The organism is Micromonospora sp. IBHARD004 (assembly GCF_052814115.1).
Genome location: NZ_CP199934.1, coordinates 5,286,391 through 5,398,065, shown reverse-complemented (window position 1 = coordinate 5,398,065; position 111,675 = coordinate 5,286,391). Strand labels below are relative to the sequence as shown.

At 73.2% G+C, this 111,675-nt stretch carries 111 protein-coding genes, 2 tRNA genes, 1 pseudogene and 1 riboswitch (2 of these 115 cut by a window edge); of the genes and pseudogenes, 81 read left to right on the top strand and 33 right to left on the bottom strand.

Annotation, left to right across the window (positions count from 1 at the left end; all coding sequences use genetic code 11):
- From ACTWO6_RS26270 to ACTWO6_RS26235, 8 genes are all read left to right on the top strand, one after another.
- Nucleotides 1-412: the 3' portion of a DUF4240 domain-containing protein gene (locus ACTWO6_RS26270; protein ID WP_446216439.1), read on the top strand. Its footprint begins 125 nt before the window's first position; the window shows 412 of its 537 coding nt (coding positions 126-537); the start codon falls outside the window, past its left edge; the stop codon is at nt 410-412.
- Between the two features lie 119 nt (nt 413-531).
- The gene (gene lepA / locus ACTWO6_RS26265) at nt 532-2,409 is read left to right on the top strand and encodes a translation elongation factor 4 (RefSeq protein ID WP_446216438.1); all 1,878 of its coding nucleotides are present in this window, start codon (nt 532-534) and stop codon (nt 2,407-2,409) included.
- 247 nt (nt 2,410-2,656) lie between these two features.
- A complete protein-coding gene (locus ACTWO6_RS26260; protein WP_406041860.1) occupies nt 2,657-2,944 on the top strand; it encodes a GlsB/YeaQ/YmgE family stress response membrane protein in 288 nt (95 codons plus the stop codon).
- Nucleotides 2,945-3,185: 241 nt separating this feature from the next.
- Nucleotides 3,186-3,470, top strand: a complete 285-nt coding sequence (locus ACTWO6_RS26255; protein ID WP_130339073.1) for a GlsB/YeaQ/YmgE family stress response membrane protein — start codon at nt 3,186-3,188, stop codon at nt 3,468-3,470.
- A 233-nt stretch (nt 3,471-3,703) separates the two neighbouring features.
- A complete protein-coding gene (locus ACTWO6_RS26250; protein WP_446216437.1) occupies nt 3,704-4,996 on the top strand; it encodes a sugar ABC transporter substrate-binding protein in 1,293 nt (430 codons plus the stop codon).
- On the top strand, nt 4,993-5,979 hold the full coding sequence (locus ACTWO6_RS26245) for a carbohydrate ABC transporter permease (protein ID WP_446216436.1): 987 nt from the start codon (nt 4,993-4,995) through the stop codon (nt 5,977-5,979). Before ACTWO6_RS26250 ends, ACTWO6_RS26245 begins: the two co-directional genes overlap by 4 nt.
- Nucleotides 5,976-6,806, top strand: coding sequence for a carbohydrate ABC transporter permease (locus tag ACTWO6_RS26240; RefSeq protein ID WP_446216435.1), 831 nt, complete (start codon nt 5,976-5,978; stop codon nt 6,804-6,806). Before ACTWO6_RS26245 ends, ACTWO6_RS26240 begins: the two co-directional genes overlap by 4 nt.
- Nucleotides 6,807-6,850: 44 nt before the next feature.
- Nucleotides 6,851-7,495: an MOSC domain-containing protein gene (locus ACTWO6_RS26235; protein ID WP_446216434.1), complete on the top strand. Its 645-nt coding sequence runs from the start codon at nt 6,851-6,853 to the stop codon at nt 7,493-7,495.
- 19 nt (nt 7,496-7,514) lie between these two features.
- Here ACTWO6_RS26235 and ACTWO6_RS26230 read toward each other — a convergent pair whose 3' ends face one another.
- Entirely contained in the window at nt 7,515-8,378 is an 864-nt protein-coding gene (locus ACTWO6_RS26230; RefSeq protein WP_446216433.1) for a hypothetical protein, read from the bottom strand.
- 117 nt (nt 8,379-8,495) lie between these two features.
- Nucleotides 8,496-9,305: an enoyl-CoA hydratase-related protein gene (locus tag ACTWO6_RS26225; protein WP_446216432.1), complete on the bottom strand. Its 810-nt coding sequence runs from the start codon at nt 9,303-9,305 to the stop codon at nt 8,496-8,498.
- 19 nt (nt 9,306-9,324) lie between these two features.
- Here ACTWO6_RS26225 and hemW point away from each other — a divergent pair, with 19 nt between their 5' ends.
- Complete coding sequence (gene hemW / locus ACTWO6_RS26220) at nt 9,325-10,548, top strand: radical SAM family heme chaperone HemW (RefSeq protein WP_446216431.1); 1,224 nt, start codon at nt 9,325-9,327, stop codon at nt 10,546-10,548.
- A 43-nt stretch (nt 10,549-10,591) separates the two neighbouring features.
- Here hemW and ACTWO6_RS26215 read toward each other — a convergent pair whose 3' ends face one another.
- Nucleotides 10,592-11,191, bottom strand: coding sequence for a DUF4870 domain-containing protein (locus ACTWO6_RS26215; RefSeq protein WP_446216430.1), 600 nt, complete (start codon nt 11,189-11,191; stop codon nt 10,592-10,594).
- A 232-nt stretch (nt 11,192-11,423) separates the two neighbouring features.
- Between ACTWO6_RS26215 and hrcA the strand changes: the two genes are divergently transcribed.
- The 3 genes from hrcA to ACTWO6_RS26200 all read left to right on the top strand — a co-directional run bounded on the left by hrcA (nt 11,424) and on the right by ACTWO6_RS26200 (nt 14,401).
- On the top strand, nt 11,424-12,446 hold the full coding sequence (hrcA, locus tag ACTWO6_RS26210; RefSeq protein ID WP_446216429.1) for a heat-inducible transcriptional repressor HrcA: 1,023 nt from the start codon (nt 11,424-11,426) through the stop codon (nt 12,444-12,446).
- Between the two features lie 73 nt (nt 12,447-12,519).
- Nucleotides 12,520-13,665, top strand: a complete 1,146-nt coding sequence (gene dnaJ, locus ACTWO6_RS26205; protein ID WP_322440013.1) for a molecular chaperone DnaJ — start codon at nt 12,520-12,522, stop codon at nt 13,663-13,665.
- A gap of 1 nt (nt 13,666) precedes the next feature.
- Nucleotides 13,667-14,401 carry a 16S rRNA (uracil(1498)-N(3))-methyltransferase gene (locus ACTWO6_RS26200; protein ID WP_446216428.1) on the top strand — a complete coding sequence of 245 codons (735 nt, stop codon included), beginning with the start codon at nt 13,667-13,669 and terminating at the stop codon, nt 14,399-14,401.
- 206 nt (nt 14,402-14,607) lie between these two features.
- Here the strand turns inward: ACTWO6_RS26200 and ACTWO6_RS26195 are convergent, their stop codons facing one another.
- Nucleotides 14,608-15,369, bottom strand: coding sequence for an SDR family NAD(P)-dependent oxidoreductase (locus tag ACTWO6_RS26195; protein ID WP_446216427.1), 762 nt, complete (start codon nt 15,367-15,369; stop codon nt 14,608-14,610).
- Nucleotides 15,370-15,438: 69 nt separating this feature from the next.
- Here ACTWO6_RS26195 and ACTWO6_RS26190 point away from each other — a divergent pair, with 69 nt between their 5' ends.
- The 8 genes from ACTWO6_RS26190 (at nt 15,439) to ACTWO6_RS26155 (ending at nt 23,024) form a co-directional block, all read left to right on the top strand.
- Nucleotides 15,439-15,789, top strand: a complete 351-nt coding sequence (locus tag ACTWO6_RS26190) for a histidine triad nucleotide-binding protein (RefSeq protein ID WP_446216426.1) — start codon at nt 15,439-15,441, stop codon at nt 15,787-15,789.
- Nucleotides 15,790-15,824: 35 nt separating this feature from the next.
- Nucleotides 15,825-17,201, top strand: a complete 1,377-nt coding sequence (locus ACTWO6_RS26185; protein WP_446216425.1) for a serine hydrolase domain-containing protein — start codon at nt 15,825-15,827, stop codon at nt 17,199-17,201.
- A gap of 135 nt (nt 17,202-17,336) precedes the next feature.
- The gene (locus ACTWO6_RS26180) at nt 17,337-18,395 is read left to right on the top strand and encodes a PhoH family protein (protein WP_446216424.1); all 1,059 of its coding nucleotides are present in this window, start codon (nt 17,337-17,339) and stop codon (nt 18,393-18,395) included.
- Nucleotides 18,396-18,413: 18 nt separating this feature from the next.
- Complete coding sequence (gene ybeY / locus ACTWO6_RS26175; RefSeq protein WP_446216423.1) at nt 18,414-18,887, top strand: rRNA maturation RNase YbeY; 474 nt, start codon at nt 18,414-18,416, stop codon at nt 18,885-18,887.
- A complete protein-coding gene (locus ACTWO6_RS26170; protein WP_446220768.1) occupies nt 18,863-20,272 on the top strand; it encodes a hemolysin family protein in 1,410 nt (469 codons plus the stop codon). Before ybeY ends, ACTWO6_RS26170 begins: the two co-directional genes overlap by 25 nt.
- On the top strand, nt 20,265-20,651 hold the full coding sequence (locus tag ACTWO6_RS26165; RefSeq protein WP_446216422.1) for a cytidine deaminase: 387 nt from the start codon (nt 20,265-20,267) through the stop codon (nt 20,649-20,651). Before ACTWO6_RS26170 ends, ACTWO6_RS26165 begins: the two co-directional genes overlap by 8 nt.
- Nucleotides 20,648-21,556: a GTPase Era gene (gene era, locus ACTWO6_RS26160; protein ID WP_446216421.1), complete on the top strand. Its 909-nt coding sequence runs from the start codon at nt 20,648-20,650 to the stop codon at nt 21,554-21,556. The genes ACTWO6_RS26165 and era overlap by 4 nt, the downstream gene beginning before the upstream one ends.
- A 181-nt stretch (nt 21,557-21,737) precedes the next feature.
- Nucleotides 21,738-23,024 carry an acyltransferase family protein gene (locus ACTWO6_RS26155; RefSeq protein ID WP_446216420.1) on the top strand — a complete coding sequence of 429 codons (1,287 nt, stop codon included), beginning with the start codon at nt 21,738-21,740 and terminating at the stop codon, nt 23,022-23,024.
- Here the strand turns inward: ACTWO6_RS26155 and ACTWO6_RS26150 are convergent.
- Nucleotides 23,011-23,820, bottom strand: a complete 810-nt coding sequence (locus tag ACTWO6_RS26150) for a DUF4097 family beta strand repeat-containing protein (protein ID WP_446216419.1) — start codon at nt 23,818-23,820, stop codon at nt 23,011-23,013. The genes ACTWO6_RS26155 and ACTWO6_RS26150 overlap by 14 nt on opposite strands.
- A 101-nt stretch (nt 23,821-23,921) precedes the next feature.
- Here ACTWO6_RS26150 and recO point away from each other — a divergent pair, with 101 nt between their 5' ends.
- The 6 genes from recO (at nt 23,922) to ACTWO6_RS26120 (ending at nt 27,500) form a co-directional block, all read left to right on the top strand.
- A complete protein-coding gene (recO, locus tag ACTWO6_RS26145) occupies nt 23,922-24,764 on the top strand; it encodes a DNA repair protein RecO (RefSeq protein ID WP_446216418.1) in 843 nt (280 codons plus the stop codon).
- A 32-nt stretch (nt 24,765-24,796) separates the two neighbouring features.
- Nucleotides 24,797-25,573, top strand: a complete 777-nt coding sequence (locus ACTWO6_RS26140; protein WP_446216417.1) for an isoprenyl transferase — start codon at nt 24,797-24,799, stop codon at nt 25,571-25,573.
- Between the two features lie 68 nt (nt 25,574-25,641).
- Entirely contained in the window at nt 25,642-25,827 is a 186-nt protein-coding gene (locus ACTWO6_RS26135) for a hypothetical protein (RefSeq protein ID WP_109943664.1), read from the top strand.
- 148 nt (nt 25,828-25,975) lie between these two features.
- Complete coding sequence (locus ACTWO6_RS26130) at nt 25,976-26,197, top strand: thioredoxin reductase (RefSeq protein WP_406041901.1); 222 nt, start codon at nt 25,976-25,978, stop codon at nt 26,195-26,197.
- Nucleotides 26,194-26,961: a pirin family protein gene (locus ACTWO6_RS26125; RefSeq protein WP_446216416.1), complete on the top strand. Its 768-nt coding sequence runs from the start codon at nt 26,194-26,196 to the stop codon at nt 26,959-26,961. The genes ACTWO6_RS26130 and ACTWO6_RS26125 overlap by 4 nt, the downstream gene beginning before the upstream one ends.
- A 32-nt stretch (nt 26,962-26,993) precedes the next feature.
- Nucleotides 26,994-27,500 carry an HIT family protein gene (locus ACTWO6_RS26120; protein ID WP_446216415.1) on the top strand — a complete coding sequence of 169 codons (507 nt, stop codon included), beginning with the start codon at nt 26,994-26,996 and terminating at the stop codon, nt 27,498-27,500.
- A 3-nt stretch (nt 27,501-27,503) separates the two neighbouring features.
- Here the strand turns inward: ACTWO6_RS26120 and gndA are convergent, their stop codons facing one another.
- Both gndA and ACTWO6_RS26110 read right to left on the bottom strand, forming a co-directional pair.
- Nucleotides 27,504-28,946 (bottom strand): NADP-dependent phosphogluconate dehydrogenase, encoded by a 1,443-nt coding sequence (gene gndA, locus ACTWO6_RS26115; protein ID WP_446216414.1) that lies wholly within the window; start codon nt 28,944-28,946, stop codon nt 27,504-27,506.
- 174 nt (nt 28,947-29,120) lie between these two features.
- Entirely contained in the window at nt 29,121-29,417 is a 297-nt protein-coding gene (locus ACTWO6_RS26110; protein WP_446216413.1) for an MTH1187 family thiamine-binding protein, read from the bottom strand.
- A gap of 236 nt (nt 29,418-29,653) precedes the next feature.
- Between ACTWO6_RS26110 and ACTWO6_RS26105 the strand changes: the two genes are divergently transcribed.
- Nucleotides 29,654-29,902 (top strand): hypothetical protein, encoded by a 249-nt coding sequence (locus ACTWO6_RS26105; RefSeq protein WP_446216412.1) that lies wholly within the window; start codon nt 29,654-29,656, stop codon nt 29,900-29,902.
- A 116-nt stretch (nt 29,903-30,018) separates the two neighbouring features.
- Here the strand turns inward: ACTWO6_RS26105 and ACTWO6_RS26100 are convergent, their stop codons facing one another.
- From ACTWO6_RS26100 to ACTWO6_RS26090, 3 genes are all read right to left on the bottom strand, one after another.
- Entirely contained in the window at nt 30,019-30,819 is an 801-nt protein-coding gene (locus tag ACTWO6_RS26100; protein WP_446216411.1) for an energy-coupling factor transporter transmembrane component T family protein, read from the bottom strand.
- Nucleotides 30,816-32,234 (bottom strand): ABC transporter ATP-binding protein, encoded by a 1,419-nt coding sequence (locus ACTWO6_RS26095; RefSeq protein WP_446216410.1) that lies wholly within the window; start codon nt 32,232-32,234, stop codon nt 30,816-30,818. The genes ACTWO6_RS26100 and ACTWO6_RS26095 overlap by 4 nt, the downstream gene beginning before the upstream one ends.
- A 109-nt stretch (nt 32,235-32,343) precedes the next feature.
- On the bottom strand, nt 32,344-32,925 hold the full coding sequence (locus ACTWO6_RS26090) for an ECF transporter S component (protein ID WP_446216409.1): 582 nt from the start codon (nt 32,923-32,925) through the stop codon (nt 32,344-32,346).
- Nucleotides 32,926-32,997: 72 nt separating this feature from the next.
- Nucleotides 32,998-33,103: riboswitch (TPP riboswitch) on the bottom strand.
- Nucleotides 33,104-33,200: 97 nt separating this feature from the next.
- Here ACTWO6_RS26090 and ACTWO6_RS26085 point away from each other — a divergent pair.
- The 5 genes from ACTWO6_RS26085 (at nt 33,201) to ACTWO6_RS26065 (ending at nt 38,425) form a co-directional block, all read left to right on the top strand.
- Nucleotides 33,201-34,025 (top strand): alpha/beta fold hydrolase, encoded by an 825-nt coding sequence (locus ACTWO6_RS26085; RefSeq protein ID WP_446216408.1) that lies wholly within the window; start codon nt 33,201-33,203, stop codon nt 34,023-34,025.
- Complete coding sequence (locus tag ACTWO6_RS26080; protein ID WP_446216407.1) at nt 34,022-34,834, top strand: aminoglycoside N(3)-acetyltransferase; 813 nt, start codon at nt 34,022-34,024, stop codon at nt 34,832-34,834. Before ACTWO6_RS26085 ends, ACTWO6_RS26080 begins: the two co-directional genes overlap by 4 nt.
- Nucleotides 34,831-35,580 (top strand): sugar isomerase domain-containing protein, encoded by a 750-nt coding sequence (locus ACTWO6_RS26075; protein ID WP_446216406.1) that lies wholly within the window; start codon nt 34,831-34,833, stop codon nt 35,578-35,580. The genes ACTWO6_RS26080 and ACTWO6_RS26075 overlap by 4 nt, the downstream gene beginning before the upstream one ends.
- Before the next feature lie 134 nt (nt 35,581-35,714).
- On the top strand, nt 35,715-36,218 hold the full coding sequence (locus ACTWO6_RS26070; RefSeq protein WP_130339003.1) for a DUF6328 family protein: 504 nt from the start codon (nt 35,715-35,717) through the stop codon (nt 36,216-36,218).
- A 257-nt stretch (nt 36,219-36,475) separates the two neighbouring features.
- On the top strand, nt 36,476-38,425 hold the full coding sequence (locus ACTWO6_RS26065) for an acyl-CoA dehydrogenase family protein (RefSeq protein ID WP_446220767.1): 1,950 nt from the start codon (nt 36,476-36,478) through the stop codon (nt 38,423-38,425).
- Between the two features lie 91 nt (nt 38,426-38,516).
- Here the strand turns inward: ACTWO6_RS26065 and ACTWO6_RS26060 are convergent, their stop codons facing one another.
- Genes ACTWO6_RS26060 through ACTWO6_RS26025 form a run of 8 tightly spaced genes read right to left on the bottom strand, consistent with a single transcriptional unit; the run spans nt 38,517 to nt 42,989 of the window.
- Nucleotides 38,517-38,684, bottom strand: a complete 168-nt coding sequence (locus ACTWO6_RS26060) for a hypothetical protein (RefSeq protein ID WP_446216405.1) — start codon at nt 38,682-38,684, stop codon at nt 38,517-38,519.
- Nucleotides 38,685-38,693: 9 nt separating this feature from the next.
- Nucleotides 38,694-39,299 (bottom strand): hypothetical protein, encoded by a 606-nt coding sequence (locus tag ACTWO6_RS26055; protein WP_446216404.1) that lies wholly within the window; start codon nt 39,297-39,299, stop codon nt 38,694-38,696.
- A gap of 48 nt (nt 39,300-39,347) precedes the next feature.
- Complete coding sequence (locus ACTWO6_RS26050; protein WP_446216403.1) at nt 39,348-39,740, bottom strand: Fur family transcriptional regulator; 393 nt, start codon at nt 39,738-39,740, stop codon at nt 39,348-39,350.
- A complete protein-coding gene (locus tag ACTWO6_RS26045) occupies nt 39,737-40,036 on the bottom strand; it encodes an ArsR/SmtB family transcription factor (protein WP_109803252.1) in 300 nt (99 codons plus the stop codon). Before ACTWO6_RS26045 ends, ACTWO6_RS26050 begins: the two co-directional genes overlap by 4 nt.
- Before the next feature lie 43 nt (nt 40,037-40,079).
- Nucleotides 40,080-40,946 carry a metal ABC transporter permease gene (locus ACTWO6_RS26040; protein WP_446216402.1) on the bottom strand — a complete coding sequence of 289 codons (867 nt, stop codon included), beginning with the start codon at nt 40,944-40,946 and terminating at the stop codon, nt 40,080-40,082.
- A gap of 1 nt (nt 40,947) precedes the next feature.
- A complete protein-coding gene (locus ACTWO6_RS26035) occupies nt 40,948-41,709 on the bottom strand; it encodes a metal ABC transporter ATP-binding protein (protein ID WP_446216401.1) in 762 nt (253 codons plus the stop codon).
- Nucleotides 41,706-42,677, bottom strand: a complete 972-nt coding sequence (locus tag ACTWO6_RS26030) for a metal ABC transporter substrate-binding protein (protein WP_446216400.1) — start codon at nt 42,675-42,677, stop codon at nt 41,706-41,708. The genes ACTWO6_RS26035 and ACTWO6_RS26030 overlap by 4 nt, the downstream gene beginning before the upstream one ends.
- Nucleotides 42,678-42,731: 54 nt before the next feature.
- Nucleotides 42,732-42,989 (bottom strand): DUF6703 family protein, encoded by a 258-nt coding sequence (locus tag ACTWO6_RS26025; RefSeq protein WP_446216399.1) that lies wholly within the window; start codon nt 42,987-42,989, stop codon nt 42,732-42,734.
- A 27-nt stretch (nt 42,990-43,016) separates the two neighbouring features.
- On the opposite strand from ACTWO6_RS26025, the gene ACTWO6_RS26020 reads away from it, so the two are divergent.
- The 4 genes from ACTWO6_RS26020 to dusB all read left to right on the top strand — a co-directional run bounded on the left by ACTWO6_RS26020 (nt 43,017) and on the right by dusB (nt 46,671).
- Entirely contained in the window at nt 43,017-43,358 is a 342-nt protein-coding gene (locus tag ACTWO6_RS26020) for an antibiotic biosynthesis monooxygenase family protein (RefSeq protein ID WP_446216398.1), read from the top strand.
- Between the two features lie 25 nt (nt 43,359-43,383).
- Entirely contained in the window at nt 43,384-43,944 is a 561-nt protein-coding gene (locus ACTWO6_RS26015) for an Rv0361 family membrane protein (protein WP_446216397.1), read from the top strand.
- A 112-nt stretch (nt 43,945-44,056) separates the two neighbouring features.
- Nucleotides 44,057-45,436: a glycine--tRNA ligase gene (locus ACTWO6_RS26010; protein WP_446216396.1), complete on the top strand. Its 1,380-nt coding sequence runs from the start codon at nt 44,057-44,059 to the stop codon at nt 45,434-45,436.
- A gap of 143 nt (nt 45,437-45,579) precedes the next feature.
- The gene (gene dusB / locus ACTWO6_RS26005) at nt 45,580-46,671 is read left to right on the top strand and encodes a tRNA dihydrouridine synthase DusB (RefSeq protein WP_446220766.1); all 1,092 of its coding nucleotides are present in this window, start codon (nt 45,580-45,582) and stop codon (nt 46,669-46,671) included.
- Nucleotides 46,672-46,739: 68 nt separating this feature from the next.
- On the opposite strand, the gene ACTWO6_RS26000 is transcribed toward dusB, so the two are convergent.
- Nucleotides 46,740-47,393, bottom strand: coding sequence for a C39 family peptidase (locus tag ACTWO6_RS26000; RefSeq protein ID WP_446216395.1), 654 nt, complete (start codon nt 47,391-47,393; stop codon nt 46,740-46,742).
- A gap of 549 nt (nt 47,394-47,942) precedes the next feature.
- On the bottom strand, nt 47,943-49,781 hold the full coding sequence (locus tag ACTWO6_RS25995) for a beta-N-acetylhexosaminidase (RefSeq protein ID WP_446220765.1): 1,839 nt from the start codon (nt 49,779-49,781) through the stop codon (nt 47,943-47,945).
- 280 nt (nt 49,782-50,061) lie between these two features.
- Here ACTWO6_RS25995 and ppdK point away from each other — a divergent pair, with 280 nt between their 5' ends.
- The 7 genes from ppdK to ACTWO6_RS25960 all read left to right on the top strand — a co-directional run bounded on the left by ppdK (nt 50,062) and on the right by ACTWO6_RS25960 (nt 59,653).
- Nucleotides 50,062-52,770 (top strand): pyruvate, phosphate dikinase, encoded by a 2,709-nt coding sequence (ppdK, locus tag ACTWO6_RS25990; RefSeq protein ID WP_446216394.1) that lies wholly within the window; start codon nt 50,062-50,064, stop codon nt 52,768-52,770.
- Between the two features lie 145 nt (nt 52,771-52,915).
- Nucleotides 52,916-53,266, top strand: coding sequence for a VOC family protein (locus tag ACTWO6_RS25985; protein WP_446216393.1), 351 nt, complete (start codon nt 52,916-52,918; stop codon nt 53,264-53,266).
- A 3-nt stretch (nt 53,267-53,269) separates the two neighbouring features.
- On the top strand, nt 53,270-54,526 hold the full coding sequence (locus tag ACTWO6_RS25980) for a deoxyguanosinetriphosphate triphosphohydrolase (protein WP_446216392.1): 1,257 nt from the start codon (nt 53,270-53,272) through the stop codon (nt 54,524-54,526).
- Nucleotides 54,527-54,584: 58 nt separating this feature from the next.
- Nucleotides 54,585-55,421 (top strand): siderophore-interacting protein, encoded by an 837-nt coding sequence (locus tag ACTWO6_RS25975; RefSeq protein ID WP_446216391.1) that lies wholly within the window; start codon nt 54,585-54,587, stop codon nt 55,419-55,421.
- Between the two features lie 96 nt (nt 55,422-55,517).
- Nucleotides 55,518-57,155, top strand: coding sequence for a BCCT family transporter (locus ACTWO6_RS25970; protein ID WP_446216390.1), 1,638 nt, complete (start codon nt 55,518-55,520; stop codon nt 57,153-57,155).
- Nucleotides 57,156-57,224: 69 nt separating this feature from the next.
- The gene (gene dnaG / locus ACTWO6_RS25965) at nt 57,225-59,117 is read left to right on the top strand and encodes a DNA primase (protein ID WP_446216389.1); all 1,893 of its coding nucleotides are present in this window, start codon (nt 57,225-57,227) and stop codon (nt 59,115-59,117) included.
- A complete protein-coding gene (locus ACTWO6_RS25960) occupies nt 59,117-59,653 on the top strand; it encodes a hypothetical protein (protein WP_446216388.1) in 537 nt (178 codons plus the stop codon). The genes dnaG and ACTWO6_RS25960 overlap by 1 nt, the downstream gene beginning before the upstream one ends.
- Before the next feature lie 74 nt (nt 59,654-59,727).
- On the opposite strand, the gene ACTWO6_RS25955 is transcribed toward ACTWO6_RS25960, so the two are convergent.
- Nucleotides 59,728-60,153 (bottom strand): TAXI family TRAP transporter solute-binding subunit, encoded by a 426-nt coding sequence (locus ACTWO6_RS25955; protein ID WP_446216387.1) that lies wholly within the window; start codon nt 60,151-60,153, stop codon nt 59,728-59,730.
- 552 nt (nt 60,154-60,705) lie between these two features.
- On the opposite strand from ACTWO6_RS25955, the gene ACTWO6_RS25950 reads away from it, so the two are divergent.
- The 19 genes from ACTWO6_RS25950 to ACTWO6_RS25860 all read left to right on the top strand — a co-directional run bounded on the left by ACTWO6_RS25950 (nt 60,706) and on the right by ACTWO6_RS25860 (nt 82,138).
- A complete protein-coding gene (locus ACTWO6_RS25950) occupies nt 60,706-61,638 on the top strand; it encodes an ABC transporter ATP-binding protein (RefSeq protein WP_446216386.1) in 933 nt (310 codons plus the stop codon).
- Nucleotides 61,639-61,920: 282 nt separating this feature from the next.
- Nucleotides 61,921-62,715, top strand: coding sequence for an ABC transporter permease (locus tag ACTWO6_RS25945; RefSeq protein WP_446216385.1), 795 nt, complete (start codon nt 61,921-61,923; stop codon nt 62,713-62,715).
- Between the two features lie 12 nt (nt 62,716-62,727).
- Entirely contained in the window at nt 62,728-63,537 is an 810-nt protein-coding gene (locus ACTWO6_RS25940) for an ABC transporter permease (RefSeq protein WP_446216384.1), read from the top strand.
- A 65-nt stretch (nt 63,538-63,602) separates the two neighbouring features.
- The gene (locus tag ACTWO6_RS25935) at nt 63,603-64,772 is read left to right on the top strand and encodes a YhjD/YihY/BrkB family envelope integrity protein (RefSeq protein WP_446216383.1); all 1,170 of its coding nucleotides are present in this window, start codon (nt 63,603-63,605) and stop codon (nt 64,770-64,772) included.
- A 263-nt stretch (nt 64,773-65,035) separates the two neighbouring features.
- On the top strand, nt 65,036-66,214 hold the full coding sequence (locus ACTWO6_RS25930) for an ROK family protein (RefSeq protein ID WP_446216382.1): 1,179 nt from the start codon (nt 65,036-65,038) through the stop codon (nt 66,212-66,214).
- 65 nt (nt 66,215-66,279) lie between these two features.
- Complete coding sequence (locus ACTWO6_RS25925; RefSeq protein ID WP_446216381.1) at nt 66,280-67,842, top strand: sugar ABC transporter ATP-binding protein; 1,563 nt, start codon at nt 66,280-66,282, stop codon at nt 67,840-67,842.
- A gap of 43 nt (nt 67,843-67,885) precedes the next feature.
- Entirely contained in the window at nt 67,886-69,004 is a 1,119-nt protein-coding gene (locus ACTWO6_RS25920; RefSeq protein WP_446216380.1) for an ABC transporter permease, read from the top strand.
- A 90-nt stretch (nt 69,005-69,094) separates the two neighbouring features.
- Nucleotides 69,095-70,147: a substrate-binding domain-containing protein gene (locus tag ACTWO6_RS25915; RefSeq protein ID WP_446216379.1), complete on the top strand. Its 1,053-nt coding sequence runs from the start codon at nt 69,095-69,097 to the stop codon at nt 70,145-70,147.
- Nucleotides 70,148-70,167: 20 nt separating this feature from the next.
- On the top strand, nt 70,168-71,379 hold the full coding sequence (locus ACTWO6_RS25910; protein WP_446216378.1) for a Gfo/Idh/MocA family protein: 1,212 nt from the start codon (nt 70,168-70,170) through the stop codon (nt 71,377-71,379).
- A gap of 263 nt (nt 71,380-71,642) precedes the next feature.
- Entirely contained in the window at nt 71,643-72,803 is a 1,161-nt protein-coding gene (locus tag ACTWO6_RS25905) for an inositol-3-phosphate synthase (RefSeq protein ID WP_446216377.1), read from the top strand.
- Nucleotides 72,787-73,692: an SCO3242 family prenyltransferase gene (locus ACTWO6_RS25900; RefSeq protein ID WP_446216376.1), complete on the top strand. Its 906-nt coding sequence runs from the start codon at nt 72,787-72,789 to the stop codon at nt 73,690-73,692. The genes ACTWO6_RS25905 and ACTWO6_RS25900 overlap by 17 nt, the downstream gene beginning before the upstream one ends.
- Entirely contained in the window at nt 73,689-74,609 is a 921-nt protein-coding gene (locus ACTWO6_RS25895; RefSeq protein ID WP_446216375.1) for a sugar phosphate isomerase/epimerase family protein, read from the top strand. The genes ACTWO6_RS25900 and ACTWO6_RS25895 overlap by 4 nt, the downstream gene beginning before the upstream one ends.
- Nucleotides 74,610-74,622: 13 nt before the next feature.
- Nucleotides 74,623-75,246, top strand: coding sequence for an EboA domain-containing protein (locus ACTWO6_RS25890; RefSeq protein ID WP_446216374.1), 624 nt, complete (start codon nt 74,623-74,625; stop codon nt 75,244-75,246).
- A complete protein-coding gene (locus ACTWO6_RS25885) occupies nt 75,246-76,097 on the top strand; it encodes a TatD family hydrolase (RefSeq protein ID WP_446216373.1) in 852 nt (283 codons plus the stop codon). The genes ACTWO6_RS25890 and ACTWO6_RS25885 overlap by 1 nt, the downstream gene beginning before the upstream one ends.
- Nucleotides 76,097-77,296, top strand: a complete 1,200-nt coding sequence (eboE, locus tag ACTWO6_RS25880; protein WP_446216372.1) for a metabolite traffic protein EboE — start codon at nt 76,097-76,099, stop codon at nt 77,294-77,296. The genes ACTWO6_RS25885 and eboE overlap by 1 nt, the downstream gene beginning before the upstream one ends.
- Nucleotides 77,293-78,687 (top strand): alkaline phosphatase family protein, encoded by a 1,395-nt coding sequence (locus ACTWO6_RS25875; RefSeq protein WP_446216371.1) that lies wholly within the window; start codon nt 77,293-77,295, stop codon nt 78,685-78,687. Before eboE ends, ACTWO6_RS25875 begins: the two co-directional genes overlap by 4 nt.
- Complete coding sequence (locus ACTWO6_RS25870; protein WP_446216370.1) at nt 78,684-79,751, top strand: polyprenyl synthetase family protein; 1,068 nt, start codon at nt 78,684-78,686, stop codon at nt 79,749-79,751. Before ACTWO6_RS25875 ends, ACTWO6_RS25870 begins: the two co-directional genes overlap by 4 nt.
- A 97-nt stretch (nt 79,752-79,848) precedes the next feature.
- Entirely contained in the window at nt 79,849-80,865 is a 1,017-nt protein-coding gene (locus tag ACTWO6_RS25865; RefSeq protein ID WP_446216369.1) for a sensor histidine kinase, read from the top strand.
- A gap of 262 nt (nt 80,866-81,127) precedes the next feature.
- Nucleotides 81,128-82,138 (top strand): sugar phosphate isomerase/epimerase family protein, encoded by a 1,011-nt coding sequence (locus ACTWO6_RS25860; RefSeq protein ID WP_446216368.1) that lies wholly within the window; start codon nt 81,128-81,130, stop codon nt 82,136-82,138.
- Between the two features lie 325 nt (nt 82,139-82,463).
- On the opposite strand, the gene ACTWO6_RS25855 is transcribed toward ACTWO6_RS25860, so the two are convergent.
- The 4 genes from ACTWO6_RS25855 to ACTWO6_RS25840 all read right to left on the bottom strand — a co-directional run bounded on the left by ACTWO6_RS25855 (nt 82,464) and on the right by ACTWO6_RS25840 (nt 88,913).
- Nucleotides 82,464-83,648 (bottom strand): ROK family protein, encoded by a 1,185-nt coding sequence (locus tag ACTWO6_RS25855; RefSeq protein ID WP_446216367.1) that lies wholly within the window; start codon nt 83,646-83,648, stop codon nt 82,464-82,466.
- Between the two features lie 108 nt (nt 83,649-83,756).
- A complete protein-coding gene (locus ACTWO6_RS25850; protein ID WP_446216366.1) occupies nt 83,757-84,830 on the bottom strand; it encodes a sugar phosphate isomerase/epimerase family protein in 1,074 nt (357 codons plus the stop codon).
- Nucleotides 84,831-84,915: 85 nt separating this feature from the next.
- Nucleotides 84,916-88,248 carry a ThuA domain-containing protein gene (locus ACTWO6_RS25845; protein WP_446216365.1) on the bottom strand — a complete coding sequence of 1,111 codons (3,333 nt, stop codon included), beginning with the start codon at nt 88,246-88,248 and terminating at the stop codon, nt 84,916-84,918.
- A gap of 260 nt (nt 88,249-88,508) precedes the next feature.
- Nucleotides 88,509-88,913 (bottom strand): hypothetical protein, encoded by a 405-nt coding sequence (locus ACTWO6_RS25840; RefSeq protein WP_446216364.1) that lies wholly within the window; start codon nt 88,911-88,913, stop codon nt 88,509-88,511.
- 272 nt (nt 88,914-89,185) lie between these two features.
- Between ACTWO6_RS25840 and ACTWO6_RS25835 the strand changes: the two genes are divergently transcribed.
- The 7 genes from ACTWO6_RS25835 (at nt 89,186) to ACTWO6_RS25805 (ending at nt 97,492) form a co-directional block, all read left to right on the top strand.
- A tRNA-Asn gene (locus ACTWO6_RS25835) sits at nt 89,186-89,258 on the top strand.
- Nucleotides 89,259-89,485: 227 nt separating this feature from the next.
- Nucleotides 89,486-91,621 (top strand): MMPL family transporter, encoded by a 2,136-nt coding sequence (locus tag ACTWO6_RS25830; protein ID WP_446216363.1) that lies wholly within the window; start codon nt 89,486-89,488, stop codon nt 91,619-91,621.
- Nucleotides 91,611-92,894 (top strand): FAD-dependent oxidoreductase, encoded by a 1,284-nt coding sequence (locus ACTWO6_RS25825; RefSeq protein ID WP_446216362.1) that lies wholly within the window; start codon nt 91,611-91,613, stop codon nt 92,892-92,894. The genes ACTWO6_RS25830 and ACTWO6_RS25825 overlap by 11 nt, the downstream gene beginning before the upstream one ends.
- A gap of 18 nt (nt 92,895-92,912) precedes the next feature.
- Nucleotides 92,913-93,860 (top strand): hypothetical protein, encoded by a 948-nt coding sequence (locus tag ACTWO6_RS25820; RefSeq protein ID WP_446216361.1) that lies wholly within the window; start codon nt 92,913-92,915, stop codon nt 93,858-93,860.
- Nucleotides 93,857-95,560, top strand: a complete 1,704-nt coding sequence (locus ACTWO6_RS25815) for a M16 family metallopeptidase (protein WP_446216360.1) — start codon at nt 93,857-93,859, stop codon at nt 95,558-95,560. Before ACTWO6_RS25820 ends, ACTWO6_RS25815 begins: the two co-directional genes overlap by 4 nt.
- Nucleotides 95,561-95,624: 64 nt before the next feature.
- Nucleotides 95,625-95,701 (top strand) — tRNA-Ile (locus ACTWO6_RS25810).
- A gap of 543 nt (nt 95,702-96,244) precedes the next feature.
- Complete coding sequence (locus ACTWO6_RS25805) at nt 96,245-97,492, top strand: epoxide hydrolase family protein (RefSeq protein ID WP_446216359.1); 1,248 nt, start codon at nt 96,245-96,247, stop codon at nt 97,490-97,492.
- Between the two features lie 89 nt (nt 97,493-97,581).
- Here the strand turns inward: ACTWO6_RS25805 and ACTWO6_RS25800 are convergent, their stop codons facing one another.
- Nucleotides 97,582-98,553 carry a DMT family transporter gene (locus tag ACTWO6_RS25800; protein ID WP_446216358.1) on the bottom strand — a complete coding sequence of 324 codons (972 nt, stop codon included), beginning with the start codon at nt 98,551-98,553 and terminating at the stop codon, nt 97,582-97,584.
- Between the two features lie 477 nt (nt 98,554-99,030).
- Here ACTWO6_RS25800 and ACTWO6_RS25795 point away from each other — a divergent pair, with 477 nt between their 5' ends.
- From ACTWO6_RS25795 to ACTWO6_RS25765, 7 genes and pseudogenes are all read left to right on the top strand, one after another.
- Entirely contained in the window at nt 99,031-99,237 is a 207-nt protein-coding gene (locus ACTWO6_RS25795; RefSeq protein ID WP_446220872.1) for a hypothetical protein, read from the top strand.
- The gene (locus ACTWO6_RS25790) at nt 99,140-99,703 is read left to right on the top strand and encodes a GNAT family N-acetyltransferase (RefSeq protein ID WP_446216357.1); all 564 of its coding nucleotides are present in this window, start codon (nt 99,140-99,142) and stop codon (nt 99,701-99,703) included. The genes ACTWO6_RS25795 and ACTWO6_RS25790 overlap by 98 nt, the downstream gene beginning before the upstream one ends.
- A 79-nt stretch (nt 99,704-99,782) precedes the next feature.
- Nucleotides 99,783-100,268, top strand: a pseudogene (locus ACTWO6_RS25785) (DUF6882 domain-containing protein).
- Between the two features lie 157 nt (nt 100,269-100,425).
- Nucleotides 100,426-100,986 (top strand): NUDIX hydrolase, encoded by a 561-nt coding sequence (locus ACTWO6_RS25780; protein ID WP_446216356.1) that lies wholly within the window; start codon nt 100,426-100,428, stop codon nt 100,984-100,986.
- A 381-nt stretch (nt 100,987-101,367) separates the two neighbouring features.
- Entirely contained in the window at nt 101,368-101,769 is a 402-nt protein-coding gene (locus ACTWO6_RS25775) for a hypothetical protein (RefSeq protein ID WP_446216355.1), read from the top strand.
- 74 nt (nt 101,770-101,843) lie between these two features.
- Nucleotides 101,844-102,491: a biliverdin-producing heme oxygenase gene (locus ACTWO6_RS25770; protein ID WP_446216354.1), complete on the top strand. Its 648-nt coding sequence runs from the start codon at nt 101,844-101,846 to the stop codon at nt 102,489-102,491.
- Nucleotides 102,492-102,780: 289 nt separating this feature from the next.
- Nucleotides 102,781-103,752, top strand: coding sequence for a TIGR03560 family F420-dependent LLM class oxidoreductase (locus ACTWO6_RS25765; protein ID WP_446216353.1), 972 nt, complete (start codon nt 102,781-102,783; stop codon nt 103,750-103,752).
- Nucleotides 103,753-103,806: 54 nt separating this feature from the next.
- Here ACTWO6_RS25765 and ACTWO6_RS25760 read toward each other — a convergent pair whose 3' ends face one another.
- Nucleotides 103,807-104,313, bottom strand: a complete 507-nt coding sequence (locus ACTWO6_RS25760; protein ID WP_446216352.1) for a hypothetical protein — start codon at nt 104,311-104,313, stop codon at nt 103,807-103,809.
- A gap of 59 nt (nt 104,314-104,372) precedes the next feature.
- Nucleotides 104,373-104,951 (bottom strand): TetR/AcrR family transcriptional regulator, encoded by a 579-nt coding sequence (locus tag ACTWO6_RS25755; RefSeq protein ID WP_446216351.1) that lies wholly within the window; start codon nt 104,949-104,951, stop codon nt 104,373-104,375.
- 72 nt (nt 104,952-105,023) lie between these two features.
- Between ACTWO6_RS25755 and ACTWO6_RS25750 the strand changes: the two genes are divergently transcribed.
- Nucleotides 105,024-106,232, top strand: a complete 1,209-nt coding sequence (locus tag ACTWO6_RS25750; RefSeq protein ID WP_446216350.1) for an FAD-dependent monooxygenase — start codon at nt 105,024-105,026, stop codon at nt 106,230-106,232.
- A 10-nt stretch (nt 106,233-106,242) separates the two neighbouring features.
- On the opposite strand, the gene ACTWO6_RS25745 is transcribed toward ACTWO6_RS25750, so the two are convergent.
- Nucleotides 106,243-106,785, bottom strand: coding sequence for an SRPBCC family protein (locus tag ACTWO6_RS25745; RefSeq protein WP_446216349.1), 543 nt, complete (start codon nt 106,783-106,785; stop codon nt 106,243-106,245).
- Nucleotides 106,786-106,787: 2 nt separating this feature from the next.
- On the bottom strand, nt 106,788-107,096 hold the full coding sequence (locus ACTWO6_RS25740; RefSeq protein WP_446216348.1) for an ArsR/SmtB family transcription factor: 309 nt from the start codon (nt 107,094-107,096) through the stop codon (nt 106,788-106,790).
- A 107-nt stretch (nt 107,097-107,203) separates the two neighbouring features.
- Between ACTWO6_RS25740 and ACTWO6_RS25735 the strand changes: the two genes are divergently transcribed.
- The gene (locus ACTWO6_RS25735) at nt 107,204-108,133 is read left to right on the top strand and encodes an LLM class F420-dependent oxidoreductase (protein ID WP_446216347.1); all 930 of its coding nucleotides are present in this window, start codon (nt 107,204-107,206) and stop codon (nt 108,131-108,133) included.
- Between the two features lie 30 nt (nt 108,134-108,163).
- Here the strand turns inward: ACTWO6_RS25735 and ACTWO6_RS25730 are convergent, their stop codons facing one another.
- Nucleotides 108,164-108,397, bottom strand: a complete 234-nt coding sequence (locus ACTWO6_RS25730) for a hypothetical protein (protein WP_446216346.1) — start codon at nt 108,395-108,397, stop codon at nt 108,164-108,166.
- Between the two features lie 118 nt (nt 108,398-108,515).
- Here ACTWO6_RS25730 and ACTWO6_RS25725 point away from each other — a divergent pair, with 118 nt between their 5' ends.
- Nucleotides 108,516-109,280 carry a hypothetical protein gene (locus ACTWO6_RS25725; protein ID WP_446216345.1) on the top strand — a complete coding sequence of 255 codons (765 nt, stop codon included), beginning with the start codon at nt 108,516-108,518 and terminating at the stop codon, nt 109,278-109,280.
- Between the two features lie 23 nt (nt 109,281-109,303).
- Nucleotides 109,304-110,569: an FAD-binding protein gene (locus tag ACTWO6_RS25720; protein ID WP_446220764.1), complete on the top strand. Its 1,266-nt coding sequence runs from the start codon at nt 109,304-109,306 to the stop codon at nt 110,567-110,569.
- A gap of 26 nt (nt 110,570-110,595) precedes the next feature.
- Here ACTWO6_RS25720 and ACTWO6_RS25715 read toward each other — a convergent pair whose 3' ends face one another.
- Nucleotides 110,596-110,925, bottom strand: a complete 330-nt coding sequence (locus ACTWO6_RS25715; protein ID WP_446216344.1) for a MarR family winged helix-turn-helix transcriptional regulator — start codon at nt 110,923-110,925, stop codon at nt 110,596-110,598.
- A gap of 46 nt (nt 110,926-110,971) precedes the next feature.
- Here ACTWO6_RS25715 and ACTWO6_RS25710 point away from each other — a divergent pair, with 46 nt between their 5' ends.
- Nucleotides 110,972-111,613, top strand: coding sequence for a maleylpyruvate isomerase family mycothiol-dependent enzyme (locus tag ACTWO6_RS25710; protein WP_446216343.1), 642 nt, complete (start codon nt 110,972-110,974; stop codon nt 111,611-111,613).
- A gap of 16 nt (nt 111,614-111,629) precedes the next feature.
- Here ACTWO6_RS25710 and ACTWO6_RS25705 read toward each other — a convergent pair whose 3' ends face one another.
- Nucleotides 111,630-111,675 carry the 3' portion of a site-2 protease family protein gene (locus tag ACTWO6_RS25705; protein WP_446216342.1) on the bottom strand. The gene runs 1,097 nt beyond the window's last position, so 46 of the gene's 1,143 nt are visible here — the last part of the coding sequence; its start codon lies off the right edge, out of view; the stop codon is at nt 111,630-111,632.

The following is a 111,675-nucleotide window of genomic DNA, read 5'->3' as shown; positions in this document are numbered from 1 at the left end:
ATACGCCCACCACCAGCGGCGGGTGCTCGCCGCGTCGTACCGGGTGGACCTGTGGGGCGCGGCCTATCTGATCAACGGGGGCGCCTCCGACGACGGCTTCGAGTACTTCCGCGGCTGGCTGATGACCCAGGGCCGGGCGGTGTTCGCCAGGGCGGTCGCCGACCCCGACTCCCTCGCCGAGCTGCCCCGGGTCCGGTCCGCCGCGCTCAGCGGCGAGGAGTTCCAGTGCGCGGACATGCTCGCGGTGCCCTGGGAGGCGTACCGGAAGGCGACCGCGGCCGAGCTGCCGGCGGACCGTGACCCGGTGCCCGTGCCCGATTTGAACGACTTCTGGGACTTCGACGACGAGGAGGAGGCCCGGCGCCGGCTGCCCCGGCTCGCCGCCCTCTTCGTCGAGCCGCCGGAGGAGTGACCGGCCCGGGGTCCGGCGGCAGCCAGGAGTGATCGGACCGCGTCCGGGGCGACGTGGGAGCATAGAGGGGGCCGGCGGCGTGCCGGCCCGCTCACGTCAGCCGACCAGAACGGACCGCTGTGCCACCGACGCTCGATCCCGGCGCGAACGCTCCTGGTGCCACCGACCCGGCGCGCATCAGGAACTTCGGCATCATCGCCCACATCGACCACGGAAAGTCGACGTTGGCCGACCGGATGCTGCAGCTCACCGGCGTGGTCGACCCCCGGCAGATGCGTGCCCAGTACCTCGACCGGATGGACATCGAGCGCGAGCGCGGCATCACCATCAAGAGCCAGGCCGTCCGCATGCCGTGGACCATCCGGGAGGGTGACCGGGCCGGCGAGCAGGCCGTGCTCAACATGATCGACACCCCGGGCCACGTCGACTTCACCTACGAGGTGTCCCGGTCCCTGGCGGCCTGCGAGGGTGCGATCCTGCTGGTGGACGCCGCGCAGGGCATCGAGGCGCAGACCCTGGCCAACCTCTACCTCGCGCTCGAGAACGACCTGCGCATCATCCCGGTGCTCAACAAGATCGACCTGCCGGCCGCCCAGCCGGAGAAGTACGCCGAGGAGCTGGCGCACCTGATCGGCGGCGACCCGGCCGACTGCATCAGGGTCTCCGGCAAGACCGGCGAGGGCGTGCCGTACCTGCTTGACGAGATCGTCCGGCAGTTCACGCCGCCGGTCGGCGACGCCGACGCGCCCGCCCGGGCGATGATCTTCGATTCGGTGTACGACGTCTACCGGGGCGTGGTCACCTACGTCCGGGTGATCGACGGCCTGATCAGTGCCCGGGACCGGATCAAGATGATGTCCACCGGTGCGGTGCACGAGCTGCTGGAGATCGGGGTGATCTCGCCGGAGATGCAGAAGGCCGGCGCGCTCGGCGTCGGCGAGGTGGGTTACCTGATCACCGGCGTGAAGGACGTGCGCCAGTCCCGGGTCGGTGACACCGTCACCATCAACTCCCGGCCGGCTACGCAGGCCCTGGGCGGCTACAAGGACCCGAAGCCGATGGTCTACTCCGGCCTCTACCCGATCGACGGGTCCGACTACCCGAACCTGCGCGAGGCGCTGGACAAGCTCAAGCTCAACGACGCCGCGCTCGACTACGAGCCGGAGACGTCGGGGGCGCTCGGCTTCGGCTTCCGCTGCGGCTTCCTCGGCCTGCTGCACCTGGAGATCATCCGGGAGCGGTTGGAGCGCGAGTACAACCTCGACCTGATCTCCACCGCGCCGAACGTGGTCTACCGGGCCCTCACGGAGGACGGTCAGGAGATCGTCGTGACCAACCCGAGCGAGTACCCGACGGGCAAGATCGCCGAGGTCTACGAGCCGGTCGTCCGCGCCACGGTGCTGACCCCGAACGACTACGTGGGCGCGGTGATGGAGCTGTGCCAGGGCCGCCGGGGCAGCCTGCTCGGGATGGACTACCTCTCCGCGGACCGGGTGGAGCTGCGCTACACGCTGCCCCTCGCGGAGATCATCTTCGACTTCTTCGACCAGCTCAAGAGCCGGACCAAGGGCTACGCCTCGCTGGACTACGAGCCCTCCGGGGAGCAGGCCTCCGACCTGGTCAAGGTCGACATCCTGCTGCACGGCGAGCCGGTGGACGCGTTCAGCGCGATCGTGCACAAGGACAAGGCGTACAACTACGGCGTCAGCATCGCGGCGAAGCTGCGCAACCTGATCCCGCGCCAGCAGTTCGAGGTGCCGATCCAGGCCGCCATCGGCAGCCGCGTGATCGCCCGGGAGACCATCCGGGCGATCCGCAAGGACGTGCTCGCGAAGTGCTACGGCGGTGACATCAGCCGAAAGCGCAAGCTGCTGGAGAAGCAGAAGGAAGGCAAGAAGCGGATGAAGATGGTGGGCCGGGTGGAGGTCCCGCAGGAGGCCTTCATCGCCGCCCTCTCGTCGGACTCCGGGGACGGCAAGGTTCCCGGCAAGAAGTAGCCCGCTCCGTTCGCGGTCGTACCGCCGAAGATTTTTGCCGATCCCGGACGCCCGCGCCGGACCGGCCGGCATCCGCTCCCACCTGCGAGATTCCACCCGCGACCCGAACCGACGCGCGACCCGGACATTGACGTCGCACGACCTCGGCGCGATTGAGCCGGTTTGGATTTTTGACCGGTCGGGCACTTAACGGTCACGACAGGAACCACACAGACCGTGTGAAAACTTCTTGAGAAGGAGGGCGACCGTGGAGCTCACCGTGTGGGGCATCATCACCGCCATCGTTGTTGGTCTCATCGTCGGCGCTCTGGGCCGCCTGGTCGTTCCGGGTCGCCAGAACATGCCGATCTGGCTGCACATGCTGATCGGTATCGGCGCCGCGCTGCTCGGTACGGTCATCGCCCGGGCGCTGGGCATCGCCACCGAGACCGCCGGTATCGACTGGATGGAACTGCTGGTCCAGGTCGTGGTGGCCGCCATCGCCGTCGCCCTGGTGGCCGGCGTGGGTCGTCGCCGGAGCGTCTCCCGGTACTGACACACCTGAACGTCTGAAGCGGGCGCCCGACCGGAAGGTCGGGCGCCCGCTTCGCGTCCTGCCCGGGCCGTCCGCCCCCCGACCACGCCGATGGCCGCGAGAAAGGGGTGTCCGACGATTCGACGGCCGACAAAGCGTTCGTCACCGGAGTCGGTTTGGTTTTCCGGCCGGTCGGGCACATAGCGGTCACGACAGGAACCACACGACACCGTGTGACTCGATTACTGAAAGGGGAGCGACCGTGGAGCTCACCGTATGGGGCATCATCACCGCGCTCATCGTCGGTCTCATCGTCGGCGCTCTGGGCCGCCTGGTCGTACCGGGCCGTCAGAACATGCCGATGTGGCTGCACATGCTGATCGGCGTCGGCGCCGCGCTGCTCGGCACGATCGTCGCGCGCGCCTCCGGCTTCGCCGACACGGCCGGCATCGACTGGCGGGAGCTGCTGCTGCAGGTCCTGTTCGCCGCCATCGCCGTGGCCCTGGTGGCCGGCCTGGGTCGTCGCCGGAGCGTCTCCCGGTACTGACCCGCACCTCGTTCGCTGACGCGGGCGCCCGACCCTCCGGTCGGGCGCCCGCGTCGTGCGTGCCGCCCCTGATGCCCGCGAGCTGCCCGTACGGCACGCTTGCCCGCGCCCCCGCCCCCTGCGATACCGTCGCCTCGCCCGGCCCGCACGGCTACCCCCTGTCGTAAAGGATTTTTTCCTACTAAGGTGCGGCGGAGAAGGTTAGTGCCGGGCGGCGCGAGGGAGATATGGGCGTGAACAGGTGGAAGCAGCTGGCGCCGGTCACCGCCATCGTGGCCTCGGCCGCGATGGTGCTCGCCGGCTGCGGTGGCTCGGGTGACGACGACAAGGCCGCGGACAACAGCAAGCTGACGGTCTGGATGATGGGTGAGGGCGGCGACGCCCAGACCGCGTTCCTCGACGGAGTCGAGGCCGAATTCAAGAAGAAGCACCCCGAGACGGACGTGGTCGTCCAGTACATCCCGTGGCTCGAAGCGCCGAAGAAGTTCCAGGCGGCGCTCGCCGGCGGCGAGGGACCGGACGTCACCGAGCTCGGCAACACCGAGACCCAGGGCTGGGCGGCGCAGGAGGCCCTCGCCGACGTCACCGACAAGTTCAACGGCTGGTCCGAGGGTAAGGACATCCTCCCCGGCCTGGTCCAGAACGCCCAGCTCGACGGCAAGCAGTACGGCGTGCCGTGGTACGCCGGCGTGCGCGCCATCTACTACCGCACCGACTGGTTCGCCGAGGCCGGCGTGAAGCCGCCGACGACCTGGGACGAGCTGGTCACCACCGCCAAGGCCGTCCAGGCGAAGAAGCCCGGCACCTACGGCATCGCCCTGCCCGGCAACTCCGAGCTGCCGTTCTACTCCTTCCTCTGGGCCGCCGGCGGCGAGATCGCCACCAAGGACGGCGACACCTGGAAGTCCGGTTACAACACGCCGGAGGCGCAGAAGGCGGTCAAGTTCTGGACCGACCTGGTCACCGTGCACAAGGTGGCCCCGCCGGCCGCCGCCGGCTGGAACGAGGTCGACGCCCGCACCCAGTTCGCCACCGGCAAGGCGGCGATGGCCTTCGCCGGCAGCTGGCAGGGCGGCGCGATGAAGAAGGACAACCCCGAGATCGAGAAGGTGTGGGGCACGTTCCCCATCCCCGGCCCGGACGGCAAGCCGGCCCCGGCCTTCGCGGGCGGCTCCGACATCGCCCTCTGGAAGGACAGCAAGCGGCAGGCCCTGGCCTGGGACTACCTGACCGTGCTGCTGAGCAAGCAGAAGGACCAGGAGTTCGCCAGCAGCTTGAACTTCTTCCCGGTCTACAAGGATCTGGTCGGCGGCGGCAACTACGCCAACGACAAGGTGATGGCCGCGTTCGCCACCACCATGCAGAACACCAAGCTGACCCCGCTCACCCCGAAGTGGGTCGAGGTCAGCCGGACCAAGACGGTGACCCAGGCGATGAACAGCTCGGTCATCAAGGGTCAGAAGACGGTCGAGAAGGCCACCGCCGACGCGGCCACCGAGATGGAAGGCATTTTGAACAGCAAGTGAGCTTACTGACCAAGAGCACCGGGACGGCCGCCGCGCGGGAAACCCCCGCGCGGCGGCGGCCCCGCGTGGACCGCCTGCCGTACCTGCTGCTCCTGCCCTGCCTGGTGATCATCGGGGTACTGCTGCTCTGGCCCCTCGGCCAGGTGGTGGGCATGTCCTTCTACAAGCTGGACAGCGTTCGGCAGCTGCGCGGGGACCGCGAGTGGCCCTGGGTGGGATTCGCCAACTACGCCCAGATCCTCGGCGACCCGTTCTTCCGTACGGTGCTGCGCAACACGGTGCTCTTCGCCGCGGCCAACGTGGTGCTGACCATGATCCTCGGCACCCTGGTCGGGCTGCTGCTCAATCGGCTGGGCAAGCGGATGGCCACCTTCGTCGCCAGTTGCGTGATGCTGGCCTGGGCCACCCCGGCGCTGACCGGCACCATCGTCTGGAAGTGGATCTTCGACGACACCAGCGGCCTGGTCACCTGGCTGTTCAACAAGCTTCCCGACGGGCTCTCCACCGCCCTCTTCGGGCGCAGCGACTGGACCGGCTACGGCTGGTTCAACGACCCGCTGCTGTTCTTCTCGATCCTGACCCTGGTGGTGGTCTGGCACTCGTTCCCGTTCATCGCGGTCAGCGTGCTGGCCGGTCTGAAGAGCGTGCCGAGCGAGCTGCAGGAGGCCGCCCGGGTCGACGGCGCCGGGCCGTGGCGGGTCTTCTGGTCGGTCACCTTCCCCACCCTGCGACCGGTCTTCGGCATCCTGGTGGTGCTCTCCACGATCTGGGACTTCAAGGTCTTCACCCAGCAGTTCGTGCTGGCCGGCGGCACCCAGGACCGCTCCACGTTCATGCTCTCCATCTACTCGTACGCGGAGGCGTTCTCGCCACCGCCGAAGTACGGCCTCGGGGCGTCGATCGCGGTGATCCTCACCCTGATCCTGCTCGTGGTGACCGGTGTCTACGTCCGGATGGTGCTCCGGCAGGAGGACGAGTCGTGAAGAAGGTCGCCCTCAACGGCGCCGGCCTGCTGGTCGCCCTCTTCGCGGCCTTCCCGGTCTACTGGATGATCGCCACCTCGCTGAAGCCGAACCGGGAGATCTTCTCGGCCACGCCACGCCCGGTGCCGGCGGAGCCCACCCTGGAGCACTACCGGGAGATCCTCACCGGCAACCTGATCCCGGGCGTTACGTTCGCCGACTTCTTCCTCAACAGCGCCCTGGTCGCGCTGGCGACGGTGCTGCTCAGCGGCCTGGTCGCGCTGCTCGCGGCGACCGCGGTGGCCCGGTTCCGGTTCCGGCTGCGCACCACGTTCCTGATCCTGCTGCTGGTGGTGCAGATGATCCCGCTGGAGGCGCTGGTCATCCCGCTCTTCCTGATGATCCAGCGGCTCGGGCTCTACAACACGCTGCCCAGCCTGATCCTGACCTACCTCGGCTTCTCCCTGCCGTTCGCCGTGTGGATGCTGCGCGGCTTCGTGGCGGCGGTGCCCAAGGAGCTGGAGGAGGCGGCGGCGATCGACGGCGCGAGCCGGGCCCAGACCTTCCGGCGGATCCTCTTCCCGCTGGTCGCCCCGGGGCTGGTCGCCACCAGCATCTTCTCCTTCATCACCGCCTGGAACGAGCTGATCTTCGCGCTGACCTTCATCAACGACCAGGACCGGTACACCCTCCCGGTGGCGATGACCTTCTTCTTCGGGCGGGACGACACCGCCTGGGGGTCGGTGATGGCGGCCTCGACGCTCTTCACCCTGCCGGTGATCGTCTTCTTCCTGCTGGTGCAGCGCCGGATGGTCTCCGGCCTGGTGGCCGGCGCCGTCAAGGGCTGATCACCGGGTGTCCCGCCGATCCGCTCCCGACTAGGCTCACCGCCATGACGGGCAGGCTGGCGGCGGTGAACCTCGCAGTGGTGACCGAGGCGGAGTGGGCGGGCGACCCGAGCGGTCGCACCGGCATCGACAAGCGCCCGGTCGACGGGCCCGTGCTGCTGCGCGTCGACGGGGTGGCCGGCGACTTCATCGGCGAGCGGGCCCACCACGGCGGCCCCGACCAGGCCGTCTACGCCTACGCCGAGGAGGACGCCGACTGGTGGTCGGCCGAGCTGGGCCGCGGCGTCCGGCCCGGCGGCTTCGGCGAGAACCTCACCACGTACGCGGTGGACGTCACCGGGGCGGTCATCGGCGAGCAGTGGGCCATCGGCGACGCGCTGCTCCAGGTCACCAAGCCGCGCACGCCGTGCACCACCTTCGCCGGCTTCTGGGGGATGCCCGACCTGATCAAACGGTTCACCGCCCGGGCCACGCCCGGGGCGTACCTGCGGGTGCTGCGGGAGGGCGAGGTCGGCGCCGGCGACCCGGTCGAGGTGGTGGCGCGCCCGGAGCACGGGGTGACGATCGGCCAGGTGTTCCGGGCGATGAACCTGGAGCCGGAGCTGCTGCCCCGGCTGCTGGACGCCCCGGAGCTGCCCGAGCCGATCCGGGCGAAGGCCCGCCGTCGGCTCTCCGGCAGCCGCCCCTGACCCCGGCCGCGCGTCCGGCCTAGGTGTCCGCGAAGACCTCGGCCAGCACCTGGGTCGGGGCCGCCCGACCGTCGGCCACCTTGGCCCAGGTGCCCTGCTCGGCGGTCCACTCCAGGCCGCCGAAGCGGACCCGCTTCACGCCGTGGTCGTCGGCGTGCGACACCAGCCAGTGGGCGTACCGCCAGCCGTTGCGGCTGTCCGTCGCCGACACCGCCAACCCGGTCAGGTCGGTCGGCGAGGCCACGCCCGGCAACCCCCAGTCGAGGGCCAGCCCCTGGATCAGGGCGGTCGCGGCGGCCTGGCCGCGCATCGCCGGCGTCGGCCCGACCGTGCAGGCCACCGCGCCGGTCGCGTGGCCGAGCAGCGCGCGGGTGAGGACCTGCGACTCGTCCGCCCACTTCTCGTACGCCTCGGGGTAGGCCGACCGCTGCACCCGCTGGGCGGCCTCGGTGACCCGCATCTCCTGCCAGCCCTTGACCTTCTTCAGCGCCGCGTAGAACCGGTTCGCCGCGTACCGCGGGTCCTGGATGTCCTCGGCGGTGCCCCAGCCCTGACTCGGGCGCTGCTGGAACAGGCCGAGCGAGTCCCGGTCGCCGTGGGCCAGGTTCTTCAGGTGCGACTCCTGGTACGCGGTCGCCAGCGCCACCACCACGGCCTGCTCGGGCATCTGCCGCTGCACGCCGATCGCCGCGATGGTGGCCGCGTTGGCCATCTGGTCGGCGCCGAGCACGACCCGGCCGTCGGCCTGGACGGTGCAGGTGCGGCTGGCCGTCGGGAGGCGGAGCTGGTGCCCGACGTGCCGGGCCACGAACCAGATCCCGAGGACGGCGAGGACGGCAACCACCACACCGGCTGCCCCGATTGCCCGAGTTCGCACCCGCACCCCCTGTTCGACAGTCCGCCAAGCGTACGTCCCCCCGAGCGCCGGTCGGGTCGTCCGACCGGTTGCCTCCCGTTCCGTCACCACCCGGCCACCGGGAGCATCCGTCGACGACGCCCGCTAGCTCGCGCTCTCTCCCTGACCACCGTCCAGAGCGGCCACCCATCCGGCTGATCTTTTCTCGCGGAAGGCGAGCACGCCCTCCCGGCCCTCGGCGGAGAGGAAGTACCCGGTGGAGAGGGTGGCCAACTCGGCGATCTCGGCGCGCAGGTCGGTGGCGGCCGGCCGGCGCAGCAGCTCCTTGGCGCCCGCCAGGGCCTTCGGCGCGCCCCGGACCAGCGAGGCGCAGTAGCGCTCCACCGCCGCGTCCAGCCCGTTCGCCGGCACCGCGGCGGTGACCAGGCCGATCTCCGCGGCCCGGCGGCCGTCGAAGGTGTCCCCGGTCAGATACAGCTCGGCGGCGGCCCGGGGGTGCAGCCGGGGCAGCACGGTCGCCGAGATGACCGCCGGGATCACCCCGATCCGCACCTCGGTGAAGGCGAAGGTCGCCTCCTCGGCGCAGACCGCCAGGTCCGCCGCGGCGATCAGCCCCAGCCCGCCGGCCCGGGCCGGGCCGGCCACCTTCGCCAGCACCGGCTTCGGGCACTCCCGTACGGCGACCAGCACGTCGCCCAGCATCCCGGCCGGCACGCTGCCGCTGGCGTACGCGGCGGCGGTCTCCTTCAGGTCCGCCCCGGAGCAGAAGACCGGGCCGGTGTGGTCCAGCACGACGGCCCGGACCGCGTCGTCGGCGACCGCCGCGGCCAGCCCGGCCAGCAGCTCGGTCATCAGCGGGGTGGAGAGCGCGTTGCGGTTGTGCGGGCTGTCCAGGGTGAGGGTGGTCACCCCACGGGCCGTGGCGACCCGCACGAGAGCGTCCGGAGAGGTCATGCCGGGCACACTAGTTGCCATGCCCGGCGCTCTTCCAGAAGGTGAATCCGTCCCGCGTGACGGGTCGTTGCCCGCTGCCGCCACCCGCGCGGTCGGCGCACGCGGTTTCGGCGTGTACGTGCACGTCCCGTTCTGCGCCAGCCGCTGCGGCTACTGCGACTTCAACACGTACACGGCGGCGGAGCTGGGGGGCGGGGCCAGCCGCGAGTCGTATGCCGACACCGTGCTGGCCGAGTTGGCCCTCGCGGGCCGGGTGCTGGGCGACAGCCCGCCGCCGCGGGTGGACACCGTCTTCGTCGGCGGCGGCACGCCCACCCTGCTCCCCGCCGACGACCTGGCCCGCATCCTCGAAGGGATCGACCGCGTCTGGGGGCTGGCCGCCGACGCCGAGGTGACCACCGAGGCCAACCCCGAGTCGGTCACGCCGGAGTCGCTGAAGGCGCTGCGAGCCGCCGGCTACACCCGGATCTCGCTGGGCATGCAGTCCGCCGCGCCGGGGGTGCTGGCGATCCTCGACCGCAAGCACAGCGCGGGCCGGGCCGTCGCCGCCGCCCTCGAGGCGCGCGACGCCGGGTTCGAGCACGTCAACCTCGACCTGATCTACGGCACGCCGGGGGAGCGCGCGGAGGACTTCGCCGCCTCGCTGGACCAGGTGGTCGCGGCCGGGGTCGACCACGTCAGCGCGTACGCCCTGATCGTGGAGGACGGCACCCGGCTGGCCGCGCGGATGCGGCGCGGCGAGCTGCCGTACCCGAGCGACGACGTGGCGGCGGACCGCTACCTGGCCGCGGAGGCCGCTCTCGACGCGGCCGGTTTCTCCTGGTACGAGGTCTCCAACTGGGCCCGCTCGGAGGCGGCCCGGTGCCGGCACAACCTGCTCTACTGGACCGGCGCGGACTGGTGGGGCCTCGGGCCGGGGGCGCACAGCCACGTCGGCGGGGTGCGCTGGTGGAACGTCAAGCACCCGACGACGTACGCCGAGCGGCTCGCCGCCGGTGAGTCGCCCGGCCTGGCCCGGGAGCTGCTCACGCCGGACGAGGCGCACATGGAGGACGTGATGCTGCGGCTGCGGCTCGCCTCCGGGCTGCCGCTGGCTGTGCTCGACGACGCGGGGCGGGCCGGGGCCGAGCGGGCCCTGGCCGGCGGGCTGCTGGCCGCCGCCGAGTACGCGGCCGGCCGGGCGGTGCTCACGCTGCGCGGCCGGCTGCTGGCCGACGCGGTGGTCCGCGACCTGCTGCCCTGACCGCCGGCCGCCCGGCCGACCCGTGGGCCGGCCGGGCGGGGCGTCACTTGACCAGGCTGAAGCTCATCGGATAGCGGTACAGCTGACCCTCGTTGGCCTTGACGCCCGCGAGGATGCCGAACACGACGCCGAGGATGACCGCCGCGGCGATCGCGACGAACCCGATCGCGATGCAGGCCAGGAGCCAGCCGACCAGGCCGACGATCGACCAGAGCAGCTGGAAGTTGAGCGCCGCGACCGAGTGCTGGCGCACCGTCGGCGACTGGTTGCCCCGGGCCAGCATGGCGACCAGCGGCGGGAGCCAGCCCAGCACGCCGCCGCTGACGAACATCGCCGCCGCGCCGCCGAAGTGGGCGATCAGCGCCCAGGTCTTGTCCTCGTTGTTGGCCCAGCCGCCGCTCGGGGCGCCGTACGCGCCGCCGGTCGGATAGCCGGCGCCCGGCGGTGGGTAGCCGCCCGGGGGTGGGTAGCCGCCCGGGGGCGGAGAGCCACCGGGCGGGGGATAGCCGCCCGCGCCCGGCGCCCCGGACAGTGGTGCGGTGGGCGGCTCGTCCGCCGACGAGCCGTACGGTGCCGACGGCGGGGTCGGGTCCGGCTGGGCGCCGGCGTCCCCCGCTCCGGGAGGGCGAGGTGGTTCAGTCATGGATGTCACGGTAGGGGTTGCCCGCAAGGCGGCACCAGAGCGACATCGCCCGGGATGTCCGGCTGATCGGCCCTGCCGCGGAGGCTGCGTGGCGGCCCGCACCGCTGGTCCGTCGGTGATCATCGCGTCGGGGGTGGCGCCGACGTAGACTGGCACTCGCTACAGTCGAGTGCCAGGTGCCCGGCCGCTGCCGTGCCGGCGGCGGGTCGAGGGTGCATCAGGAGGTGGGGAGATGGGTCTCGACGACCGCAAGCTCGCCGTGCTGCGCGCGATCGTCGAGGACTACGTCGCCACGCAGGAGCCGGTGGGCAGCAGGGCCCTGGTCGAGCGGCACCAGCTGGGCGTCTCCCCGGCGACCGTGCGCAACGACATGGCGGTGCTGGAGGAGGAGGGCTACATCCGGCAGCCGCACACCAGCGCGGGACGGGTGCCCACCGACCGCGGCTACCGGCTCTTCGTCGACCGGCTCTCCCGGGTCAAGCCGCTCAGCCCGGCCGAGCGCCGGGCGATCGAGCGCTTCCTGGTCGGCGCGGTCGACCTGGACGACGTGGTGCACCGCACGGTCCGGCTGCTGGCCCAGCTCACCCGGCAGGTCGCCGTGGTGCAGTACCCGAGCCTGGCCCGCTCCTCGGTGCGCCACCTGGAGCTGGTGCCGATCTCCACCACCCGGCTGATGCTGGTCATGATCGCCGACACCGGGCGGGTCGAGCAGCGGCTGGTCGAGCTGCCCACGCCGATCCCCGCCGACGACGTCACCGACCTGCGCCGGCTGGTCAACGAGAAGCTGGTCGGCAGCCGGCTCTCGGAGACCCCGCCGCTGGTCCAGGCGCTGGTCGACGAGTCGGCCCCGCATCTGCGCGGCGCCATGACCACCCTCTCCACCGTGCTGCTGGAGACGCTGGTGGAGCGGCACGAGGAGCGGATCGCGCTGGCCGGCACGGCCAACCTCACCCGCGGCGGACTGCTCGACTTCCAGGGCTCGCTGCGCCCCATCCTGGAGGCGCTCGAGGAGGAGGTCGTCCTGCTCAAGCTGATCGGCGAGGCGGAGCCGAGCACCACCCGGGTGCTGATCGGCGACGAGAACGAGATCGACAACCTGCGGGCCGCCTCGGTGGTGAGCACCGGGTACGGCCCGGGGGCGACCATCGTCGGTGGTCTCGGCGTGCTCGGGCCCACCCGGATGGACTACCCCGGCACCATCGCCACGGTGAGGGCCGTGGCACGCTACGTGGGCGAGCTGCTGGCCCAGAACTGACCAGTCAGGGCCGACGGCCGGCTCCGGCCGCCGACCGGCGCAACGCGAGACGAACATGAGGACACGGAACGCAGTGGCCAGGGACTACTACGGCATTCTCGGCGTGAGCCGGGAGGCCTCCGACGACGAGATCAAGCGCGCCTACCGCAAGCTGGCGCGGCAGTTCCACCCGGATGTCAATCCGGACCCGGAGGCACAGGAGAAGTTCAAGGACATCAACGCCGCGTACGAGGTCCTCTCGGACGACCGGAAACGGCAGATCGTCGACCTGGGCGGCGACCCGCTCGCGCCGGGCGGCGGGGGCGCCGGCGGCCCGGGTGGTCCCGGCGGGGCCGGCCCGTTCGTCGGCTTCCAGGACATCATGGACGCCTTCTTCGGCGGCGCCGCGGGCGGCGCCCGGGGGCCACGCCCGCGGACCCGGCCGGGCGCGGACGCGATCCTGCGGCTGGAGCTGGACCTGCACGAGACCGCGTTCGGCGTCGAGGCGCCGATCACCGTCGACACCGCCGTGCTCTGCACCACCTGCTCCGGCGCCGGCACCGCGGCCGGCACCCACCTGGCCACCTGCGAGGCGTGCGGCGGGCGGGGCGAGGTGCAGTCGGTGCAGCGGACCTTCCTGGGCCAGGTGGTCTCCGCCCGGCCGTGCACCGTCTGCCAGGGCTACGGCACCACCATCCCGCACCCCTGCCCGACCTGCGCCGGCGACGGCCGGGTGCGGACCCGCCGCTCGCTGACCGTCAAGATCCCGGCCGGGGTCGAGGACGGCATGCGGATCCGGCTGGCCCAGCAGGGCGAGGTCGGCCCGGGCGGCGGCACCGCCGGCGACCTCTACGTGGAGATCCACGAGCGGCCGCACGACGTCTACTCCCGCAAGGGCGACGACCTGCACTGCCGGGTCACCGTGCCGATGACGGCCGCCGCGCTCGGCACCCGGCTGACCATCAAGACCCTGGACAGCGAGGAGACCGTCGACGTCAAGGCGGGCACCCAGCCGGGCAGCACGCTGCGGCTGCGCGCCCGGGGCGTGCCGCACCTGCGCGGCACCGGCCGGGGTGACCTCTACGTCCACCTGGACGTGCGGACGCCGACCAAGCTCGACGCCGACCAGGAGCGGATGCTGCGCGACTTCGCCAAGACCCGGGGCGAGGAGGTCGCCGAGCTGACCAAGCAGGGCGGCTTCTTCTCCCGGATGCGCGACGCGTTCAACGGGCACGCCTGAGGTGTCCGCGCCGCTGTTCCTGGTGGAGGCGCTGCCCACCGGTGACGCGCTGACGCTGGACGGTCCCGAGGGGCACCACGCCGCGAACGTGCAGCGGCTGCGGGTCGGCGAGGAGCTGCTGCTCGCCGACGGCCGGGGCGGCACGGCCGCCGCCGTGGTCACCGCCGTCGGCAAGGGCACCCTCGACCTCCAGGTCACCTCCCGGGGGTACGTCGACGCGTCCGTCCCGCGGCTCGTGGTGGTGCAGGGCATCGCCAAGGGCGACCGGGGCGAGCTGGCCGTGCAGGCGATGACCGAGGTCGGGGTGGACGAGATCGCCCCCTGGGCGGCGTCCCGCTCGGTGGCGCAGTGGCGCGGCGACCGGGGCGTACGGGCCCGGGAGAAGTGGGCGGCGACCGCCCGTGAGGCGGCCAAGCAGGCCCGCCGGGCCTGGCTGCCGGTGGTGGCCGGGTCTCCGGACGAGTCCACCCAGACGGTCGTCCGGCGGATCGCCGGCGCCGCCGCCGCGTTCGTGCTGCACGAGGAGGCCGACGAGCGGCTGACCGCCGCCGAGCTGCCCGCCACCGGGGAGATCGTGCTGGTGGTCGGCCCCGAGGGCGGCATCGCCCCGGCCGAGCTGTCGGCCTTCCGCGAGGCCGGCGCCCGCCCGGTGCGGCTGGGACCGTCCGTGCTCCGGACGTCCACCGCCGGCGTGGCGGCCCTCGCCGTCCTCGCCACCCGCCTCGCCCGCTGGTGACCCGCCCTCCCGCAGCCGCCCGCGGCCCGGGCGGCTGCCGCCGTTTGCCGTAGCTCGCGTGAGCCCGCGCCGCCGGGGCGGAGGGTTCCAGCACGCCCTTTGCTCTGCTGCAGCGGAGGCAACACCCGGGAGCGGTGAGTGTTGCGTGGGCTGCAGCAGAGCAAAGGAGGCGCGAGGGGTGTCCGCGCCCGCCGTGGGCGCCGGGATCAGGTACGCAGGTAGGAGGCGCCGTTCAGGTCGATGATGGTGCCGGAGGCCCACTCGGCCTCGGGGCTGGCCAGCCAGTGGACGGCGGCGGCGATCTCCTCGGGGCGGGCCACCCGCTGGAACGGGCTCTGCGCACGGATCGCCTCGCCCCGGGGCGACTTCAGGTGCTCGTTGGTCATGTCGGTCTCGACGAAGCCGGGGGCGACGCTCGCCACCGCGATTCCGAACGGGGCGAGGGCCACCGCGAGGGACTGGGCCATCGCGTTCATCCCCGCCTTGCTCGCGCCGTAGGCCGGGTTGGCCGGCTCGCCCCGAAACGCGCCCCGGGAGGAGACGTTGATGATCCGCCCGCCCCGCTCGCGCATGTGCTGCGCGGCGCACCAGGCGGCGTTCGCGGCGCCGAACAGGTTGGTGTCTAGTACCTCCCGCCACCGCTGCCGCCACTGCTCGTAGCTGCTCTCGAAGACCGGGTGCGGCGGATCGGCCGGCCCGAAGACGCCCGCGTTGTTGACCAGGACGTCCAGGCCGCCGAGGCGCTCGGCGGCCTCGTCCACCATCGCCCGGACCGCGTCCGGGTCGGCCAGGTCGGCGCGGACCACCACGTGGCCGTCGCCGGGCAGCTCCTCGCGGAGTCGTTCGGCCAGCTCCGCCGAGTGCCGGTGGTGGATCGCCACCCGGTCCCCACCCGCCGCGAAAGCCCGGGCCACCGCGCGTCCGATGCCGCGCGAGGCCCCCGTCACCAGTACCGCCCGAGAAGTCACGCCGGACATCATGCCCGGCCCGCCCCGTGGCGGCGCGGCGCGGTCCGGCCCAGCGCTTAGCATGCCCGAATGGGAACCGACTGCCTGTTCTGCCGGATCGTCGCCGGGGAGATCCCGGCCACCATCGTGCGGGAGACCGCCACCACCCTCGCCTTCCGGGACATCGACCCCAAGGCGCCCGTCCACGTGCTGGTCATCCCGAAGGAGCACTACGCGGACGTGGCCACCCTCGCCCAGGGCGACCCGGCCCTGACCGGTGAGGTGCTGGCCACGGCCGCCGACGTGGCCGAGGAGGAGGGGCTGCTCGCGGACGGCTTCCGGCTGATGTTCAACACCGGGGCGTACGCCGGTCAGGAGGTCTTCCACGTGCACGCGCACCTGTTCGGCGGTGCCCCGCTCGGTCCGATGCTCGCCCGCTGAGGGCGGCCCCGCGGCCCGCTTCCTACACTGCCTGCATGATCGCGGTTAACGACCGGCTCGGCCGGATGGTGCGGCAGGCGCAGGCCCGGGGGCGGGTGCCGGCGATCTCGGCCGCCCTGCACCGGGCCGACCGCCCGCTCTGGACCTGCGCGGTGGGCGACACCGGCAACGACACCCCGCTCGGCCGGGAGTCGGTGTTCCGGATCGGCTCGGTCACCAAGACCTTCACCTCGGTGCTGGTCATGCAGTGCCGGGACGACGGCCTGCTGGACCTGGACGACCCGATCGGGCGGCACCTCGACCTGCCGGCGCACGGCGAGCTGACCGTACGCCGGCTGCTGTCGCACACCGCGGGCCTGCAACGGGAGCCGCACGGCGACGTCTGGGACTCGCTGCGCGCGCCCGGCGTGGACGAGTTGCTCGCCGACCTGGTCCGGGTCGAGCGGGTGCTGCCGACCGGCCGGCGCTACCACTACTCCAACCTCGGCATGGCGCTCCTCGGCGAGCTGGTCGGCCGATTGCGCGGCGGCAGCTGGGCGGAGGTGCTGGCCGAGCGGGTGCTCGCCCCGCTGGGGCTGACCGCCACCGGCCCGACGCCCGGCGACCGGGCGGCGGCCGGCTTCCTGGTCGACGCGTACTCCGACGAGGCCCACCCCGAGCCGCCGACCGACTTCGGCGCGGTGGCCCCGGCCGCCCAGCTCTGGAGCACCGCCCCGGACATGGCCCGCTGGGCGGCCTTCCTCGCCGACCCGGCGGCGCTCGACCCGGCCGCCGCGGTGCTCGCCCCGGCCACCCTCGACGAGATGCGCTGGCCGCTCACCACCACCGACGAGACGCTCTGGGCGGCCGGCTTCGGGCTCGGCCTGATCCTGGTGCCGCAGCCGCAACGGGTGGTGCACGTGGGGCACGACGGGGCGATGCCCGGTTTCCTGGCCGCCGTCTACGGCCGGCGCGGCGGCGACGGCACCGCGGGGGCGATGGGCTGCGCCGTGCTCGGCTCCTCCGGCACCGGTGTGGCGGTCTTCGACCTGCCGCACCAGTTGCTCACCGCCGCGGTCGAGCACGATCCGGCCGACGTCGAGCCGTGGCGGCCCGCCCCGCCCGCCCCCGACCACCTGCGCGGGGTGCTCGGCCGCTGGTGGGGCGAGGGCTTCGAGTACGTCTTCTCCTGGCACGACGGCGCGCTGCGGGCCCGGGGCGCGGACGACCCGGCCGGCCGACCCCCGGCCGTCTTCGCGCCGCTGCCGGACCGGCCGGACGTGTTCCGGACCGTCGCCGGTCGGGAGGTGGGCGAGCTGCTCCGGCTGACCCGGGACGAGGGTGGCGTGGTGGTCCGGATGCACTGGGCCACCTACCGCTTCACCCGGGCCCAGGAGACCTTCGACGGGTACGACTTCCGCGCGGGGAGATGATCACGGACCACCCGAAATGGGCGGGGTGCGTCCGGTGTTGACCAGATACGATGGGTAGAACGTCCGCACGCCGCGCCAGCAGGGCCCGGCGCCGAAATCGGAAGCAGGTGGCGCAGGGCCCGACGGGCCCGATCTATGACCGGCACCCCACCTCCCGGCCTGCCCCGGGTGCAGACCAGGATCACGGTCCCCGACCCGAAGATCATGGTGAACCTGCTCGGCGCGGGCGACGAGATCCTGCGACTCGTCGAACGCTCGGTCAACAGCGACGTCCACGTGCGTGGCAACGAGATCACCATCACCGGCGCCCCCGCGGACAACGCCATCGCCGAGCGCCTCTTCAGTGAGCTCCTCGAACTCATCGAGAAAGGCGAGACCCTGACCACTGACGCCGTCCGGCGTACCGTCGGCATGCTCGAGCAGGGCAGCGCGGAGCGGCCCGCCGAGGTCCTGACCCTCAACATCCTCTCCCGGCGCGGTCGCACCATCCGACCCAAGACCCTCGGGCAGAAGCGTTACGTCGACGCCATCGACTCGCACACCATCGTCTTCGGCATCGGCCCGGCCGGTACCGGCAAGACGTACCTGGCCATGGCCAAGGCGGTCCAGGCGCTCCAGGCCAAGCAGGTCAACCGGATCATCCTGACCCGGCCGGCGGTCGAGGCGGGGGAGCGGCTGGGCTTCCTGCCGGGCACGCTCAACGAGAAGATCGACCCGTACCTGCGTCCGCTCTACGACGCGCTGCACGACATGCTCGACCCGGAGACCATCCCGAAGCTGATGGCGGCCGGCACCATCGAGGTGGCGCCGCTCGCCTACATGCGGGGCCGTACGCTGAACGACGCGTTCATCATCCTGGACGAGGCGCAGAACACCACGCCCGAGCAGATGAAGATGTTCCTCACCCGGCTCGGCTTCGGCTCCAAGATCGTGGTCACCGGTGACGTCACCCAGGTGGACCTTCCCGGTGGGACGACCAGTGGCCTGCGAGTGGTCCGGGAGATCCTGGAGAACGTCGAGGACGTGCACTTCGCCCAGCTCTCCAGCTCCGACGTGGTCCGCCACCAGCTGGTGGGGGAGATCGTCGACGCGTACGCCCGCTGGGACGCCGAGCGGGAGAACCAGCAGGCGCAGAGCGTGCACGCCGTGCCGGGGCGGACCGCCCAGGGCGGTCGGGCCGGCCGGCGCCGCTAATCCATCAGAGGAAGACAGTTGTCCATCGAGATCGCCAACGAGTCCGGTGTCGAGGTCGACACCGACGCCGTGCTCGGCGTCGCCCGGCACGCCCTCGACGAGATGGGGGTCAACCCCCTCGCCGAGCTCTCCGTGCTGCTGGTCGACGTCGACTACATGACCGAGCTGAACCATCGCTGGATGGGCGGCGACGGTCCCACCGACGTGCTCGCCTTCCCCATGGACGAGGGCAGCGTCGACCACGGCCCGGGCGAGACCGCCCCGGCCGGCGGCGAGCCGGCCCTGCTCGGCGACATCGTGCTCTGCCCCGAGGTGGCGGCCAAGCAGGCGGCCACCGCCGGCCACTCGTCCGCCGACGAGCTGCACCTGCTCACCGTGCACGGCGTGCTCCACCTGCTCGGGTACGACCACGCCGAGCCGGAGGAGGAGCGGGAGATGTTCGCGCTCCAGGCCCGACTGCTGGCCAGCTGGCGGTCGACCCGATCCCGGTGATGACCACCCTGGCGGCGGGCCCCACCGCGGGCCTGCCCGATTTGCAGCTCATCGTCTTCGCGGCGGGGCTGGTGGTGCTCGCCGGCCTCATCGCGATGACCGAGGCGGCGCTCGCCGCCGTCTCCCCGGCCCGGGCCGCCGAACTGGCTCGGGACGGGGCGCGCGGCGCGCGCGCCCTCCAGGTGGTCGCCGGGGACGTGGTCCGCCACCTCAACCTGCTGCTCCTGCTCCGGCTGCTGGCCGAGCTGACCGCCACCACCCTGGTGGCGCTGGTCGCCGTGGACAGCTTCGGCGCCGGCTGGCGGGCCGCCCTGGTCACCGCCGGCGCGATGACCGTGGTCAGTTTCGTGGTGGTCGGCGTCGCGCCGCGGACCATCGGCCGGCAGCACGCGTACGCGGTGGGGCGCGCGGTCGCGCCGCTGGTGCGCTGGCTGGGCCGGGCGCTGAACCCGCTCGCCTCGCTGCTGATCCTGATCGGCAACGCGGTCACCCCGGGGCGCGGCTTCCGGGAGGGGCCGTTCGCCACCCAGGTGGAGCTGCGCGAGCTGGTCGACCTGGCCGAGCAGCGCGGTGTCGTGGAGCACGGCGAGCGGCAGATGATCCACTCGGTCTTCGCCCTCGGTGACACCATCGCCCGCGAGGTGATGGTCCCGCGCACCGAGATGGTGTGGATAGAGGAGGGCAAGACGCTCTCCCAGGCGCTGGCGCTCTTCCTCCGGTCCGGTTTCTCCCGCATCCCGGTGATCGGCGAGAGCGTCGACGACGTGCTCGGGGTGCTCTACCTGAAGGACCTGATCCGGCGTACCCGGGGCGGGGACCCGCGGGCCGAGGAGCTGCCGGTGGAGGAGCTGATGCGCCCGGCGACCTTCGTGCCCGAGTCCAAGCCGGTCGACGACCTGCTGTCGGAGATGCAGGCGGCCCGCAACCATCTGGTCATCGTCGTCGACGAGTACGGCGGCACCGGCGGCCTGGTCACCATCGAGGACATCCTCGAGGAGATCGTCGGCGAGATCACCGACGAGTACGATGTCGAACGCCCGCCGGTCGAGCGCCTGGACGACGGGGCGGTCCGGGTCACCGCCCGCCTCCCGGTGGAGAATCTGGGCGAGCTCTTCGACACCGAACTCCCCACCGACGAGGTGGAGACGGTCGGCGGTCTGCTCGCCCAGTCGCTCGGTCGGGTCCCGATCCCCGGGGCCGAGGCCGAGGTGGCCGGGCTGCGGCTGATCGCCGAGGGCACCACCGGGCGGCGCAACCGGATAGACACCGTGCTGGTGAGCCGGATCGAGCCGACCGACGCACACGACAGCGCGGGGCGTGGCGAGCACGCCGAGTCCCGCGGCAACCAGAACCGATCCGAGGAGAGGCAACCCGCCGATGCCTGAGTCACCCGCCGTGCCGGCGGCCCGGCCCACCCCGTCCGATCCGGCCGAGCTGAGCGCCGAGGACGGCAAGCTGGTCATCCTGGCCCGGGGCGCGCGTGGCCGGGTCGGCGCCGTGGAGGGTGCGGCGGTCCGCGACCAGGACGGCCGGACGTACGCCGCGGCGAGCGTGGCGCTGCCCTCGCTGACGCTGACCGCGCTCCAGCTCGCGGTCGCCTCGGCGGTGGCCGCCGGCGCCAGCCGGCTGGAGGCCGCCGTGGTGGTGACCGAGGCGTCGACGCTGGACGGCGCCGGGCACGCCGCGGTCCGCGACCTCTCCATCGACGCGCCGATCCACGTGGCCGCGCCGGACGGCACCGTCCTCGGCACGGTGGTCGAATGACCGGCGTGCGGGACCCGGAGGCGCCCCGTCCCTACCGGGCCGGGTTCGCCTGTTTCGTCGGGCGGCCGAACGCCGGCAAGTCGACGCTGACCAACGCGATCGTCGGTACGAAGATCGCGATCACCTCGAACAAGCCGCAGACCACCCGGCACATCATCCGCGCGGTGCTGCACCGCCCCGAGTCGCAGCTGGTGCTGGTCGACACGCCCGGTCTGCACCGTCCCCGGACGCTACTCGGCGAGCGCCTGAACGACCTGGTCCGCTCCACCTGGAGCGAGGTCGACGTGATCGGCCTCTGCATCCCCGCGGACGAGCCGATCGGCCGGGGCGACCGGTTCATCACCGGCGAGCTGGCCGAGCTGAAGGCGACCGTCCTCGCCGTGGTGACCAAGACCGACCTGGTCGACAAGAAGAGGCTGGCCGAGCAGCTGCTCGCGGTGAGCGAGATGGGCGAGTTCGCCGCCGTGGTGCCGGTGAGCGCGGTCTCCGGGCACCAGGTGGACACCCTGGTCGACGTGATGACCGGCTACCTGCCCGAGTCGCCGCAGCTCTACCCGGACGACATGCTCACCGATGACCCGGAGCAGGTGCTGGTCGCCGAGCTGATCCGGGAGGCGGCCCTGGAGGGGGTCCGCGACGAGCTGCCGCACTCCATCGCCGTGGTGGTGGAGGAGATGATCCCCGAGGGCCAGGTCATGAAGATCTACGCGGACGTCTACGTCGAGCGGCCCAGCCAGAAGGCGATCGTGATCGGACACCGGGCCAGCCGGCTCAAGGCGGTCGGCACCACCGCCCGCCGGCAGATCGAGGAGCTGCTCGGCAGCCGGGTCTACCTGGACCTGCACGTCCGGGTCGCGAAGGACTGGCAGCGCGACCCGAAGCAGCTGCGCAAGCTCGGCTTCTGACCGTACGTCCGGCCGCCGGCTCCTGGGTGGGGGCCGGCGGCTCGGCGTTCCGAGCGACAATGGTCCGGATCGGTCGGAGATATGGCAGGTCTCACTTTTCGCCCTGCCCGCTCGCCGGTTCGGCCGGCCGGGCCGGAGGGTAGGGGACGGTTACCCCCGCCCCCGACATAGATGCAGGCTGATGCGCAATCGATACCTCGATCTGCTCCGATCCCTGGCCATCGTCCGAGTCGTCGTCTACCACGTCACCGGTTGGGCGGCCCTGACCCTGATCTTCCCGGCGATGTCGGTGATGTTCGCGCTCGCCGGCTCGCTGATGGCCGCCTCCCTGGACCGGACCGGACCGGCGGCCGTCCTGCGCCGGCTGCGCCGCCTGCTGCCGTCGCTCTGGGTGCTGGCGGCGGTCTTCGTGCCGGCCATGCTGCTCACCGGGCTGCCGCTGACCCCGAAGGTGCTGCTCTGGCTCCTCCCGCTCAGCGACCCGCCGGCCAACGGCTGGGGGGCGGTGGCGCTGAGCGTGATCTGGTACCTCCGGGACTACCTGTGGTTCGTGCTCGCCTCGCCGCTCGCCCGATGGCTGTTCCGCCGCGCCCCGCTGCCCACCCTCCTCGCCCCGTACGCCCTGCTCGCGGTGATCGAGTTCGGGGTGCTGCCGGCCGCGCCCACCGTGCTGCGCGAGTTCGGCCTCTACTTCGGCGCCTGGCTGCTCGGCTTCGCCCACCACGACGGCCTGCTGCGCCGGCTGGGCGACCGGGTGCTGGTGCCGGTCGCGCTGGCCCTCGGCGCCGCCGGGCTGACCTGGATCTTCACCCACCCCGGCCCGCGGGGTTACGACCTCAACGACATCCACATCGGCAACGCCCTCTGGTCGGCGGCGTTCATCCTGGTGACGATCGGCCGGGCGCCGGCCCGCGCCGAGTGGGTGGACCGCAACGCCGTCGTCGGCCGGGTGGTCACCGTGCTGAACCGGCGGGCGCTCACCGTCTACCTCTGGCACATGCCCTTCGTGGTGGCGCTCACCCCGCTGGTGGACGTGGTCGGCTGGTCCCACCGGGACCCGGTCGGCCTGGCGGTCCGGGTGGTGCTGGTCTTCGCCCTGCTGGGCGTGGTCACCGTGCTCTTCGGCTGGATCGAGGACGTGGCCGCCCGGCGGGCCCCGGAGCTGCTGCCCGGCGGGTTCGGTGCGACGCCGGCCGGCCGGGCCACTGCCGCCCCGGCCAGCCCCGCCCCGGCCGGAGCCGGTGCCGAGCCGGTCGCGGTCGGCGTGGGGTCCACCGCCGCTCACCTCGACGGCGCGCCGGCCGGGCCGCGGTCCCCGACCACGCCGGCCGCGAGGCGGTCGTCGACCGCGCCGGCCGTGACGCGGTCGCCGACCACGCCGGTGTCCCGGAGCGGGCCGCCCCGCGGCCGGGTCCCCGCCCAGCGGGGCGTCCGGGAGGCGACCGGCACGGAGATCAGCGCTGGGTGAGCGTCACGTTCCCGCTGCCGGTGCCGACATCGAGCACCAGGGACGCGGTGGGGTCGTCGGCGACCCTCAGTTCGGCGTCCCCGGAGCCGGTGCTGGACCGGACCCGGTACCGGCCGGCCGGCACCGTCAGCTCGACGTCGCCGCTGCCCGCGTGGACCCGGGCGGAGGCCGGCCGCTCCAGCTCCACGGTGACGTTGCCGGAGCTGGCCTCCGCGTCCACCTGGTCGCCGAGCCGCCGCGCGCTGATGTCGCCCGAGGAGGCGCGCAGGTCCGTCCGGCCGGCCACGTCGACCACCTCGATGTTGCCGGAGCCGGTCTCGGCGCGTACCGGGCCGGTGGCGCCGGTCACCCTGATGTCGCCGGAGCCGAGCTTGATCTCCACCGGGCCGACCCGGGTCAGCTCCACGTTGCCGGAGCCGGTCTCACCCCGGACCGTCACCCCCTCCGGGGCGGTCACCTCGTACGAGATGCTGCAGCGGTCACCGCAGTCCGTGTCCAGCACCAGCTCGTCGCCCTTGATCTCGTACCGCGCGTCGGGCTGGCCGCCCTGGTAGCGCAGCATCCGCTTGATCCGTACCTCGGCGGTGGCGCCGGAGGCGCGGACCGTCACGTCACCGGAGCCCGGCAGCACCGTGATCCGGCTGATCTTCACCGCCTCGGTGTTGTCGAAGTCGAGCCGGCGGAACGAGAGGGTGTCACACCCGGCGAGGAGGATCAGGGCGGCGGCCGCGGCGGCGGCGACCCCCGTGCGCCCGGCGACGGCGGTGGCGGCGGTGGTGGTCCGGTGCAGAGCCATGGCCAGCACGCTACGACCGGGGCCGGCCGACGCACATCCGGGTTCCTCCGCCCGTCCACCCCGAACCGACCCTGAGATCGCACCCCGAGGAGAATGACCGGATGGCCGGGTACCGCCGACAGCTCTACCGCGACGACGCGGTGGTCCTGCGTGTGCAGAAGCTCGGCGAGTCCGACCGGATCATCACGCTGCTCACCCGCCGGCACGGCCGACTGCGCGCGGTCGCCCGGGGGATCCGGCGCACCACCAGCAAGTTCGGCGCCCGGCTGGAGCCGTTCGGCCACGTCGACCTCCAGCTCGCCGGCGACCCGAAGGGCGAGCACGGCAGCTCGCTGCACACCGTCAGCCAGGTCGAGGGGATCGACCTCTACGGCAAGCGGTTCCTCGGCGACTACCCCCGCTACACCGCGGCCAGCGCGATCGCGGAGACCGCCGAGCGGCTCACCCCGGTCGAGCGGGAGCCGTCGCTGCGGCTGTTCCAGCTCACCCTGGGCGCGATCAAGTCCCTGGCCCGGGGCGAGCACGCCACCACGCTGGTGCTGGACGCGTACCTGCTGCGCGGGATGGCGCTGGCCGGCTGGGCGCCGGCGCTGACCGCCTGCGCGGTCTGCGGCACGCCGGGGCGGCACCGGGCGTTCTCCGTACCGGCCGGGGGCGCGGTCTGCCCCGACTGCCGGCCGCCCGGCGCGGCCCACCCCGCGCCGGCCACCATCGACCTGATGTCCGCGCTCACCACCGGCGACTGGGTGCTCGCCGACGCCACCGAGACCGGCGTACGCCGGGAGTGCAGCGGCCTGGTCGCGGCGCACCTGCAGTGGCACCTGGAGCGCGCGCTACGCTCGCTGCCGCTGGTCGACCGGGGTGCCCCGGCGGCCACCGCGGTCCCGCCGCCGGTCGGTGCGGTCGCGGAGGCGGACGGTGTGAACAGGGAGAAGACCGAGTGATCCGATCGACGAGGGCCGGCCGGCGTGAGCCGGTGCCACCGACTCCGCACCTGTCGGGTGCCCGGCCCCCGGCGCTGCCCGCCGACGCGGTGCCGAAGCACGTCGCCGTGGTGATGGACGGCAACGGCCGGTGGGCCAAGGAGCGCGGCCTGCCCCGCACCAAGGGTCACGAGCAGGGGGAGCACTCCCTGTTCGACACCATCGAGGGCGCGATCGAGCTGGGCATCCCCTACCTGTCGGCGTACGCCTTCTCCACGGAGAACTGGCGGCGCTCGCCGGACGAGGTCCGCTTCCTGATGGGTTTCAACCGGGACGTGATCCGCCGCCGCCGCGACCAGTTGGTCGACCTGGGCGTCCGGGTGGTCTGGTCGGGCCGGGCCGGCCGGCTCTGGAAGAGCGTCATCTCCGAGCTGCAGACCGCCGAGGAGATGTCCCTGGGCAACTCGACGCTGACCCTCCAGTTCTGCGTCAACTACGGCGGCCAGGCGGAGATCGCCGACGCCGCCGCCGCGATCGCCCGCGACGTGGCCGCCGGCCGGCTCGACCCGGGCAAGGTCACCGAGAAGACCATCGCGAAGTACCTGTACCACCCGGAGGTCCCCGAGGTGGACCTCTTCCTGCGCCCCTCCGGCGAGCAGCGCACCTCCAACTTCCTGCTCTGGCAGAGCGCGTACGCGGAGCTGGTCTTCCTCGACACGCTCTGGCCGGACTTCGACCGCCGCCACCTCTGGTACGCCTGCGAGCTCTACGCCCAGCGGGACCGTCGCTTCGGTGGCGCGCTGCCCAACCCGGTCGCGCCGCGGATCTGAGTCACGCTTACCGACGCGGCAAGCTGGGTACCAATCCGGACAGCAGCCAATCGCGGAGGTGAACCCACATGATTCAGAAGCGGATTGCCCAGTGGGCGGTCATGGCGGTCGCCGTGCCGCTGGCGGCGGCCGGCGCCCGTCGGCTCAGCCACACCCTGGAGGCCCGGCGTGGTCCGTCCGGGGTGAGCCGACTGCTCACCAAGGGCGCCGACATGCTGCGGCCGCAGAAGGCCAAGCGTCGTCGGTTCTGGTGACGTCCACGGTCGGCGCCGCAGCGTCGCGGCGCTGACCGGGCCCGCGGTCCACGCCCCGCATCCGGCTTTTCCGGCCGGAGGGCGGGGCGCCCGCGCGTACGATCGGCGCAGGGCGCGCCGCCGGGACGCGCCCGCCACGGGGGTGGGCATGCCGGATCTCCGGTACAAGATGATCATGGCGTTGAACGCGGCCGACCTCGGCAGCCCGATCTGCGAGCAGGTCGCCGAGATCTGCGCGGAGATCGCCGAGCAGCACTGCGCCGAGCTCGGGCACACGCCGAGCGTGCGCTCCGGCGAGATCGCCGAGCTGGCCACCGGCGAGCCGGCGCTGACCTGGGCGCCGACCGAGACCGGGCAGCGTGCCTGGTGACGGCGCTGGCACCGACGCCCGCCGTGGACGTCCGCCGGGCCGAGGACCGGTTCGCCACCCGGCTGTCCTGGCTCGACTCGAAGCACTCGTTCTCGTTCTCCCGGCACTACGACCCGGCCAACATCCACCACGGGCTGCTGCTGGTCAACAACGACGACGTGGTGCACCCGGGCACCGGTTTCGAGACCCACCCGCACCAGGACATGGAGATCGTGACCTGGGTGCTGCGCGGCTCACTGGTGCACCAGGACTCCACCGGCCACACCGGCGTCATCTACCCCGGCCTGGCCCAGCGGATGAGCGCCGGCACCGGCATCCTGCACTCGGAGAAGAACGACTCCTGGCGGCTGGCCGGCACCACCCCGCACACCGACCCCGTGCACTTCGTCCAGATGTGGGTCGTCCCGGACACCGACGGGGTCGACCCCGGCTACGAGCAGCTGGAGATCGGCGACGAGCTGCTCCGCGGCGGCCTGGTCCCGGTCGCCTCCGGTATGGACCGGTACGACGGCGCGTCCGCGATCCGGATCCGCAACCGGTACGCCACCCTGCACGCCGCCCGGCTCGCCCCCGGCGACGAGGTGACCCTCCCCGACGCGCCCTTCCTGCACCTCTACGTGCCGACCGGCGCCGTCACGCTGGAGGGCACCGGCCGGCTCGGCGAGGGCGACGCCGCCCGGATCACCATGACCGGCGGCCAGCGGGTGGCCGCCACCCAACCGTCCGAGATCCTGGTCTGGGAGATGCACGCCACCCTCGCCTGAGCGCCGACCCGGCCAGCTGGCAGGGTGGGTGGGTGCCCGAGCCGCGCCGGAACCAGTGGGACGAGGACGCCTACCTGCGCCGGGTCCGCGCCGCCTGCTTCGTCTGCGAACTCCTGGCCGGCAACCCCGACCACCGGCACCACGTGCTGCACCGGGACGCGACGGCGGTGGTCTTCCTCAACCGCTGGCCCTGGCTGGCGGGGCACACCCTGATCGCCCCGGTACGCCACCACGAACGGGTGATCGGCGACTTCCCGGTCGAGGAGTACCTGCGGCTGCAACGGGTCCTGCACGCGACGGGGACCGCGCTGGAGCGGGAGGTGCCCACCGAGCGGCTCTACGTGCTCAGCCTCGGCAGCCAGCAGGGCAACCGGCACGTGCACTGGCACCTGGTGCCGCTGCCGCCGGGCGTCCCGTACGAGGAGCAGCAGCTGGCCGCGCTCGGCACCGAGCGTGGCTGGCTCGACGTACCGGCCGAGGAGCAGGCCGACCTGGCCGACCGGCTCGGCCGGCGGCTGGCCGGACTGCTGGGCGGCTGAGCCTCACGCCTCCACTTCGGAGCGGTCGCCGGCCCAGAGCGTGTGGAACGAGCCCCCCCGGTCGACGCGGTGATAGGTGTGCGCGCCGAAGTTGTCCCGCAGCCCCTGGATCAGCGCGGCCGGCAGGCGCTCGGCGCGCAGCGCGTCGAAGTAGGCCAGCGACGACGAGAACGCCGGGGTGGGCACGCCCGCCCGGGCCGCGTCGGCCACCACCCGCCGCCAGCTCGGCACGCCCGCGCCGACCTGGTCGGCGAACCACGGGGCCACCAGCAGGGTCGGCAGCTCCGGCTCGGCGTCGTACGCCTCCCGGATCCGGTCCAGGAAGCGGGCCCGGATGATGCAGCCGCCCCGCCAGATGGTGGCGGTGCCGCCCAGGTCGATGTCCCAGTCGTACTCCCGGCTGCCGGCCCGGATGTGGTCGAAGCCCTGCGCGTACGCGACGATCTTGCTGGCCAGCAGCGCGCGCCGCACGTCCTCGACGAACGTCTCCCGGTCCTCCACCTGCCACTTCTCGCCCGCGTCGGCGAAGGCGCGGCGGGCGGCCGCGCGCTGGTCGGCGTGGCCCGAGAGGGACCGGGCGAAGGTCGCCTCGGCGATGCCGGTGATCGGGATGCCGAGGTCGAGGGCGCTCTGCACGGTCCAGCGGCCGGTGCCCTTCTGCTCGGCCTGGTCGAGCACCACGTCGACGAACGGCCTGCCGGTCGCGGCGTCGGTGTGCGCCAGCACGTCGGCGGTGATCTCGATGAGGAACGACTCCAGCTCGCCGCCGTTCCACTCCCGGAAGATCTCCGCGATCTCCGCCGGGCTCGCCGACAGCCCGGCCCGAAGCAGGTCGTACGCCTCGGCGATGAGCTGCATGTCGGCGTACTCGATGCCGTTGTGGACCATCTTCACGAAGTGGCCGGCGCCGTCCGGGCCGATGTGCCGGCAGCATGGGACGCCGTCGACGTGTGCGGCGATCTTCTCGAAGATCGGGCCGAGCTTCTGATAGGACTCCGCCGAGCCGCCGGGCATGATGCTCGGGCCGCGCAGCGCCCCCTCCTCGCCGCCGGAGACGCCGATGCCGACGAAGTGCAGCCGGTGCCCGCGCAGCGCCTCCTCCCGACGGCGGGTGTCGACGAAGTGCGCGTTGCCGCAGTCGACGACGATGTCCCCCTCCTCCAGCAGCGGGACCAGCTCGTCGATCACCGCGTCGGTGGGCGCGCCCGCCTTCACCATGACGATGACGGCGCGGGGCCGCGCCAGCGAGGCGACGAAGTCGGCGAGGGACTCCGACGGCACGAAGGCGCCCTCGTCGCCGTGCTCGGCCAGCAGGCTGCGGGTGCGCTCCGGCGAACGGTTGTGCACCGCCACGGTGAAGCCGTTGCGGGCCAGGTTCCGGGCCAGGTTGCGGCCCATCACCGCCAGACCGGTCACGCCGATCTGCGCCGTCGCCTGCTGTGCCATCCGTACCGCCACCTCTCGTCGGACTGCCCGTCCTGCGACCGTATCGCGGTCGACGGCGGTCCGGGCCGGCTCATCGACGCCGGGTGAGCGCACCGTCAGCGCGACGTGGCGACGTGGCGGTCACGGCCCGGAAGCCGGCCGTCGGCGCGGCGGGATGACTGGCGCCGGCCGGGGTCAGCCCTCGGCCAGGCGGGCCTCGATGTGGGCGACCTTCGCGTGCATCGCGTCGGTGACCCCGGGCCGGACGTCCGCCTTGAGCACCAGGCTGACCCGGGGCGCCTGGGCGGCGACGGTGTCGACGGCCCGCTTCACGACCGCCATCACGTCGTCCCACTCGCCCTCCACGGTGGTGAACATGGCGTCGGTCCGGTTCGGCAGCCCGGACTCGCGGACCACCCGGACGGCCTCGGCGACGAGGTCACCGACGGACTCACCCACGCCGAGCGGGGTGATCGAGAACGCGATCAGCATGTCGCCGATCGTGCCAGTAATTCGGCTGCGGGTCGCCCGGGCCGTCGGTTAGCCTCTGGGTATGCGTAACTGACGCCCTCTTTCGGAAGCTGGCCCGCCGCCGTCGCCGCGGGCCGCTGCTCCGGGCGTCCGCATGCCACCCGCCGTCGTCGCGGCGTCCTCCGTGGTCGGACCCGCCGGGGCAGCCCCGTTCCCCGCTCGCCGCGCCACCGGCGCCCGCAGTCAGGAGGCAGCGTATGCCCGCCAAACGCAATCCGAAGAAGTCCCGCAAGCCGTCCTCGGGGCCATCCCTGATGGACGTGACCCTGCCCGACGTCGACATCCCCGCGGTGGCACCGGCCGCGCCGGTCGCCCTGCCGGCGTCGACGCAGGCGGAGACTCCGCCACCGCCGAAGGCCGGCCCGCCGCCCGGTCGGGACGCCCGGTTCGCCGGGCGCAGCCAGCGCGCCGGCCAGGCCCGCCGTTACGCCTTCCGCCGCAGCTGATCGGGACGGGTGCAGTTGTTGTCGCTGGAACGACAACAACTGCACCCAACGGAGGGGGCGGCCCCGGCCTGGCCGTGTTTCCGCCGGCCGGCCTGTCCGCCGCTGCTGGTCGGTGGTCAGCCGAGCAGGGGACGGAAGGTGCCGAGCACGATGCTGGCCGCGAGCGCGCCGCCGGCCAGCACCGCCGCCCCGGCGACCAGCAGCCCGTCCGCCGTGGTGAAGTGCTGCCGGCGGGCGACCGTACGCGGGGTGCCGGCGTCGAAGCCGCGGGCGTCCATCGCCACCGCCAGCCGGGTGCCGCGGCGGATCGCCCCCACCAGCAGCGCGAACGCGGTGGAGACGAAGAGCCGCAGCTTGGCCGCCGGGTTCCGGCCGGCGTCCACGCCCCGGGCCCGGCGGGCCATGCTGATCATCTGCCATTCCTGGCCGAGCAGGGGCACCAGCCGGAACGCGGCCAGCGCGCCGATGGCGAACCGGGCCGGCGCCTTCGCATTCTGGATCAGCGCGTCGGCCAGGTCGGTCGGGTCGGTGGTGGCGAAGACGATCACGCCGGGCAGCGCGACCGCGAGCATCCGCAGCACCAGCCCGAGCGCGGTCAGCAACACCCCGGACGTCACCGTCACCGGGCCGGCCTCGACCAGCACCCGGCCGGACCGCTCCGCGGCGAACAGCACCAGCGTGACCACGATGCCGGCGGCGCTTGCCAGCAGCGGCCAGGCCCGCCGGGCGAGCACCCGGTAACGGATGCCGAACAGCGGCAGCACGGCCAGCTCGATCGCGATGGCGATCGCCGGGGCCACCGGGTCCAGGGTGGCGATCAGAATGACCGAGAAGACCAGGGCGGCGGCCAGCTTCGCCACCGGATTGCGCCGGGCCAGCGGCGCGCCGGGCGCGGCGACCGGCTCGATGACGATCATGCCGGGTGCTCCAGGGTGACGGTCCGGTCCGCGAGCGCGGCGACGAAGTCCGGGTCGTGGGTGACGGTGACGACGCCGTGCCCGGCGTCGCGCAGCTCGGCGAAGAGGTCGACCAGCTCCAGCCAGGTCCGTCGGTCCTGGCCGAAGGTGGGTTCGTCGCAGATCAGCAGGCGGGGCGCGGTGGCCAGGGCGGTCGCGACGCTCAGCCGCCGCGCCTCGCCGCCGGAGAGGGTGTACGGGTTCGCGCCGGCCAGCTTCGCCAGCCGGAGCCGGTCCAGCAGCGCGTCCACGGTGGTCTTCACGGTCGCCTCGGACCGGCCGGTCCGGCGCGGACCGAGCGCCAGCTCGTCGAAGACGGTGCCGGTGACGAACTGGTGCTCCGGGTCCTGGAAGACCGAGCCGATCCGCCGGGCCAGGGCGGGCGCCCGCCAGCGGTGCGGGGGAGTGCCCGCGTCGCGGCCGGCGAGCGCGGGAGTGGCGGTGGCCGTGCCGGTGCCGGGGCGGAGCAGGCCGCCGAGGAGCAGGGCCAGGGTGGACTTCCCGGCGCCGTTGGGGCCGAGCACGGCGAGCGCCTCGCCGGCGCGTACGGCGAGGTCGGTGGGGGCCAGCCGGGGCGGCAGGCCGAGCCGGTCGGCGGTGATCAGCGGCTCCCCGGCCGGCGCGGTCGCGCGTCGGGGTGGCACGGTCCGACCCGGCACCCAGACGCCCTCGGCGGCGAGCGCGTCGCCGTGCGCGGCGAAGACCGCGGCGGGCGGTCCGTCGGCCCGGACCCCGCCGCCGGGTTCGAGGACGACCACCCGGTCGACCAGCGGCAGCGCCTCGGCGACCCGGTGCTCGACCAGGATCAGCGTGGTGTCGGCGTCGAGGGCGTCCGCGACGGCCCGGCGGACCAGCGTCGCGCCGGCCGGGTCGAGGTTGGCGGTGGGCTCGTCGAGCAGCAGCAGGGTCGGCCGCAGGGCCAGCGCCCCGGCCAGGGCGAGCCGCTGCTGCTCGCCGCCGGAGAGGGCGGCGGTGGGCCGGTCCCGGTGGTACGGGAAGCCGACCCGGTGCAGCGCCCCGTCCACCCGCGGCCAGATCTCGTCGGCCGGTACGCCCCGGTTCTCCAGCCCGAACGCGACGTCGTCGCCGCAGCGGGCCATCACCAGCTGACTTTCCGGGTCCTGGAAGACGATGCCGACCCGTTCCCGGGCCTTGCGGGGGTCGAGCCCGTCGATCTCGACGGTGCCCTCCTGCTCACCGGAGTCCTCGGGCAGCAGCCCGGCCAGCGCGGCGAGCAGGGTGCTCTTCCCGGCCCCGGACGGCCCGAGCAGCAGCACCCGCTCCCCAGGCTCGACGCGGAGATCGATCCCCCGCACCGCCCAGGCCTTCCGCCCGGCGTGTCGCCACCCGAACCCCCGCAGCTCCACCGCACTCACCCTCGCCCCGCCCCCTCCGGTCCCGTGATCATGAAGTTGTCGTCGCGACACGCCGCGCCGGAGGACAACAACTTCATGATCAACGCGGACTCCGGGTGTGGGGTGGCGGTCAGACGGCGGCGCGTTCGCGGCCGGCGGGGAAGCGGTCGAGGACGCCGGTGCCCGCCAGGGCGCGGGTCAGCGCGACGCTGCCCAGGCCGGCCACCACCAGGGAGCTGACCGCGGTGATCAGGATGTACGGGAGGCGGAAGCTGCCCCACGCGGTGCCCGGGTACCAGATGAAGACGTCGTAGATCGAGGCGGCGAGCCCGGCCAGCGTGGCCGCCAGCAGGGCCACCGGCAGCCGGTAGTTGCGGTAGCCGAAGGCCGCGAAGGCGAGCTCCGCCGCCGCCGCCTCCAGCGGGCCCTGCACGACCAGCGTCCAGCCCCAGCTGCTGCCGAGCGCCACGGAGACCAGCGCGGCGAAGGTGAGGGTGAAGAACGCGGCGCCGGGCCTGCGGATGATCAGCGCGCCCAGCACGGCCGGCACCAGCCAGACGCCGTACAGGACGGCCCGGCCGGGCAGCGGGATGGCGTCCGCCGGCCCGTTCCACAGCAGGCCCCAGGCCCAGAAGATGACCCCGAAGGCCACCCCGAGCACGGAGGCGATGACGATGTCGATGGTGCGCCACCGGTTGGCGGTGTTGTCCATGGTTGCTCCCAGTCCAGTGAACGAACCAGGAGAAGACGCACGCCGCGCCCGGTGTCACCGGACGGCGGCGCGGCTGGAGGTCGACCGAACTCCCTGCGCTGGCATTACCCAGATCAGGTTCGAGGGTCTGCGGGCGATGCCCGCACTCTCAGCGCTGTGCGCTCCCCTGTCGGATGTGAAGTTGTCCCGGCAGACGCTAGCACCGACTGGGCTGACGGCCCAGCAGGGCGGTCGCGGTCCGGCCCCGGCCCGGTCCGCTGGGTAGGCTGCCGATCATGCGGGTCGACGCGCGAGGTCTGACGTTCGAGGTACGCACCGGCGGTCCCGAGGACGGCACACCCGTCCTGCTGCTGCACGGTTTTCCGCAGCACGGCGGCGAGTGGGACGACGTGGTGCCCGCGCTGCACGCCGCCGGGCTGCGCACGTACGCGCTGGACCAGCGGGGCTACGCGCCGGGCGCACGGCCGGCGGCGGTCGAGGCGTACCGGATCCCGGAGCTGGTGGCCGACGCGGCCGGTGTGCTCGACGCGCTCGGGGTGGAGTCCGCGCACGTGGTGGGGCACGACTGGGGCGCGATCGTGGCGTGGGGCCTGGCGGCGGCGCACCCGCGGCGGGTCCGCACCCTCACCGCGGTCTCGGTGCCGCACCCGGCCGCGATGGCGCACGCGCTCGCCACCGACCCCCAGCAGAAGGCCCGCTCCGCGTACATCGTGCTGTTCCGCAAGCCGGGCAAGGCCGAGAAGGTGCTGCTCGCGCTCAACGCCACCGCGCTGCGCAAGCTGCTCGGCGGGGTGGGTGACGCGGCGCGGGTCGCCCGCTACGCCGAACCGATGCGGGAGCCGGGCGCGCTGACCGCCGCGCTGAACTGGTACCGGGCGATGTCGGGGACCGACATGAAGGCCGTCGGCCCGGCGACCGTGCCGACCACCTTCGTCTGGAGCGACAGGGACATCGCGATCGGCCGGACCGCCGCCGAGGCCTGCGCGACCCACGTGACCGGCGACTACCGCCTCGTCGAACTCTCCGGCGTCACCCACTGGATCCCCGACGAGGCGCCCGGCCAACTGGCCGAGGCGATCCTCGCCCGGGTCGCCGCGTGATCGCGACGCCCCCGCCGGCCCGGCCGCACACCCGCGCGTCGCTCGCCGCGCAGTTCCACGACCTCGGCGTACGCCCCGGCGGTGTGCTTCTGGTGCACGCGGCGCTGCGCCCGCTCGGCTTCGTCTGCGGCGGCCCGCAGGCCCTGGTGCTGGCCCTGCGCGACGTGCTCGGGCCGGACGGCACCCTCGTCGTGCCGACCCACACCCCGGAGAACAGCGACCCGGCGGGCTGGAACAACCCGCCCGTGCCGGCGGACTGGTGGCCGGTGATCCGGGCGGAGATGCCCGGCTTCGACCCGGCGCTGACGCCGAGCCGGTTCATGGGCACGCTCGCGGAGCAGGTGCGCACCTGGCCGGGCGCGCTGCGCAGCGACCACCCGCAGGTCTCCTTCGCCGCGCTCGGCCCGGCCGCCGGGCGGATCGTCGCCGACCACACCCTGACCGACATGCTGGGCGAGGGCTCCCCGCTGGCCCGGCTCCACGACCTCGACGCCGACGTGCTGCTGCTCGGCGTCGACCACGGCTCGAACACCTCCCTGCACCTGGCGGAGTACCGCTGGCCGGCGGCGCCCAGGGCGCGGGTGGGGTCCGCCGTGCTGACCGGCGACGGCGGCCGGGAGTGGGTGTGGTGGGACGACGTGGACCTGGACGAGAGCGACTTCGCCCGGCTCGGCGCCGACTTCGAGGCCACCGCCGCGGTGCGGGTGGCCGCGGTCGGCGACGGGCCGGGCCGGTTGATGAGGCAGCGGGCGGCGGTCGGCTTCGCGGTGGAATGGCTGGCCCGCAACCGACGGACGGAGGAAGCATGACGGTGAGCGCGGATGCGTACCTGGCGGTGCTGACCGAGACGATGGGCCGGGTGGCCGCCGGTCAGCGCGAGGCGGTGGGTCGGGCCGCCGACCTGATCGCCGAGGCGCTGCGCGCCGACGGGGTGGTGCACGCGTTCGGCACCGGCCACTCCGAGGCCCTCGCCATGGAGATCGCCGGGCGGGCCGGCGGGCTGGTGCCCACCAACCGGATCGCGCTGCGCGACCTGGTGCTCTACGGCGGTGAGCCGGCCGACGTGCTCGGCCCGAAGCTGGAACGCGACCCGGCCGTGGCGCACCGGCTCTACGAGCTGGCCCCGGTACGCCCGCAGGACGTCTTCGTGCTCGCCTCCAACTCGGGCGTCAACGGCGCCATGGTGGAGTTCGCGTCCCTGGTCAAGGAGCGGGGGCACGCCCTGGTGGCGATCACCTCGGCCGAGCACTCGGGGCGAATGACGTCCCGCCACCCGTCGGGCCGCAAGCTCGCCGACTTCGCCGACGTGGTGCTCGACAACGGCGCCCCGTACGGCGACGCCACCCTGCCGCTGCCCGACGGCGGCGCGGTCGGCGCGGTCTCCTCGATCACGGCCGCGCTGCTGGCCCAGCAGATCGTGGCGGAGGTGGTGGCCCGGCTGCTGGCGGCGGGGGTGCGACCCCCGGTCTACCTGTCGGCCAACATCACCGGCGGCGACGAGCACAACGCCGAGCTGGAGGCCCGGTACGCCGGCCGGATCCGCCGGGGGGCGTGACCGGTCCGCCGGCCCGGCCGACGGGCGTCGGCGCGGTGATCGCGAGGCGGTTTCGCGGAGCGCCCGACGGGGCAAAGGCTCTGCTGCCGACGGGGTGCTCCCCGCCGGCGGTACCGTCGTCGCGGAGGTAACGCGTGTCCAAGGAAACCGAGAAGCAGCGCTGGCAGCGCAACTTCGCCGACCTGCTGCAGGAGTTGCGGGTGGCGCAGACCGGGGTGCAGATCCTCTTCGCGTTCCTGCTCACCCTGCCGTTCAGCAACGGTTTCACCCGGATCACCGAGTTCCAGCGGGACGTCTACATCGTCGCGTTGCTGGCCGCCGCGGCGGCGACCGCGATGATCATCTCGCCGGTCGCGTTCCACCGGGCGTTGTTCCGGCAGGGCCGCAAGCCGGAGCTGGTGCGGTTCGCCCACCGGATGGCCAGCGGCGGCCTGGCCTTCATGCTGATCTCCATGGTCAGCGCGGTGCTGCTGATCACCGACTTCGTGCTCAGCCGGCCGGTCGCCTTCCTGCTCAGCGCGGTCACCGCGCTCTGGTTCCTGGCCTTCTGGGTGATCCTGCCGTTCGCCCGGCGCGGCTGGGGGGACGATGAGATCGACGACGATGACGACGACCCGCAGGTGCTCGCCGGCGACTGAGCCCCGCTGGCGTCCCACCAAATCGGACTTGCCAAGAACGCTACCCCTGGGTAACACCCGGGGGTAGCGTCGTTCTCGTCGAGCACGTTGACGCAGCCGGACCGAGGTTCGAGGGGGCAGCCGTGACCACGACACAGAACAACCGACCGGACGGAACGCAGGGCACGGGCGGCCCCACCGGACGGGTGGCGCCGATCGACGACCCCGACACCGGCCCGGCGGCCTCGGCGGGCGAGGCGGCCGCAACCGCCGCCGCGATCGACGAGGCCGGCGGCGCGGCGCCGCTGCCCGCCGAGGCGGGGCAGGTCTCCGAGAAGGAGGCCCGCCAGGTCGCCGAGGCGGCCCGGGAGTCGGCCTGGGACCGGCCCAGCTTCGGCAAGGAGCTCTTCCTCGGCCGGTTCCGGCTCGACCTGATCAACCCCTGGCCACGGTCCGATCCGGACGACGTCGCGCGGGCCGAGGAGTTCCTCGGCGCGTTCGGGGCGTACTTCGACGCCGAGGTGGACGGCGCGGCCATCGAGCGGGAGGCGTACATCCCGGACGAGGTCTTCCAGGGCCTGGCCCGGCTGGGCGCCTTCGGCATGAAGATCGACCGGAAGTACGGCGGGCTCGGGCTGAGCAACCTGCACTACTGCCGGGCGCTGATGCGGGCCGGCTCGATCAGCCCGGCCATCGGGGCGCTGCTCTCGGCGCACCAGTCGATCGGCGTGCCGCAGCCGCTGAAGATGTTCGGCACCCCGGAGCAGAAGCAACGGTTCCTGCCGCGGCTCGCCGTCGGTGAGGTCTCCGCGTTCCTGCTCACCGAGCCGGACGTCGGCTCCGACCCGGCCCGGTTGGCCACCACCGCCGAGCCGACCCCGGACGGCAAGGGGTACCGGCTCAACGGGGTGAAGCTCTGGGCCACCAACGGCACGGTCGCCACCCTGCTGGTGGTGATGGCCCGGGTGCCGGCGGCCGAGGGCCGGCGCGGCGGGATCACCGCCTTCGTGGTCGAGGGCGACAGCGAGGGCATCACGGTGGAGCGCCGCAACGCCTTCGTCGGCCTCCGCGGCCTGGAGAACAGCCTCACCCGGTTCCACGACGTCTTCGTGCCGGCGGAGAACGTGATCGGCGGCGAGGGCAAGGGGCTGAAGATCGCCCTGACCACGCTCAACACCGGGCGGCTCTCGCTGCCGGCGATGTGCGTCGGGGCGGGCAAGTGGTCGCTCAACGTGGCCCGGGAGTGGGCGGCCGACCGGGTCCAGTGGGGCCGGCCGGTCGGCGAGCACGAGGCGGTCGCCAAGAAGCTGGCCTTCATCGCCGCCACCACGTACGGCATGGAGAGCATGCTCGACCTCTGCTGCCTGCTCGCCGACGACGACCGCAACGACATCCGGATCGAGGCGGCGCTGGTCAAGCTCTACGCCAGCGAGATGGCCTGGAAGATCGCCGACGAGCTGATCCAGATCCGGGGCGGCCGCGGCTACGAGACCGCCGACTCCCTCGCCGCCCGGGGCGAGCGTCCCGCCGCCGTCGAGCAGATCCTGCGCGACCTGCGGATCAACCGGATCTTCGAGGGCTCCACCGAGATCATGCACCTGCTGATCGCCCGCGAGGCGGTCGACGCGCACCTCTCCGTGGCGGGCGACATCATCGACCCGGACGCGGGTCTGGGCCGCAAGGCGAAGGCGGGCGCGCGGGCCGGCGTCTTCTACGCGAAGTGGTTGCCCACCCTCGCCGTCGGCAAGGGCCAGAACCCCGGGGCGTACGCCGAGTTCGGCCCGCTCGCCGGTCACCTGCGGCACGTCGAGCGGACCTCCCGCAAGCTGGCCCGGTCCACGTTCTACGCGATGTCCCGCTGGCAGGGGAAGATGGAGCGCAAGCAGGCGTTCCTCGGCCGGGTGGTGGACATCGGCGCGGAGCTGTTCGCGATGTCCGCGGTCTGCGTCCGGGCGTACGCCGAGCGGGACACCCGTCCGGAGAACGTCGAGCTGGCCGACCTGTTCTGCCGGCAGGCGCGGCTGCGGGTCGAGGAGCTGTTCACCGGGCTCTGGTCCAACACCGACTCGATGGATGTGGCGGCGGCGAAGCGGATCCTCGACGGCCGGTACGCCGCCGTGGAGAAGGGCGTGGCGACACCGCCGGCGGACGCGCCCTGGGTGGCCCGCTGGACCCCCGGCCCGTCCACCGCGGAGGACGTCCGCCGCCGTATCCCGCCGGCGCACTGACCCGGCTGATTCCCGGCGACCACCGACCGGCCCGCGGCGGGCAGCCCCCGCTGCGGGCCGCTCGTCGGGTACCTGCAGCCCGGAGTCGGGGTCAGTGAGCGATGGCCCAGGCGATGACGGCAGCCAGGATGAGCCCGTTGAGCAGGGCCAGCACCAGGTACGCCTGCGGCGGGATCTTGCGACCCTTGCGGACGAAGCTCACCAGGACGCCCGCGTACGCCAGCAGCAGCACGGCGACGACGATCAGGAAGTACAGCACCGCCACACCCTAGCGGCCCGCCCGCAGTCCCAGTCTGCGCAGCTCCAGCGCGGCGAGCGCGTCGACGGTGTCGTCGTCGCCGCGGCGCCACGCCTCGGCCACGTCGGGCGCGATCCGGGCCAGCCGGCCGAGCGGCTGACCCGCGAGGGCCCGCAGCGCCAGCAGGTCGCGGCCGGCGGGGGCGGTGGCGAGCGCCTTCGCCGCGCCGGCCCGGCGCATCCAGCGCACCCGCAGCGGCAGCCAGCCGAAGAGCACCAGGCCGAGCGGGAAGACCAGGACCGCGATGCTGAGCGCGAGGGCCAGCTGGCCGACCAGCTCCTGCTGGTCGCGGCCCGCCTCGGCGACGGACCGCGCGGCGTCCGCGGCCCGGTTGAAGGGGGCGGTCAGCTCGTCGCCGACCAGTGGCACCCGGCCGACCTTGCCGCCGGCCTCGGCCAGGTTGTCGGCGAGGCCGCCGCCGGCCCCCTCCAGCTTCTGCCCGGGTACGGCGAGCTTCTGCACCAGGTCGTGCAGCCAGAGCGCGAAGCGGATCGCCGCGTAGACCCAGACGACGACGAGGAGGTCGGTGAGGAGCTGGCGGAGGGCGGTGGGAAAACGGTCGGCGTAGATCTTCACGCCGGACAGCGTGCCACGCTCCGGCCGCCGGGGCACGGGGGAGAATTCTCAGCCGGCGCAGGCCGGGCAGGTCCCGAAGATCTCCAGGGTGTGGCTGACCTCGGCGTACCCGTGCTGCGTGGCGACCCGTTCCGCCCAGCTCTCCACCGCCGGCCCGGCCACCTCCACCGTCCGCCCGCAGGCCCGGCAGACCAGGTGGTGGTGGTGACCCTCGCTGCACCGCCGGTAGAGGTGCTCGCCGCCGGGCGGGCGCATCACGTCGATCTCGCCGGCGTCGGCGAGCCCCTGCAACGTCCGGTAGACGGTGGTCAGGCCGACCCGCTCGCCCCGCTGGCGCAGCATCGCGTACAGGTCCTGCGCGCTGTGGAAGCCCTCCACCTCGGCCAGCAGCGTGCTCACGGCCGTCCGCTGGCGCGTGTTCCGCAACGTCCCCTCGGTCACGGTCCCTCCCCGGCGTGGCTGACCGCGTCCGCCACGATGTGTGCGACGTGCTCGTCCACGAGGGCGTACGCGATCTCCCGACCGCGCCGGGAGCCACGGACCACGCCGGCGCCGCGGAGCACCCGCAGGTGCTGGGAGACCAGCGGCTGCGGTGCGCCCAGCTTCTCCACCAGCTCGTGCACGCACCGTTCACCCTGCGCCAGCTCGGTCACGATCGCCAGCCGGATCGGTGCGGACAGCGCACGCAGCAGGTCACCCGCACCCTCGAAGGCGTCGTACCCGTTCGTGCCCGTCATCCCGTAACGGTAACCAATGCCAGCAGGATCGCTCGGGGGTGGCTCACCGCAGCACGACCTCGTGCGGCTCGGGGGCCGGCACGGCCGCGGGGCGGGTCCGCCAGCGCAGCGCCCGCCAGCCCGCCGCGGCGAGCGCGACCACCAGGAACGAGGCGATGGCGAGCAGCACCACCGAGGCGCCCGGCGCGGTGTCGGCGGTGGCCGCCACCCAGACGCCCGCCCCGGCGGCGAAGAGCCCCAGTGCCATGGCGGCCGCCATCGTGCTGCGGAAGCCCCGGGTGACCTGCTGGGCGGTGGCCACCGGCACCACCATCAGCGCGCTGATCAGCAGCACGCCGACCGCCCGCATGGCGATCGTCACGGTCACCGCGGTGGTCACCGCCAGCAGCAGGTTGAGCGCCCGGACCGGCAGGCCGGAGACCCGGGCGTACTCCTCGTCGTGGCAGACCGCGAAGAGCGCCGGGCGCAGCGCCAGCATGGTGACCAGGATGGCCGCGCCGAGCACCAGGATGGTGGTCAGGTCTGCCGGCGAGGTGGTGGTCAGCGAGCCGAACAGGTACGAGTTGAGCGAGGAGTTGCTGGTGTTGGAGAGCCCGACCAGCAGCACGCCGCCGGCGATGCCGCCGTAGAAGAGCAGCGCCAGGGCCAGGTCGCCGGAGGTACGGCCGCGGGAGCGGACCAGCTCGATGACGATCGCGCCGAGCGTCGCGGCGATCACCGCCACCAGCACCGGGGAGCGGTTCAGCAGCAGCCCGGCGCCGACGCCGGTGAGCGCCACGTGCCCGATCCCGTCGCCGATCAGCGCCAGCCGCCGCTGCACCAGGTAGATGCCGAGCGCCGGCGCGGCCAGCCCGATGACCAGCGCGCCGACCAGGGCGCGCAGCATGAAGTCGTACTGGAAGAGGTCCATGTCAGATGCTCCACAGCCCGGCGGGCTCCTCGTCGCAGTGCGGGTGCACGTGGTCGTGGTCGGGCTCCGCGTGGTGCCCGGCCGGCTCCGGCACCGCGCCGTCGTGGCAGATGCCACCCTCGTGCACGACGACCGCCCGGCTGATCAACGGTCGCAGCGGACCCAGCTCGTGGGCGACCAGCAGCACGGTCCCGCCGCCGGCGAGGAAGCCGCGCAGCGCCGCGGCGAACGCCTCCTGGCTCTCCGCGTCGACCCCGGCGGTCGGCTCGTCCAGCACCAGCAGCTCGGGTTCGCCGGCCAGGGCCCGGGCGATCAGGGTGCGCTGCTGCTGGCCGCCGGAGAGGGTGGCGACCGGGTCACCGGCCCGGTCGGCGAGCCCGACGGCGCGCAGCGCGGCGGCCACCGCCTCGCGGTCCGCGCGCCGCGCCGGCCGCAGGACGCCCCGGCGGGCCAGCCGCCCCGAGGCCACCACCTCGCCCACCGTGGCCGGTACGCCGCTGCCGGCGCCGAGGCGCTGCGGGACGTACCCGATGCGGTGCCACTGCCGGAAGCGGCGCTGCGGCGTGCCGAAGAGGGTGACCGACCCGGCGCTGAGCGGGACCAGCCCGAGCACGGCGCGGATCAGGGTGGACTTGCCGGAGCCGTTGGCGCCGAGCACGGCGACCACCTCGCCGGCGGTGACGGTCAGCGAGACGTCCCGCAGCACGGGGCGGCCGTCGTAGCCGGCCACCCCGTGGGTGACCGTGATGACAGGTGCGTTCACGAGCAGCTCAACGCCGTCCTCAGAGTCTGAAGGTTGGTGCGCATCACCGAAAGGTAGTCCCCGCCGTTGTCGGTCGACAGCCCCTCGATCGGATCCAGCACCGCGGTCTTCGCGCCAACCTCCCGGGCGATGGTGTCGGCGACCTTCGGGCTGACCAGCGTCTCGAAGAAGATCGTGGTGGCCCTGTGCTCCCGAGCCTCCTTCGTCACCTCGACGAGCCGCTGCGGCGAGGGCTCGGACTCGGGGGTGAGGCCGGCGATGCCGACCTGCGTCAGCTGGTAATGCTTGGCCAGGTAGCCGAAGGCGGTGTGGCTGGTAACGATCTCCCGGCGCTGGCAGGTCTGCAGGCCGGCGGTGTACTCGCTGTCCAGCTTCTCCAGGTCGGCGTGGAGCGCCTTCGCCCGGGTGGTGAAATCGGCGGCCCGGGCCGGGTCGACCTTGCCGAGCCGCTCGGCCACCTGGTCCGCGACCGTGGCCAGTCGGGTCGGGTCGAGCCAGATGTGGGGGTCCTTGCCGCCGGCCGACCCCTCCTCGTGGTCCGGCTCCGCGCTCGCCGCAGCGTCCTCGCCCTCGTGCTCGTGCGCCTCGGCGGTGGCGTCCATCAGCGGCTGAACCGTCGCCACGTCGAAGGAACGGTCGGCGGCGTTCTGCTCGACCGCCTCGTCCACGGCCGGCTGGAAGCCCTTCAGGTAGACGACCAGCTTCGCGTCCGCGATCTGACCGACCTGGGCGGGGTTGAGTTCCAGATCATGTGGCTCGGCGCCCGGCTTGACCAGGTTGGTCACCTGGACGGCGTCGCCACCGATCCGCTCGGCGATGAACTGAAGCGGGTAGAAGGCGGCCACCACGTCGACCCGCTTCGGGTCGGCGCCGGCCGACCCGTCGTCGGAGCAGGCGGCGGCGCCGCCGAGGGTGAGCAGGGCGATGATGGCGCCGGCGAGGGCGCGCGGAGCGGAGCGAACGGTCATGTCAACCACTGTCCGCGATAACGAAATTGATTGTCAAAAACGCATGATTGCATGTCAGAGCAGCTTGGTCATGGCCACCGCGATCAGCAGGGTCAGCATCACCAGGCGGATCACCCGGGTCGCCGCCGCCTGCACCGGCCAGGTGGTGACCATCAGCCACACCAGCACCGCGGCCAGCGCCAGCAACAGCAGGCCGCCCACCGGACCGGGCGCGAAGAGCGCCACCAGCACCAGGACCAGGGTGGCCAGGAACACCGTCGTCGGGTTGACCCGGGCCAGGCGGGCCAGCAGGGGGCTCTGCGTACGCTGCATCCCACAGACTCTACGAGGAGGACGCCGGTGCTGGTGACCAACCGGTTCGTGGTGGACGCCGAGGTCGCGCCCGACTTCACCGAGCGGGCGCACGCCGCCCTCGCGGCGCTCGCCGCCCGCCCCGGCTACCTGCGCGGGGAGTTGCTGCGGGCGCTGGACGACCCGACGCACTGGTGCCTGCTCACCGAGTGGGAGTCCGTCGGGGCGTACCGGCGGGCGCTGGGCGGCTTCGACGTGAAGATCACGGCGGTGCCGCTGCTGGCCCAGTCGATCGACGAGCCGTCGGCGTACGAGACGCTCGCCAGCGCCGCGCCGGACGGGGAGATCGTCATCGTCGACAGTGATCGGGCTGCAGGTCCTTACCGCTGACCCCGGTGGCACTACCCTCTGGCGTATGACCGCTCCCGGACCGGCAGCCCCGCCCCCTCACCCCGAGCTGTCCGGCGCAGGCGGCGCGCCGCCGGTCCCGGGGCCGCCGTCCGAGCCGGGCGTCCCCGCCGGCCCCGGGGTGGCCCCGCCGTTCGCCGCCCCGCCCACCGAGGGCGGTCGCCGCCGGCTCTGGCTCGGCCTCGGCGTCGGGGCGCTCGCCGTGCTGCTCTGCTGCGGCGGGGGCGGCGCGGCCATCGTCGGACTGGCGGTGAGCAACGTCCAGGCGATCGAGGAGCAGGGCCGGACGGTCACCGACGACTACTACCAGGCCCTGGTGGAGAAGGACTGGTCCAAGGCGTACGACACGCTCTGCGACGACGCCCAGCGGCGCGAGTCCCGGCCGGACTTCGAGCAGCGGGTCGCCGCGGAGCCGCAGATCTCCGGCTACCGGGTGGGCAAGGTCGACGCGCAGACCCTCACCGTGCCGGTCGACGTGACCCTCAGCGGCGGCAAGCAGGAGGCCCAGCAGGTGACCCTGGCGCCGGATCCGCAGACCGGTGGCATGGAGGTCTGCGGGGTGAGCTGACGGGCCCCCGGTATTCTGCTGGGCTCGGGACTACGGTAGCCGTACCGTTGTCCCGAACTGACCGTTCCATCCACATCGCCCCCGCCGACCGCCAGCCGGCGTAGGAGGAAACATGCCAGCCGACCGTATCGACGCCGTCGTCAGCCTCGCCAAGCGCCGAGGCTTCGTCTTCCCCTCCAGCGAGATCTACGGGGGCACCCGGTCGGCCTGGGACTACGGTCCGCTCGGCGTGGAGCTCAAGGAGAACGTCCGCCGGCAGTGGTGGAAGACCATGGTCCAGCAGCGTGACGACGTCGTCGGCCTGGACTCCGCGGTCATCCTGGCCCGCCAGGTGTGGGAGGCCTCCGGCCACATCGCCGAGTTCGTCGACCCGCTGACCGAGTGCCAGTCCTGCCACAAGCGGTTCCGCGCCGACCACCTCGAGGAGGCGTTCGAGGCCAAGCACGGCCGCCCGCCGGTCTCGCTGTCCGAGATCAACTGCCCGAACTGCGGCAACAAGGGCACCTTCACCGAGCCGAAGATGTTCAACGGCCTGATGAAGACCTATCTCGGCCCGGTGGAGAGCGAGGAGGGCCTGCACTACCTGCGCCCGGAGACCGCCCAGGGCATCTTCGTGAACTACAAGAACGTGGAGACGGTCGCCCGCAAGAAGCCGCCGTTCGGCATCGCGCAGACCGGCAAGTCGTTCCGCAACGAGATCACCCCGGGCAACTTCATCTTCCGTACGCGTGAGTTCGAGCAGATGGAGATGGAGTTCTTCGTCGAGCCGGGCTCCGACGAGGAGTGGCACGAGTACTGGCTCCAGCAGCGCTGGAACTGGTACCTGGACCTCGGCCTCTCCGAGGAGAACCTGCGCTTCTACGAGCACCCGAAGGAGAAGCTCTCCCACTACTCGAAGCGCACCGTCGACATCGAGTACCGGTTCCAGTTCGGCGGCACCGAGTTCGCCGAGCTGGAGGGCATCGCCAACCGGACCGACTTCGACCTCTCCACGCACAGCAAGCACTCCGGCGTCGACCTGTCGTACTTCGACCAGACCAAGGGCGAGCGCTGGATGCCGTACGTGATCGAGCCGGCCGCCGGCCTGACCCGCGCGGTGCTCGCCTTCCTGCTCGAGGCGTACGACGAGGACGAGGCCCCGAACACCAAGGGCGGCGTGGACAAGCGCACCGTGATGCGCTTCGACCCGCGGCTGGCCCCGGTGAAGGTGGCGGTGCTGCCGCTGTCCCGCAACGAGGCGCTCTCGCCGAAGGCGAAGGGGCTCGCGGCGGACCTGCGCAAGCGCTGGGTGGTCGAGTTCGACGACTCGCAGGCCATCGGCCGCCGCTACCGGCGGCAGGACGAGATCGGCACGCCGTTCTGCGTGACGGTCGACTTCGACACCCTCGACGACAACGCGGTGACCGTGCGGAACCGGGACACCATGGCCCAGGAGCGCGTCGCGCTGGACCAGGTCGAGCGCTACCTGATCGAGCGCCTGCCGGGCTGCTGAGCTGTTCACGGGGCTCCGGCCGGCGCGGAAAGGCGCCGGTCGGGGCCCCGTACACTTGTCCGGTGATCGCCCCTACCCTGCCCGCGCTGCGCCCGTTGACCCTCGGGCCGCACCAGGTGTGGCCGCCGGTGGTGCTGGCGCCGATGGCGGGCATCACCAACGTCGGTTTCCGGCGGCTCTGCCGGGAGCAGGGCGGCGGCATCTACGTCTGCGAGATGATCACCACCCGGGCGCTGGTCGACCGGAACCCGAAGACGCTGCGCATGATCGCCTTCGGCGCGGACGAGCAGCCGCGCAGCCTGCAGCTCTACGGCACCGACCCGGAGATCACCGCTGCCGCGGTGCGGATCGTGGTGGAGCGCGACCTCGCCGACCACATCGACCTCAACTTCGGCTGCCCGGTGCCCAAGGTGACGCGGCGTGGTGGCGGTTCGGCCCTGCCGTGGCGGCGCCGGCTCTTCGCCCGGCTGGTGAAGGCCGCGGTGGACGCCGCGTCGCCCGCCGGGGTGCCGGTCACGGTGAAGATGCGCAAGGGCATCGATGACGACCATCTGACGTACGTCGAGGCGGGCCTCGCCGCGCAGGACGCGGGCGTCGCGGCGGTCGCCCTGCACGGGCGCACGGCCGCGCAGCGCTACTCGGGCACCGCCGACTGGGACGCGATCGCCACCCTCAAGCAGGCCCTCGACGTCCCGGTGCTCGGCAACGGCGACATCTGGGAGGCCGACGACGCGCTGCGGATGGTGGCGCACACCGGGGTCGACGGCGTGGTGATCGGGCGGGGCTGCCTGGGCCGCCCGTGGCTCTTCGCCGACCTGGAGGCCGCGTTCAACGGCCGGCCGGAGCGGCGGCTGCCCAGCCTGGGCGAGGTGGCGGTGACCATGCGCCGGCACGCCGAGCTGCTGGTCGACCAGTTCGTCGCGGGCGCGCGCAACCCGGCCCGGGGTGAGCGGGACGGCTGCACCGACTTCCGCAAGCACGTCGCGTGGTACCTCAAAGGCTTCCCGGTCGGCAGCGAGCTGCGCCGCTCCCTGGCCATGATCGACAGTCTGGCCCAGCTCGACGACCTGCTCGGCAAGCTCGACCCGGCCGAGCCGTTCCCGGTGGCCGCCCTCGGCCAGCCGCGCGGCCGGACCAACTCCCCGGGCAAGGTCTTCCTGCCCGACGGCTGGCTGGCCAGCCGGGACGACGACACCGTGCCCGACGGCGCCGAGCTGGACGACTCCGGCGGCTGACCGCGGAGACGGCGAAAGGGCCGACCCCCGGGTGGGGGTCGGCCCTTTTCGTTGGTTGGTGCTGCCGGTCAGGAGGCGGTGTAGCCGCGGGTGGCGATCCAGTCGGCGAGGTTGTCGACGCTCATCCGGTAGGAGGCCATGTTCGGGTTGGCCGAGTCGGCGATGGTGACGGTGTGGCCGTTGTCGCGGTAGCCCACGACGCTGATGTAGTGGCCGCCCTCGAAGGAGTGGGTGTTGCCGTCGGTGTCGACGGCGGTGCCGGCGATGTTGGCGACCACGGCGCGGCCGTCGTCGACGGTGCGGACGATGTCGGCGCGCAGGGTGTCGGTCTGCTTGTCGTCGGCCTTGGCGTCCTTGATCTCGACGCTGCGGTAGACGTTGCGACCGGTTTCCTTGTTCAGCACCGGGGTGATGTCGTTGACGCTGTTGGTGCCGGCCTCGGTGGTGCCCATCTCCTTGGCCATGGCGTCGACGTCGATGGCCTTGCCCTGCACGGACAGGGCGTTACGGGTCGCGGCGGGGCCGCAGTAGTAGAAGTTCGGCTGGGCCTCGTAGCGGACGTTGAGTTCCCGCTCGCTGCCGTGCTTGCGGTCGGTCTGCACCTGCGCGGCGGGCTTGGCCTCGGCGGCGTGGGCGGCGATCGCGGGGCCGGCGATGCCACCGGCGGTGGCGGCGAGGCCGGCAGCGGTCAGGGCGGTCTTACGGATCAGATCGGTACGCATGATGGCGTGCTCCTCTGCCTTGGGGGTACACGACACACCGCAGGGGGGTGCGGTGGCGCGCGAAAAAGGGGGGAAAGTCCTGGGGGATCTGCCCGGCGGCTGGGCCTGCTCGGGTGTTCCGGGGATAACGACCCGGGCCGGCGGCGCATTCCACCAGGCTCGCGGGCTTCCCGGGGTTCCGGCCGCGGGGGCCGGGGTTCCAGGGGGATGTAACCGTCCCGGCCGGCCGGGTGTTCCCACGGCCAGGGCTCCGGGCTCTACCACCCGGCAGACCCGCGGTGGTATGCCATGTACAACGCCCCGACCCCCGCCGGCATTCCACCGCCGGGGTGCCCACGGCCACCGGACATCCCACCCCGAACCGGACACCCCACCCACCCGGGGGCGCACCCCGACCCGGCCACCCGACCCCACACGCCCCAGGCGTGGCAGCGGCCGGATAGGAGATGCCTGGTCAGGGGCCTGCGCCGGGTCGGGCTGGCGAGGAGTGGCCGGCTTTCCCCAGGAAACCGGTCACCGTGCGTACGGCGGTCGGTTTGGCCGCGGTTGTCACGCTCCGTTCGTGGCGGGCGGAGGTGCGGGCGTTCCGGCCGGGTCGGGGTGGACCTGGTCGGAGGTCCGATCCGCCGTCTCGGCGGTCGGCTGACGCGGCACCGCCGGCTGCGCCGGCTCCGCGGGCCAGGGGATCTCCGGGGACCGGTGGAACGCGATCCCGGCCCGGTCCCAACGCGGGCCGTGGCCGGCCAGCCGGTCCCGGAACCCGGCCCAGTCGTGGGTCGTCCGGGGTGACCAGGCCAGCTCGGCGAGGGCGGGCAGCCGGGGCAGCAGCATGAACTCGATCTCCGCCAGCGAGGTGACGGACTCGGTCCAGAGCGGCGCCTCGACGCCGAGCACCGCCTCCGCCGGCACGTCGGCGACGTGCGTACCCGGGTCCCAGTCGTACGACCGCCGCACGTCGATCAGGCCGGCCCAGTCGTGTCCGATCGGGGTGTCCGGGGCGTACTTCATGTCGAGGTAGGAGTGGTTGCCGGGGGAGAGGATCAGCCGGGCACCCCGGCGTACCGCCTCGGCGACCACCGGGTCGTCGCCGTTGGTGCCCCACCACTGGAGCACCCGCCCGTCGAGGTGCGCGGCCGGGGCGAGCTGGTGCCAGCCGACCACGGTCTTCCCGGTGGCGGCCACGATCCGCTGGGCCCGCTCGATGAAGCCGGTGTACGCCTCGCCCTTCACCTTGAACGCCTCGTCGCCCCCGATGTGCAGCCACGGCCCGGGGGTGAGCGCGGCCACCTCGCCGAGCACGTCCGACACGAAGTCGTACGTCCGCTCGTCGGCCGGGTCCACATAGCTGAAGCCGACCTCGGTGCCGGTGTACGGCGGCGGCGCGACCTTGTCCGGCGCCAGCTCCGGGTACGCGAGCAGCGCCGCGTTGGTGTGCCCGGGCAGGTCGATCTCCGGCACGACGGTGACGTGCCGGCGGGCGGCGTACCGGACGATGCGGCGGTAGTCGGCGGCGGTGTACCAGCCGCCGGGGCCGCCACCGACCTCGGTGGCGCCACCCATCGGGGCGAGCCGGGGCCAGGAGTCGACGGCGATCCGCCAGCCCTGGTCGTCGGTGAGGTGCAGGTGCAGGTGGTTGAGCTTGTACCGGGCCAGGTGGTCGATCACCCGCAGCACGTCGGCTACGCCGAAGAAGTGCCGCGCCACGTCGAGCATCGCGCCCCGGTAGGGGAACCGGGGCCGGTCGACGATCAACCCACCGGGCACCACCCAGCGTTCGGGCACGGGGGCCGGGCTCTCCACCGCGGTCGGCAGCAGTTGGCGCAGCGTCTGCACGCCGTGGAAGAGGCCGGCCGGCGTGGCGGCGACGATCCGGACGTCGGCGGAGGTGACCTGGAACCGGTAGCCCTCGTCCCCGAGCCGGTCCGCCGGGGCGGAGTTCACCGCCGGAGCCGGAGCCGGAGCCGTGGGGCCGGACAGGCTGAGGGCCAGCTGCCCGTCGGTCCCGTCGTCGGCCGCCTCGGCGACCGGCAGCGGATAGCCGGTCGCGGGGCGGAGCTGCTCGGCGAGCTGCTCGGCGACGTCCCGGGCGGCCGGGCCGGGGCTGACCCGGATCACCGCGTCCTCGGGGAGCACGAAGTCGGCCGTCGGGTCCGGCGCCACCCGCTCGGGGGCCGGGATCACGTCGCCCAGCCGGACCGGCGCCGGCGGGGCGAGCAGGTCGCCGGCCGTCCGCGCGGCGGCCCGGGCGAGGTCGGCCGCCGCCGGCTCGTGCGTCGGCAGGACGGCCGGGTCGGCCGCGTCCGGGCCGAGCGGGTCCGGCCCGGTGGCGGGGGTGGCGGAAGGGGTGGGCGGCACGGCGACGTCTCCGGGGGTGTATTCGCGAGGGATATGGCAAAAGTCAGGTTCAGCAGAACCAGTGCCGTCAAGAGTACGAGGGGAGCCGGGATTGCGTGATCGTGCGCGTGGAAGCGTTCCCAGAAACCACCGTGAACGCGGATAGTCGTGATGGCTGTGCCTATTGTCACCGAACGGTCCCAGGCCACTCGATGTTCGCTTAACCTTCGCCCACCGATCGCTGATGACGCCGGGATTACCGGCGGTCGGCCCCGGGGTATGAGGAAACTGAACCTTCGTTAAGTGTCAAATCCGGCGCGCGTGGGAGGCTCTGGTGGCATCGCAAGATTCGGTCGATCACAAGTACGTCTACGACTTCGCCGAGGGCAACAAGGAGCTCAAGGACCTGCTCGGCGGCAAGGGTGCCAACCTCGCCGAGATGACCAACCTCGGCCTGCCGGTTCCGCCCGGCTTCACCATCACCACCGTGGCCTGCAAGGCGTACCTGGAGACCGGCCGCGAGCCGGACGGGCTGGCCGGTCAGATCGAGGCGCACCTGGAGTCCCTGGAGCGCGAGATGGGCCGCAAGCTCGGCGACCCGCAGGACCCGCTGCTGGTCTCCGTCCGCTCCGGCGCCAAGTTCTCCATGCCCGGCATGATGGAGACCGTCCTCAACGTCGGCCTCAATGACCGCAGCGTGGTCGGACTCAGCGCGCAGGCCGGCGGGAACGACCGCTTCGCCTGGGACTCGTACCGCCGGCTCATCCAGATGTTCGGCAAGACCGTCTGCGAGGTGCCCGGCGAGGAGTTCGAGCACGCGCTCGACGAGGCCAAGCGGGCCAAGGGCACCCAGAACGACCTCGACCTCGACGCGGACGACCTGCGTGGACTCGTCGACGCGTACAAGAAGATCTTCGCCAAGCACACCGGGCGGGAGTTCCCGCAGGAGCCGCGGGAGCAGCTCGACCTGGCCATCCGCGCGGTCTTCGAGTCGTGGAACGCCGAGCGCGCGGTGGTCTACCGCCGGCAGGAGCGGATCCCGGCCGACCTGGGCACCGCGGTCAACGTGGTGGCCATGGTCTTCGGCAACCTCGGATCCGACTCCGGCACCGGCGTCGCCTTCACCCGGGACCCGGGCAGCGGCGCGCAGGGCATCTACGGCGACTACCTCGCCAACGCCCAGGGCGAGGACGTGGTCGCCGGCATCCGCAACACCGTGCCGCTGCAGGAGCTGGAGCGGATCGACAAGAAGTCCTACGACGAGCTGCTCGGGTACATGGCCCGGCTCGAGGAGCACTACAAGGACCTCTGCGACATCGAGTTCACCATCGAACGCGGCAAGCTCTGGATGCTGCAGACCCGGGTCGGCAAGCGGACCGCCGCCGCGGCGTTCGTGATCGCCGGGCAGCTCGTCGACGAGGGCCTGATCGACCTGGACGAGGCGCTGCACCGGGTCAACGGCGCCCAGCTCGCCCAGCTGATGTTCCCCCGGTTCAAGCTCGACCACGAGTTCGAGGCGGTGGCCAAGGGCATCGGCGCCTCGCCGGGCGCCGCGTCCGGCAAGGTCGTCTTCACCTCCGCCCGCGCGGTCGAGCTGGCCGCCGAGGGGCAGGCGGTGATCCTGGTCCGCCGGGAGACCAACCCCGACGACCTCAACGGCATGATCGCCGCCCAGGGCATCCTCACCTCGCGGGGCGGGAAGACCAGCCACGCCGCCGTGGTGGCCCGCGGCATGGGCAAGACCTGCGTCTCCGGCGCCGACGAGCTGGACGTCAACATTCCGGCCAAGAAGTTCACCGTGGCCGGGCAGACCGTCAGCGAGGGCGACATCGTCTCCATCGACGGCACCACCGGCAAGGTCTACCTCGGCCAGGTGCCGGTCATGCCGTCCGAGGTGGTGCAGTACTTCGAGGGCAGCCTCGACCCGGAGCACATCGACAACGCGCTGGTCCGGGCCGTACACCGGATCATGACCCACGCCGACGCCAGGCGGCGGCTGGCGGTCCGGACGAACGCCGACACCGGCGCCGACGCCGCGCGGGCGCGGCGGTTCGGCGCCGAGGGCATCGGGCTGTGCCGCACCGAGCACATGTTCCTCGGCGACCGCCGGGAGCTGGTCGAGCGGCTGATCCTGGCCCGCACCGACGACGAGCGGGAGTCCGCGCTGGCCGCCCTGCTGCCGTTGCAGCGGGACGACTTCGTGGAGATCTTCCGCGAGATGGACGGCCTGCCGGTCACCGTCCGGCTGATCGACCCGCCGCTGCACGAGTTCCTGCCCCCGCTGGAGCAGCTCGCCGTCAACGTCGCCGTCGCCCAGGAGCGCGGCGAGGACGTGGCCAAGGAGGAGGCGCTGCTCGCCGCCGTCCGGCGGATGCACGAGGAGAACCCGATGCTCGGCCTGCGCGGCGTACGGCTGGGCCTGGTCATCCCCGGCCTCTTCGCCATGCAGGTCCGGGCGATCGCCGAGGCGGCCGTCACGGTCGCCCGCGGCGGCGCGGTGGCCAAGCCGGAGATCATGGTCCCGCTGGTCGGCGCGGTGCAGGAGCTGGAGACGGTCCGCGCCGAGGCCGAGAAGATCATCGCCGAGGTGGTTGCGGACAGCGGCGTCGAGGTGCTGATCGGCACCATGATCGAGGTGCCCCGGGCGGCGCTGACCGCCGGGCAGATCGCCGAGGCGGCGCAGTTCTTCTCCTTCGGCACCAACGACCTGACCCAGATGGCCTGGGGCTTCTCCCGCGACGACGTCGAGGGGGCGTTCTTCTGGCGCTACCTGGAGCTGGGCATCTTCGGCATCTCGCCGTTCGAGTCCATCGACCGGGAGGGCGTCGGCCGGCTGGTCCGGATCGCCGCTGAGGAGGGCCGGGCGGCCCGGCCCGAGCTGAAGCTCGGGGTCTGCGGTGAGCACGGCGGTGACCCGGACTCGGTGCACTTCTTCCACGAGGTCGGGCTGGACTACGTCTCCTGCTCCCCGTTCCGCGTCCCGGTCGCCCGCCTGGAGGCCGGCCGCGCAGCCGTGGAGACCGACGGCTCCGACTCTCGCTGATCCGCGTCGGACACGGGGTCGTCGGCCTTCGCACCGGCGGCCCCGTGGCCGATTTCGACCCGGCCGGCATGACGCCCGGCGCGCCGATCGATCCGGCCGGGCGTAACCTGGGCGCACTGTTCGATCAACCGGGAAGGGTGGCCGCATGACCAGCGTCTGGGAGAGCCTGACCGTCGACGCCCGTGACCCGTCCCGGCTCGCCCACTGGTGGGCGGAGGCGCTCGGCTACCAGGTGATCAGCGACCGGCCGGACGAGGTGGAGATCCGCCGGGCGCCGGACCAGACCCCGGGCATCGTCTTCGTCCCGGTAAGCGACGACAAGATCACCAAGAACCGGCTGCACATCGACCTGCGCCCGGCCGACCAGGAGGCCGAGGTCGAGCGGCTGGTCGACATGGGCGCCCGGCACGTCGACGTCGGTCAGGGCGCCGTGGAGTGGACGGTGCTGGCCGACCCGGAGGGCAACGAGTTCTGCGTGCTGCGGCAGCGGGGATAGCGGTTGAGCGGCCGGTGGGACGACGCGGCCCGCCTGATCGACGAGGCGCCCAAGGACACCGGGTACGGGCGGTCGCCGTACGAGCGGGACCGGGCGCGGGTGCTGCACTCGGCGGCGTTCCGCCGGCTCGCGGCGAAGACCCAGGTGCACACTGCGGGCACCGGCACCGATGACTTCCTGCGTACCCGGCTGACCCACTCGCTGGAGGTGGCGCAGATCGCCCGCGAGATGGGCGCTCGGCTGGGCTGCGACCCGGACGTGGTGGACACCGCGGGGCTGGCGCACGACCTCGGCCACCCGCCGTTCGGGCACAACGGCGAGGACGCGCTGGACGCGCTCGCCGCCGACTGCGGCGGCTTCGAGGGCAACGCGCAGACGCTGCGGGTGCTCACCCGGCTGGAGGCGAAGGTCCTCGACCCGGACGGCCGCTCCGTCGGGCTCAACCTCACCCGGGCATCGCTCGACGCGGTCAGCAAGTACCCGTGGCCGCGCCGCCCGGGGCGGCGCAAGTTCGGCGTGTACGCCGACGACCGCCCGGTCTTCGACTGGCTGCGCGCGGGCGCCCCGCCCGGCGGCCGGCGCTGCCTGGAGGCGCAGGTGATGGACTGGGCCGACGACGTCGCGTACTCGGTGCACGACGTGGAGGACGGCATCCACGGCGGGTACGTCAGCCTGCGCCCGCTGCTGGAGGACGCCGACGAGCGGCGGGCGCTCTGCGCCGACGTGGCGGCCGCGTACTCGGGGGAGTCCCCGGACGACCTCGGTGAGGTGCTGGTCGAGCTGGTGGCCGAGCCGGCCCTCGCCCCGCTCGCCGCGTACGACGGCAGCCACCGGGCCCAGGCGGCGCTGAAGGCGACCACCAGCGTGCTCACCGGCCGGTTCGTCTCGACCGTGGTGGCCGCCACCCAGGAGCGCTTCGGCCCCGGCCCGCACCGCCGGTACGCCGCCGACCTGGTGGTGCCCCGCCGCATCCGGGCGCAGTGCGCGCTGCTCAAGGGCATCGCGCTGCGCTACGTGATGCGGCGCCCGGCCGCCGGTCCCCGGTACGCCAGCCAGCGGGAGATCCTCGCCGAGCTGGTCGCCGTCCTGGTCGACCGCGCGCCGGACGCGCTGGACCCGGTCTTCGCGCCGCTGTGGCGGGACGCCCGGGACGACGCCGCCCGGCTGCGGGTGGTGGTCGACCAGGTCGCCTCGCTCACCGACCCGGCGGCGCTGGCCTGGCACGGCCGCCTGGTGGGCGCCCGGCCCGGGCTCGGCTGAGCGGGTTCTGACTGCGGCCCGGTGGGGGACGGTCGCGACTTAGGCTAGCCTAAGCAGCATGAGTGAGCGCCCGAAGAAGGTCACCGCCGCGAAGGTCCTGCGGACCGAGCGGCCCACCCCGCACCTGATCCGGCTCGTCCTGGGCGGTGCGGAGCTGACCGGCCTGCCGGTGGGCGCGTACACCGACCACTACATCAAGTTCGTCTTCCCGCCGGCCGGGGTCAGCTATCCGCACCCGGTGGACCTGGCCAGCCTGAAGCGGGAGCTGCCCCGCGAGCGGTGGCCGCGGCTGCGGGCGTACACGGTCCGGGCCTGGGACGCGACCGCCGGCGAGCTGACCGTCGACGTGGTGCACCACGGCGACGAGGGGCTGGCCGGCCCGTGGGCCGCCGCCCTGTGCCCCGGCGACGAGGTGCTCTTCACCGGCCCCGGCGGCGCGTACGCCCCGGACCCGGCCGCCGACTGGCACCTGCTGGTCGGCGACGAGAGCGCCCTGCCGGCGATCGCCGCCGCGCTGGAGCGGCTGCCGGTCGGCGCGCCCGCCAGGGTCTTCGTCGAGGTCGACGGCCCGGCCGACGAGCTGCCACTGGCCAGCCCCGGCGCGGTGGAGCTGACCTGGCTGCACCGGGCCGGCCGCCCGGTCGGCGAGGCGCTGGTCGAGGCGGTCCGCGCGCTGGACTTCCCGGCCGGCGCGGTGCACGCCTTCGTCCACGGCGAGGCCACGTTCGTCAAGGAGCTCCGCCGGCTGCTGCGGGTCGAGCGCGGCCTGCCCCGGAACGCCCTCTCCATCTCCGGCTACTGGCGGCGCGGCATGGACGACGAGGCCTGGCGCTCCACCAAGGCCGCCTGGACCGCCCAGGTCGAGGCCGAGGAGACCGCCACCCTCCCCGCCTGACCTCCCTCCGGCCCGTGGTGGTCGGGGTGCGGTCCGGGCAGGTGGAGATGCGCGGTATCGGTCCTGTCGGGTCCGTCGGCCAACCAGGATTGGGCCATGGCGGAGCAGGTGGGGGAGAGTCCGGCCGGCGCCGGGCGCACCGACCGGGTGGTCCTGACGGCGGGGGTCGTCGGGGTGCTGGCGGTGGTCGGCTGGGGCGTGTTCGGGGGCGGCTCCCTCGCCGGGGTCGGCAAGGCCGGGCTGGCCTGGGTGATCAGCACGTTCGGCTGGTTCTTCGTGGTGGCCGCGGACGCCTTCCTCGTCCTCTCCGTGGTGCTCGGGGCGTCCCGGTTCGGCCGGATCCGGCTCGGCGCGGACGACGACGAGCCGGAGTTCAGCACGCTGGCCTGGGTGTCGATGATGTTCAGCACCGGCATGGGCATCGGCCTGGTCTTCTACGCGGTCGCCGAACCGATCCAGCACTACGCGTCGCCGCCGCCCGCCGCCGGGGTGCAGCCGCAGAGCGCCGAGGCCGCCTCGGTGGCCATGCAGTACACGCTCTTCCACTGGACGCTGCACCCCTGGGGGATCTACGCGATCGCCGCGCTGGCGCTGGCGTACTCGACGTTCCGCAAGGGGCGCGGCAGCCGGATCTCGGCCGCCTTCGAGCCGCTGCTCGGCGCGCGGGCGTACGGTCCGATCGGGCGGGCCATCGACCTGCTCGCGGTCTTCGCCACCGTCTTCGGCTCGGCGACCAGCCTGGGGCTCGGCGCGCTCCAGGTGGCCGCCGGCCTCGACTCGGCCACCGGGGTGCCGGACAGCGTCGCCGTCGAGCTGGTGGTGATCGCGGCGCTCACCGCCGCCTTCGTGGTCTCCGCGTTCACCGGGCTGCACAAGGGGATCAAGTGGCTGTCGACCAGCAACGTGGTGCTGGCCGTCGGGCTGATGGCCTTCGTCTTCGTGGCCGGCCCGACGATCTACACGCTGGAGGTGCTGCCCGCCTCGGTCGGTGACTACCTCAACAACCTGGTGGTCATGTCGACCCGGACCGGGGCGTTCAGCGACCCGGCCTGGCTGGGCTCCTGGACGATCTTCTACTGGGCGTGGTGGATCTCCTGGGCGCCGTTCGTCGGGATCTTCATCGCCCGGATCTCGCAGGGGCGGACGGTCCGGGAGTTCGTCACCGGCGTGCTGCTGGTGCCCAGCGGGGCCAGCGTCGTGTGGTTCGCGATCATGGGTGGGACCGCGCTGCGGGTGCAGCGGACCGGCGCCCGGGACCTGGTCGCCGACGTCGGCGCGAGCGTGGAGAACGCCCTGTTCGGGCTCCTGCAAGCGCTGCCGCTGGCGACGGTCACCACGGTGCTGGCGGCGGTGCTGGTGGCGCTCTTCTTCATCACCGGCGCGGACTCCGCCGCGCTGGTGCTCGGCTCGCTGAGCTCCCGGGGCGCGCTGCGGCCGCACCGGGGCGTGGTGGTGCTCTGGGGCGTACTGATCGGGGCGGTGGCGGCGGCGTTGCTGCTCGCCGGCGGCCTGGCCGCGTTGCAGCAGGCCACCATCCTGGTCGCGCTGCCGTTCGTGGTGGTGATGCTCGGCCTTGCGGTCGCCCTGGTCCGGGAGATGGCCACCGACCCGGCGGTGCACCCGCGGGCCCGGCCGCGCCGCTCCGGACTGGCCGCGGCGGTGCGCGCCGCCCGGTCGTACGAGGAGGAGGACCCGCCGCCGGTGACCCGCTGGTTGCACCGCCGCCCCCGCTGACCTGGGTCCCGGCGTCCTTCGCCACACGGGCGTGCCCCCACGGCCGGATCGTCGGCCCGGCAGGGCAGGATGTACGCCGAGGAGGTGGCGGAGATGGCGGGGCGGATCCGGGACGAGGACATCGCGCTGGTCCGCGAGCGCAGCTCCATCGGCGAGGTCATCTCCGACACGGTCACCCTGAAGTCGGCCGGCGGCGGCAACCTCAAGGGGCTCTGCCCGTTCCACGACGAGAAGAGCCCCTCGTTCAACGTCTCGCCCGCCCGCAACGTCTGGTACTGCTTCGGCTGCGGGGCCGGTGGTGACGCGATCAAGTTCCTGATGGACGCCGAGCACCTCAGCTTCGTCGAGTCCGTCGAGCGGCTCGCCGCCCGCGCCGGCATCCAGCTGCGGTACGTGGAGGACGACCGGTCCACCCCGCGCGCCCGCCCGCAGCAGGGGCAGCGGCAGCGGCTGGTCGCCGCACACGCGGCCGCGGTGGAGTTCTACCGCGCCCAGCTCACCACGGCCGGCGCCCGCCCGGCCCGGGAGTTCCTGGCCCAGCGTGGCTTCGACCGGGCCGCCGCCGACCGGTACGGCTGCGGCTTCGCCCCGGACGGCTGGGACCTGCTCACCAAGCACCTGCGCCAGCAGGGCTTCACCCACGACGAGCTGGTCACCGCCGGGCTGTCTCGACCGGCCCGGTCGGGCTCCCTGATCGACCGGTTCCGCCGCCGGCTGCTCTGGCCGATCCGCGACCTCACCGGCGATGTCATCGGGTTCGGCGCCCGCAAACTCTTCGACGACGACGACGGCCCGAAATACCTCAACACCCCCGAGACGCCGATCTACAAGAAGTCGCACGTCCTCTACGGCATCGACCAGGCCAAGCGGGAGATCGCCAAGCAGGGCAAGGTGGTCGTGGTCGAGGGCTACACCGACGTGATGGCCTGCCACCTGGCCGGCGTCAGCACCGCCGTGGCGACCTGCGGCACCGCGTTCGGCACCGACCACATCGGGGTGCTGCGCCGCCTGCTGCTGGACACCGACGCGGTGGCCGGCGAGATCATCTTCACCTTCGACGGGGACGCCGCCGGCCAGAAGGCCGCGCTGCGCGCGTTCGAGGACGACCAGCGCTTCGTCGGCCGCACCTTCATCGCGGTCAGCCCCGACAACATGGACCCGTGCGAGCTGCGCCTGGCCAAGGGCGACCTGGCCGTCCGCGACCTGGTCGCCCGCCGCGAGCCGCTGGTCGACTTCGCGCTGCGCCACATGATCAACCGGTACGACCTGGACACCGTCGACGGCCGGGTGGAGGCGATGCGCCGGGCCGCCCCGCTGGTCGCGAAGATCAAGGACCGGGAGAAGCGCCCGGAGTACGTCCGCAAGCTCGCCGGTGACCTCGGCATGGAGATCGAGCCGGTGCAGCGGGCGGTGCTGGCCGCCGGCAACGGCCAGCCGACCGGCGAGCGCCCCGCCCCGGCCCGTCCCGCCCCGGCCGCCCCCGCCGTCGACAGCCCGCAGTCGATGGTCGAGCGGGAGGCGCTCAAGCTCGCCCTCCAGGAGCCGGTGCTGGCCGGCCCGATGTTCGACGCGGTCGAGTCCGTCGAGTACCGCCACCCCGTCCACGTGGCGGTGCGGGCGGCGATCGCGGCGGCCGGCGGCGCGGCCGCGGCCACCGGCGGCGCGGTCTGGATCGAGCAGGTCCGCGACGCCTGCGAGGACCTGGCCGCCCGGGCGCTCGTCGGCGAGCTGGCCGTCGAGCCGCTGCGCATCGACGGCGAGCCGGACCCGCGCTACGTCTCGGTGACCATGGCCCGACTCCAGTTCGGCTCGGTGACGGCCCGGATCAGGGACCTCAAGTCGAAGATCCAGCGGATCAACCCGGTGAGCAACAAGGACGAGTACTTCGCGCTCTTCGGGGAACTGCTCTCGCTGGAGCAGCACGCGCGGGCGCTGCGCGAGCAGGCCGCCGGAGGACTGTGATGGGACTGTTCAACCGGAAACCGAAGCTGCCCCCCGCCGACCGGCCGCCGCTGGCGACCGACGAGCGGGTGCTCGCCTGGGCCGCGGCCGGCAACGGCGAGGGCGACGGCGTGGTCGTCGCCAGCAACCTCGGGCTCTGGTTGCCCGGCCGGGGGCACCGGCTGGGCTGGCACGACATCCTCAAGGCGGTCTGGTCGGGGCGCGAGCTGACCGTCACCCCGGCCGAGCGGGTCGCCGAACGGGACGGCTACCTGGTGGTGGCCGACTGCCCGGCCGAGACGTACCTGCTGCTCGATCCCGGGGACCTGCCGCACCAGGTGCGGGCGAGGGTCACCCGCTCGGTGGCGTACACCGCGCACCACGAGGTGCCCGGCGGCGCCGGTCGGATCGCCGCCCGCCGGGTGGCCGGCGTGGACGGGCTGGCCTGGACGGTCCGCTATGACCCGGGCACACCGGCCGAGGACGAGACGGTGGCCGCCGAGACGGACCGGCTGGTCGCCGCCGCGCGCGCCGCGACCGCCCCGGCCGACGTCTGACGCTCAGCCGCTCCGGTAGTACCGGGCCGCCCCCGGGTGCCGGGCCCGGACGGTGCCGTCCGGGCCCGGCCGGGTCAGTTCGCGCCGAGGTCCCCCAGCGCCTTCGCCGCGCCCCGGTGCAGCGGCACCGGGTCGGTCTTGCGGGCGTTCTCCAGGCTGATGCCCTTGGCCGCCGGGTTGGCCTGGGCGAGGGCGTCCTTCTTCTCGAACACGGTCTTCGTGATGGCGCAGGCGACGTCGGCGTCCAGGTCCTTGCGCACCAGCGGCACGTTCGGCACCACGATGGTCGGGGTGTCGGTCTGCGTCCGGTAGACGTCGGCGCGGATCGTCCCCGCCTGGTACGCCGGGTTCAGCTCGGTCAGCTTCGGCAGCAGCGGGCTGATGTCGATGAACTTGACCTTGTCCCCGGCGGTGGTGAACAGATCGGTGAGGCCGCCGGTGGGCAGCCCGCCGGACCAGAAGAAGCCGTCGATGCCGCCCGAGCGCGACCGGTCCGGCAAGGACGCGGCCCGGTTTCTCGTCCTCGAATTGGGCGGCGAGTTCCCGACTGTCGTGGCGGGCGCCCGCCGGCCCGTCGTCGGCCCAGGACGGGTCGTCGATCCCCGCCGTCGTCCGGCGGAAGCGGCACCGCGGCGGCGTCGGGCTCGGCGGCCACCCCACGGTTCCAGGCGGGCCGGGGTTTCGGGAGGTGGCCGTCGGAGGAGCGAACGGACGACATGAGTGGGCACGATACGCGAATCCGCTACGCCTTGGAACATTGCCGAATGTGATTGCGCTAAGTGACGGAATTGAACGGGCAATTACTCTGCGCAGGATTCTTCCGAGCGGTTTTCGCAATTCCTGCGGCAAGTGCGCGGCATTCTTCCGCCATCGGCGACCGTCCGAAAGTGATCTGTCCATTATGGTGGCTATGACCCGGTGGGCCGGGTGGAGCGAGGCGGCGGCACCCCGTCGCGCACCGTAGCTGGCATTACCTTGTGTAGCCATCCGCGCCTTCCGCCGTATCCGATTAACCGGTCGATGGTGTCGGACCCGACCGCTATGGTCGGCCGGTGACCACTGCTCAACCACTCATCCAGGCTCGGGGGCTGGTGAAGCGGTTCGGCGACTTCACCGCCGTCGACGGCATCGACGTCGAGGTGCGACCCGGTGAGGCGTTCGGCTTTCTCGGGCCGAACGGCGCCGGCAAGTCCTCCACCATGCGCATGGTCGGCTGCATCTCCCCGCCGAGCGGCGGCGAGCTGCGCATCCTCGGCATGGACCCGGTCCGCGACGGCCCGGCGATCCGGGCCCGGCTGGGCGTCTGCCCCCAGCTGGACAACCTCGACCCGGAGCTGACCGTCCGGGAGAACCTCACCACCTACGCCCGCTACTTCGGCATTCCGCGCCGGGTGGCCCGCGGGCGCGCGGCCGAGCTGCTCGACTTCGTTCAGCTCACCGAGCGCGCCGACAGCAAGGTCGAGCCGCTCTCCGGCGGCATGAAGCGCCGGCTGACCATCGCCCGCGCGCTGGTCAACAACCCGGAGATCGTCCTGCTCGACGAGCCCACCACCGGGCTCGACCCGCAGGCCCGGCACCTGGTCTGGGAGCGGCTGTTCCGGCTCAAGCAGCAGGGCGTCACCCTGGTGCTCACCACCCACTACATGGACGAGGCCGAGCAGCTCTGCGACCGCCTCGTGGTGATGGACGGCGGCCGGATCGTGGCCGAGGGCTCGCCCCGCGCCCTGATCGAGCGGCACTCCACCCGGGAGGTGGTGGAGCTGCGCTTCGCCGCCGACTCGCAGGAGGCGTTCGCCGGCAAGCTCGACGGGCTGGGGGAGCGGGTCGAGGTGCTGCCCGACCGGATCCTGCTCTATGTCGCCGACGGCGACGCGGCGGTCGCCGAGGTCACCGCGCTCGGCCTCGTCCCCGCCAGCGTGCTGGTCCGGCGCAGCAGCCTGGAGGACGTGTTCCTGCACCTCACCGGCCGCACCCTCGTCGACTGACCACCAACCCCGACCGGCGCGGCTGGTGGGCCACCCAGCCCTTGTTAGGAGGTTCGCCGTGAATGTTCTGCCCCGACGTCGGGCCGGGCTCGTCGCGCTCCCACTCGGCGTCCTTGCCCCTGCCGTTGCCGCCACAGCAAGGGAGATGTCGCTGGTCGCTGCCCGCCCTGTGAAGCGTCAACCCGGCACCGCCAGAGCGGGTCAGACCGGGACCGTCCCACCGCAAGGCGGGACATCCGATCGAATGCTCACCAAGCACCATGAGAGGAAACGGTGGTCGGCGTGAGCGTGGCGGAGCGGGCCCGGCCGGCGTTGCCGCGGGTGCCGGCGCTGGCGGTGCTCGCGCACCACCTGGTGGGCTACCGGCGCACCTGGCGGGCGGGGGTCTTCTCGTCCTTCCTGCTGCCGGTGCTCACCGTGGTCGGCTTCGGCTTCGGCGTCGGGGCGTACGTCGACCAGGGCGTCGGCGGCGTGCGCTACCTCGACTGGCTGGTGCCGGGCCTGATCGCCTCCACCGCGATGCAGGTGGCGATCAGCGAGTCGACCTGGCCGGTGCTGAGCAACTTCCGCTGGATCAAGACGTACTTCGCCCAGGTCGCGGCGCCGCTGCGGGTGGCCGACATCCTCGCCGGTCACCTCGCCTTCGTGCTGTTCCGGGCGTTCACCAGCTCGGCCGCGTTCCTGCTGGTGACCGCCCTGTTCGGGGCGCTGCGATCGCCGTGGGCGGTGGCCGTGCTGCCGGTGGTGCTGCTGCTCAGCCTGGCGGTGGCCGCGCCGACCTTCGCGTTCAGCGCCTGGGCGCCGAGCGACAGCTACCTGGCGCTGCTGTTCCGCTTCGCGGTGATCCCGATGACGCTCTTCGCCGGGGTGTTCTTCCCGGTCGAGTCGCTGCCGTCGGGGCTGCGCCAGCTGGCGTACGCGACGCCGCTCTGGCACGGGGTCGACCTCTGCCGGGCCGCCACGCTCGGGGTGGCCCCACAGTGGTCGGTCCCCGGCCACCTGCTCTACCTCGCCGCCTGGGCGCTCGCCGGCTGGCTGCTGGCCCGGCGCGCGTTCCGCCGCGAGCTCGTCGTCTAGGGGAGGGATGTCATGGTCGGTCTCGTCCTGCCCCGGCTGGTCAGCTTCGAGGGTGCGCCCCGCCGCTCGGCCTCGGTGGCCGAGCGCAACCTCACGTCGCTGAGGAGCGCGTACTGGCTGGTGCTCATCTCCGGCTTCCTGGAGCCGGTGCTCTACCTCTTCTCCATCGGCATCGGGGTGGGGGCGCTGGTCGGCGACCTCACCCTCCCCGGCGGCCGGGTCGTCTCGTACGCCGCCTTCGTCGCCCCGGCGATGCTGGCCTCGTCGGCGATGACCGGTGCGCTGGCGGAGACCACCTTCAACTTCTTCGGGAAGATGAAGTTCATGAAGCTGTACGACGGGATCATCGCGACCCCGGTGCAGCCGTTCGAGATCGCCCTCGGCGAGCTGGGCTGGGCGATGATCCGGGGGACGCTCTACTCGGCCGCCTTCCTGGTCGTCATGGTGGCGATGGACCTGACCACCGTGGGCCGGGCGGTAACCGCGTTCCCGGCCGCGGTGCTGGTCGGGTTCGCCTTCGGCGCGCTCGGCATGGCCGTCGCCACGTTCATGCGCAGCTGGCAGGATTTCGACCTGATGGGCTCCGCCCAGTTCACCCTGTTCCTCTTCTCCGGCACCTTCGTCCCGGCGGAGGCCTATCCGGCCGTGCTGCGCTGGGTGGTCGAGCTGAGCCCGCTCTACCGGTCGGTACACCTGATCCGGGGCATCTCCGTCGGCGCGGCCGGCTGGTCCTGGCTGCTCGACGTGGCGTACCTGCTGGTGCTGACCGCGGTCGGGCTCCTCGTGGCCTCCCGGCGGATGGGCTGGCTGCTCTACAAGTAGGTGGTTAACGCCCGTCGCGTCGGGGCATGTCGTTGCTGACGATGCCGACCATGAGGGGAGGGGCGATGGCCTCCGACGAGTCTGCCGCCCGCAGCGGGCGCGACCGCGACGAATCCGCCGCGGCCTCCGCGCCCCGCAACGGCGTGGACCGGGCCCGGGACCGGGTTGACCGGTCCGGCGGCCGGCGGGCCGCCGAGGACCGCGGCGGCGACCGGCCCCGCAACCGCCTCGACCTGGACCGGGCGGGTCGGGGGCCGGACCGCTCCGGTCCGGTCGGCCCGGACGACGGGCCGGACAGCCCGACCGCGCTGCCGGGCGCCGGGTGGAAGGCCGCGCTGAAGCGCACGGTCAGGGAGTTCCAGGACGACAGCCTGACCGACTGGGCCGCCGCGCTCACCTACTACGGGGTGCTCTCGATCTTCCCGGGCGTGCTGGTGCTCATCTCGGTGCTGGGGCTGCTCGGCGACAGCGCCACGGAGGGGGTCAAGGACACCGTCAACGAGGCGGTGCCCGAGGAGAACATCCGCAGGATCATCGAGACCGCGATCGAGCAGGCGGGCACCTCCGGCGGCCTGGCCAGCATCGCCGCGATCATCGGTGTGCTCGCCGCCTTCTGGTCGGCCTCCGGCTACATCGCCGCCTTCATGCGCGCCTCCAACACCATCTACGACGTGCCGGAGGGGCGGCCGATCTGGAAGACCCTGCCGATCCGGCTCGGGGTGACCGCCCTGGTCGGCGTGCTGCTGCTGGCCGCCGCGGTGATCGTGGTCTTCACCGGCGGCCTCGCCGAGCAGGTCGGCAGCGCGGTCGGGCTGGGTTCGACGGCCGTGACGGTGTGGAACATCGCCAAGTGGCCGGTGCTGCTGATCCTGGTGAGCCTGATGTTCGCGATCCTCTACTGGGCCTCGCCGAACGCCCGGCACGGCGGCTTCCGCTGGGTCAGCCCGGGCGGGGTGCTGGCCGTGGTGATCTGGCTGGTGATCTCCGGTCTCTTCGCCCTTTACGTCGGCAACTTCGGCTCGTACAACAAGACCTACGGCGCACTGGCCGGCGTGATCATCTTCCTGGTCTGGCTCTGGCTGAGCAACATCGCGATCCTGCTCGGCGCGGAGTTCGACGCCGAGCTGGAGCGCGGACGCGCCATCGAGGCCGGGCACCCGGCCGAGGAGGAGCCGTACGTCGAGCTGCGCGACGACCGGAAGCTGAAGAAGAAGCGCAACGCCGCCGGTCGCTGACCCCGTACCCGTCGACCGCCCCGCCGCTTCCGTCGCGGCGGGGCGGTCGCACGTCCATGGCCCGGTGCCCGCTCCGGGATGAGCTGGGCAGGAACCGGCCTGCTTTTTGGTGATCCACTACGCGCTTTTGCTCAGATGGACAAAAGTTTGGGTCGGATCGCGCTGAAGCTATGGACACGCGGCCCGGAAGGCTCCTACTGTGTCGGACACGACACATCGCCGTTGCGTCGATGTGAACGACTCCGATGCGGAGGTGAGTCCCGGTGCGGACGGTGGACCCCCTGCACGTACGGCTGTTGCGGTTGCTCCGGGACGAGGGGGCGGTGTCCCGGGCGGAGCTCGGCGACCGGTTGCAGATGCCGCGCCCCCGCCTCCTCACCGAGCTGGAACGGCTGGTCGGCCTCGGCTACGTCGCCGAGGCGGGGCTGGCCGCGTCCCGCGGCGGGCGGCGCTCCACACTGGTCGAGCTCAGCCCGCACCTGCGCTTCGCCGCGGTCGACCTGGGCGCCAGCTCGATCGACGTCGAGGTGGTCAACGGCCGCCTCGAACCGGTGGTCGCCTACACCGAGCCGGCCGACATCCGCTCCGGCCCGAAGGTGACCCTCCAGCGGGTCAACGAGCTGCTGCACAAGGCCAAGGTGGACGGCGCGTACGAGCGGCTCGACTCGGTCGGCATCGGCGTGCCCGGGCCGGTGAGCTTCCGCGACGGCGTCCCGGTCTCGCCGCCGATCATGCCGGGCTGGGACCGTTTCCCGGTCCGGGAGCTGCTCACCCGGGAGCACGGGTGCCCGGCGGTGGTCGACAACGACGTCAACATCATGGCGATCGGCGAACGACACGGCGGGGTCGCCCACTCGGTGGACGACTTCCTCTTCATCAAGATCGGCACCGGGATCGGCTGCGGCATCTACCTCAGCGGCGAGGTGTACCGGGGCACCGACGGCTGCGCCGGGGACATCGGCCACATCCAGGTCGACGCGAACGGTCCGATGTGCTCCTGCGGCAACCTCGGCTGCCTGGAGGCGTTGTTCAGCGGTGCCGCGCTGGCCAAGGAGGCGACCGCGGCGGCCCGGGCCGGCATCTCCCCGGCGCTCGCCGAGCGGCTCGAGGCCCGGGGCGCGCTGACCGCGCTGGACGTCGCGCAGGGGGCGGCCGAGGGGGACGTCACCTGCATCCAGCTCATCCGCGACGGCGGCCGGCGGGTCGGCAGCGTGCTGGCCGGGCTGGTGAGCTTCACCAACCCGTCGATGATCGTGATCGGCGGCGGGCTCGCCCAGCTCGGCCACATCCTGCTCGCCGAGATCCGCAGCGTGGTCTACCGCCGGTCGCTGCCCCTGGCCACCGGCAACCTGCCCGTCGTCCTCTCCGAGCTCGGCCCGCGCGCCGGGGTCGCGGGGGCCGCCGTGCTCGCCAGCGACCTGGCCTTCGGGGAGGCGTCATGACCGGCCGCGACACCGATCCGGCCGGCCCGGCCCGGCCACCGACGAGCGGGAGCGAGGAGGTCGTCGTGACGAATGCACCGCTGGTGGAGGCGCCCGCGGACACCGTCGCGGGCGAGGTGGTCCTGCGCCTCACCGACGTGGTCAAGACCTTCCCCGGCGTACGCGCGCTGGACGGGGTGCAGCTGGAGGTGCGCGCCGGCGAGGTGCACTGCCTGCTCGGGCAGAACGGCGCCGGCAAGTCCACCCTGATCAAGGTGCTCTCCGGGGTGCACCGGCCGGACTCCGGCGAGGTCCAGTGGCGTGGCGAGCCGGCGGCCTTCGCCAGCCCGCAGGCCGCGATGCGGGCCGGGATCGCCACCATCTACCAGGAGCTCGACCTGGTCGACGACCTCTCGGTCGCGGAGAACGCCTTTCTCGGCCACGAGCCGCGCCGGTTCGGTTTCGTCCGTCGCGGCCGGATGGCCCGCCGGACCCGGGAGATCCTCGGCCGCCTCGGCCACCCGGAGATCCCGCCGGGGCGGATGGTCCGGGCGCTCCCCGCCGCCGGCAAGCAGGTGGTCAGCATGGCGCGGGCGCTCTCCCACGAGGCCCGACTGATCATCATGGACGAGCCGAGCGCGGTGCTGGCCCACGACGAGGTGGGCAACCTGTTCCGGATCATCCGCGAGTTGACCGCGCAGGGCATCGCGGTCATCTACATCTCGCACCGGCTGGAGGAGATCCGCGAGATCGGCGACCGGGTGACCGTACTCAAGGACGGCCGGACCACCGCGGCGAACCTGCCGGCGCGCGAAACCCCGACCCGCGACCTGGTCGCCCGGATGACGGGCCGGAGCATCGAGTACGTCTTCCCGGACCGCCCGGCCGACGACCCCGCCGGCGCCGAGCTGCTGCACGTGGCGGGCCTGACCCGGGCCGGCGAGTTCGCCGACGTCTCGCTGACCGTGCGGGCCGGCGAGATCGTCGGCGTCGCCGGGCTGGTCGGCTCGGGCCGTTCCGAGCTGCTGGAGACCATCTACGGCGCCCGCCGCGCGCAGGCCGGCACCGTCCGGATGGGCGGCCGGACGCTGCGACCGGGCAGCGTCGGCGCGGCGGTGCGCGCCGGCATGGGGATGGCCCCCGAGGAGCGCAAGAGCCAGGCGCTGCTGCTCGGCGAGTCGATCTACCGCAACGTCACCCTGGCCACATTCGGCCGGTACGCCCGACTCGGCTTCACCGACGCCGGGCGGGAGCGGGCCGAGGCGGACCGGATCGCCGAATCCCTGGAGCTGCGTCCCCGCGACGTCCGGCGGCCGGTGCGCACGCTGTCCGGGGGCAACCAGCAGAAGGTGGTGGTCGGGCGCTGGCTGCTCGGCGACACCCGGCTGCTGCTGCTCGACGAGCCGACCCGGGGCGTGGACGTGGGCGCCCGGGCCGAGCTCTACCAGGTCATCCGGGCGCTGGCCGCCCGGGGTGTCGGCGTCCTGCTGGTCTCCAGCGAGGTGCCGGAGGTGCTGGGGCTCGCCGACCGGGTCCTGGTGATGCGCGAGGGCCGGGTGGTCCGCGAGGCCCCGGCCGGCGAACTCGACGAGAACACCGTGCTCGACCTCGTCATGGCGGGGTCCCTCATGGAAGGTGCGCCGGCATGAGCGAGCGCAGCGAGCGAATCGACGTGTGGACGGAGGCGGCGGCATGAGCGAGATGAGTCCCACGGCGACGCCGGAGCGGGCGGCGGGCCTGCCGGCGCAGTCGCCGCCGGTGGACCCGGCGGAGACCGCGGCGGCCGCGAAGTCCGACGCGCCCGGCCGGCTCTCCTGGTGGCGGGGCGACGGCGGCGAGGGCGCCAAGCGCAACCTGGGCCTGTTGGCGACCCTGGTGGTGCTCATTGTCATCGGCATCCTCACCCGGCCCGACCTGTACGGGAACGCGAGCTGGGTGTGGGGCAACACGCTCACCATCCTCAAGCTCGCCTCGGTGGTCGGCGTGGTGACCGTCGGGATGACCTTCGTGATCATCGGCGGCGGCATCGACCTGTCGGTCGGCGCGATCGTCGCACTGGCCGGCGTCTGGTCCACCACGGTCGCCACCCAGAGCTACGGCGCCGGCGGCATGATCTTCAGCGCGCTGACCGTCGGGCTGGCGGTCGGCCTGGTCAACGGTGTGCTCATCTCGTACGGGCGGCTGGTGCCGTTCATCGCCACGCTGGCCATGCTCGTGGCGGCCCGGGGACTGGCCGCCGAGATCTCCGACAAGCAGACCCAGGTGTCGACCAACGCCACCATCAACGGCATCGCCAGCACGGAGTTGCTCGGCATCCCGCTGCTGGTCTACATCCTCGCCGCGGTGGTCGTCGCCGGCTGGGTGCTGCTCAACCGGACCACCTTCGGCCGCCGCACCGTCGCGGTCGGCGGCAACCCGGAGGCCGCCCGGCTGGCCGGCATCAACGTCCGGCGGCACACCCTGCTGCTCTACGCGCTCTCCGGCCTCTGCTGCGGCATCGCCGCGATCATGCTGACCGCGCAGGCCACCTCCGCGCAGGCGGCGATGGCGAACCTCTACGAGCTGGACGCGATCGCCGCCGCCATCATCGGCGGGACGCTGCTCAGCGGCGGGCGGGGCACCATCATCGGTTCCCTGCTCGGGGTGGTCATCTTCTCCACCATCACCAACCTCTTCGCCATCAACAACGTCTCAATCGAGGCCCAGAACATGGTCAAGGGCGGCATCATCGTCGCCGCCGTTCTGGTCCAGCAGGTGCAGTTCCGCAGTCTCACCCAGTTCCTCGGCCGCAACCGGGCCACCACCACCTGATCCACGCGACACCGGCGGCCACCTCGACAGCGACGGTGGCCGGGACCAGCACACCCATTTTCACCCCACCACCTCATCCAGGAGGTCGTCATGACCCAGCACAGTCGCGATCTGTCGCGCCGCCGGCTGCTGTTCGGCGGGGCCGCGCTCTCCGCCGGCGTCGTGCTCGCCGGCTGCACCAGCAACGAGACGGCGCCGACCGCCGCCCAGACGAAGGCCGCCGCGGCCGGCGGCAACGCCGACCCGGGCAAGAAGGTGACCATCGGCTTCTCCGCCCCGGCCGCCGACCACGGGTGGATCGCCGCCATCACCAACAACGCCAAGGCGCAGGCCGGGGCGTACTCCGACGTGGAGTTCAAGAGCGTGGAGGCCGGCGCGGACGCGGCGGCCCAACGCGCGGCGCTCTCCACCCTGATCTCCCAGAAGCCGGACGTGATCGTGCTGCTGCCGCACGACGGCAAGGAGCTGAACGCGTTCGGCCTGGAGGCGATGAAGGCCGGCATCCCGGTGGTCAACCTGGACCGGGCCTTCCCCGACGCGCGGGCCTACCGGCTCCAGATCAAGGGCGACAACTACGGCATGGGGGTGGCCGCCGCCACCTACATCGTCGAGCAGCTCAAGGCCAAGGGAGTCAGCAGCCCGGTCATCGGGGAGATCCCCGGGATCGACTCGCTGGAGCTGACCCAGGAACGCTCCAAGGGCTTCGCCGACACCCTCGCCGCGAACGGGCTGAAGGTAGCCAACCGCCGCCCGGCCGAGTTCACCGCCGACTCCGGTCAGCAGGCGGCCACCGGCCTGTTCCAGGCGCTGCCGAAGATCGACGCGCTCTGGAACCACGACGACGACCAGGGCATCGGCGTGCTCGCCGCGGTCAACCAGGCCAACCGCAAGGAGTTCTTCATGGTCGGTGGCGCCGGCTCGAAGAAGGCGATGGAGGACATCCAGGCCGACAACACGGTGCTCAAGGCCACCGTCACGTACAGCCCCTCGATGGCCTCCTCGGCCATCTCTCTGGCCCGGCTCATCGGGCAGGGGAAGGGCATGTCCGACCTGGTCGAACTCCAGGTTCCCAAGGAGATCGTGCTCGCCTCGGAGACGATCACCAAGGAGAACGCGGGCAGCTACCTGAAGCTCGGGTTCTGACACACGGGGGGAGACCCACCTTGTCCACTCACGACAGACATCTGCGGGTCGGCATGGTCGGCTACGCGTTCATGGGCGCGGCGCACTCCCAGGCGTGGCGCACCGTGAACCGGGTGTACGACCTGCCGGCGCGGGCCCGGATGTCGCTCATCTGCGGCCGGGACGCCGGGAAGGTGGCCGACGCCGCCGACCGGCTCGGCTGGGAGGGGCACACCACGGACTGGCGGCGGCTGGTCGAGTCCGACGAGATCGACGTGGTCGACATCTGCACGCCGGGCGACAGCCACTGCGAGATCGCGATCGCCGCGCTGGCCGCCGGCAAGCACGTGCTCTGCGAGAAGCCGCTGGCCAACACCGTCGAGGAGGCCCGGCTGATGGCGGCCGCCGCCGCCCGGGCCCGGGCCGACGGGGTGCGCAGCATGTGCGGGTTCAACTACCGCCGGGTGCCCGCGGTCACCATGATGCGGCAGCTCGTCGCCGACGGGCGGCTCGGCGTGATCCGGCACGTCCGCGCGGTGTACCTGCAGGACTGGATCGTGGACCCGCAGTTCCCGCTGGTCTGGCGGTTGCAGAAGGACAAGGCGGGCTCCGGCGCGCTGGGTGACATCGGTGCGCACATCATCGACCTCACCCAGTACGTCACCGGGCAGCGGATCGCCGGGGTGAGCGCGGTGACCGAGACGTTCGTCAAGGAGCGGCCGTTGCCGGCCGGGTCGAGCGGCCTGGCCGCGCAGGCCGACGGCAACGGCCGGGCGATGGGCCAGGTCACCGTGGACGACGCGGCGGCCTTCGTCGCGCGGCTCGACGGCGGGGCGCTGGCCACGTACGAGGCGAGCCGGTTCGCCACCGGCCGCAAGAACGCGCTCCGGGTCGAGATCAACGGCTCGCTCGGCACCCTGGTGTTCGACCTGGAGCGCCTCAACGAGCTGGAGTTCTACGACGCCACCCGGCCCGCCGCCGAGCAGGGCTTCACCCGGATCCTGGTGACCGAGGGCGAGCACCCGTACATGTCGGCCTGGTGGCCGCCCGGCCACATCATCGGCTACGAGCACTCCTTCACCCACCAGATGCGGGACTTCGTCGAGGCGGTCGCCACCGGCGTCGACCCGGCCCCGTCCTTCGCCGACGCGTTGCAGGTCCAGCTCGTGCTGGACGCGGTGACCCGCTCGGCGGAGCTTGGCTCCTCCTGGACGGAGGTGGAAACGGCGGCGGTGGCCGACCTGGCCGCCTGACCCGACGCGGCGCCGGCCGACCCGCCGGCACCGCCCGAGCGACTTTCCGGAGCCGACCGGCGAGGGACCGGCCGCGGTTGCGCCCCGCGGCGGGGACGAGGCCGGCCCCGGAGGGCGTGCCACCGGAGCTTCTCCGGTGCGGCACGAGCAGCACGGCCGTCCGGTGCGGCCGGACCGGGATTCCCCGGCCGCACCGGCGGACGCTTACCACACACCGACGACCAGCGAGATCTCGGCACGGAGGTTCCACGGGAAGGAGCACTATGCGTACGGGTATCTGGCTGATGGGGGCGCGCGGCTCGGTCGCGACCACCAGCATCGTCGGGGCGCTCGCCCTGCGGGCCGGGCTCACCGGCCCGACCGGCTGCGTCACCGAGCTGCCCGAGCTGCGCGGGCCGGCCCTGCCCGCCTTCACCGATCTCGTCCTCGGCGGCCACGATGTGGCGGCGACCCCGCTCATCAAGCGGGCCGAGACGCTGGCCGCCGCCGGCGTGCTGCCCGGCCGGCTGGTCGACGCGCTCGCCGGGGAACTGGCCGAGGTCGAGCGGGCGCTGCGCCCCGCCCCGACCGGGGGCACCCAGGCCGAGCGGGCCGCCGCCGTCGGGCGGGACCTGACCGACTTCCGGGACCGGCACGGGCTGGACCGGGTGGTGGTGGTCAACGTCTCCGCCACCGAACCGGCCGCCGTCCCGCACCCCGCGCACCTCGACCCCGCCGCGCTGCGGACCGCGCTGGCCGGCCCCGACGAGGTGCTGCCGCCCAGCTCGCTCTACGCGTACGCGGCGTTCACCGCCGGCTGCCCCTACGTCGACTTCACGCCGTCCACCGGGGCCCGGCTGCCGGCGCTGGCGGCGCTGGCCGTCGAGCACGGCCTGCCGTACGCCGGGCACGACGGCAAGACCGGGGAGACGCTGGTCAAGTCGGTGCTCGCGCCGATGTTCGCGATGCGGCACCTGGCCGTCCGCTCCTGGTCGGGGGTGAACCTGCTCGGCGGCGGGGACGGCGCGAACCTGGCCGACCCGGCGGCGAACGCGGCCAAGGTGGCCAGCAAGCAGCGGGTGCTCGGCGAGACGCTGGGCTACGTCCCGCAGGGCGACACCCGGATCGACCACGTCGAGGAGCTGGGCGACTTCAAGACCGCATGGGACCTGATCACCTTCGCCGGCTTCCTGGGCACCGGGATGCGGATGGAGTTCACCTGGCACGGTTGCGACTCGGCGCTGGCCGCCCCGCTGGTGCTCGACCTGGCCCGGCTGACCGCCGCCGCGCACGCCGCCGGCCGCCGCGGCCCCCTCCCGGAGCTGGCCTTCTTCTTCAAGGACCCGCTCGACGCCCCCACCCACTCGCTCGCCGAGCAGTGGGCCCTGCTGCGCGACTTCGTCGCCGGCCTGCACCGGGGAGGCGTCGATGACCAGCCTCGCTGACCTGGCCGAGCTGGTCCGGGCGCCGGCCGCGCTCTCCGTACCGGGAGACGTGCTGGCGGGTGCGGCGGCCGCCGGCGTCCTGGACCGCCGGACGCCGGCGCTGGCCGGGGCGTCGGTGCTGCTCTACTGGGCCGGGATGGCGGCCAACGACTGGGCCGACCGCCGCCTGGACGCGGTGGAGCGGCCGGAGCGGCCGATCCCGTCCGGCCGGGTGAGCCCGCCGGCCGCGCTCGGCCTCGCCGCCGGCCTCACCGCCGCCGGGCTCGCCCTGGCCACCGCCGCCGGGGGCCGGCGCGCGGCGGCCGTCGCGGTGCCGCTCGCCACCGCCATCTGGGGGTACGACCTGCTGGCCAAGAACACCGCCGCCGGTCCCGCCGTGATGGCCGCCTGCCGGGGCCTGGACGTGCTGCTCGGCACCGCCTCCGCCGGCCCGGCCGCCCGTCGCGCCGGCGCCTCGCCGGGCGGTCGCGGGTCAGCGTCGGCGGGAACGCGCCTGGCCCGGGCGCTGCCGGCGGCGCTGACCGTCGCCGCGCACACCTGGACGGTCACCGCGCTCTCCCGTCACGAGGTCACCGGCACCGACCGGCGGCTGCCCCGGGCCACCCTCGCCGGCACCGCCGTCGTGGCGGCGACCGCGCTGAGCCGAGCCGACCCGGTCCCGGTCGCGCTCGCCGCCGGCTACGCCACCCGGTACGGCTCCGCGCAGGCCAGGGTGGTGGCCGACCCGTCGCCCGGCCGGGTCCGCGCCGCCGTCGCCGCCGGCATCACCGGCCTGCCCGCGTTGCAGGGCGCGCTGACCGCCCGGGCCGGCGCGCGGGTGCTCGGCCTGGCCGTCGCGGCCGCCGCCCCGCTCGGACGTCGCCTCGCCCGGCTGGTGTCGCCGACATGACCGGGCGCGCGGCACCGGGTGCGGCCGGGGCGGGCCACGCCCCGCTCCGCCCGACCGGGCTGCGGTTCGGCTACGGCACCAACGGCTTCGCCAACCACCGGCTGCCCGACGCGCTGGCGGTCATCGCCGACCTCGGCTACCAGGGGGTGGCGCTCACCCTGGACCATGACCACCTGGACCCGTTCACGCCCGGGCTGGCCCGCCGGGTCGCCGCCGTGCACCGCCGGCTGGCCGCGCTCGGCCTGGCCGTGGTGGTCGAGACCGGGGCCCGCTACCTGCTCGACCCGTGGCACAAGCACGCCCCGACGCTGCTGCACGAGGACCCTGCCCGGCGGGTCGACTTCCTCCGCCGGGCGGTACGGATCGGCGCCGACCTGGGCGCCGAGGCGGTCTCGTGCTGGGCCGGGGTACGCCCGCCGGAGGTGCCGCCGGCCGTCGCGTGGGACCGGCTGGTGGCCGGCTGCGCCACCGTCTGCGCCGAGGCGGAGGCGGTCGGCGTGCCGCTCGGCTTCGAGCCGGAGCCGGGCATGCTGGTCGAGGAGATCGCCGGCTGGCGGCGGCTGCGCGCCGCGCTCGGCGCGCCACCCGGGTTCGGCATCACCCTCGACATCGGACACTGCCGCTGCCTGGAGCCGGCACCGGTGCCGGACTGCGTGGCGGCGGTCGCCGACCACCTGGTCAACGTGCAAATCGACGACATGCGCCGGGGCGTGCACGAGCACCTGGAGTTCGGCGCCGGCGAGATCGACTTCCCGCCGGTGCTGCGTGCCGTCGCCGACGTCGGCTACCGCGGCCTGGTCGCGGTGGAGCTGCCCCGGCACTCGCACGCCGCGCCGACCGTGGCCGCCCGCTCGGTCGAGTTCCTCCACGCCGCCGCCCGGACGGCCGAGAAGGGCGGCGGCGCACCACGTACCTGAGAGGGGAGACGGCATGACACCCGACCGACTGCGCGCCGCGCTGCGGGGCGTACCCGATCCACGGTGGCTGGATGCGGCGCTGCGCCGCGTCGCGACCGAACCCGCGGCGATCGCCCGACTCTTCCCCGCCGCCGCGCGGCGCTGCGGGCGGGGGCCGCTGCCCGACCCGCCCGGCTGGACCGTCGACGAGGCCGCCCGGGCGCTGCTGCTCACCGCGCTCCCCGTCGACCACGTGGCGACGACGGCGGAGACCCTCTACCGGCACGGCGACGCGGCCGAGAAGCGGGCCGTGCTGCGGGCGTTGCCGCTGCTGCCGATCGGCGCGGCCTGCGTACCGCTGCTGCACGACGCCATCCGCACCAACGACACCCGGCTGGTCGCCGCCGCCCTCGGCCCGTACGCCCGGCACCTGGAGCAGGCGGCCTGGCGGCAGGCGGTGCTCAAGTGCGTCTTCACCGGCGTACCGCTGGCAGTGGTGGACGACCTCGACGGCCGGGCGGACGGGGAGCTGGCCGCGATGCTGGCCGCGCTGGCCGCCGAGCGGCACGCGGCCGGCCGCGCCATGCCCGCCGACGCCACGGACCTGCTCGACCGGCTCGGCGCCGGCTCGGACCTGACCACCGCCAGGGAGGCGTGATGCGCATCTTCGACCCGCACATCCACATGACGTCACGGACCACCGACGACTACGAGCGGATGGCCGCCGCCGGCGTGCGCGCGGTGGTGGAGCCGGCGTTCTGGCTGGGTCAGCCCCGCACCAGCGCCGCCACGTTCGTCGACTACTTCGACTCGTTGATCGGCTGGGAGCCGTTCCGGGCCGGGCAGTTCGGCGTCCGGCACCACGCCACCGTCGCGCTCAACCCCAAGGAGGCCAACGACCCGCGCTGCCACCCGGTGCTCGACCTGCTCCCGCGTTACCTCGACAAGGACGGCGTGGTGGCGGTCGGCGAGATCGGCTACGACTCGATGACCCCGGCCGAGGACGCCGCGTTCGCCGGCCAGCTCGCCCTGGCCGTCGGCCACGACCTGCCCGCCCTGGTGCACACCCCGCACCGGGACAAGGCGCGGGGCGTCGAGCGGAGCCTCGCGGTGGTCGCCGAGTCGGGCATCGAGCCGGGGCGGGTGCTGGTCGACCACCTCAACGAGGTCACCGTGAAGCTGGTCCGGGACACCGGCTGCTGGCTGGGCTTCTCCATCTACCCGGACACCAAGATGACGCCGCCGCGGATGGTCGAGCTGCTGCGGACGTACGGGACCGAGCGGATGCTGGTCAACTCGGCGGCCGACTGGGGGCGCTCCGACCCGCTGCTCACCTGGGCCACCGGCGAGGCGATGCTGCTCGCCGGCTTCACCGACGACGACGTCGACCGGGTGCTCTGGCGCAACCCGGCGGAGTTCTACGGCCAGTCCGGCCGGCTCGACCTCAGTGACCTGGACCTGCCCGCCGCCACCTTCGCCGGCAACTCCATCCTGCGCGGGGGCGAGTGATGCGGCTCCGGCACGTCGACGGCAGCACCGTCCACCTCGGCTACTGCACCAACGTCCACCCGGCGGAGGACCTGGCCGGCATCCTCGCCCAGCTCGACCGCTACGCCGTGCCGGTCCGCCGCGCCCTCGACGCCGACCTGCTCGGCCTCGGGCTCTGGCTGGCCGCCCCGGTCGCCGCCGAGCTGGCCGCCGACCCGGCGCTGCGCCGCCGGCTCCGCACCGAGCTGACCGTACGCGGGCTGGAGGTGGTCACCCTCAACGGCTTCCCGTACGCGTCGTTCCAGGCGCCGGTGGTCAAGGGCGCGGTCTACCACCCGGACTGGACCACCGGCGACCGGCTGACGTACACGCTGCACCTGGCCCGGGTGCTGGCCGACCTGCTCCCCGACGACGCCGCCCGGGGCTCGGTCTCCACCCTGCCGCTGGCCTGGCGGGAGCCGTGGGACGCCGACCGCGCGGCGGCGGCCCGGCGGCGGCTCGCCGAACTGGCGACCGGGCTCGCCGCGGTCGAGCGGGAGACCGGCCGGCCGATCCGGGTCGGCTTCGAACCGGAACCGGGGTGCATTGTGGAGTCCACGGGACAGGCGGGCGCGGTATTGTCAGCCATGGATACCGACCGGCTCGGGATCTGCCTCGATCTCGCGCACCTGGCGTGCGCCTGGGAGGAGCCGGTCGAGGCGCTGGCCCGGCTGGAGTCGGCCGGGCTGCCGGTGGTCAAGGTGCAGGTCTCCGCCGCCGTCGAGGCGACCGACCCGGCCGGGTCGACCGAGGCGCTGCGCCGCTGGGTCGAGCCCCGCTTCCTGCACCAGACCCGGGCCGCCGGCTGCGCCTCCGCCGCCGACCCGGCCGACCCGGCGTACGCGGCCGACGACCTGGACGCCGCCCTCGACGCGCGGCTGCCCGGGCCGTGGCGGGTGCACTACCACGTGCCGCTGCACGCGCCGCCCGAGCCGCCGCTGCGCTCCACCCTGCCGGTGCTGCGGGCCGCCCTCGCCGGGCTCTTCGCCGGCCCCGCCGCCGGCTGCGACCACCTCGACGTCGAGACGTACACCTGGGGGGTGCTGCCGGCGGCACGGCGGCCGCGCACCGACGCGGAGCTGGCCGCCGGGATCGCCGCCGAGCTGGCCTTCGCCCGCGACGAGCTGGTCGCCGTCGGCCTCGCCGCCGCGACCCCGGCCGGGACGGGGGTACGGCGGTGAGCCGGCGGCTGGTGGTCCTCGACGTGGTCGGGCTGACCCCGCGCCTGCTGGCGCACATGCCGCGGCTGCGCGCGGTCGCCGAGGCCGGCTTCGCCGCCGAGCTGGGCACCGTGCTGCCCGCCGTGACCTGCTCGGTGCAGTCCACCTTCCTCACCGGCGAGCCACCGTCGGGGCACGGGATCGTCGGCAACGGCTGGTACTTCCGGGGCCTCGGCGAGGTGCTGCTGTGGCGGCAGCACCACGCGCTGGTCGGTGGGGAGAAGCTCTGGCAGGCGGCCCGCCGGGTCGAGCCCGGCTACACGGTGGCGAACGTCTGCTGGTGGTACGCGATGGGCGCCGACGTGGACTGGACGGTCACCCCCCGGCCGGTCTACTACGCCGACGGCCGCAAGGAGCCGGACTGCTGGACCGACCCGCCGGAGCTGCACGACGTGCTCACCGACGCGCTCGGCACCTTCCCGCTCTTCACCTACTGGGGGCCGGGCGCCGGGCTGCCCTCGTCCCGGTGGATCTGCCGCGCCGCCGAGCGGATCCTGGCCGACCACGCACCCGACCTGACCCTGGTCTACGTGCCGCACCTGGACTACGACCTGCAACGCTTCGGCCCGAACTCGCCGCGGGCCGCCGCGGCGGCGGCCGAGCTGGACGCGGTGCTCGCCCCGCTGCTGGACGCCGCCCGGGCGAAGGACGCCACGGTGGTGGCGCTGTCGGAGTACGGCATCACCGACGTCTCCCGGCCGGTGGACGTCAACCGGCTGCTGCGCGCCGAGGGGCTGCTGCGGGTCTACACCCAGGCCGGCATGGAGTACCTCGACCCGTGGACGTCCCGGGCCTTCGCGGTCGCCGACCACCAGGTCGCGCACGTCTACGTCCGGGACCCGGCCGACGTGCCGGCGGTGGCGAAGCTCTGCGCCGGGCTGCCCGGGGTGGCCGAGGTGCTCGACGCCGACGGCCAGGCCGGGTACGGGCTGGACCACGCCCGCTCCGGCGAGCTGGTGCTGGTGGCCGAGCCGGACGCCTGGTTCACCTACTACTACTGGCTCGACGACGCCCGCGCCCCCGACTTCGCCCGGCTGGTCGAGATCCACCGCAAGCCCGGGTACGACCCCGCCGAGTTGTTCTTCGACCCGGCCGCGCCGGCCGCCGCGAAGCGCCGGGCGGCGGTGGCGCTGGCCCGCAAGAAGCTCGGCCTGCGGTACCTGATGGGCGTGGTCGGGCTGGACGCCGGCGCCCGGGCGGTCCGCGGCTCGCACGGCCGGCTGCCCGCCGACCCGACGGACGGGCCGGTGCTGCTCTGCTCGGACCCGTCCGTCGCCCGCGACCGGCTGGCCGCGACCGACGTGAAGGCGCTGCTGCTCCAGCTCGCCGGACTGGCCCGGGAGGCCCCATGACCGTGACCGTCGTACCGACCGACCCGACCCTGCTGCGGGAGCGTTTCGACGCGGAGCTCGCGGCGTTCCTGCACCTGCGGGGGCCGGGTCGGTCGGACGGCGTTCCGGGGGCCGTGCACGCCGCCCTGCACCGGTTCGTCCTGGCCGGCGGCAAGCGGCTGCGGCCCCTCTTCTGCTACTGGGGCTGGCGGGGTTTCGGCGGGCCGGACGGGCCATCGATCATGGGCGCGGCGGCGGCGCTGGAGCTCTTCCACGCCTTCGCGCTGATTCACGACGACATCCTGGACGGCAGCGACCGCCGGCGCGGCCAGCCCACGGTGCACCGGCACTTCGCCGACCTGCACGCCCGGTCGTCCTGGCGGGGTGACCCGGCGGCGTACGGGCGTGACGCCGCCCTGCTCTGCGGGAACCTCTGCGCCGCCTGGGCGCAGGAGATGTTCCACGGCTGCGGGCTCGGCGCCGAGCAGCTGCGCCGGGGGTACGCGGTCTTCGCGCTGATGCGCGCCGAGGTGATCGCGGGGGAGTACCTCGACCTGGTCTCAGCCGTCGGTGACGGCTCGGTGGCGACGGCGTTGACCGTGATCCGGATGAAGACCGCCCGCTACACGGTGACCCGGCCGCTGCAGATGGGCGCGGCCCTGGCCGGCGCGGATCCGGCCGTGGTGGACGCGCTGGCGGAGTTCGGCGACCCGCTCGGCGACGCCTTCCAGCTCCGCGACGACCTGCTCGGGGTCTTCGGCGACCCGGCGGTGACCGGCAAGTCCACCGTGGACGACCTGCGCGAGGGCAAACCCACGGTGCTGATGGCGTTGACCCGGGCCGCCGCCGACCCGGCCGGGTCGGCCCGGCTGCGGGCCCTCTTCGGCAACCCGGCGCTGGACGCGGCCGGCGCGGCCGAGCTGCGCGAGGTCATCGAGGCCACCGGGGCCCGGGAGCAGGTGGAGCGGATGATCCGGGTACGCGCGGCGCAGGCGCGGGCCGCGCTGGACCGGCAGGTCCTGGCGGAGCCGGCGCGGTCGGCGCTCGCGGAGCTGGCGGCCCGCGCGCTGTACCGCCGGCACTGACCGCAACCCGCTGAGCGCCCCGACCGGTCCCGCGACGCGCCGACCAGACCACGGACGCGCGCGGTCCCGGCCGGGCCGGCTGCCGTACCTTGACCGCATGGGACGCCTCGCCGAGTGGCGTCGGGTCGCGCGGGCGTACCCGACCGCCGCCGACGCGCTGCTGGCCGCGCTGGTGTTCGCGGTCAGCCTGCTGCCGGTGAACCCGCCGGGCGGCCCGCCCCGGGACCCGCTCACCGCCGGAGCGGTGCTGCTGGCGTTCGTCGGTTGCGCCGCGCTCGCGGTCCGCCGCCGGTACCCGCTGCCGGTGCTCGGGGTGACGCTGGCCGCCGCGGTGCTCGCGCTCCTCACCCACCAGGCGCGCGGCCCGTTCGTGATCACGGTGGCGATCGCCGCGTACACGGTCGCCACGCGCACCCACCGGCGCACCGCGTTCCTCGCCGGCGCGGTGAGCGCCCTCCTGCTCGGCGCGGCGGCAGCGCTCACCCTCGACGTGCCGTGGCTGGACCCGGCCGTCGTGGTGCTGCTGCTCTGGTTAGGTGTGGCGGTCGCCGTGGGCGACGCGGTACGCAGCCGGCGGGCGTACGTGGCGGTGCTGGAGGAGTGGGCCCGCTGGGCCGAGCAGATCCGCGAGGAGGAGACCGAGGCGCCCACTGAGCCGGCGCCCAGCCTCAACCGGCTCGACGCCCTGGTGGAGGGGTTCAGCACCGGGCAGCCGGTGCGCTGGACCGTCGCCGGGCAGCCCCGGCCGCTGCCCAGCGCCGTCGACGTGGCCGCGTACCGGATCATCGAGGAGTCGCTGACCAACGCGCACAAGCACGCCCCGGGCGCGGCCGTCGCGGTCCGCCTGCGCTACGACCCCGAGGGCGTCACCATCGAGGTACGCGACGAGGGCGGGCCCGCCGCGGCGCCCGGGTCGGACGCCGCGGCGCTCCCCACCGGTGCCCGGGCGGCCGGGCCGCAACAGGCGGATGACGGGCTGCGGGCCGGGCTGGGGCTGGTCGGCATGCGGGAGCGGGCCGAGACCGTCGGCGGCGCCTTCTCCGCCGGGCCGCGTCCGGGCGGCGGCTGGCTGGTCCGGGCCGAGCTGCCCGCCCCCGAGGAGGAGGCCGAATGACCGTCCGGGTGCTGCTCGCGGGCGACCCGGCCGGCGCGGACCGGTGCGCCTCCACCCCGCCGCCGGGCCTTCCCCGACGGTCCGCGCCGACCTAGAGTGAGGGCGGCGACCGCGAGGTGGCCGGTGACCCGACGGGAGGCGCAACCCGTCGGGCCCAGGCGCGAGCCCGCGCCCACCGGTGCTCCGTCGGGGCCGCCCGTACCCCGGTCGCCCTCGCCCCGGTCCGCTACGGAATCCCCCATCACGACAGGGGAGAAGCACAATGGCGCGACCCATCACGCTCTTCACCGGCCAGTGGGCCGACCTTCCGTTCGACGAGGTCTGCCGGCTCGCCGCCGAATGGGGCTACGACGGCCTGGAGATCGCCTGCTGGGGCGACCACTTCGAGGTCGACAAGGCCCTCGCCGACGAGTCGTACGTCGACCGGAAGCGGGCCACCCTCGCCAAGCACAACCTGCAGGTCTTCGCCATCTCCAACCACCTGGTCGGGCAGGCGGTCTGCGACCACCCGATCGACGAGCGGCACCAGGACATCCTGCCCGCGCGGATCTGGGGCGACGGCGAGCCCGAGGGGGTACGCCGGCGCGCCGCCGAGGAGATCAAGGACACCGCCCGGGCGGCGGCGAAGCTGGGCGTCAAGACGGTGGTCGGCTTCACCGGCTCGTCGATCTGGCACACCCTGGCGATGTTCCCGCCGGTGCCGCCCGCGATGATCGAACGCGGCTACCAGGACTTCGCCGACCGGTGGAACCCGATCCTGGACGTCTTCGACGAGGTGGGGGTCCGCTTCGCCCACGAGGTGCACCCCAGCGAGATCGCCTACGACTACTGGACCACCAAGCGGGCCCTGGAGGCGATCGGCCGCCGCCCGGCGTTCGGGCTGAACTGGGATCCGTCGCACTTCGTCTGGCAGGAGCTGGACCCGGTGAACTTCATCTTCGACTTCGCCGACCGGATCTACCACGTGGACTGCAAGGACGCGAAGGTCCGCACCGGCGACGGGCGGCGCGGCCGGCTCTCCTCGCACCTGCCCTGGGCGGACCTGCGCCGGGGCTGGGACTTCGTCTCCACCGGCCACGGGGACGTGCCCTGGGAGGACTGTTTCCGGGCGTTGAACGCGATCGGGTACACCGGCCCGATCTCGATCGAGTGGGAGGACGCCGGCATGGACCGGCTGGTCGGTGCGCCCGAGGCGCTCCAGTTCGTCCGCCGGCTCGCCTTCGACGCCCCGGCGGCGGCCTTCGACGCCGCGTTCAGCAGCAACCGGGACTGACCCGCGCCGTCCGGGGCCGGCGGGCCGGCCCCGGACGGGCGCTGCGGCGGTGTCGTCGAAGCCGGCGCGGGCGCGGCCGCCGGCAGATGCATGGTCGGCGGCTACGAACCTGATGACGTAAACGATTCACCGTGGGGTGGCCCGCCAACACGCACCGGCCGCCCGGCGCGGAATGGCGCCGGGGCCCGGCACGGTGATTCATCCACGTCATCAGGTTGGTAGCGTCCGCGCCGGTGGCTACTCCCGCCGGACGCCAGCCGGGCGCGGCCGGCCGGACCGAGCGCCGTGCCCCTGTATAACCGGACCGAGCGCCGCCACCTGCGGGTCAGCGGGCCGCGAAGACCTGGTCGCTGATCAGGCGGGCCGCGCCGACCAGGCATGCCCGGCCGTCCAGGTCGGACAGGACGATCGGCATGCTGCCGGTGGCGAGCGGGGTGGAGCGCCGGTAGACCACCCCGCGGATCTCGGCGAGGAGGATCGGGCCGACGCCGGGGGCGGCGCCCCCGATGATCACGATCGCCGGGTTGAAGAAGCTGACCAGGCCGACCAGCACCTGCCCCAATCGGCGGGCGCCGTCGCGGACCAGGGTCTGCGCGGTCGGATCGCCGGCCGTCGCTGCCCGCGCGACGTCGGCCGCGGTCAGCGTCCCGGCCTCCGCCACCCGGTCGCCGAGCGCCGCCGACCGGCCGTCGTGCACGGCGGCCAGCGCCTCCCGGACCAGTGCGCCGTCCCCGCAGTACGCCTCCACGCAGCCGGTGTTGCCGCAGGCGCAGAGCGGGCCTTCGTCGGTCAGCCGCAGGTGCCCGATGTCGCCGGCCCCGCTGGTCGCGCCCCGGTAGAGTGCGCCGCCCAGCACCAGCCCGCACCCGATGGCGCTGCCGAGCTTGACGTAGAGGAAGTCGTCGAACGCCCGGCCGGTGCCGGCGTGCAGCTCACCCAGCGCCATGACGTTGGCGTCGTTGTCCACCTGCACCGGGCAGCCCAGCTCCGCGGCGATCGTGTCGCGGACGGGGAACTGGTGCCAGCCCGGCAGGGCGGGCGAGGAGACCGGGGATCCCTCCCGCACCGCGACCGGCGCGGGCAGCGCCACGCCCACCCCGGTCAACCGGGACAGCCCCGCCTCGGCGCGGAGCTTGCCGAGCAGTTCGACGGCGCGGCTGACGACCGCCTCCGGCCCGACCCGGACGTCGACCGACTCGCCGAGGCGGGCGAGCACGGTCAGCTCGCCGTCGGTCAGCGCGACGTCGAGCCGCCCGGCATTGACGGCCACCGCGCCGAAGCGGACCTGCCCGGCAATCCGCAGCAGGGACGAGCGGCGACCGCCCCGGGACGCGGCCGGCCCGGCCGTCTCCACCAGGCCCTGGGCGGTCAGCCGGTCCACCTCCGCGACGAACCGGGTCCGGTTCAGTCCCAGGGCGTCGGCCAGCTCGACCCGCGAGCGGGGGCCGTCGTCGCGCAGCAGGCGCAGCAGCCGCGCCTGGTCCGGGTTCTCCGGTCCGATCAACGTCATCGCGATCACCTCACTCCGGAATCTGCCACACCGGCGTCACGAGGCGTGACGCGAGGGGGCCGCGCCCGGTCTCCCGGACGCGGCCCCTGGTGCCACCGGTCGGGTCCGTCAGCCCCGCAGACCCGACATGTGCTGGTAGCTGACCTCCGCGTAGCGCAGTGACCGGCCCGGGTCGGCGGTGCCGCCGGGCGCGTTGTCCTGCTCCCACATCGGGTTGTGGTAGCCCTTCGCGCCCATGTTGGCGAAGAAGGTGCCGTAGTCGATGTCGCCCTGGCCGAGCGGCACCATGTCGTAGCCGGCGGAGTTGGCCGGGTTGAACGCGCCGTCCTTGGCGTGGAACAGCGGGAAGCGCGTGGTCCGGGCCGCCACCGTGGCCAGCGGGTCGAAGACGTTCGTCTGCGTCACGCCGTCCGGGTCGACGTAGCTGCGGTACCGGTACTGCGCCACGTGCGCCCAGTAGATGTCCATCTCGAACCAGACCCACTCCGGGTTGGTCAGCCCGAAGAAGTACTCCAGCTTCCGGACGCCGGAGGACCGGGTCGGCCGGCCCAGTGCGTCCAGCGGCCCGCTGTCCAGCAGGAAGTTGTACGCCGCGTCGTGGTTGTGCGTGTAGAGCTTCAGCCCACGGGCGGCGGCCATCTCGCCGAAGGTGTTCCACCGGTCCGCGGCGGCGTCCCAGTCGGCCTTGTAGTTGCTGCCGGTCGGGTCGCTGCCGGTGCCGATGTGCGTCATGCCGAGGATCTCGGCGGTGTCCAGCGTCCGTTCGAACGCGGCGATGGTGTCCGGGGTGACCGTGCCCGGGATGGATGCGTGCGAGCCGTTCGCCCGAAGCCCGTTGTCGTCCAGGATCTTGCGGATCTCCTCGGGGGTGATCTGCCGGCCCAGGATCGAGGTGTGCTGGGTGTAGCCGGCGAACTCAACCTCCTGGTAGCCGATCTCGGCGAGGCGGCCGAGTACCCGCTCGAAGCCGTACGGCACGCTGGAGGTGTCCGGCGCGGCGCCGATCCGGTCCCGGACGCTGTACAGGATGATGCCGCGCTTGCCGGTGGGGATGAGCAGGCCGTTGCCCTCCGCGGCGGCGGAGGGCGCCCAGCCGGCGGCGCCGACGGCGACCGCGCCGGCGGCACCGGCGATGGTGCCGAGCATCCGCCGGCGGCTCATGCCTTGCTGTGTGTCGGTCATGTCCTGGCTGCCTTTCCGTGCTGACTGGTGATGGTTGGTTGGTGCCGGGTGGGGCCGCTGGCGGCGGCCCCACCCGGGGCGGTCGTCACGGGGTGACGCCGATGCCCTGCCCGGTGAACTCGACCCAGTTGAGGTTGCCGAAGCCGCTGGTCGGGCCGCCGGGAACGGTGGTGAAGACCAGGTAGAGCCGGTGCGTGCCGCCCGGGTCGGTGATCGGCACGGTGGTGCTGGTGAAGGCGTTGTTGCCGCTGGTCGCGTTGACCGTGGCGGTGGTCAGCAGCGGGCCGGTGGGGGAGTCGAGCCGGAGTTCGACGCCGAACCGGGGCTGCCCGGCGGTGGCCGCGCTGCCACCGGAGGTACGCAGCGTCGCCGACTGCATGTTCGTCAGGTTCACGGTGTTGTTGATCGCGATCCAGTCGCCCGGGTCGAGGCTGCCGCGCTGCTGCCCGCCGCCGGTGTCGGCGCTGGTGCCCACCGTGGTGCCGGACTCGTCGGTGGCGAACTCGACCTCCTGCCGCTTGGCCTGGATGATCTGCTGGTCCACCGTGGTCAGTGCCGGCTGCCCGTTCGCGCCCTTGTCGGTGTACGACGCGCTGACCACGCCGTAGATGTAGCCACCGTGCGAGGCGTCGTCCGGGTCGGTGGCGAGCACCCCGGAGCAGCCGAACTGGTTGGCCTCACCGTGACCGTGTTGGTCGTGGCCGAGAACGAAGGTCACCTCGACCTTGGCGCAGTCGACCGGCCCGTCCTCCGGGTCGGTGACGGTCACCGACCACGGAATGTCGTCGCCCCAGCTGAAGAAGCCGCCCTCGAGCGGGGTGGTGACGGTGACGGCCGGCGCGGTGTTGCCGACGGTGATGGTGGTGTTCGCCGACGCGGTCTTGCCGCTGGAGTCGGTCACCGTCAGGCGGGCGGTGTAGACGCCGTTGGCGGTGTAGGTGTGCGTCGGGTTCGGGTCGATCGAGTCGGTGGTGCCGTTGCCGTCGAAGTCCCAGGCGAACGAGATCGAGTCGGCCGGGTCCGGGTCCTTCGAGCCCTCGCTGGAGAACGAGACCGTCAGCGGCCCGATGCCGTTGGTGGGCGTCGCGTTCAGGACGGCGGTCGGCGCCCGCAGGCCCTTGACGTAGCTGAACTTCAGCATCGCCGCGTCCGGGTTGATGTTGAAGAACCCGTCGCCGTACGTGAGCAGGTAGAAGTTGCCGTCCGCGCCCCAGCGCATGTCCATCGGGTTGTCGCAGAGGAACGGCTTGGTCGGCGTGGTCGGCGCCTGGCCGCAGTTCAGCACGTTGTTGATTTTCAGGATGTCACCCTTGTCGTCCAGCCGGATCTCCTTGAGGGTGTCCCGGGTGAACTCGCCGAAGAAGATCGCGTCGTCGTAGTACTCGGGGAACTTCGTCTCCGACCTCAGCTCCGGGTCGAAGTCGTACTTCGCCGCACCGTGCGGGCCGACGCCGCCCGTGCCGAGCTCGGGGAAGAGCACCGGACAGGTCTGCGTGGGCGTCGACAGGTACGACTCCGGGCACGGGGTCGGCGCCTGGAACGAGTACCACAGCTCGGACTTCTCCACCTTCGGCAGGTCCGTGAGGCCGGTGTTGTGCCGGGAGGTGTTCTTCGGCGCCGCGCAGTCGAAGGGCGCGACCGGCGAGATCGGCGTCGTGGTCCAGTTCATCTCGATGTACGGCAGGTTCGGCTGCACGCACATCGGCCAGCCGTAGTTCGCCGGCTTGTCGACCACCATCATCCGGCCGGTGCCCGCCGGCCCCCGACCGACCGCCGCGGTCGAGGAGTCCGGGGAGTAGTCGGTGATGTAGGCGACGTCGTTCTTGTCGAGGGTGATCCGGAACGGGTTCCGGAAGCCCATCGCGTAGATCTCCGGCCGGGTCTTCGCGGTGCCCGCCGGGAAGAGGTTCCCCGACGGCACGGTGTACGACCCGTCCGCCCCCACCGAGATGCGCAGGATCTTGCCGCGCAGGTCGTTGGTGTTGGCCGAGCTGCGCCGGGCGTCCACGAAGGGCGCCTGGTAGACACCGGTGGCGCTGACCGAGTCGTTGTGCGGCGAGAAGCCACCGGAACCGCCGCCGCCGGCCGGGGTGTCGTCCCCGGTGACCAGCCAGAGGTTGTTCTTCGAGTCGAACGTGATGTCACCGGCCACGTGGCAGCAGGCGCCCCGGTCCACCGGCACCTGCAGGATCTTCTGCTCGGTGGTCAGGTCCAGCGATGGTGTGTCCCCGTCCACGAACTTGAACCGGGAGAGCTGGAAGTAGCCCTTCCACTGGTCCCAGGCGGCCGGGTCGGTGCTGGTGGTCGGTGCGCTCCCGGTCGGGGTGTCCAGCGGGGGTGCGTAGTAGAGGTAGACCCACTTGTTGGTGGCGAAGTCCCGGTCGATCGCCGGGCCGTACATCCCGTCCTCGCTGTGGGTGTAGACGGGGATCTGCGCCAGCACGGTGGTCTCGTTGCTCTCCGGGTTGTGCAGGCGTACGCCGCCGCGCCGGTCGGTCTGGATCACCCGGCCGTCGGGGAGCACGTCGAAGCCGATCGGCTCGTTGACGTTGGGCTGCGCCCCGACCACCGTCATCTGGTAGTTGGCCAGCACGGTCGCGCCGCAGTCGCCGTCGGTCACCCCGGCCGCCCACTGGATCGCGCCGCCGAGGTGGGCGCGCAGGTCGGTGCTGGCGAAGCTCGCCGCGGTGGCCCCGAGGCCGGTGTAGAACGACCGGCCGCCCTGGTAGTCCTTGCACCAGGTCACCGGGTGGTCGAAGCCCATGGTGCCGCCGGTGTACGTCTTCTCGTCCACCGTGGCCAGCACGTGCGAGACGCCCCGGACGTTGGCCGCGAAGTTGTACCAGCGGTCGGTGGTGGTCCAGCGCTGCGGCAGCGTCTCGGAGGCGGGGTGGACCCGGTCGGCGACGGTGACCGTCGCCTTGCTCACCGGGGAGGCGGTGGTGGCCCGGGTGCCGAGCACGTTGGTCAGGAAGGACCAGCCCGGCTCGGCCTCGATCGCGGAGTGGACGCCGACGAAGCCGCCGCCGTCGCGGTAGTACTGCTCGAAGGCGGCCTGCTGGGTGTCGGTCAGCACGTCGCCGGCGGTGTTCAGGAAGACCACCGCGCGGAACTGCTTCAGGTGTGGTTCGTCGAACTTGCGGGCGTCGTCGGTGACCTCGACGGTGAAGCGCCGGTCGCGCCCGAGCTGCTGGATGGCCTGCACACCGGCCGACGTGGCGGCGCCGTTGCCGTCGGTCGACTTGGTGAAGACGAGCACCTTGTACTCGATGCCGTTGCTGACGGCGGCCGGTGCGGTGAGTACCGGCGCGGCCTGCGCCGGGGTCGGCTGCTGCTCCGCCGTCGCGACGAGCGTCGCGCCGACGAGGGCGAGCAGGCTGAGATGGGTGGCGGCCCTGCGGCCGAACGGTCTGCGCATCGAACCTCGCTCTGGTCGGGCGGGTCCGCCTCAGCCGGGACGAGGCTGAGGAGGTCGCTGGGGAGGTGACGAGAGCCTGGCCAGGTTCTACGCAGGACGATATTTGCGTACGAGAAGAAAGAGAAGAGGTTCGAGGCCAAAGTTTTAGATGAACCGTCCCCACTTTTGTTCGTCATCAGCAAAAGTGGCGCGGTCCGGTCCGGACAGACGACAGCGGGCCGGTCACCCGAAGGTGGCCGGCCCGCTGTGGTCGGTGCGGGTCAGAGGGTGCTGTTGTTGGTGCCCGTGCCCGACGGCTTGGTGCGCGGGCTCGTGGTGGTCGACGACCCGGAGGTCGAGCCGGACGTGCCCGTGCTGGACGAACCGGCCTTGGCGCCCACCGTCGCCGGCGTGCCGGCGAACGGCTTGTCGGCCGCGGTCAGCTCCTGGGTGTGGCCGTTGCCGCTGAGCTTCTCGCCGAGCTTGGTCTGCCCCAGCTTGTCCTTGCCCTCGCTGTAGAGCCGGGTCGCCTGAGCCTGCGCGACACCCGCCGCCTCCTGGACGGTCGGGTGGTCGAGCACCTTGCGGCCCCGGACCACCAGCTCCTCGTACTTCTCTCGGCCGGCACGGGCGCCCAGGACGAAGCCCGCAGCCAGCCCGCCAAGAAACATGATCTTTCCGCGCATGGCGGCTCCTCTCGTACCTGACGCGCTGTCGTTCCCGAACGGGAACGACCCACTCGCGCCTACGTCCTCTGTCGTCGGCTAACTACCCATCCTGCTCCGCGCTCATGCCTCCATGCGCCGAGATGACGATTTGTCCGTATCTGTGGGCGGGTCGGGACACCGGACGCGGCGGGCGGGGATGCGGTAACCCCCTGGCGCGCCACCCCCCGGTGTCCTGTACTCTTGTCCCCGTCGCACGGCGCGGAGAGATCCGCCAGCCGGGCGGTGCACGGTCCCCCGTAGCTCAATTGGCAGAGCAGCCGGCTGTTAACCGGCAGGTTTTTGGTTCGAGTCCAAACGGGGGAGCTCAGCTCCATCACGCGCCCGTCGGCCCCGCCGACGGGCGTTTCCCGTTGTGCCACCCGGGCTCGTGACCCCGGGGCCGGCACCAGGCCCGCACCCCTCGTCCCCGCGCCGGAAGATCCCGTCACGGGCGGTTTGTGCCCCGGAGTGACCCCTTGGGCGGCAGGATGGTCGATGTCGACTTAGACTCCCGCTGCGTCGATTGGTGCGTCGATTCCAAAGGGGTGAAGATGACCGGTGGACGGGGCCGCTGGACGGCCACGCTGATCGCGGTGGCGGTCGTGCTCGGCTGGCTGGTCATCGGCGGGATCGCGGGGCCGTACTCGGGGAAGCTGGGCGAGGTCGCGACCAACGACAACGCCGCGTTCCTGCCCACCGACGCCGAGGCCACCCGGGCGCAGGACCTCGCCGCCGGCTTCGTCGAGAAGGAGACGACGCCCGCGCTCGTCGTCTACGAGCGCACCTCCGGGATCACCCCGGCCGACGAGCAGCGGGTCCAGGCCGACGCCGCCCGGTTCGCCCAGCTGCCGGGCGTGGTCAGCCCGCTGCCGCCGCCGATCGTCAGCCAGGACCGCCAGGCCGTGCAGGTCGTCGTCCCGATCGACGCCGCCGAGGGCGAGCAGATCCGGCAGGTCGTCGACGAGCTGCGCGACATCGTCGGTCCGGACCGGGACGGGCTCACCGTCAACGTGGCCGGACCGGCCGGGCTGCTCGGCGACCTGATCGAGGTCTTCACCGCCATCGACGGGCCGCTGCTGCTGGTCACCCTGGTCGTCGTCCTGATCATCCTGCTGATCGTCTACCGCAGCCCGGTGCTCTGGATCTTCCCGCTGCTCGCCGCCGGGATGTCGTACTCGCTGGCGTCGGTCTTCGTCTACTACCTGGCCAAGAACGACGTGATCAAGCTCAACGGGCAGGCCCAGGGCATCCTCACCGTGCTGGTCTTCGGCGCCGGCACCGACTACGCCCTGCTGCTGATCGCCCGCTACCGGGAGGAGCTGCACCGGCACCACCGACCGTGGGACGCGATGAAGACCGCCTGGCGGGGCGCCGCCCCGGCGATCATCGCCTCCGGCACCACCGTCATCGTCAGCCTGCTCTGCCTGCTGCTGTCCAGCCTCAACTCCAACCGGGCGCTCGGCCCGGTCGCCGCCCTCGGCATCGCCGCCACGCTGCTGGTGATGCTCACCTTCCTGCCCGCGCTGCTGGTGCTGGGCGGACGCTGGGCATTCTGGCCGCGTACGCCGCGGGAGGACCAGGCGGACCCGCAGGCCGACGGCATCTGGAGCCGGATCGCCGGCTTCGTCGCCCGCCGGTCCCGGGCCGTCTGGCTGGTCACCGCCGTCGCCCTGGCCGCGCTCACCCTCGGCCTCAGCCAGCTCGGCGCCACCACCCTCGGCCAGTCCGACCTGTTCACCAGCCGCACCGACTCGGTGGCCGGCCAGGAGGTGATCGCCCGGCACTACCCGGCGGGCACCGGCAGCCCGGCCACCATCTTCACCACCCAGGCGACCGCGCAGCAGGTGGCCCAGGTGGCCCAGGGCGTGCCCGGGGTGGCCTCGGTCCGCCCGCTCACCCAGCAGGGCCAGGCCGGCCCGCCCGACCCGAACGCGCAGCCCAAGGTGGTCGACGGCCGGGTGGAGCTGCAGGTGACGCTGGCCGACCCGCCGGACAGCGACGGCGCCGAGCAGACCGTCCGCGACCTGCGCGAGGCGGTGCACAAGGTACCCGGCTCCGACTCCGTGGTCGGCGGCTTCACCGCCATCAACGTGGACACCGCCGCCGCCTCCACCCGGGACCGCAACGTCATCATCCCGGTGGTGCTGGTGGTCATCGCGGTCATCCTGGCGCTGCTGCTGCGCGCCCTGCTCGCCCCGGTGCTGCTCATCGCCACCGTGGTGCTGTCGTTCCTGGCCACGCTGGGGCTCTGCGCGCTGATCTTCAAGTACCTGCTGGGCTTCCCCGGCGTCGACCAGTCCTTCCCGCTCTTCGCGTTCGTCTTCCTGGTCGCCCTCGGCATCGACTACAACATCTTCCTGATGAGCCGGGTCCGCGAGGAGTCGGTCAAGCGCGGCACCCGCGCCGGGGTGCTCAGCGGCCTCGCCGTCACCGGTGGCGTGATCACCTCCGCCGGCATCGTGCTCGCCGCGACCTTCTCCGCGCTCGCCGTGCTGCCGCTGGTGGTGCTGGTCGAGCTGGGCGTGGCGGTCGCCGTCGGGGTGCTGCTCGACACCATCGTCGTACGGTCGCTGCTGGTGCCCGCCCTGGCGTACGACATCGGGCCGAAGATCTGGTGGCCGAGCCGGCTGTCGCGGACGAGCCGCGAGGGGGACCGGGCCGGGGCGGAGGTGAGCCGTGCTCGCTGAGACCGACGTGGTCGTGGTCGGCGGCGGCCTGGCCGGCCTCGCCGCCGCCCGCCGGCTGCACCGCGCCGGCGTGCCCTGGCGGCTGCTGGAGGCCGGCGACCGGCTCGGCGGCCGGGTCGCCACCGACCAGGTCGACGGCTACCTGCTCGACCGCGGCTTCCAGGTGCTCAACACCGCCTACCCCCGGCTGGGCACCCTGCTCGACCTGGCCACGCTCCACCTGGGCTGGTTCACCTCCGGGGTGCTGGTCCGCCGCGGCGACCGGCTCGACCGGCTGGTCAACCCGCTGCGCGAGCCCACCGGGGCGGCGCGGGCCGCCACCGCCGGGGTCGGGTCCCTGCTGGACCGGCTGCGCTTCGCCGCGCTCGCCACCGGCTGCGCCACCCTGCCGGCGAGCCGGCTGCTCACCGCGCCGGAGACGACCAGCGAGGCCGCCCTGCGCCGGGCCGGCCTCTCCGACGCGATCATCGAGGAGCTGCTCCGACCGTTCCTCTCCGGCGTCTTCATCGACCGGCAGCTGGAGACCTCCAGCCACGTGCTGGCCATGGTGCTGCGCTCCTTCGCCCGCGGCCGGATCGGCCTCCCCGAACAGGGCATGGGCGCGCTGCCCCGGGCCATCGCCGACCCGCTGCCCGCCGACCTGATCGAGCTGGACACCCCGGTCGCCGAGGTCGCGCCCGGCCGGGTCCGCACCCAGGCCGGCGACATCGCCTGCCGCGCCGTCGTGGTCGCGGTGGACCCGCCGGCGGCGGCCGCGCTGCTGCCCCGGCTCGGTCGGGTACGGATGCACAGCTACACCACCTACTACCACGCCGCCGACGCCGCGCCGCTGGACGAGCCGATCCTGCTGGTCGACGGGGACCGGCGGGAACTCGTCGCCAACTCGGTGGTGCTCAGCAACGCGGCGCCGACGTACGCGCCGGCCGGGCGGCACCTGGTGGCCACCTCGGTGGTCGGCCCGCAGGCCCCAGCCGAGCCGGTGATCCGGCGGGAACTGGACCGGCTCTACGGGCGGTCCACCGCCGACTGGACCCACCTGACCACCGTGTCGGTCCCGGACGCGCTGCCCGCCGCGCCGCCACCGCAGGGCCGGCTGCGCAAGCCCGTGGCGCTCGGCGACGGCCTCTTCGTCGCCGGGGACCACCGGGACAGCCCCTCCATCCAGGGGGCGCTCGCCAGCGGGTGGCGCACCGCCGGGGCCGTGCTCACCGCGCTCCGCCCCGGGCAGGGTAGTCCGTCCGAGCTGGACGGGGGAACCGACACCCCTTCGTGATCACCTATGATCGCCGCCATGCCAGCACCCCTCCCGGCGATCGACTTCGACTCGGCTGCCGCTTTTCCCGAGGTCAACGACATGCGCGCGGCGCTCGCCGCGCGGGACTGGCCTCGGGTACGGCAGCTGCTCGACCCCCGCGACTGGGCCGGCCGGGCGTTCCTGGCGGGCTTCGCCGAGGACGACGCCGCCATCGGGGACTGGCTCCGCCAGGTCCTCGCCCAGCAGCCGGGCGACACCGTCGCCGCCACCATGCTCGCCGCACACCTGATCCAGGTCGGCTGGAGGATCCGGACCGACAAGTTCGCCAGGGACGTCAGCCGGGAGCAGTTCGCCCAGCTCCACGAGTACCTGCGGCAGGCCGAGCAGATCCTGATCGACGTCTGCGCCCGGGAACCGGGCAACGTCCTCGCCTGGGAGGAACGGCTGACCACTGCGATGGGCCTGGGGCTGGGCCAGGCGGAGGCCCGCCGCCGCTACGACCGGCTCGCCCGGTACGCGCCGCACCACATGTCGGCCCAGTCCCGGTTGTTCCAGCAGCTCTGCCCGAAGTGGGGCGGCAGTTGGGAGAAGGCCTTCGACTTCGCCCGGGAGTGCATGCTTGCCGCCCCGGAGGGCACCCAGAACGCCGTCCTGCTCGCCGAGGCGCACCTCGAACGGTTCGTCACCTTCGACAACGACGGCGAACGGGGCGCGTACCTGCGGGACCCGCGGGTGGTGCAGGACATCTGGACGGCGGCGCAGCGTTCCGTGCTCCACCCGAACTTCCGGCACGAGCCCGGTTGGGTCTCCACCCGGTCCGTCTTCGTCCTCTGGTTCGGGCTGACCGAGCAGTGGCCCGCCGCCGCGGCCCAGCTCGCCGCCTTGGGACACCTGGCCAGCGGGCACCCCTGGTCCTACGTCGGTGGCAACGAGGTGCTCGACAAGTTCCGCGCCGAGGCGTACGCGAAGGGTGGTCTCCGATGATCCGGCAACTGGATGTGGACGGGGTGCCCACGCTGTTGGCCGCCACCGCCGGGCCGATGCGGGCCGGGCTGACCTTCCGGGTCGGCACAGCCGACGAGACCCTGGGCCGCAGCGGCATCACCCACCTGCTGGAACACCTGGCGCTCGCCCCGCTCGGGCTGACCGACTACCACTTCAACGGCGCCACCGCGCCGATCTTCACCTCCTTCTACATGCAGGGCTCCGAGTCCGACATCGCCGGCTTCCTCACCGCCGTCTGCCGCACCATCCACGACCTGCCCATGCCCCGGCTGGAGGTGGAGAAGGAGATCCTGCGCACCGAGTGGAGCAGCCGCGGCAACGCGGCCATCGACGCGGTGCCGCTGTGGCGGCACGGCGCCCGCGACCACGGCCTGACCAGCTATCCCGAGTTCGGCCTGCATGCGATCACCGAACACGACCTGCGGGCCTGGGCGGCCCGCTGGTTCACCCGGGAGAACGCGGTGCTCTGGATCGCCGGGGACCGGGTGCCGGCCGGGCTGCGGCTGGCGCTGCCCAGCGGCGTACGGCAGCCGGTGCCGCCCGTCTCCTCGGCGCTGCCGCGCACCCCCGCGTACTTCGTCAACGGCTCGCGGGCCGTGGTGCTGGACTCGGTCGTGCGGCGCCGGACCGCCGCGGGCGTCTTTGCCGGCGTGCTGGAGCGCGAGATGTACCGCTCGCTGCGCCAGGAGGACGGCCTCTCCTACACCATCAACACCGGATACGAGCCGCGCGGCGACGGCCACGCCACGCTGCGCGCCCTCGCCGACGCGCTGCCCGAGAAGCAGGACGCGGTGCTCGGCGGCTTCATCGACGTGCTGGCCAAGCTGCGGGTCGGCCGGATCGAGCAGGCCGACCTGGACGCCACCGTCGCCAAGCGGGAGGACACCCTCGGCGCCGCCGAGGTGGACGCCGCGCGACTGCCCAGCCAGGCGCTGGACCTGCTCACCGGCCAACCGACCGTCACCGTCGACGAGCTGCGCGCGGAACTCAAGACCGTCACCCTCGCCGACCTGCACCAGGTGGCGCAGGAGGTCACCGCCACCGCGCTGCTGATGGTGCCCGACGGCACCACCGCCGACTGGGCCGGCTTCACCGAGGCACCCACCCGCTCCACCCACACCCTGCCCGGCACCGCCTACCGGGAACGGGAGGGCGACGGTGAGCTGCGGGTCGGCGTGGACGGCGTCAGCTACGTCGGCCCCGGCGGCCCGCTCACCGTCCGCTACGCCGAATGCGCCGCCCTGCTCGCCTGGCCGGACGGCGCCCGCCGAATGATCGGCCACGACGCCATCTCGATGCACATCGAGCCGACCCTGTTCGACCTGCACCCCGGCGCCATCGGGGTCATCGACCAGCAGGTCCCCGCCGACCGGCGGGTCCCCATGCCGGCCCGCCCGCCGGAGAAGATCCCCCAGCCGTACGCGGCCGCCAACCGGACGCAGCCGGGGCAGCGGCCCGCGCCGGTGCAGCGCTCCTGGTGGGAGGTCCCGCTGATGGTGCTCAGCGGCCTCGCCACCCTCGGTGTCGGTGGGATCACCCTGCTGCTCACCTTCGGCCTCTTCATCGCCGACGAGTCGGACGGCGACACCGGCTGGCTGTGGGGCATGGTCGGGGTGGGTTGGCTGCTCACTGTTATCCTCGCGTTGCCCATCGTGCTGTTGCGGCGGCGGCGACGCTGAGACAACCGGCCGTTTTCGTGGTGGCCGATGATCGACCGGGCGGGTTACGATCCGGCGCGGTAGCGGGGCGGTAGCTCAGCGGGTTAGAGCAGGGGACTCATAATCCCTCGGTCGCGGGTTCGAGTCCCGCCCGCCCCACCACGCGAAAGCCCTGGTCAGCCACGGTGACGGCGACCCGGGTGAACCGCGTCAAGATCCGGACCAACGCCGTCAGTCCGCACTGAGTCCGCAGCAGCACGAGCCGCCGCACGGTCGAGGCGGTCGGCGACCTGGTCCAGGTCGTCCTCGAACAGGTTCGCGTAGACGTCCAGAGTCATCGCCGCCGAAGCGTGCCCGAGCATCCGCTGGTCCGGTAGGGCGCTCCACCTTGTCCCCGTCCGGGGAGGCTGGACGGTCTGGCGACTGCCCGACGAGGAGATCCGCCGCAACAAGTGGGTCAGGCGTCCGGCCCGTCCCGGAAGGCCATGCGGGATTGCTTGTATGGCTCCGGACACGGGGAAAGGCGTCCTACGCTCTGGACATATGGGGCCGCGTGCCCCTGCTGGCCTGGCACAAGTTCGGGCGGCGCCTTCACCGAAGATGCCCCTCGGGAGGCAGGAGCCGGGGCATGCCATTTGTCTGCGGTAGGCGGGCGGAGGCCACCCGCTCGACCTCAAAGGCGTTCAAAGCAGAAGGGAGGCCTGCGTGGCCGTCAAGACGGAAGCGCGAACGGGCGTCGCAGAAGTGCGGCCATTCAAGATTGAGGTCCCCGAGGCGGACCTCGAGGACTTGCGCGCGCGCATCAGAGCCACTCGCTGGCCGAACAAAGAGACCGTCGAGGATGACTCGCAGGGCGTGCCGCTCGCGCTCATGCAGGACCTCGCTCGCTACTGGGCGAACGACTACGACTGGCGCAAGTGCGAGGCGCGGCTGAAGGCCCTCCCCAACTTCGTCACCGAGATCGACGGTCTGGAAATCCACTTCATCCACGTTCGCTCGAAGCACGAGGACGCGCTCCCGATCGTCGTCTGCCACGGCTGGCCCGGGTCGATCATCGAGCAACTGAAGCTCATCGGCCCGCTCACGGATCCGACGGCGCACGGCGCGAGCGCGTCGGATGCCTTCCACGTCGTGATCCCGTCGATGCCCGGATACGGGTTCTCCGGCCAGCCGATCACGACCGGATGGGACCCCGTGCACATCGGGAAGGCCTACGTCGAGCTCATGAATCGGCTCGGGTACACGCGCTTCGCCGCGCAGGGCGGCGACTGGGGCGCGATCGTCGTCGACGCGATGGCCGGCGGCCGCGCCAACCCGGCGGCCGCCGAGCCGGCGCCACCGGAGCTGATCGGCATCCACACCAACATGCCCGGTGCGGTTCCGCCGGACCTCTTCCTCGCGGCCTTTGCCGGCAGTCCGGCGCCGGACGATCTCTCCGACGAGGAGCGGAGCACGTACGAGCAGCTGCTCAGGTTCTTTGGGACGCACGTGGCGTACGGGCTGATCATGGGGACGCGCCCGCAGACGCTCTACGGCCTGGCGGACTCACCCATCGATCTCGCCGCGTTCATGCTCGACCACGGCGACGGGGCCGGTCAGCCCGGCATCGTTCAGCAGGTCCTCGAGGGACGTCTGCAGAAGCCGAGCGACCTCACGCGCGACGACATCCTGGACAACATCACGCTCTTCTGGCTGACCAACAGCGGGGTGTCCTCGGCGCGGCTGTACTGGGAGAACAAGCTCCCCTTCTTCGCTGCCAAGGGCGTGACGATCCCGGTCGGCGTGAGCATCTTCGCCGACGAGATCTACCGGGTTCCGCGCAGCTGGGCGGAGCGGGCGTACCCCAACCTCGTCCACTACAACCGGCACGACAGGGGCGGGCACTTCGCGGCCTGGGAGCAGCCGCAGCTGCTCTCGGAAGACATCCGCGCGACGTACCGATCGCTGCGCTAGCTACCGATCCGAAGAGGACTGCTGAGCGACCCATGGCCATACGGCCCTTTCGCAGTGTCCGGGCTCAGACGGTCTGGCTCGGGAGCCACTCAGGGACGTTGTGAGCGCCCGGGCATGCTTGCGGGCACTGCTTCTAGCTGATCGAGACCGGCTGCCTCGTGGCGTCGAGGTCGGGTCGGCAGCCGGCGTGGCATTGCGCCGCGGTGCCCGGTGCGTGCCCTGTGCACCTGTAGGGCAGCCACGGACGACAGGACGAGCAGGCCACCCGCTACCTGCGCGGGGGTGAGGATCTCGTCGAGCGTGAGCGCCGCCAGCGCCGTGGTGACGACCGGTTCGAACGTCGACAGGATGGCTGCAGTCGAAGGGCCCGTCCGCCGCAGGCCGGCGAAGAAGGTCAGCATCGCCAAGACGGTGGACACGACCGCGATGCACGCGAGCCAGAACCAGCCCTGTAGTCCGAAGCTGAGGTCGACCCCGCCCCTCACGAGGGCGCGTGCGGCCAGGGTGAGGGCGGCCCCTGCCATCACCAGCGCGGAGAGCATCACCGATGGCAGCCGGTGCACGACGGTGTCAGCAACGAGGATGTAGACGGTGTAGGTGACAGCGGCACCGAACGCCAGGGCCGCCCCGAGCGGGTGGAAGTCCACACCGCCTGTCCCGAGAAGGACGAGCAGCGTCCCGCAGGAGGCGGCCACCAGTGCGGCGCAGCGGCCGAGTGTCAGGCGGTCCCTGCCCAGCAGGACGGCCGTGAGGGTGACCAGCAGCGGGTAGGTGTAGAAGACCAGGGACAGCAGCGAGGCGTCCAACAGCTCCAAGGCCGCGAAATACAGCGACGCCTGGGTGGCGTACCCGACGGCACCCAGACCGAGGGCCGTCACCAGCAGACCCAGGGTCACCCGAGCGGGACTCGTCCTTCGGTCTGGGCTCGCAGGGTCGCACCGCAGACCCGGTCGCAGGAGCAGCAGCATCGCCAGCAGGCCGGCGGCAAAGCCGAAGCGCACCAAGAGCAGCGCTCCAGGCGAGACGCCCGCGGCGTAAGCGAGCTTCCCGAAGATCGCCATGGCGCCGAAGCACGCGGCTGACAGAAGGCACAGTGCGGGACCCAGTGCTGCTGGAACGGGTGATTGGCGTGATCTTCGCTGCGGTCGGTGTCATGTTCTTGATCGTTTTTGCCTACGGCATCTTGTCCGGTGAGCCGATGCCTTCGAGCCGATGAGGTAGCCGCGGGCGTCCGGATCTGCCAGGCGAGCGGTCCGCATCCAGTCCGCAAGAGGTCGGCGGACGGCGGGCGAGTGGTGTGAGATGTCGAGAGGCATTTCCGCTGCTAGACCTCCATGCGCCCAGGTCGTCGGCGCTGGCAATTCGATCTCATAATCCCTCGGTCGCGGGTTCGAGTCCCGCCCGCCCCACCACGGAAACCACCGGTCAGCCATGGTGACGGCGACGTGGACCAGTCACGCCAACAGCCGAACCTGCGCCCTCAGTCCGCACTGAGTCCTCCCGTGCCAGTGTGCGACCGGGACCGCTGTCGTCACCGCGTGCCCGAGTTGATCGCGCCCACCGTCCGCCTGCACGCCGCCTGGCTCAATGCACATGACGAGTGGGGCCCCGGCCTCCACGAGGACGGTTTCGGGCTGCGGCCGTCCGATGAGGTGGCCTCGCCTGTCGGGTTCGCGGGCTGGGTGGCTCGGCTGGCCGACGAGTCGGATCCGGCGAAGCCGCTGGACGCCGGCCAGGTGCAGTGAGTGCACGTACCGATGGATCGTCGAGGGCGACCAGGTGCTCGGCGCGATCGCGCTACGGCACGAGCTCAACGACTTCCTGCTGCGGGTCGGCGGCCATATCGGCTACGGCATCCGGCCGTCCGCGCGCCGGCGCGGGCTGGCCACCTGGGCGCTGAGCCGGATGCTCGGCGAGGCCCGGGTGCTCGGCCTGGACCGGGTGCTGGTCATCTGCGAGGTGAACAACATCGCCTCGGCGAAGACGATCGAGCACCACGGTGGCGTCCTCGAGGACATCCGGGACACCGAACTCGGCACCGCGCGGCGCTACTGGATCAAAATCTGGCCCACCACCCTGCCTTCCCCAGGACCCCGGCGGCGGTCTCCACCCGGGTGCGGATCGGCGCCTGGCCGCCGTGCAACGGCACTCACATCGTCGGCGGGGCGCAACGCTGAATCCGTCCCAACTCATGCTTGGCGGCTGGTCTAGGTTTTGTGTGCCGACCTTTCGGAGTCGGTAGATTCCGGCCGGCCGGCTGTGCGGGTTGTGCCGCGAGGGCGGGAGGGTCATGGATCGCGTGGATCAACGAGCTGCGCATGATCATGAGTTGTGGGAGTCGGTCGCCTCTGCGGCTCGTGACAGCGTCGGGCAGCGGCAGGCGCGGATGATCGCTGACCACGGGCTGGGCGGCGACGTGCAGTACCACTGGTCGATGGATGACGCCACGATCGTCTGGTCGCGCGGCGGTCGGGACTTCCTCCACGGCCGCATCACGGTGATCGGCAGCGTGGATCACGTCCAGCAGACGTGGTTGTGATCCTGGGCCAACGACACCCTGCCGCGGGCGGTGCTCGGTGACATCACCGACGTGCGCCGCTACGGCGAAGAGCACGTCTTTCCCCTGCTGGTCTGGCCGAGCTTCCGTGCCGAGCAAACGCCGGTGGCGCAGGCCAGGATCGTTGCTGCCGATGTGCTGGCCGCCGAGGGCCTGTGGTTCGAACCCGGCGATGAGATGGACCTGCACCTCGTGATTCACGATCTGCGCCGGGCCTGAGGGTCGACCGCAGCGGGCAGCATCGGCGGGCACGTCACGTGCAAGCGGCCGGGCATCCGTTCTGCCTGATCCGTAGGAGCGCGACGGTGCGTCACTGACCAGGGGCTGGCGCTTCGACTGCGAAAGCCAGACCCGCGTCGCCGACGGAGCGGCCGCGATGCTCCGCGCCGAGGGCAAGCCGGAGGACTACGGCGACATCGGCGTCATCTACGAGGACCGCTACGTGATGGTTGTGCGTGACGCCGTGCGCTTCCGCGACGGCGAGCTGAGGCCGTACATCCGGATGGTCGGCGCCGTGGTCGGGACCGGCGCGGCCGTACTGCCGGTCTTCGCGGACGGCCGCATGCTGCTCGTCCGCCACTTCCGCCACGAGATGCGCACCTGGCAGTGGGAGATCCCCCGTGGCTTCGCCGAGCCCGGCGCCGACGGTGCGGCGACCGCCGCCCGCGAGCTGGAGGAAGAGGTCGGCATGACCGTCGAGAAGGTCGAGCTGCTCGGCTGCCTGGCGGGCGACGGCGGCATGGACGAGATCTACCTGGCTCGGTTGGAGGAGGGCGGCCTGCCGGACGACATCCCGGCGGACGCGGTGTACGAGGGCATCGACGATCGGCGGCTGGTCATCCGGGAGGAGCTCGCCGGCATGATCGCGGCGGGCGAAGTGACGGACGCGTACCTCCTCGCCGCCTTTGCCTTCGGCACCGCGAAGGGGCTCCTCTAGCGCCTTTCGCCACAAGGGACGGCGGCCCGGGACACGCCGCTCGGCCCGCTCCCGCGTCGTATGGTTCCCGGATGGCAGACCGGGTCTGGGCCGACGGTGACGCTTACGAGGCGTACGTCGGTCGGTGGAGTCGGCCCGTCGCGGCGGAGGTCCTGCGCCGGCCGACGTGCCATCCGGGCTGCGCTGGCTCGACGTCGCGTGCGGCACCGGCGCGCTGACCTCGACGGTGCTGGCCGGGGTGGCTCGATCCGGCTGACGGCCCGGGCCTGGGCGGTCCGCGGCACGGCAGCGGCGTGAGCACCGGCCGCGTCGCGGGACTGTTCGACGATCTTGAGTACGCGTGCTCATCCCGATTCCGGCCCCGACGGGAAGGATCAGGTCGTGAACCTGACGATGCGCACCCTGCTCGGCGGCCTGATCGTCGCGGCGGCGACGGCCGGCGCGTGGTGGGCCTGGCTGGGGTGGGAGACCGGATACACGGTGGACCCGGAGACCGGTGCGACCAGCGGCCCGTACGCGCCGTGGCAGGTGGTCGGCTGCGTCCTCACCCTGGCCCTGATCGCCGCAGTCGGCGGCTGGCTGCTCAGCCCCTGGGTCGTGGCGCCGGTGATGACGGTTGCCTTCACCGTCACCTGGGCGGCGCACGCCGCCTCGATCGACGACACCGGTCTCTGGGCGGTGGGGGCGGTCCTGATTCTGGTCGGGACGGCCGCCGGGACCACCGTGGTGAGCGTCGGGGCCCGGCTGATCCGTGGACGCCGTTCGGGACGATCGCCTCGCTGACCGGACGCCGCACGTCGGGTCGTCGTGGGGCGCCGCACATTGGGCTCCGTACCAGCTCGGGGCATACTTGCCCGATGTCCGAGCAGGCCCGACCGCGACGCCCGGAGGCGGTCTCCCCGATGCTGGACGCGCTGCGCGCCGGCACCCGGGAGCACCATCTCGCCCTGGAGCGTGACCTGGACCTTCCCGGCCGGATCCGGTCCCGGACGGACCTGTCGTCCGTCCTGTCCGCGATGCTCGCCGGGTGGCGGCCCCTGGAGCGCCGGCTCGCCGCCGTCGACTGGGCCGGTCTGCGGCTCGACCCCCGGCTCGGCGAGGCGACCGACCTGCTTCGGGCCGACCTCCGCGCGTTGACCGGCGAACCGTACGACGGCGAGGCGGGACCGGAGCCCACCGACGCCCCCGGCTTCGACGGCCTGGCCCGCGCGGTCGGCGGCCGGTACGTCCTGCTCGGCAGCGCCCTGGGCGGGCGGGTCATCGCCCCGGTGGTGGAACGCCGCCTGGAGCTGCGCGAGGGCGTGGGGACCGGGTTCTTCCGCCGCAGCGGCATGGCGCCGGGCCGGGACTGGCGTGACTTCCGGGTCGCGCTGGCCGCCCGTGACTGGTCCCCGGCGGATCTGGACCAGGCCGTCGCCGCCGCCCGGGAGACGTTCGTCTTCGTCGGCCGGGCCGCCGCGCCGATCCTCGGCCGCCGACCGGCCGCACCCCGCCGTGTGGCCTGACGACCGGACCGGGCCCGCTTCGGCGGCGCGCCGAGGGTGTGCGGCGGCGGGTAAAGCCCGCGCGTTGGTGTCCCCGGCCGCGGCGCGTGATCCGCGCCAGGGGAGGACGACTGCCGCGAGCGATATACCTGAGAGTCATAAATATGCCGCTCAGTCATAACGCTCGCTGGGCAGGTAACTGCTCGACGGGACCCGCCCGTCGCTGAGCGGCCACTCGAACACGGCCGCCGGTCAGGGATGGCCGGCACCCGCCTACGATGACCGGCGACGACTGGGGAGCGGAGCTGGCATGGGCAAGATCCGGTGGGGCGTGGTGCTGCCCCAGGGCTGGCGGTCGGACCTCACCCACCTGAGCGATCCGGTGGCCCAGTTCGAGGCGATGGTGCAGGTGGCCCGGGAGGCCGACGAGCTGGGCTTCGACTCTGTCTGGCTCTACGACCACCTGCAGGCCGTCTCCGGCTCGGCGGAGACGACCTTCGAGTGCTGGACCAGCCTGGCGGCGATCGCCCGGGAGACCCGGCGGGTCCGGCTCGGTCAGATCGTCACCTGCAACAGCTTCCGCAACCCGGCGCTGCTGGCGAAGATGGCCGCCACCCTGGACGCGGCGAGCGGCGGCCGGGCGTTCCTCGGCCTCGGCGCCGGCTGGGACCAGCGCGAGTACGACGCGTACGGCTTCGACCAGCCGTACCCGTCGACGGGGGAGCGGCTGACCCGGCTGGACGAGGCGGCGGCGGTGGTCACCGCGATGCTGCGGGAGCCGGTCGCCACGGTCGAGGGCCGCTACCACCGGGTACGGGCGGCGCAAAACGTGCCGACCGGCGTGCAGCGGCCGCACATCCCGCTGCTGATCGGCGGCAGCGGCGAGAAGCGCACGCTGCGGACCGTGGCCCGGTACGCCGACGCCTGCAACCTCACCGACCACACCGACCCGGCCTTCTACCGCCATAAGCTGGACGTGCTGGCCGGGCACTGCGCCGACGTCGGCCGCGACTACGACAGCATCCTGAAGACCGCGTCCTTCTCCGTCTTCACCGGCGCCACGGACGCCGAGGTGACCGCCCGGCTGGCCCCGCACCTGCGCGGGCGCGACCGGGCGGAGGTGGCGGCCGGCAGTGCGGTCGGCACCCCCGCCGAGCTGGTCGAGGTCTTCGGCCGGCTGGTCGAGGCCGGCATGGAGTACTTCATCCTCTACCTCCACGAGCCGACCGACCTGGCGGCCCTGCGCCTCTTCGCCCGCGAGGTCGTTCCGCAGCTCGGCTGAGCCGGGCGCCCGCCCGTACCCGGGACAGCCCCGGACCGCCGGCGGCCAGGGAGGTCAGGACTGGAAGCCGTCGACCAGGTCGGGTCGGCGGGTCGCGGCGAACCGGTCGCGGACCTGGGGACGGCTGGCCAGGAAGAGCAGCGCGACCACCACGAGCGCCTTCGCGACGTTGATGGCCCGCACCCACCAGGGCAACGGCTGGAGCAGGGTGAGGCCGGAGCCGGCCAGCACGATCACCGAGATGAAGACCACCTGCCGGTACGCCTTGCGCCGGCCCAGCCGCAGTCCGCGGATCACCACCAGGTAGGCGAGCGCGATCAGCGCCACGGGCAGCACGCGGGACCACACCGAGGAGCGCAGCGTCTCCCGGGCGGCGGCCAGGTCGGTGCCGGCGGGCAGGTCGAGGTGGGCGAGCTGGTAGTCCAGCAGCTGCTCCCGGAAGACCAGCATCAGGCCGGCGAGCAGGGCGCTCAGGGCCAGGTTGGCGAGCATGAGCACGATCATGCGCTGTACCAGCGGCGGCGTGGCCGTGGCGGCGTCGGGGGTGTCCGGTGTCGTCATCGGCAGGGATCAGATCACACGGTGCCCGTCCCGCGCTGCCCCGTTTCCCGCCGGTCCGCTCAACCGGTGAACTCGGCGGCGATGGTGCGCAGCGCCCGGGTCAGCTCCGCCGCCGACGGCGCGCGGTCCGGGTCGACGAGCCACTGGGCCGCGACACCGCCGAGCAGGGCCTGGTAGAACGAGCCGAGCGCCAGGGACTGCGACTCGTCGGCGTCCGGGTCGAGCCGGTGGAAGACCTCGGCCAGGCCGAGCCGGGCGAGTTGGTTGGCGGTGGCGAACGCCTCGCGCAGCTCGGGCGCCCGGTCCATCTGGGCGATCAGCTCGAACTGGATGGCCCAGAGCGGCCGCAGCCGGGCGAAGGACTCGATGATCCGGGTCCAGGCCGCCTCGAACCGTTGCTCGGGGGTGGCGTCGGGGCCGGCGTCGACCGCGAGGGCCCGCTGCAGCTCCTCGCCCCACTCCGCCATCGCCTCGAAGAGAGCCTCGTTGAGCAGCGCCTTCGTGGTGCGGAAGTGGTAGCCGATGGCGGCCAGGCTGGTGCCCGAGGCGGCGGCGATGTCCCGGGCGGTGGTGCCCGCGTACCCCTTCTCCATCAGGCAGCGCTTGGCGCCGGCGAGCAGGTCTTCCCGATTTCCCATGGTCGACAGCCTAACCGATTCCTGGAACAAATGTCTTGCACAAACGTCTTACACGTTCGTACAGTGAACGGCATGACGACCGTCCTGATCTCCGGCGCCAGCGTCGCCGGCCCCGCGCTCGCCTGGTGGCTGCGCCGTTACGGCTTCCGTCCGACCGTCGTGGAGCGCGCCCCGGCGCTGCGCGAGGGCGGCTACAAGGTGGACATCCGGGGTGCCGCGCTGGAGGTGGTCGACCGGATGGGCCTGCGCGCGCAGGTCGAGCGGCACGACACCGGGATGCGGTCGGCCCGCTTCGTGGACTCGGCGGGCGCGCAGCTCGCCACCATGGACGCCGCGCTCTTCGGTGGCCGGGAGGGCGACGACGCCGAGATCATGCGCGGCGACCTGGCCCGCATCCTCGCCGACGCCACCCCCGACGTGGAGTATTTCTTCGACGACTCGATCGCCACGCTGACCCCGTCGGCCGACGGGGTCGAGGCGAGCTTCGAGCGGGGTCCGCGCCGGACGTTCGACCTGGTGGTCGGCGCGGACGGGCTGCACTCGAACGTCCGGCGGCTGGCCTTCGGCCCGGAGTCGGCCCACCTGCGGCCGCTCGGGCACCACATCGCGATCTTCACCGTGCCGGCGGAGTTCGGCGAGGAGCGGGTCGAGCTGATGCACCCCGCGCCGGGGCGCACCGTCGGCGTCTACCGCACCGCCGGCTCGCTGGACGCCAGGGCGCTATTCCTCTTCCCCTCGCCCGAGGGTGGCGCCGAGCACCGGGATGTCGCCGGGCGGAAGGCGCTGCTGGCGGAGGCGTTCGCCGGCGCCGGGTGGCAGGTGCCGCGCCTGCTGGACGCCATGTGGGACGCCCCCGACTTCTACCTCGACTCGATGAGCCAGGTCCGGATGGACCGCTGGTCGACCGGGCGGATCGCCCTGGTCGGGGACGCGGCGTACGGGCCGTCGCCGGCGTCCGGGCAGGGCACCAGCCTCGGCCTGGTCGGGGCGTACGTGCTGGCCACCTCGCTCGCGGCGGCGTCGGGCGACCCGGTGGCCGGCTTCGCCGACTACGAGCGGCGGATGCGCCCCTTCGTCGAGGCGAACCAGCGGCTCGCCGAGCGCAACCTCAAGGGCATGGTGCTGGGCTCGGCCGCGCAGATCCGGTTCCAGACGCTGATGGTGCGCCTGATGCCGCACCTGCCCGGCCGGGAGCGGATGATCCGTCGGGTGACCGAGCCGATCCGCCGGGCCGCCACCGCGATCACCCTCCCGGACGCCCCGGCGCCGCGCCGGGCGTGAGCTCCGCCCGTCAGCGCGCCGGCGGTTCGTCGTCCAGGCGTTCGGCGTACGCGGCCCGCAGCTCGTCCCAGCCGAAGTTCGTCGACTCGGCCCCGCGGATCGGGCCGACCGGGTCGCCGTCGAGCAGGTGGCCGGCGACGTCGAGGCAGAGGTGCCAGCCGGCGGCCATCATCGGCGCCAGCTCGGGCTTGTCGACGGTGTGCCGCAGGGTCAGCCGGGTGCCGGTGGCCGACGGGCTCAGCTCCCAGCGCAGCAGGCCGTCGCCCCAGGTGTACTCCAGCAGGGTCGGCGGCTCGGCGCGGAGCACGGTCGCCGGCTGGGGGAAGGTGTCGTCGCCGTCGACCGTGCTGAGCGTGGCCTCGCCCAGGGTGCCGAGGTCCCGGCTGGCCAGGAAGGGCGCCCACTGGGCGAGCCGGTCCGGCTCGGTCAGCGCGGCCCACACCTTCTCCGGCGGGTGCCGCAGGTCCCGGACGAAGACCAGGTCCCAGCGGTCGTCGGCGGGTACCCGGGCGACGTCGGCGAGCGGGCCGGGTCGGAAGCGGTCGCGGTCCATGGTCACTCCTGACTGTCGAGATGGCGTTCGAGGGCGTCGAGGTGGTCGGCCCAGAGCCGGCGGTACGGCCCGAGCCAGTCGTCCACGGCCCGCAGCGGGCGTACCTCGAGCCGGTAGATGCGTTGCTGGGCCGCCGTGCGGACGGTGACGAAGCCGGCCTCGCGGAGCACCTTGAGGTGCTTGGAGACGGCCGGCTGGCTCATCCCCAGCGCGTCCACCAGGTCGCCCACGCTGCTCTCGGCGCGGCGCAGCCGTTCCAGGATGCGGCGCCGGCTCGGCTCGGCCAGCACGGCGAAGGCGTCGACGGACATGACGACAATATGCCCCTTCACTCATATGCTTGTCAAGTAATACGAGCTGGTCCCGGCTTCGCCGGAAGCACGGCGTGGCGGGCACGCCGGCTCCATATGCTCGGGGCATGGAACTGCGGATCTTCACCGAACCCCAGCAGGGCGCCAGCTACGACCAGCTGCTCGCCGTGGCCCGCCGCGCCGAGGAGACGGGCTTCGGCGCGTTCTTCCGCTCCGACCACTACCTGAAGATGGGCTCGGGGAGCGGCGAACCCGGCCCGACCGACGCCTGGACCACCCTCGCCGGCCTGGCCCGGGACACCACCCGGATCCGACTGGGCACCCTGATGACCGCGGCCACCTTCCGGCTGCCCGGCCCGCTCGCGATCACCGTCGCGCAGGTCGACCAGATGAGCGGCGGCCGGGTCGAGCTGGGCATCGGCACCGGCTGGTACGCCGAGGAGCACACCGCGTACGGGATCCCGTTCCCGGTGCTGGGCGAGCGCTTCGACCGGCTGGAGGAGCAGCTCACGGTCATCACCGGCCTCTGGGAGACGCCGGCCGGCGCGACGTTCGACTTCCAGGGGAAGTACTACCCGGTCAGCGACTCGCCGGCGCTGCCCAAGCCGGTGCAGCAGCCGCGACCGCCGATCCTGCTCGGCGGGACGGGTCCGAAGCGCACCCCGCGGCTCGCCGCCCGCTACGCCGACGAGTTCAACCTGCCGTTCGCCTCCGTCGAGGACTCCGTGGCCCAGTTCGCGCGGGTGCGGGCGGCCTGTGCCGAGATCGGCCGGGACCCGTCCGGCATGGTCTGGTCCAACGCGCTGGTGCTCTGCTGCGGCCGGGACGAGGCGGAGATCGGCCGGCGGGCCGCGGCGATCGGCCGGGAGCCGGCCGAGCTGCGGGAGAACGGCCTCGCCGGCACGCCCGCCGAGATCGTCGACAAGCTCGGCCGGTACGCCGAGATCGGCAGCCGCCGGGTCTACCTCCAGGTGCTCGACCTGGCCGACCTGGACCACCTGGAACTGGTCGCCGCGGAGGTCATGCCGCAGCTCTGAGCCCGCCCGGCGCCGACTGGACCGGCCCGGTCAGCGGGCCGGCTCGCGCAGCACCGTGTCCAGCCGCCCGCCGTCCGTCGTCCGGGGCGCCGGCCCCGGTCCGGGTGGGGGGTCGGGCTCGGGCTCCGGGGTGGGCGCCGGCACCGGAGCGGTCGGGTACGCCGGCAGCCCGCCCGCCGGGTCGGGACCCACGCCGGTCGGGTCGATCTCCTCCTCGGACGGATACCCGTCGCCGCGCAGGGTCGGATCGCGGTAGCTGCTCATTCGCGTAGGGTTCCCCGTCCACGCCGCCGCAACCGTGCCCGATCGACCGGTGCCCGCCCCTTGACCCGGCGACGGATGATGCAACCGACGACGACTGCGGCGCGAACGGGGGTACGAGATGGAGCTGCGCCGGAACCGGGGGACGCTGGTGCTGGCCGCGATCTGCGTGCTCGGCGGCGTGACGGTGCTGGCCGTCGGCGGCCACCGGGTGCTGCGGACGCTGGTCGCCCTGGGGGCCGTCATCCTCGGCGGCGTGGTGCTGCTCGGCGCGCTGCGGCCGTTCCGCTTCGTGATCGGACCGGACGGGCTGGACGTGCGGCGGCCGGGCCTGCGCGGCACGTACCGCTGGGACCAGTTCGACGCCCTGGCGCTCGCCGACGGGCCGCCGGTGCAGGGGCGTCCCGGGACGCCACGGTTGCTCGGCGTGCCCGGCGCGGCGCTGCCGCCCGAGGTGCGGGCCGGCGCGCGCCACCCGCTCGACGGGCGGGCCGCCGTGGAGCTGCTCGACCTGGCCCAGGTGCGCCAGACACCCGACGAGGTAGCGGATGCCCTGGCCCGGTACGCCGCCGACCGCTTCACCGACGCGCGGGCCCGCACCACCGCCCGGCTCGTCGGCGTCGACCTCGACTTCGACTTCGCCGAGTCCCTGCGCGGCTACCGGACCGAGCGGATCGACGAGCTGGTCCGGCGTGCCCAGGCGGCACTGGCCCACGGCGACGCGGCGGCGCGGCAGGCGGCCCGCGCCGAGATCGAGCAGGCCCGGGCCACCGGGCTGCCGGTGGCGCTGCGCGGGTATGCCCTCCGCGAGGTCGATCTGGCGCTCGACGCGCTCTGCGCCGCCCTGGCCGACCCCGCCGCCACCGACCGGGAGACCGCCCCGTGACCGACGCCCCGCTCGCCGGCGACATCGCCGCCCGGACGACCAGCGGCGCCGCCCCGCGCCCCCGCGCCGGCCGGAACTGGGCCGGCAACGTCCGCTACGCCGCCCGCCGCCGGCACACCCCGTCCACCGTGGACGAGCTGCGCCGGCTGGTCGCCGGCAGCGACCGGATCCGGGCCGTCGGCACCGGGCACTCCTTCAACCGGCTCGGCGACACCACCGGCGACCTGGTCTCGCTGGCCGGGCTGCCGCCCACCGTCGAGCTGGACCCGGAGCGCGGCACCGTCACCGTCGCCGCCGGCCTGCGCTACGGCGACCTCGCCACCCGGCTGCACGCCCAGGGGTACGCCCTGGCCAACCTGGCCTCCCTCCCGCACATCTCGGTGGCCGGCGCGGTCGCCGCCGGCACCCACGGCTCGGGCGACACCCACGGCAACCTGGCCACGGCGGTCGCCGCCCTCGAACTGGTCACCGCCGACGGTGACCTGCTGACCGTCGACCGGGCCGACGACCGGTTCGCCGGCATGGTGGTCAACCTCGGCGCGCTCGGCGTGGTCACCCGGGTGACCCTGGACGTGGTGCCCACCTTCGACGTCCGGCAGTACGTCCGACTCGGCCTGCCGCGCGACGCGCTCGATGCCGCCTTCGCCTCGGCGTACAGTGTCAGCGCCTTCACCGACTGGCGCTCTGCGCGGCTGGACCAGGTGTGGCGCAAGCAGCGCGCCGACCAGCCGCCGCCCCCGGCGGACTGGCTCGGTACGACGGCGGCCCCGGCGCAGCGCCACCCGGTGCCCGGCGTGCCGGCGGAGAACTGCACCCAGCAGCTCGGCGTGCCCGGACCGTGGCACGAACGGCTGCCGCACTTCCGACTCGGCTTCACCCCGAGCAGCGGCGACGAGCTCCAGTCGGAGTACCACGTGGCCCGCGACGTGGCCGCCGAGGCACTCGCCGCCCTGGACGCGGTGGCCGACCGGATCGCCGCCGTGCTACAGATCTGCGAGCTGCGTACCATCGCCGCCGACCCGCTCTGGCTCAGCCCGAACCACGGGCGGGACAGCCTCGCCATCCACTTCACCTGGGTCGGTGACGAGGCGGCGGTGACGCCGGTGGTGGCCGCGGTGGAGGAGCGGCTGGCGCCGTTCGCGCCCCGCCCGCACTGGGGCAAGGTCTTCGGGCTGGACCCGGCCGCGGCGTACCCCCGGCACGCCGACTTCCTCGCCCTGCTGCGCGAACTCGACCCGGCCGGGAAGTTCCGCACCGAGCTGCTGGACCGGTACTTCCCCCGCCCCTGACGGCCGGGGCGGCGATGCCGGGCCGGTCACCGGTACGGGTCGGTGATCTCCCGCAGCCGGGTGAGGGCGCGCCGCAGCTGGCTGGTGGCCTGCCTGCCCAGGTGCCGCGTCCACTCGGCCTCGACCTCCGCCTCGGCGGCCCGCGCCACCCGGATCGCGGCTTCGCCGCGCGCGGTGATGGTAACCAGCCGGGCGCGGGCGTCGGACGAGTCGGGCACCCGGCGGACATAGCCGCCGCGTTCGAGCTGGTCGACGAGGAACGCGGCGGTCTGCTTGGTGACCCGCGCCTGCTCGGCGAGCTCGGTGACCCGGGTGCCGTGCGGGCCGATCCGGGCGAAGACCCGGCCCTGCGCCACGGTCAGGTCGTCGAACCCGGCGGCGGCGGTCGGCGAGGGGGCGGGGATGAACCGTGACGACGTGTGGCGGACGATCGACGACGAGCGGTCCAGCCTCGCCGACCTCCTCGACGACCTGTCCGGAGCGGAGTGGGAGACGGCGTCCCTCTGCGTCGGCTGGCGGGTACGCGAGGTGGCCGCGCACCTCACCCTCGCCCACACGGGGGCGCTCGCCGCGGCCCTGGCGATGCTGCGGGCCCGCGGCAGCTTCGACCGCATGATCCACGACACCGCCGTACGGGAGGCCGCGCTGCCCGTCGAGGAGCACGCCGTCCGACTGCGGGGCATGGTGGGGTCGCGCCGGAAGGCGCCGGGCGTGACGCACCTGGAGCCGCTGCTGGACATCCTGGTGCACGGTCAGGACATCGCCCGGACACTGGGCCGGAGCCGCCCGATGCCGGCGGACGCGGCGGCCACGGCCGCGACGAGGGCCTGGACCATGGGCTGGCCGTTCCACGCCCGCCGCCGGCTGGGCGGTTTCGAGCTCGTCGCCGTGGACCATCCCTGGTCCGTCGGGCGCGGCCCCCGGGTCGAGGGAGACATCGCGGCGCTCCTGCTCCTGCTCACCGGCCGGCATGCGGTCCTACCGGAGCTCTCCGGCCCCGGCGCCCCCGACCTCACCGCCCGGCTCTCCCCGGCGCCTGCCTGACGGCGGCCCGTCTTCCCTAACGGCGACCCGGAGTCATCTGCTCGCGCATGCTGCCGCGCTGC

Bases quoted from the DNA above. Each gene is read 5' to 3' on its own strand.
- ACTWO6_RS26105 (WP_446216412.1), top strand. From the start codon at position 29,654: ATGCCCGCCAAACGCAATCCGAAGAAGTCCCGCAAGCCGTCCTCGGGG.
- ACTWO6_RS25725 (WP_446216345.1), top strand. From the start codon at position 108,516: ATGGAGCTGCGCCGGAACCGGGGGACGCTGGTGCTGGCCGCGATCTGC.
- ACTWO6_RS25740 (WP_446216348.1), bottom strand. From the start codon at position 107,096: ATGTCCGTCGACGCCTTCGCCGTGCTGGCCGAGCCGAGCCGGCGCCGC.
- ACTWO6_RS25765 (WP_446216353.1), top strand. From the start codon at position 102,781: ATGGGCAAGATCCGGTGGGGCGTGGTGCTGCCCCAGGGCTGGCGGTCG.
- ACTWO6_RS26235 (WP_446216434.1), top strand. From the start codon at position 6,851: ATGACGGGCAGGCTGGCGGCGGTGAACCTCGCAGTGGTGACCGAGGCG.
- ACTWO6_RS25820 (WP_446216361.1), top strand. From the start codon at position 92,913: ATGCCAGCACCCCTCCCGGCGATCGACTTCGACTCGGCTGCCGCTTTT.
- ACTWO6_RS25895 (WP_446216375.1), top strand. From the start codon at position 73,689: ATGACCGGGCGCGCGGCACCGGGTGCGGCCGGGGCGGGCCACGCCCCG.
- ACTWO6_RS26215 (WP_446216430.1), bottom strand. From the start codon at position 11,191: ATGACTGAACCACCTCGCCCTCCCGGAGCGGGGGACGCCGGCGCCCAG.
- ACTWO6_RS25760 (WP_446216352.1), bottom strand. From the start codon at position 104,313: ATGACGACACCGGACACCCCCGACGCCGCCACGGCCACGCCGCCGCTG.
- ACTWO6_RS26135 (WP_109943664.1), top strand. From the start codon at position 25,642: ATGATTCAGAAGCGGATTGCCCAGTGGGCGGTCATGGCGGTCGCCGTG.
- dusB (WP_446220766.1), top strand. From the start codon at position 45,580: ATGGCGGGCATCACCAACGTCGGTTTCCGGCGGCTCTGCCGGGAGCAG.
- ACTWO6_RS26150 (WP_446216419.1), bottom strand. From the start codon at position 23,820: ATGGCTCTGCACCGGACCACCACCGCCGCCACCGCCGTCGCCGGGCGC.
- gndA (WP_446216414.1), bottom strand. From the start codon at position 28,946: ATGGCACAGCAGGCGACGGCGCAGATCGGCGTGACCGGTCTGGCGGTG.
- ACTWO6_RS25900 (WP_446216376.1), top strand. From the start codon at position 72,787: ATGACCAGCCTCGCTGACCTGGCCGAGCTGGTCCGGGCGCCGGCCGCG.
- ACTWO6_RS26190 (WP_446216426.1), top strand. From the start codon at position 15,439: ATGGGAACCGACTGCCTGTTCTGCCGGATCGTCGCCGGGGAGATCCCG.
- ACTWO6_RS26015 (WP_446216397.1), top strand. From the start codon at position 43,384: ATGACCGCTCCCGGACCGGCAGCCCCGCCCCCTCACCCCGAGCTGTCC.
- hrcA (WP_446216429.1), top strand. From the start codon at position 11,424: ATGGGTCTCGACGACCGCAAGCTCGCCGTGCTGCGCGCGATCGTCGAG.
- ACTWO6_RS25855 (WP_446216367.1), bottom strand. From the start codon at position 83,648: ATGACGTTGATCGGACCGGAGAACCCGGACCAGGCGCGGCTGCTGCGC.
- ACTWO6_RS26090 (WP_446216409.1), bottom strand. From the start codon at position 32,925: ATGGACAACACCGCCAACCGGTGGCGCACCATCGACATCGTCATCGCC.
- ACTWO6_RS25940 (WP_446216384.1), top strand. From the start codon at position 62,728: ATGGTCGGTCTCGTCCTGCCCCGGCTGGTCAGCTTCGAGGGTGCGCCC.
- ACTWO6_RS25850 (WP_446216366.1), bottom strand. From the start codon at position 84,830: ATGACCGACACACAGCAAGGCATGAGCCGCCGGCGGATGCTCGGCACC.
- ACTWO6_RS25860 (WP_446216368.1), top strand. From the start codon at position 81,128: ATGGCGCGACCCATCACGCTCTTCACCGGCCAGTGGGCCGACCTTCCG.
- ACTWO6_RS25745 (WP_446216349.1), bottom strand. From the start codon at position 106,785: ATGGACCGCGACCGCTTCCGACCCGGCCCGCTCGCCGACGTCGCCCGG.
- ACTWO6_RS25735 (WP_446216347.1), top strand. From the start codon at position 107,204: ATGGAACTGCGGATCTTCACCGAACCCCAGCAGGGCGCCAGCTACGAC.
- ACTWO6_RS26000 (WP_446216395.1), bottom strand. From the start codon at position 47,393: ATGCGTACCGATCTGATCCGTAAGACCGCCCTGACCGCTGCCGGCCTC.
- ACTWO6_RS26030 (WP_446216400.1), bottom strand. From the start codon at position 42,677: ATGACCGTTCGCTCCGCTCCGCGCGCCCTCGCCGGCGCCATCATCGCC.
- eboE (WP_446216372.1), top strand. From the start codon at position 76,097: ATGCGGCTCCGGCACGTCGACGGCAGCACCGTCCACCTCGGCTACTGC.
- hemW (WP_446216431.1), top strand. From the start codon at position 9,325: ATGCCCGGCGCTCTTCCAGAAGGTGAATCCGTCCCGCGTGACGGGTCG.
- ACTWO6_RS26130 (WP_406041901.1), top strand. From the start codon at position 25,976: ATGCCGGATCTCCGGTACAAGATGATCATGGCGTTGAACGCGGCCGAC.
- ACTWO6_RS26185 (WP_446216425.1), top strand. From the start codon at position 15,825: ATGATCGCGGTTAACGACCGGCTCGGCCGGATGGTGCGGCAGGCGCAG.
- ACTWO6_RS25755 (WP_446216351.1), bottom strand. From the start codon at position 104,951: ATGGGAAATCGGGAAGACCTGCTCGCCGGCGCCAAGCGCTGCCTGATG.
- ACTWO6_RS25830 (WP_446216363.1), top strand. From the start codon at position 89,486: ATGACCGGTGGACGGGGCCGCTGGACGGCCACGCTGATCGCGGTGGCG.
- ACTWO6_RS25800 (WP_446216358.1), bottom strand. From the start codon at position 98,553: ATGGCGATCTTCGGGAAGCTCGCTTACGCCGCGGGCGTCTCGCCTGGA.
- ACTWO6_RS26165 (WP_446216422.1), top strand. From the start codon at position 20,265: ATGCCTGAGTCACCCGCCGTGCCGGCGGCCCGGCCCACCCCGTCCGAT.
- ACTWO6_RS26110 (WP_446216413.1), bottom strand. From the start codon at position 29,417: ATGCTGATCGCGTTCTCGATCACCCCGCTCGGCGTGGGTGAGTCCGTC.
- ACTWO6_RS26075 (WP_446216406.1), top strand. From the start codon at position 34,831: ATGACGGTGAGCGCGGATGCGTACCTGGCGGTGCTGACCGAGACGATG.
- ACTWO6_RS25970 (WP_446216390.1), top strand. From the start codon at position 55,518: ATGGCGGAGCAGGTGGGGGAGAGTCCGGCCGGCGCCGGGCGCACCGAC.
- ACTWO6_RS25885 (WP_446216373.1), top strand. From the start codon at position 75,246: ATGCGCATCTTCGACCCGCACATCCACATGACGTCACGGACCACCGAC.
- ACTWO6_RS25870 (WP_446216370.1), top strand. From the start codon at position 78,684: ATGACCGTGACCGTCGTACCGACCGACCCGACCCTGCTGCGGGAGCGT.
- ACTWO6_RS26180 (WP_446216424.1), top strand. From the start codon at position 17,337: ATGACCGGCACCCCACCTCCCGGCCTGCCCCGGGTGCAGACCAGGATC.
- ACTWO6_RS26040 (WP_446216402.1), bottom strand. From the start codon at position 40,946: ATGGACCTCTTCCAGTACGACTTCATGCTGCGCGCCCTGGTCGGCGCG.
- ACTWO6_RS25730 (WP_446216346.1), bottom strand. From the start codon at position 108,397: ATGAGCAGCTACCGCGATCCGACCCTGCGCGGCGACGGGTATCCGTCC.
- ACTWO6_RS25915 (WP_446216379.1), top strand. From the start codon at position 69,095: ATGACCCAGCACAGTCGCGATCTGTCGCGCCGCCGGCTGCTGTTCGGC.
- ACTWO6_RS26085 (WP_446216408.1), top strand. From the start codon at position 33,201: ATGCGGGTCGACGCGCGAGGTCTGACGTTCGAGGTACGCACCGGCGGT.
- ACTWO6_RS25780 (WP_446216356.1), top strand. From the start codon at position 100,426: ATGCTCCGCGCCGAGGGCAAGCCGGAGGACTACGGCGACATCGGCGTC.
- ACTWO6_RS25865 (WP_446216369.1), top strand. From the start codon at position 79,849: ATGGGACGCCTCGCCGAGTGGCGTCGGGTCGCGCGGGCGTACCCGACC.
- ACTWO6_RS25845 (WP_446216365.1), bottom strand. From the start codon at position 88,248: ATGCGCAGACCGTTCGGCCGCAGGGCCGCCACCCATCTCAGCCTGCTC.
- ACTWO6_RS25905 (WP_446216377.1), top strand. From the start codon at position 71,643: ATGCGTACGGGTATCTGGCTGATGGGGGCGCGCGGCTCGGTCGCGACC.
- ACTWO6_RS25840 (WP_446216364.1), bottom strand. From the start codon at position 88,913: ATGCGCGGAAAGATCATGTTTCTTGGCGGGCTGGCTGCGGGCTTCGTC.
- ACTWO6_RS25935 (WP_446216383.1), top strand. From the start codon at position 63,603: ATGGCCTCCGACGAGTCTGCCGCCCGCAGCGGGCGCGACCGCGACGAA.
- ACTWO6_RS26025 (WP_446216399.1), bottom strand. From the start codon at position 42,989: ATGCAGCGTACGCAGAGCCCCCTGCTGGCCCGCCTGGCCCGGGTCAAC.
- ACTWO6_RS25985 (WP_446216393.1), top strand. From the start codon at position 52,916: ATGACCAGCGTCTGGGAGAGCCTGACCGTCGACGCCCGTGACCCGTCC.
- ACTWO6_RS25790 (WP_446216357.1), top strand. From the start codon at position 99,140: ATGAGGTGGCCTCGCCTGTCGGGTTCGCGGGCTGGGTGGCTCGGCTGG.
- ACTWO6_RS26010 (WP_446216396.1), top strand. From the start codon at position 44,057: ATGCCAGCCGACCGTATCGACGCCGTCGTCAGCCTCGCCAAGCGCCGA.
- ACTWO6_RS25770 (WP_446216354.1), top strand. From the start codon at position 101,844: ATGTCCGAGCAGGCCCGACCGCGACGCCCGGAGGCGGTCTCCCCGATG.
- recO (WP_446216418.1), top strand. From the start codon at position 23,922: ATGGCCGGGTACCGCCGACAGCTCTACCGCGACGACGCGGTGGTCCTG.
- ACTWO6_RS25975 (WP_446216391.1), top strand. From the start codon at position 54,585: ATGAGTGAGCGCCCGAAGAAGGTCACCGCCGCGAAGGTCCTGCGGACC.
- ACTWO6_RS25750 (WP_446216350.1), top strand. From the start codon at position 105,024: ATGACGACCGTCCTGATCTCCGGCGCCAGCGTCGCCGGCCCCGCGCTC.
- ACTWO6_RS25815 (WP_446216360.1), top strand. From the start codon at position 93,857: ATGATCCGGCAACTGGATGTGGACGGGGTGCCCACGCTGTTGGCCGCC.
- ACTWO6_RS26225 (WP_446216432.1), bottom strand. From the start codon at position 9,305: ATGACCTCTCCGGACGCTCTCGTGCGGGTCGCCACGGCCCGTGGGGTG.
- ACTWO6_RS25890 (WP_446216374.1), top strand. From the start codon at position 74,623: ATGACACCCGACCGACTGCGCGCCGCGCTGCGGGGCGTACCCGATCCA.
- ACTWO6_RS26155 (WP_446216420.1), top strand. From the start codon at position 21,738: ATGCGCAATCGATACCTCGATCTGCTCCGATCCCTGGCCATCGTCCGA.
- ACTWO6_RS25710 (WP_446216343.1), top strand. From the start codon at position 110,972: ATGAACCGTGACGACGTGTGGCGGACGATCGACGACGAGCGGTCCAGC.
- ACTWO6_RS25920 (WP_446216380.1), top strand. From the start codon at position 67,886: ATGAGCGAGATGAGTCCCACGGCGACGCCGGAGCGGGCGGCGGGCCTG.
- dnaG (WP_446216389.1), top strand. From the start codon at position 57,225: ATGTACGCCGAGGAGGTGGCGGAGATGGCGGGGCGGATCCGGGACGAG.
- ACTWO6_RS26100 (WP_446216411.1), bottom strand. From the start codon at position 30,819: ATGATCGTCATCGAGCCGGTCGCCGCGCCCGGCGCGCCGCTGGCCCGG.
- ACTWO6_RS26045 (WP_109803252.1), bottom strand. From the start codon at position 40,036: ATGACGGGCACGAACGGGTACGACGCCTTCGAGGGTGCGGGTGACCTG.
- ACTWO6_RS25960 (WP_446216388.1), top strand. From the start codon at position 59,117: ATGGGACTGTTCAACCGGAAACCGAAGCTGCCCCCCGCCGACCGGCCG.
- era (WP_446216421.1), top strand. From the start codon at position 20,648: ATGACCGGCGTGCGGGACCCGGAGGCGCCCCGTCCCTACCGGGCCGGG.